This is a genomic window from Mycobacterium seoulense, from assembly GCF_010731595.1.
Classification (GTDB): domain Bacteria; phylum Actinomycetota; class Actinomycetes; order Mycobacteriales; family Mycobacteriaceae; genus Mycobacterium; species Mycobacterium seoulense.
Window position 1 is genome coordinate 1,827,868 of record NZ_AP022582.1, and the last position, 115,343, is coordinate 1,943,210.

Annotated in this window: 97 protein-coding genes and 2 pseudogenes (2 of these 99 only partly in view); 40 read left to right on the forward strand and 59 right to left on the reverse strand. The window is 68.1% G+C overall.

The features are described 5' to 3' along the window. The 3 genes from efeB to G6N37_RS08430 all read right to left on the reverse strand — a co-directional run. On the reverse strand, positions 1–402 hold the beginning of the coding sequence (gene efeB / locus G6N37_RS08420) for an iron uptake transporter deferrochelatase/peroxidase subunit (RefSeq protein ID WP_372514658.1). The gene continues 876 nt to the left of window position 1, outside the view; the window shows 402 of its 1,278 coding nt (coding positions 1–402); the start codon lies at positions 400–402; its stop codon lies beyond the left edge, outside the window. Positions 403–404: 2 nt separating this feature from the next. Further along, the gene (gene efeO / locus G6N37_RS08425) at positions 405–1,571 is read right to left on the reverse strand and encodes an iron uptake system protein EfeO (protein WP_372514659.1); all 1,167 of its coding nucleotides are present in this window, start codon (positions 1,569–1,571) and stop codon (positions 405–407) included. Positions 1,572–1,663: 92 nt separating this feature from the next. Further along, positions 1,664–2,497, reverse strand: a complete 834-nt coding sequence (locus tag G6N37_RS08430; protein ID WP_163678588.1) for a DUF3097 domain-containing protein — start codon at positions 2,495–2,497, stop codon at positions 1,664–1,666. A 220-nt stretch (positions 2,498–2,717) separates the two neighbouring features. On the opposite strand from G6N37_RS08430, the gene G6N37_RS08435 reads away from it, so the two are divergent. After that, positions 2,718–3,005 carry a DUF3349 domain-containing protein gene (locus G6N37_RS08435; protein WP_163678591.1) on the forward strand — a complete coding sequence of 96 codons (288 nt, stop codon included), beginning with the start codon at positions 2,718–2,720 and terminating at the stop codon, positions 3,003–3,005. 25 nt (positions 3,006–3,030) lie between these two features. Here the strand turns inward: G6N37_RS08435 and G6N37_RS08440 are convergent, their stop codons facing one another. From G6N37_RS08440 to G6N37_RS08465, 6 genes are read right to left on the reverse strand one after another with little or no spacing between them, the layout of a single operon-like run. Then, positions 3,031–4,008, reverse strand: a complete 978-nt coding sequence (locus G6N37_RS08440) for a patatin-like phospholipase family protein (protein WP_163678594.1) — start codon at positions 4,006–4,008, stop codon at positions 3,031–3,033. A gap of 12 nt (positions 4,009–4,020) precedes the next feature. Then, entirely contained in the window at positions 4,021–5,091 is a 1,071-nt protein-coding gene (locus tag G6N37_RS08445; protein WP_163678596.1) for an ABC transporter ATP-binding protein, read from the reverse strand. A gap of 4 nt (positions 5,092–5,095) precedes the next feature. Continuing rightward, positions 5,096–5,938 carry a carbohydrate ABC transporter permease gene (locus tag G6N37_RS08450; RefSeq protein ID WP_163678599.1) on the reverse strand — a complete coding sequence of 281 codons (843 nt, stop codon included), beginning with the start codon at positions 5,936–5,938 and terminating at the stop codon, positions 5,096–5,098. Next, complete coding sequence (locus G6N37_RS08455) at positions 5,925–6,884, reverse strand: carbohydrate ABC transporter permease (protein WP_232075363.1); 960 nt, start codon at positions 6,882–6,884, stop codon at positions 5,925–5,927. The genes G6N37_RS08450 and G6N37_RS08455 overlap by 14 nt, the downstream gene beginning before the upstream one ends. Further along, positions 6,881–8,203, reverse strand: coding sequence for an ABC transporter substrate-binding protein (locus G6N37_RS08460; RefSeq protein ID WP_163678602.1), 1,323 nt, complete (start codon positions 8,201–8,203; stop codon positions 6,881–6,883). Before G6N37_RS08460 ends, G6N37_RS08455 begins: the two co-directional genes overlap by 4 nt. Further along, positions 8,193–9,185, reverse strand: coding sequence for a sigma-70 family RNA polymerase sigma factor (locus G6N37_RS08465; RefSeq protein WP_163678605.1), 993 nt, complete (start codon positions 9,183–9,185; stop codon positions 8,193–8,195). Before G6N37_RS08465 ends, G6N37_RS08460 begins: the two co-directional genes overlap by 11 nt. Before the next feature lie 168 nt (positions 9,186–9,353). Between G6N37_RS08465 and G6N37_RS08470 the strand changes: the two genes are divergently transcribed. Then, positions 9,354–9,713 (forward strand): DoxX family protein, encoded by a 360-nt coding sequence (locus G6N37_RS08470; RefSeq protein WP_163678608.1) that lies wholly within the window; start codon positions 9,354–9,356, stop codon positions 9,711–9,713. Here G6N37_RS08470 and G6N37_RS08475 read toward each other — a convergent pair. The 3 genes from G6N37_RS08475 to pncA form a co-directional block, all read right to left on the reverse strand. Continuing rightward, entirely contained in the window at positions 9,710–10,348 is a 639-nt protein-coding gene (locus tag G6N37_RS08475; RefSeq protein WP_163678610.1) for a hypothetical protein, read from the reverse strand. The genes G6N37_RS08470 and G6N37_RS08475 overlap by 4 nt on opposite strands. A 104-nt stretch (positions 10,349–10,452) precedes the next feature. After that, positions 10,453–11,250: a nuclear transport factor 2 family protein gene (locus G6N37_RS08480; protein WP_163678611.1), complete on the reverse strand. Its 798-nt coding sequence runs from the start codon at positions 11,248–11,250 to the stop codon at positions 10,453–10,455. Further along, the gene (pncA, locus tag G6N37_RS08485) at positions 11,247–11,807 is read right to left on the reverse strand and encodes a pyrazinamidase PncA (RefSeq protein ID WP_163678613.1); all 561 of its coding nucleotides are present in this window, start codon (positions 11,805–11,807) and stop codon (positions 11,247–11,249) included. Before pncA ends, G6N37_RS08480 begins: the two co-directional genes overlap by 4 nt. Positions 11,808–11,901: 94 nt before the next feature. Here pncA and G6N37_RS08490 point away from each other — a divergent pair, with 94 nt between their 5' ends. Further along, positions 11,902–12,933: a DoxX family protein gene (locus G6N37_RS08490; protein ID WP_163678615.1), complete on the forward strand. Its 1,032-nt coding sequence runs from the start codon at positions 11,902–11,904 to the stop codon at positions 12,931–12,933. 16 nt (positions 12,934–12,949) lie between these two features. On the opposite strand, the gene G6N37_RS08495 is transcribed toward G6N37_RS08490, so the two are convergent. From G6N37_RS08495 to G6N37_RS08505, 3 genes are read right to left on the reverse strand one after another with little or no spacing between them, the layout of a single operon-like run. Beyond that, positions 12,950–13,447 carry a gluconokinase gene (locus tag G6N37_RS08495; protein WP_163678616.1) on the reverse strand — a complete coding sequence of 166 codons (498 nt, stop codon included), beginning with the start codon at positions 13,445–13,447 and terminating at the stop codon, positions 12,950–12,952. Beyond that, complete coding sequence (locus G6N37_RS08500; RefSeq protein WP_163678618.1) at positions 13,444–15,447, reverse strand: DUF7064 domain-containing protein; 2,004 nt, start codon at positions 15,445–15,447, stop codon at positions 13,444–13,446. The genes G6N37_RS08495 and G6N37_RS08500 overlap by 4 nt, the downstream gene beginning before the upstream one ends. Positions 15,448–15,465: 18 nt before the next feature. Beyond that, positions 15,466–16,971 carry a carboxylesterase/lipase family protein gene (locus tag G6N37_RS08505; RefSeq protein WP_163678623.1) on the reverse strand — a complete coding sequence of 502 codons (1,506 nt, stop codon included), beginning with the start codon at positions 16,969–16,971 and terminating at the stop codon, positions 15,466–15,468. A 78-nt stretch (positions 16,972–17,049) separates the two neighbouring features. Here G6N37_RS08505 and G6N37_RS08510 point away from each other — a divergent pair, with 78 nt between their 5' ends. After that, positions 17,050–17,721, forward strand: a complete 672-nt coding sequence (locus G6N37_RS08510; protein ID WP_163678625.1) for a hypothetical protein — start codon at positions 17,050–17,052, stop codon at positions 17,719–17,721. Here G6N37_RS08510 and G6N37_RS08515 read toward each other — a convergent pair. Next, positions 17,708–18,655, reverse strand: a complete 948-nt coding sequence (locus G6N37_RS08515) for an SDR family NAD(P)-dependent oxidoreductase (RefSeq protein WP_163684765.1) — start codon at positions 18,653–18,655, stop codon at positions 17,708–17,710. The two genes, G6N37_RS08510 and G6N37_RS08515, sit on opposite strands and share 14 nt — an antisense overlap. Before the next feature lie 8 nt (positions 18,656–18,663). Further along, a complete protein-coding gene (locus G6N37_RS08520) occupies positions 18,664–19,887 on the reverse strand; it encodes a cytochrome P450 (RefSeq protein ID WP_167527371.1) in 1,224 nt (407 codons plus the stop codon). A 93-nt stretch (positions 19,888–19,980) separates the two neighbouring features. Between G6N37_RS08520 and G6N37_RS08525 the strand changes: the two genes are divergently transcribed. Further along, positions 19,981–20,610: a TetR/AcrR family transcriptional regulator gene (locus G6N37_RS08525; RefSeq protein ID WP_163678628.1), complete on the forward strand. Its 630-nt coding sequence runs from the start codon at positions 19,981–19,983 to the stop codon at positions 20,608–20,610. 5 nt (positions 20,611–20,615) lie between these two features. Here the strand turns inward: G6N37_RS08525 and G6N37_RS08530 are convergent, their stop codons facing one another. The 3 genes from G6N37_RS08530 to G6N37_RS08540 all read right to left on the reverse strand — a co-directional run bounded on the left by G6N37_RS08530 (position 20,616) and on the right by G6N37_RS08540 (position 23,371). Then, the gene (locus tag G6N37_RS08530) at positions 20,616–21,431 is read right to left on the reverse strand and encodes a mycofactocin-coupled SDR family oxidoreductase (RefSeq protein WP_163678631.1); all 816 of its coding nucleotides are present in this window, start codon (positions 21,429–21,431) and stop codon (positions 20,616–20,618) included. A gap of 4 nt (positions 21,432–21,435) precedes the next feature. After that, a complete protein-coding gene (locus G6N37_RS08535) occupies positions 21,436–22,518 on the reverse strand; it encodes an NAD(P)H-dependent amine dehydrogenase family protein (protein ID WP_163678634.1) in 1,083 nt (360 codons plus the stop codon). A gap of 64 nt (positions 22,519–22,582) precedes the next feature. Further along, positions 22,583–23,371, reverse strand: a complete 789-nt coding sequence (locus G6N37_RS08540; protein ID WP_163678637.1) for an SDR family NAD(P)-dependent oxidoreductase — start codon at positions 23,369–23,371, stop codon at positions 22,583–22,585. A gap of 212 nt (positions 23,372–23,583) precedes the next feature. On the opposite strand from G6N37_RS08540, the gene G6N37_RS08545 reads away from it, so the two are divergent. Continuing rightward, complete coding sequence (locus tag G6N37_RS08545) at positions 23,584–24,183, forward strand: TetR/AcrR family transcriptional regulator (RefSeq protein WP_163678640.1); 600 nt, start codon at positions 23,584–23,586, stop codon at positions 24,181–24,183. A 10-nt stretch (positions 24,184–24,193) separates the two neighbouring features. On the opposite strand, the gene G6N37_RS08550 is transcribed toward G6N37_RS08545, so the two are convergent. Then, positions 24,194–25,321 carry an NAD(P)H-dependent amine dehydrogenase family protein gene (locus G6N37_RS08550; protein WP_167527372.1) on the reverse strand — a complete coding sequence of 376 codons (1,128 nt, stop codon included), beginning with the start codon at positions 25,319–25,321 and terminating at the stop codon, positions 24,194–24,196. 439 nt (positions 25,322–25,760) lie between these two features. Here G6N37_RS08550 and G6N37_RS08555 point away from each other — a divergent pair, with 439 nt between their 5' ends. From G6N37_RS08555 to G6N37_RS08590, 9 genes are all read left to right on the forward strand, one after another. Continuing rightward, a complete protein-coding gene (locus tag G6N37_RS08555) occupies positions 25,761–26,408 on the forward strand; it encodes a hypothetical protein (protein ID WP_163684770.1) in 648 nt (215 codons plus the stop codon). Positions 26,409–26,731: 323 nt separating this feature from the next. Further along, positions 26,732–28,255, forward strand: a complete 1,524-nt coding sequence (locus G6N37_RS08560; RefSeq protein ID WP_163678643.1) for a nitric oxide reductase activation protein NorD — start codon at positions 26,732–26,734, stop codon at positions 28,253–28,255. Further along, a complete protein-coding gene (locus tag G6N37_RS08565; protein WP_163678645.1) occupies positions 28,252–29,061 on the forward strand; it encodes a CbbQ/NirQ/NorQ/GpvN family protein in 810 nt (269 codons plus the stop codon). The genes G6N37_RS08560 and G6N37_RS08565 overlap by 4 nt, the downstream gene beginning before the upstream one ends. A gap of 14 nt (positions 29,062–29,075) precedes the next feature. After that, positions 29,076–29,204, forward strand: a complete 129-nt coding sequence (locus G6N37_RS26440; RefSeq protein WP_046182590.1) for a hypothetical protein — start codon at positions 29,076–29,078, stop codon at positions 29,202–29,204. A gap of 89 nt (positions 29,205–29,293) precedes the next feature. Then, complete coding sequence (locus tag G6N37_RS08570) at positions 29,294–29,899, forward strand: hypothetical protein (RefSeq protein ID WP_231990712.1); 606 nt, start codon at positions 29,294–29,296, stop codon at positions 29,897–29,899. A gap of 21 nt (positions 29,900–29,920) precedes the next feature. Continuing rightward, positions 29,921–30,352, forward strand: a complete 432-nt coding sequence (locus G6N37_RS08575; protein WP_046182588.1) for a hypothetical protein — start codon at positions 29,921–29,923, stop codon at positions 30,350–30,352. Then, complete coding sequence (locus tag G6N37_RS08580; protein ID WP_163678650.1) at positions 30,349–31,401, forward strand: NAD(P)H-dependent amine dehydrogenase family protein; 1,053 nt, start codon at positions 30,349–30,351, stop codon at positions 31,399–31,401. The genes G6N37_RS08575 and G6N37_RS08580 overlap by 4 nt, the downstream gene beginning before the upstream one ends. Before the next feature lie 15 nt (positions 31,402–31,416). Then, positions 31,417–32,658, forward strand: a complete 1,242-nt coding sequence (locus G6N37_RS08585; protein ID WP_163684772.1) for a cytochrome P450 — start codon at positions 31,417–31,419, stop codon at positions 32,656–32,658. A gap of 40 nt (positions 32,659–32,698) precedes the next feature. Next, positions 32,699–33,121, forward strand: a complete 423-nt coding sequence (locus tag G6N37_RS08590) for a hypothetical protein (protein WP_163678653.1) — start codon at positions 32,699–32,701, stop codon at positions 33,119–33,121. Positions 33,122–33,211: 90 nt separating this feature from the next. Here G6N37_RS08590 and G6N37_RS08595 read toward each other — a convergent pair whose 3' ends face one another. The 3 genes from G6N37_RS08595 to G6N37_RS25980 all read right to left on the reverse strand — a co-directional run bounded on the left by G6N37_RS08595 (position 33,212) and on the right by G6N37_RS25980 (position 49,074). Beyond that, positions 33,212–35,842, reverse strand: a complete 2,631-nt coding sequence (locus G6N37_RS08595) for a sugar epimerase family protein (RefSeq protein ID WP_163678656.1) — start codon at positions 35,840–35,842, stop codon at positions 33,212–33,214. Positions 35,843–35,867: 25 nt separating this feature from the next. Continuing rightward, a complete protein-coding gene (locus tag G6N37_RS08600) occupies positions 35,868–48,377 on the reverse strand; it encodes a type I polyketide synthase (protein ID WP_163678658.1) in 12,510 nt (4,169 codons plus the stop codon). A gap of 337 nt (positions 48,378–48,714) precedes the next feature. After that, a complete protein-coding gene (locus G6N37_RS25980; protein ID WP_179961887.1) occupies positions 48,715–49,074 on the reverse strand; it encodes a hypothetical protein in 360 nt (119 codons plus the stop codon). Positions 49,075–49,258: 184 nt separating this feature from the next. Here G6N37_RS25980 and rbpA point away from each other — a divergent pair, with 184 nt between their 5' ends. Continuing rightward, on the forward strand, positions 49,259–49,594 hold the full coding sequence (gene rbpA, locus G6N37_RS08610; RefSeq protein WP_023364597.1) for an RNA polymerase-binding protein RbpA: 336 nt from the start codon (positions 49,259–49,261) through the stop codon (positions 49,592–49,594). Here the strand turns inward: rbpA and lnt are convergent. From lnt to G6N37_RS08630, 3 genes and pseudogenes are all read right to left on the reverse strand, one after another. Continuing rightward, positions 49,569–52,188, reverse strand: a pseudogene (gene lnt, locus G6N37_RS08620) (apolipoprotein N-acyltransferase). The gene rbpA and the pseudogene lnt overlap by 26 nt on opposite strands. A gap of 268 nt (positions 52,189–52,456) precedes the next feature. Then, positions 52,457–53,989, reverse strand: a complete 1,533-nt coding sequence (locus tag G6N37_RS08625; RefSeq protein ID WP_163684775.1) for an amidohydrolase — start codon at positions 53,987–53,989, stop codon at positions 52,457–52,459. Between the two features lie 104 nt (positions 53,990–54,093). Beyond that, the gene (locus G6N37_RS08630) at positions 54,094–54,642 is read right to left on the reverse strand and encodes an FxsA family protein (RefSeq protein ID WP_163678667.1); all 549 of its coding nucleotides are present in this window, start codon (positions 54,640–54,642) and stop codon (positions 54,094–54,096) included. Between the two features lie 73 nt (positions 54,643–54,715). Here G6N37_RS08630 and G6N37_RS08635 point away from each other — a divergent pair, with 73 nt between their 5' ends. Next, positions 54,716–55,423 carry a dienelactone hydrolase family protein gene (locus G6N37_RS08635; protein ID WP_163678670.1) on the forward strand — a complete coding sequence of 236 codons (708 nt, stop codon included), beginning with the start codon at positions 54,716–54,718 and terminating at the stop codon, positions 55,421–55,423. A gap of 5 nt (positions 55,424–55,428) precedes the next feature. Here G6N37_RS08635 and G6N37_RS08640 read toward each other — a convergent pair whose 3' ends face one another. Continuing rightward, positions 55,429–56,283 (reverse strand): type 1 glutamine amidotransferase domain-containing protein, encoded by an 855-nt coding sequence (locus G6N37_RS08640; RefSeq protein WP_163678673.1) that lies wholly within the window; start codon positions 56,281–56,283, stop codon positions 55,429–55,431. Positions 56,284–56,289: 6 nt separating this feature from the next. Further along, positions 56,290–56,676 (reverse strand): PPOX class F420-dependent oxidoreductase, encoded by a 387-nt coding sequence (locus G6N37_RS08645; RefSeq protein ID WP_163678675.1) that lies wholly within the window; start codon positions 56,674–56,676, stop codon positions 56,290–56,292. A gap of 139 nt (positions 56,677–56,815) precedes the next feature. On the opposite strand from G6N37_RS08645, the gene G6N37_RS08650 reads away from it, so the two are divergent. The 4 genes from G6N37_RS08650 to G6N37_RS08665 are packed head-to-tail and all read left to right on the forward strand — an operon-like array spanning position 56,816 to position 60,636. Next, positions 56,816–58,021 carry a DUF1214 domain-containing protein gene (locus tag G6N37_RS08650; RefSeq protein WP_163684777.1) on the forward strand — a complete coding sequence of 402 codons (1,206 nt, stop codon included), beginning with the start codon at positions 56,816–56,818 and terminating at the stop codon, positions 58,019–58,021. Continuing rightward, positions 58,018–59,163: a sulfotransferase family protein gene (locus G6N37_RS08655; protein ID WP_163678677.1), complete on the forward strand. Its 1,146-nt coding sequence runs from the start codon at positions 58,018–58,020 to the stop codon at positions 59,161–59,163. Before G6N37_RS08650 ends, G6N37_RS08655 begins: the two co-directional genes overlap by 4 nt. A gap of 4 nt (positions 59,164–59,167) precedes the next feature. Then, on the forward strand, positions 59,168–59,818 hold the full coding sequence (locus G6N37_RS08660) for a TetR/AcrR family transcriptional regulator (RefSeq protein ID WP_174813803.1): 651 nt from the start codon (positions 59,168–59,170) through the stop codon (positions 59,816–59,818). 14 nt (positions 59,819–59,832) lie between these two features. Continuing rightward, positions 59,833–60,636 (forward strand): SDR family NAD(P)-dependent oxidoreductase, encoded by an 804-nt coding sequence (locus tag G6N37_RS08665; RefSeq protein WP_163678683.1) that lies wholly within the window; start codon positions 59,833–59,835, stop codon positions 60,634–60,636. Positions 60,637–60,640: 4 nt separating this feature from the next. Here G6N37_RS08665 and cobN read toward each other — a convergent pair whose 3' ends face one another. After that, positions 60,641–64,237 (reverse strand): cobaltochelatase subunit CobN, encoded by a 3,597-nt coding sequence (gene cobN / locus G6N37_RS08670; protein ID WP_163678686.1) that lies wholly within the window; start codon positions 64,235–64,237, stop codon positions 60,641–60,643. Between the two features lie 3 nt (positions 64,238–64,240). Then, complete coding sequence (locus G6N37_RS08675) at positions 64,241–64,909, reverse strand: alpha/beta hydrolase family protein (protein ID WP_167527373.1); 669 nt, start codon at positions 64,907–64,909, stop codon at positions 64,241–64,243. A 157-nt stretch (positions 64,910–65,066) separates the two neighbouring features. Between G6N37_RS08675 and G6N37_RS08680 the strand changes: the two genes are divergently transcribed. The 4 genes from G6N37_RS08680 to G6N37_RS08695 are packed head-to-tail and all read left to right on the forward strand — an operon-like array spanning position 65,067 to position 69,669. Then, positions 65,067–66,410 carry an EspA/EspE family type VII secretion system effector gene (locus G6N37_RS08680; RefSeq protein ID WP_163678693.1) on the forward strand — a complete coding sequence of 448 codons (1,344 nt, stop codon included), beginning with the start codon at positions 65,067–65,069 and terminating at the stop codon, positions 66,408–66,410. A gap of 52 nt (positions 66,411–66,462) precedes the next feature. Further along, positions 66,463–67,560, forward strand: a complete 1,098-nt coding sequence (cobG, locus tag G6N37_RS08685) for a precorrin-3B synthase (RefSeq protein WP_163678696.1) — start codon at positions 66,463–66,465, stop codon at positions 67,558–67,560. A 4-nt stretch (positions 67,561–67,564) separates the two neighbouring features. Then, a complete protein-coding gene (locus G6N37_RS08690; protein ID WP_163678699.1) occupies positions 67,565–68,191 on the forward strand; it encodes a precorrin-8X methylmutase in 627 nt (208 codons plus the stop codon). After that, positions 68,188–69,669 (forward strand): precorrin-2 C(20)-methyltransferase, encoded by a 1,482-nt coding sequence (locus G6N37_RS08695; protein WP_163678702.1) that lies wholly within the window; start codon positions 68,188–68,190, stop codon positions 69,667–69,669. Before G6N37_RS08690 ends, G6N37_RS08695 begins: the two co-directional genes overlap by 4 nt. On the opposite strand, the gene G6N37_RS08700 is transcribed toward G6N37_RS08695, so the two are convergent. Then, the gene (locus tag G6N37_RS08700) at positions 69,666–71,243 is read right to left on the reverse strand and encodes a PPE family protein (RefSeq protein WP_163678703.1); all 1,578 of its coding nucleotides are present in this window, start codon (positions 71,241–71,243) and stop codon (positions 69,666–69,668) included. The two genes, G6N37_RS08695 and G6N37_RS08700, sit on opposite strands and share 4 nt — an antisense overlap. Before the next feature lie 157 nt (positions 71,244–71,400). Between G6N37_RS08700 and G6N37_RS26170 the strand changes: the two are divergent. Together G6N37_RS26170 and sigC are read left to right on the forward strand one after the other, a co-directional pair. Then, positions 71,401–72,045 (forward strand): annotated as a pseudogene (locus G6N37_RS26170) (DUF2275 domain-containing protein); the annotation flags it as partial. A gap of 153 nt (positions 72,046–72,198) precedes the next feature. Then, positions 72,199–72,756: an RNA polymerase sigma factor SigC gene (gene sigC / locus G6N37_RS26175; RefSeq protein WP_232075513.1), complete on the forward strand. Its 558-nt coding sequence runs from the start codon at positions 72,199–72,201 to the stop codon at positions 72,754–72,756. On the opposite strand, the gene G6N37_RS08710 is transcribed toward sigC, so the two are convergent. From G6N37_RS08710 to G6N37_RS08725, 4 genes are read right to left on the reverse strand one after another with little or no spacing between them, the layout of a single operon-like run. Further along, complete coding sequence (locus G6N37_RS08710) at positions 72,753–73,481, reverse strand: cobalt-precorrin-6A reductase (RefSeq protein ID WP_163684780.1); 729 nt, start codon at positions 73,479–73,481, stop codon at positions 72,753–72,755. The genes sigC and G6N37_RS08710 overlap by 4 nt on opposite strands. Beyond that, positions 73,478–74,233, reverse strand: a complete 756-nt coding sequence (gene cobM, locus G6N37_RS08715) for a precorrin-4 C(11)-methyltransferase (protein WP_163678706.1) — start codon at positions 74,231–74,233, stop codon at positions 73,478–73,480. The genes G6N37_RS08710 and cobM overlap by 4 nt, the downstream gene beginning before the upstream one ends. Further along, positions 74,230–75,402, reverse strand: coding sequence for a precorrin-6y C5,15-methyltransferase (decarboxylating) subunit CbiE (gene cbiE / locus G6N37_RS08720; RefSeq protein ID WP_163678708.1), 1,173 nt, complete (start codon positions 75,400–75,402; stop codon positions 74,230–74,232). Before cbiE ends, cobM begins: the two co-directional genes overlap by 4 nt. Further along, positions 75,399–76,148: an SDR family NAD(P)-dependent oxidoreductase gene (locus G6N37_RS08725; protein WP_163678710.1), complete on the reverse strand. Its 750-nt coding sequence runs from the start codon at positions 76,146–76,148 to the stop codon at positions 75,399–75,401. The genes cbiE and G6N37_RS08725 overlap by 4 nt, the downstream gene beginning before the upstream one ends. 35 nt (positions 76,149–76,183) lie before the next feature. Here G6N37_RS08725 and G6N37_RS08730 point away from each other — a divergent pair, with 35 nt between their 5' ends. After that, positions 76,184–76,597: a F420-dependent biliverdin reductase gene (locus tag G6N37_RS08730; RefSeq protein WP_083172689.1), complete on the forward strand. Its 414-nt coding sequence runs from the start codon at positions 76,184–76,186 to the stop codon at positions 76,595–76,597. A 33-nt stretch (positions 76,598–76,630) separates the two neighbouring features. Here the strand turns inward: G6N37_RS08730 and G6N37_RS08735 are convergent, their stop codons facing one another. The 5 genes from G6N37_RS08735 to G6N37_RS08755 form a co-directional block, all read right to left on the reverse strand. Beyond that, complete coding sequence (locus G6N37_RS08735; RefSeq protein WP_163678713.1) at positions 76,631–77,167, reverse strand: TNT antitoxin family protein; 537 nt, start codon at positions 77,165–77,167, stop codon at positions 76,631–76,633. Between the two features lie 241 nt (positions 77,168–77,408). Continuing rightward, a complete protein-coding gene (locus G6N37_RS08740; protein ID WP_163678716.1) occupies positions 77,409–77,933 on the reverse strand; it encodes a TNT antitoxin family protein in 525 nt (174 codons plus the stop codon). Further along, positions 77,933–80,956 carry a glycohydrolase toxin TNT-related protein gene (locus G6N37_RS08745; protein ID WP_163678731.1) on the reverse strand — a complete coding sequence of 1,008 codons (3,024 nt, stop codon included), beginning with the start codon at positions 80,954–80,956 and terminating at the stop codon, positions 77,933–77,935. Before G6N37_RS08745 ends, G6N37_RS08740 begins: the two co-directional genes overlap by 1 nt. A gap of 89 nt (positions 80,957–81,045) precedes the next feature. Then, the gene (locus G6N37_RS08750) at positions 81,046–83,301 is read right to left on the reverse strand and encodes an alpha/beta hydrolase-fold protein (RefSeq protein ID WP_163678734.1); all 2,256 of its coding nucleotides are present in this window, start codon (positions 83,299–83,301) and stop codon (positions 81,046–81,048) included. Between the two features lie 35 nt (positions 83,302–83,336). Beyond that, positions 83,337–84,464, reverse strand: a complete 1,128-nt coding sequence (locus G6N37_RS08755) for a M24 family metallopeptidase (RefSeq protein ID WP_163678737.1) — start codon at positions 84,462–84,464, stop codon at positions 83,337–83,339. 159 nt (positions 84,465–84,623) lie between these two features. On the opposite strand from G6N37_RS08755, the gene G6N37_RS08765 reads away from it, so the two are divergent. After that, positions 84,624–85,580, forward strand: a complete 957-nt coding sequence (locus tag G6N37_RS08765) for a 5'-3' exonuclease (RefSeq protein ID WP_179961901.1) — start codon at positions 84,624–84,626, stop codon at positions 85,578–85,580. A gap of 4 nt (positions 85,581–85,584) precedes the next feature. Here the strand turns inward: G6N37_RS08765 and G6N37_RS08770 are convergent, their stop codons facing one another. The 11 genes from G6N37_RS08770 to dop all read right to left on the reverse strand — a co-directional run bounded on the left by G6N37_RS08770 (position 85,585) and on the right by dop (position 97,777). After that, a complete protein-coding gene (locus G6N37_RS08770; protein WP_163678740.1) occupies positions 85,585–86,352 on the reverse strand; it encodes a DUF4333 domain-containing protein in 768 nt (255 codons plus the stop codon). A gap of 79 nt (positions 86,353–86,431) precedes the next feature. After that, positions 86,432–89,221 (reverse strand): DEAD/DEAH box helicase, encoded by a 2,790-nt coding sequence (locus tag G6N37_RS08775; protein ID WP_163678743.1) that lies wholly within the window; start codon positions 89,219–89,221, stop codon positions 86,432–86,434. 19 nt (positions 89,222–89,240) lie between these two features. After that, positions 89,241–90,209 (reverse strand): twin-arginine translocase subunit TatC, encoded by a 969-nt coding sequence (gene tatC / locus G6N37_RS08780; RefSeq protein WP_163678746.1) that lies wholly within the window; start codon positions 90,207–90,209, stop codon positions 89,241–89,243. Between the two features lie 43 nt (positions 90,210–90,252). Then, positions 90,253–90,534, reverse strand: coding sequence for a Sec-independent protein translocase subunit TatA (gene tatA / locus G6N37_RS08785; RefSeq protein WP_163678749.1), 282 nt, complete (start codon positions 90,532–90,534; stop codon positions 90,253–90,255). Between the two features lie 71 nt (positions 90,535–90,605). Next, positions 90,606–91,577 carry a helix-turn-helix transcriptional regulator gene (locus G6N37_RS08790; protein WP_163678751.1) on the reverse strand — a complete coding sequence of 324 codons (972 nt, stop codon included), beginning with the start codon at positions 91,575–91,577 and terminating at the stop codon, positions 90,606–90,608. After that, positions 91,574–92,569 carry a helix-turn-helix transcriptional regulator gene (locus G6N37_RS08795; protein ID WP_163678754.1) on the reverse strand — a complete coding sequence of 332 codons (996 nt, stop codon included), beginning with the start codon at positions 92,567–92,569 and terminating at the stop codon, positions 91,574–91,576. The genes G6N37_RS08790 and G6N37_RS08795 overlap by 4 nt, the downstream gene beginning before the upstream one ends. Before the next feature lie 198 nt (positions 92,570–92,767). Further along, the gene (pafA, locus tag G6N37_RS08800) at positions 92,768–94,126 is read right to left on the reverse strand and encodes a Pup--protein ligase (protein ID WP_174813805.1); all 1,359 of its coding nucleotides are present in this window, start codon (positions 94,124–94,126) and stop codon (positions 92,768–92,770) included. 182 nt (positions 94,127–94,308) lie between these two features. Then, on the reverse strand, positions 94,309–95,082 hold the full coding sequence (prcA, locus tag G6N37_RS08805; RefSeq protein WP_163678758.1) for a proteasome subunit alpha: 774 nt from the start codon (positions 95,080–95,082) through the stop codon (positions 94,309–94,311). Then, positions 95,079–95,957 (reverse strand): proteasome subunit beta, encoded by an 879-nt coding sequence (gene prcB, locus G6N37_RS08810; protein ID WP_163678761.1) that lies wholly within the window; start codon positions 95,955–95,957, stop codon positions 95,079–95,081. Before prcB ends, prcA begins: the two co-directional genes overlap by 4 nt. Beyond that, positions 95,954–96,148: a ubiquitin-like protein Pup gene (locus G6N37_RS08815; protein WP_007170369.1), complete on the reverse strand. Its 195-nt coding sequence runs from the start codon at positions 96,146–96,148 to the stop codon at positions 95,954–95,956. Before G6N37_RS08815 ends, prcB begins: the two co-directional genes overlap by 4 nt. A 120-nt stretch (positions 96,149–96,268) precedes the next feature. Beyond that, a complete protein-coding gene (dop, locus tag G6N37_RS08820) occupies positions 96,269–97,777 on the reverse strand; it encodes a pup deamidase/depupylase (RefSeq protein ID WP_163678765.1) in 1,509 nt (502 codons plus the stop codon). A gap of 174 nt (positions 97,778–97,951) precedes the next feature. Here dop and G6N37_RS08825 point away from each other — a divergent pair, with 174 nt between their 5' ends. Beyond that, positions 97,952–99,139 (forward strand): hypothetical protein, encoded by a 1,188-nt coding sequence (locus G6N37_RS08825; RefSeq protein ID WP_174813806.1) that lies wholly within the window; start codon positions 97,952–97,954, stop codon positions 99,137–99,139. A 9-nt stretch (positions 99,140–99,148) separates the two neighbouring features. Beyond that, positions 99,149–99,790, forward strand: a complete 642-nt coding sequence (locus G6N37_RS08830; RefSeq protein ID WP_163678767.1) for a hypothetical protein — start codon at positions 99,149–99,151, stop codon at positions 99,788–99,790. Between the two features lie 77 nt (positions 99,791–99,867). Here the strand turns inward: G6N37_RS08830 and arc are convergent, their stop codons facing one another. Then, positions 99,868–101,697, reverse strand: coding sequence for a proteasome ATPase (arc, locus tag G6N37_RS08835; protein WP_163678783.1), 1,830 nt, complete (start codon positions 101,695–101,697; stop codon positions 99,868–99,870). 310 nt (positions 101,698–102,007) lie between these two features. On the opposite strand from arc, the gene G6N37_RS08840 reads away from it, so the two are divergent. Together G6N37_RS08840 and G6N37_RS08845 are read left to right on the forward strand one after the other, a co-directional pair. Beyond that, on the forward strand, positions 102,008–102,646 hold the full coding sequence (locus G6N37_RS08840; RefSeq protein ID WP_163678786.1) for a hypothetical protein: 639 nt from the start codon (positions 102,008–102,010) through the stop codon (positions 102,644–102,646). An 8-nt stretch (positions 102,647–102,654) separates the two neighbouring features. Continuing rightward, complete coding sequence (locus G6N37_RS08845; RefSeq protein WP_163684786.1) at positions 102,655–102,948, forward strand: DUF503 domain-containing protein; 294 nt, start codon at positions 102,655–102,657, stop codon at positions 102,946–102,948. Positions 102,949–102,965: 17 nt separating this feature from the next. On the opposite strand, the gene trmI is transcribed toward G6N37_RS08845, so the two are convergent. Next, the gene (gene trmI / locus G6N37_RS08850) at positions 102,966–103,808 is read right to left on the reverse strand and encodes a tRNA (adenine(58)-N(1))-methyltransferase TrmI (RefSeq protein WP_163678789.1); all 843 of its coding nucleotides are present in this window, start codon (positions 103,806–103,808) and stop codon (positions 102,966–102,968) included. Positions 103,809–103,881: 73 nt separating this feature from the next. On the opposite strand from trmI, the gene G6N37_RS08855 reads away from it, so the two are divergent. Both G6N37_RS08855 and G6N37_RS08860 read left to right on the forward strand, forming a co-directional pair. Further along, positions 103,882–104,760 (forward strand): RecB family exonuclease, encoded by an 879-nt coding sequence (locus G6N37_RS08855; RefSeq protein ID WP_163678792.1) that lies wholly within the window; start codon positions 103,882–103,884, stop codon positions 104,758–104,760. Positions 104,761–105,029: 269 nt separating this feature from the next. Next, complete coding sequence (locus G6N37_RS08860) at positions 105,030–106,325, forward strand: DEAD/DEAH box helicase (RefSeq protein ID WP_163678795.1); 1,296 nt, start codon at positions 105,030–105,032, stop codon at positions 106,323–106,325. A 105-nt stretch (positions 106,326–106,430) separates the two neighbouring features. Here G6N37_RS08860 and G6N37_RS08865 read toward each other — a convergent pair whose 3' ends face one another. The 5 genes from G6N37_RS08865 to G6N37_RS08885 form a co-directional block, all read right to left on the reverse strand. After that, positions 106,431–107,804 (reverse strand): FAD-containing oxidoreductase, encoded by a 1,374-nt coding sequence (locus G6N37_RS08865; RefSeq protein ID WP_163678798.1) that lies wholly within the window; start codon positions 107,802–107,804, stop codon positions 106,431–106,433. Further along, positions 107,801–108,310, reverse strand: a complete 510-nt coding sequence (locus G6N37_RS08870) for a DUF4126 domain-containing protein (protein ID WP_163678801.1) — start codon at positions 108,308–108,310, stop codon at positions 107,801–107,803. The genes G6N37_RS08865 and G6N37_RS08870 overlap by 4 nt, the downstream gene beginning before the upstream one ends. A gap of 114 nt (positions 108,311–108,424) precedes the next feature. Beyond that, on the reverse strand, positions 108,425–109,282 hold the full coding sequence (gene hisG, locus G6N37_RS08875) for an ATP phosphoribosyltransferase (protein ID WP_163678804.1): 858 nt from the start codon (positions 109,280–109,282) through the stop codon (positions 108,425–108,427). A gap of 2 nt (positions 109,283–109,284) precedes the next feature. Further along, complete coding sequence (locus tag G6N37_RS08880) at positions 109,285–109,566, reverse strand: phosphoribosyl-ATP diphosphatase (protein WP_083172710.1); 282 nt, start codon at positions 109,564–109,566, stop codon at positions 109,285–109,287. 53 nt (positions 109,567–109,619) lie between these two features. Beyond that, on the reverse strand, positions 109,620–110,222 hold the full coding sequence (locus G6N37_RS08885; protein WP_163678806.1) for a TetR family transcriptional regulator: 603 nt from the start codon (positions 110,220–110,222) through the stop codon (positions 109,620–109,622). A 304-nt stretch (positions 110,223–110,526) separates the two neighbouring features. Between G6N37_RS08885 and G6N37_RS08890 the strand changes: the two genes are divergently transcribed. The 5 genes in view from G6N37_RS08890 to G6N37_RS08910 are tightly spaced (at most 23 nt apart) and all read left to right on the forward strand, a layout consistent with a single transcriptional unit that may run on beyond the window. After that, positions 110,527–111,366 (forward strand): MlaE family ABC transporter permease, encoded by an 840-nt coding sequence (locus G6N37_RS08890; RefSeq protein ID WP_163678809.1) that lies wholly within the window; start codon positions 110,527–110,529, stop codon positions 111,364–111,366. A gap of 1 nt (position 111,367) precedes the next feature. Continuing rightward, the gene (locus tag G6N37_RS08895; protein WP_163678812.1) at positions 111,368–112,231 is read left to right on the forward strand and encodes an ABC transporter permease; all 864 of its coding nucleotides are present in this window, start codon (positions 111,368–111,370) and stop codon (positions 112,229–112,231) included. 23 nt (positions 112,232–112,254) lie between these two features. Next, complete coding sequence (locus tag G6N37_RS08900; RefSeq protein WP_163678815.1) at positions 112,255–113,823, forward strand: MlaD family protein; 1,569 nt, start codon at positions 112,255–112,257, stop codon at positions 113,821–113,823. Continuing rightward, the gene (locus G6N37_RS08905) at positions 113,820–114,875 is read left to right on the forward strand and encodes an MlaD family protein (RefSeq protein ID WP_163678818.1); all 1,056 of its coding nucleotides are present in this window, start codon (positions 113,820–113,822) and stop codon (positions 114,873–114,875) included. Before G6N37_RS08900 ends, G6N37_RS08905 begins: the two co-directional genes overlap by 4 nt. Continuing rightward, positions 114,868–115,343: the 5' portion of an MCE family protein gene (locus G6N37_RS08910; protein ID WP_163678821.1), read on the forward strand. It continues 571 nt past the right edge of the window; only the first 476 of its 1,047 coding nucleotides appear in the window; it begins with the start codon at positions 114,868–114,870; its stop codon lies off the right edge, out of view. Before G6N37_RS08905 ends, G6N37_RS08910 begins: the two co-directional genes overlap by 8 nt.

Consider the following 115,343-nt stretch of genomic DNA (forward strand, 5'->3'; position numbering starts at 1 on the left):
GGCCTCCCCGGTATCCCCCGGGGGCTGCACCTCGACCTGCGGCGCAACGGTGCCGACGGGCTTACCCTGCTGCAGGACCGCGGCCGCGGCGGACCAGCGCGCCAGCAGGGTTTGCAGCTCGGTGCGCCCGCCGGCGGTCAGCGAGAAGGACATGAACATGGCGTAACGCTGTGGGGGCGTGGCAATTCCGCCCTGATGCGGCTGACCGTAGAAGGGATAGCTACGACGCAGGTCGACGTCGTCGTCCCCGCCGCCCGGGCCGCCGTTGCGCCCGGCTGCCATCGCGTGACCCGCGAAGCCGCCGGCCGCGGCGCCGGTAAGCCCGGCCAACATGGCGCCGCCGATCAGGTGCCGGCGCGAAACCGCCGCAGCTTCCTCGGGATCGGTCGTGTCGTCGGTCACGGTCAGCCGGTCGAGACGACTTTTTGCGCGACCGTCGACAGGCTCTGGTGCAGGGGCTGGATGACCGCGGTCAGCTTCGGCGCGTCGGTGGCCTTCAGCGCGGCCGTGTAGGTCCGGAAGCCGCCCAGCGCGGAGGACTCGCGATACCCGTCCAAAGTCGCCAGCACCGTGCGGAATTGCTGATCGATCTGGCTGACCAGCTTGCCGTCGATCTGCTCCAGGCCCGGCCGCAGCGACGCATAGGCCTGCTGGGCGCCTTCCACGTTGCCGGAGAAGTCGACCAGGTCGATGTGGCTGAACGCCTCCTCCTCCCCGGTGATCTTGGTGTTCTGGATCTCTTCGATCAAATCGCTGGCACCGTTGGCCAAGTCTTCCGGCTGGTAATGCAGGAGGGCGACGATAGCGGTCAACTTGACGACGTTGCCGACCAGTTCGGAGCTGGACGCCAACGTCGCGGGGGTGATCGCTTTGCCCTGCCACAGGTCGCGCTCGATGGCGTGGAATCCCTTCCAGCCGACCTTCGCGTCGACGGGCGTGGACTCGCGCATGTCGATCAGGTAGTCCAGGCTGCCGGCATTGTCGCCGACCGCGAAGCCCACCAAGATGAAACCCCCGACCGCGGACTCCGAACGCTCCCAAAAGAGGCGCGCCTTGGCGTAAGCGGCCTTCGCGGCGTCGATGTTGCCCGACCGCACGGCGGCGTCCAGTGCCCTGACCCCGTCACCGAGCTGAGCGATCTGATTGACGACGTAAGCCGCGTAGTCCTTGGTCCCCTGGTTGAGGATGTTTGCCACGGTGCCTGCGGGCCGCGCCGCCGCCCGACCCGTCACCGTCAACGTCTGGTATTCGTTGCTCGCGCCGGGGCAATACAGCTGATACGAGCCACCGTCCAGTGTGACGGTGAACGACACCGGATCCAGACCGGGAGCGAGGTCCTCTTTCTCGCCGACGATCCGCTGGCCGCTGAGCAACTCGACTTCGCTGATCCCCGGTGCGCTCGTGTTCGCCACCGTGAAGGTCACCGGCCCGGCGGCCACACTGGTGACGTCCAGGGCGCAGCCCTCTTTGCCGCCATCATTGGCCATGGTGACCTTGACCGCGTTGGCGCCGCCGAGTTTCCCGCCTTCAGGGCGCCCCGCGTTGCCACCCGGATGACTGCAGGCGGTCACAGAAAACGCCACTGTCACAGCCAATGCTGTTGCGGCGAAACAACACTCGCGATGCCAAAGCCGGGCTTCCGGCTCGGTGCGGTCGCGCCGCGTCATGGGGACGGCTGCGTCACGAAGTCGATGAGTTCCTCGACGCGGCTGATCAGCGCCGGCTCGAGGTCGTTCCAGTCGCGCACCCGGGACCGAATGTGGCGCCAGGCCCTGGCGATGTCCGCCTGGTTGGCGTGGGGCAGGCCGAGCGCCCGGCACGCGCCGTGCTTCCACTCGATGTGCCGCGGCACATCCGGCCAGCCGGCCAACCCGAGCCGCTGGGGCTTCACGGCCTGCCAGATGTCGACGTAGGGATGACCGACGACCAGGGTGTCGGTGCCACCCGGGCCGCGCCGCACCGCGTCGGCGATCCGCGCTTCCTTCGAACCTGCGACGAGGTGATCGACGAGCACGCCGAGCCGGCGCCCGGGCGCGGGCGCGAACTCAGACACGATGTCCACCAAGTCGTCCACGCCGCCGAGGTGCTCGACGACGACACCCTCGATGCGCAGGTCCTCGCCCCACACCTGCGCGATGAGTTCGGCGTCGTGGCGGCCCTCGACGTAGATCCGGCTGGCGCGGGCGACCCGGGCGCGCACGCCAGGCACGACGACCGAGCCGGACGCCGTCCTCCCGGCTGCGGCAGGCGCCGCCCGCCGCGGCGCCGTGAGGATCACCGGACGGCCCTCGAGCAAATAGCCTGGGCCCAACGGAAAACCACGCACGTGCCCACGCCGGTCTTCCAGATCGACCCGCCCGTACTCGACTCGTACCACCGCGCCGACGTATCCGCTCTGCACGTCCTCGACCACCAGGCCGAGTTCGGCGGGGTGCTCGGTCGAGCGCGGCTTGCGCCGGCCCACGGCAAGGACATCGGTTCCATAGCGATCAACCACGCGGCCATACTAGAAAGCCTTGCGGCCAAACACCGTTACGGCACGCCCGCTTGAGGAGCATCGTGACCGAGATCGCCCGTGCCGGCGCAGCAATACCGGCGGGTAAAAAGTGCGTTTTAACTGTGTGGCGTTACTGAGCTGATGGCGTTGCCGATGTTACGTTGCTAGTGGTAAGAACTGCCGCTCATTCTCAAATCGCGGCGGTGAGCGAGGTGGGATTATGGACCTGGCACTTTGGGTGTCGAGCATTGTGGCTTTCGTGCGGGCCGGCTACCCCGCCGGGATGCCCACGACCGGGTATGCGCCCCTGGCCGCCTTGGCTCGCCGACGGCTGTGCGACGACGAGATCAAGGCCATCGCAACCAAACTCATGAGGCGCCAATTCTGGCCGATCAACCCCGTTGATATCGGCGTCGAAATCACCCGGATCACGAACCAATTGCCCGTGCCGGCCGACATCGAGCGGGTCGAGCATCGCCTCCACGAGATCCGCTGCGCGCGGGGATAGGCGTCATCGCGGGATTCCGACTCTGCTACGGCGCGCCCTTCTCCGGTCCGCCGCATGCGGCCAGGTAGTCCGGGTAGCTCCACGTCCGCAGAAACTCTTGGCCCGCCTGCAATCCTCGTTGATACAGGGCGTCGCGTTGCTCGGCGGTGATGTTGAAGTCGATCGGGCTGACCTCCTCGGCGGGGACGAAGATGGTGCGCCGTACGGTGCACGGATCGTCGATGTATGCGTTGTCCTGGTTGCTCACCAGTGTCTCTATCGCGGCGATTCCCAAGGAGACTGGCCCGTGGACCGGATGGGTGGGCGGGATGCCGGGTCGCGCGGACAAACGGATGCCGAAGGTCGGCCATCGCGGCTCCGCGTCGGGGCGGTCGAACAGCTCCACGGGGAAATCCGACAGCAGGCCGCCGTCGACCCAGGTGGCGCCGCCCACCCGGACGGGCTCGAACACATAGGGAATCGCCGACGAGGCGTGCACGGCGCGGGCCACCGGAAAGTCGTCGGGGTCGATCCCGTAGGAACCGAGGTCCCACGGGATGCGCACCAGCCGGCGCCGGGACAGGTCACTGGCCGTCACGACGAGCGACCATGCGAACTGGTCCGGTTCTTCGCCCGTGCGTAGGTCGCCGAACGTCCGCACGCCCATGTCGGCCAGCAGGCCGGAGAGCAGCCGCTCCAAATAGGCACCGCGGTAGACACCGTCGGACACCAACAGCGACAGCGCCCCACCGATCAGTGGCACCTCTCCGATCAGGTTGCGGTCCAGGAATTTCCGATAGTCGATGGTCCGCATCACCTCCGCGAGCCGGCTCAGCGGCTCGCCCGCGACCTGCAGCGCGGCTACCAGCGACGCGACGACCGCGCCCGCGCTGCTTCCTGCGACGCGCGGAAACCGGTAGCCAGCCGCGGACAGCGCGTCGACCGCGCCGACCAGCCCGATCCCGCGGACGCCGCCCCCCTCGCACACCAGATCCGCGCGGGACGCGATCACGGCTGCCTCCATAGTCTTGCCCCCTCAGCAGATTCGTTGGCCGTCCACATCGAAGAAGTGCAGGTGCCCCGGTTCGGGGTGCAGGCGCACCCGGCTGCCCTTTTCCGGTGGTCGGCGCCCGTCGGCGCGCGCGACGACGGGCTGGTCGATGACCTTGCCGGAGCCGGTGATTCGGCCGTAGATGTAAGCGTCCGCGCCGAGTTCCTCGACCACATCGATCTCCATCTCGACGCCCAGGGTGCCCAGTTCGAAATGCTCGGGACGGACGCCGACGACGACTTCACTCGCGGTGTCGGCCAGCTGCCGTGGGAGCGGGATGGGCCAATCCCCCAGCGACACCGTGGAATCGACGATCGGCAGGGTGAACAGGTTCATCGCGGGCGACCCGATGAAACCCGCGACGAAGACGTTGACGGGATTACGGTACAGCTCGCGCGGCACGGCGAATTGTTGCAACAGACCGTCGCGCAGCACGGCGACGCGGTCGCCCATGGTCATCGCCTCCACCTGGTCATGGGTGACATAGACGGTGGTGGTGCCGAGCCGCCGTTGCAGCGCCGCGATCTGGTTGCGGGTTTGCACCCGCAGTTTGGCGTCGAGATTGGACAGCGGCTCGTCCATCAGGAACACCTGCGGTCGGCGCACGATCGCGCGTCCCATCGCCACCCGCTGGCGTTGCCCACCGGAGAGGTCCTTGGGCTTGCGGTCCAGATATGGTTGCAGGTCAAGCAGTTTCGCCGCGTCCAGGACCCGGTCGCGAATCTCGGCCTTCGGTGTCTTGGCGATCTTCAGGGCGAACCCCATGTTCTGCGCGACGGTCATGTGCGGGTACAGCGCGTAGTTCTGGAAGACCATCGCGACGTCACGGTCCTTGGGGTCGACGGTGGTGACGTCGCGGTCGCCGATTCGGATGCGTCCGGAGTCCAGCGTCTCCAGTCCCGCTACCATCCGCAGCGAGGTCGTCTTGCCGCATCCGGAGGGCCCGACCAGCACGACGAACTCGCCGTCACCGACCTCCAGATCGAGGCCGTCCAGGGCCGGACGATCGGCTCCGGCGTAGCGGCGCGTCGCCTGCTCGAAAGTTACCGAGGCCATGGGCTTATCCGTTGAGTCCCGTGACGGCGATACCCCTGACGAATGAGCGCTGCGCGACCGCGTAGACGATGACCAACGGCAGCATGATCAGCATCGACGTCGCCATGATGATCGGCCAGCGCGCGACATACTCGCCCCGTAGCCGCACCAGGCCGAGGGTCAGCGTGGCCAGGCTGTTGCGCTGGAGCATCAGCAGCGGCCACAGGAAGTCGTTCCAGACGTTGACCCACGTGAGTACCGCCAGCACCATCACCGCGGGCCGGGCATGCGGCAACAGGATTCGCCAATAGATCTGCCACGGCGAGCAACCGTCGAGTATCGCCGCCTCTTCCAGGTCCGTCGGAAGAGTCCGGAAGAACTGCCGCATCAGGTAGGTGCCGAATGCGCTGCCGAACAAGCCGGGCACGATCATCGACCACGGAGTGTCGACCCACCCGACGGTCCGCATCAAGATGAACTGCGGGATCACTGTCACGGTCAGCGGCACCATCAATGTGCCCAGGTATAGCACGAACAGCGTGTCGCGACCGCGAAATTGCAGCCGGGCGAACGCGTATCCAGCCAGCGAGCAGAAAAAGACCTGCCCCGCGGTCACGCACCCGGCGTACAGCACGGTGTTGAAGAACATTCGCGCGAAGGGCAGCAACGAGAACACCTCGGTGTAGTTGGACCACCTCGGATGCGCGGGAAACAGTCTCGGCTCGGTGATCTCGCCCTCCCTCTTCAACGAGCCGGACACCGCCCAGGCGATCGGGAACAACCAGCACCAGGCGATGCCGATCAACGCGGTGTAGACCAGCACGCCACGAACGACATGGCGCGTGAACAAGCGCTCAGCTGAGACCACGAAACGTCTCCCAAGACCGTTGCCGAGTGATCCGCAGCTGCACCACGGTCAGCACCAGCAGGATGGCGAACATGACCCATGCCAGCGCGGACGCGTACCCGAATTCCAGGAAGGAGAACGCATGCTGGAACAGCATGATGCCCAACACATACGTGGCGGTTTCGGGTCCGCCGTTCGCTCCGTTGAGGACGTACACCATGTCGAAAGCCTGGAAAGCGTGGATGATCGAGATGACGCCCACAAATGATATCGACCCGCGGATCAAGGGCACCGTGATGGACACGAACTGACGTATCTCGCCCGCCCCGTCGATTCGGGCCGCCTCGTAGACGGTCTCGGGAACCCCCTGCATCGCCGCGAGCAGGATGACGGTGGCGAACGGCACGCTGCGCCAGACACTGACGATGCACAGCGAGGCCATGGCCCATCGGGGTTCGACCAGCCACGGGACCGGGCCGATCCCGACCCATCCCAGCATGATGTTGAGCAACCCGTTGTCGGTGTTGAAGACGAACTGCCATACGACCGCCATGACCACCGACGAGATGGCCAGCGGCAGAAAGACAATGGTGCGGAAGATGCCGATGCCCCTGACCTTCCGGTTCAGCACGCCGGCTACCACGAGGCTGACGACGACGGTCGGCACGACCGTTCCCAGGGTGAAGATGACGGTGTTGCGGATGGCGATGAGAAAAAGCGGATCCGAGGTGAACAGGTCTTGGAAGTTCTTGAAGCCCACGAACTTCGGCGGTCTGAAGACGTCCCAGCGCTGAAAGCTCATGTACAGCGAGAATCCGAGCGGGAACAGCATGAACACCGCGACCGCGGCCAGGTTCGGCGCGACGAAAAGGCGGCCGGCCCGGGCCCGCCGTCGCCAGGGGCCCGCGCCCTTGGCGGGTTTGCGGGTGAGGGGTCCCGGCGCCGGGCTGGTGTCGACGGATGTCATGGGGTGCGCAACACCTCGTCGATGGCGGGCGACAGGCCGGCCAGGGATGTCGCGGGCCGCGATCCACGTAGCACCGGCCCGAAGCTGCGGTCCATCAGCGCCACGACCTTCTCCCACGCCGGGGTGACCGGCAGGCCTTCGGAGTATTCGGGTCCCTCGGTGAGCACGGCGAGGTTGCCGACGTTCCGGTGGGCCTCGGCGAATCCCGGCGAATTGAGGGCGGATCGCAGCACCGGCACGAAGAGGCTGGATTCACCGATCAACGCCTGCCCGACGGGTCCGGTCGCGAACTTCACGAATTCCCATGCCTGCTCCTTCCGCGGACTGCTCGCGGAGATGGCCAGTCCGGTGGAACCGATGTTGGAATGGGCGGGCTGCCCCAGCCGGCGCGGCCCCACCGGCAACGAGGTGACGTCGAAATCCAGGCCGTCGGCCCGGATGAAGGTCTGGTAGCGCCAGTGGCCGCCCATCGCCATCGCCGCCCTGCCCGACGCGAACAGGTCGGGGGTGGACATCGATTGCACCTCGGACGCATTGGGCGCGACCTTGTGCTTGTTGGCCAGGTCGGCATAGAACTGCACCGCCTCGATGAAGCCGTCGTCCCCGAAGTTGAAGTGGGCCGGGTTCTTCAGCGGGGTGGACCACGGCACCCCGTTGTTCATCGCGAACAGGCCTGCCGAATAGTACGAAACAAAAATGTTGACGAAACCCCATTGGGTCACCCGCCCGGAACGGTCCCGCTGGGTCAGCGCGGTCGCGGTGTTCAAGAAGTCGGTGAAACTCCACGGCTGCCGCCACGTTCGGGGCGGGGGCGGCATCCCGGCCTCGGCGAACAGCCGCTTGTTGTAGAACAGGTAGTTTCCGGACCACTGCTCCGGGAGGGCGTATTGGCCGCCGTTGAAGGTGAAGGTGTCATACAGCGCCCCGACGCCGTCCGACTTCAGCTCGGCCGCGAAGCCCCGATCGCCGGCCAGCATCGTGTTGAGGTCCAACAGCACGCCCCGGGCGGCCAACTCGGCATAGGTGAGATCCCACGCCATCAACACGTCCGGGCACTTACCGCCGGCGCAGAACGTCGACAGCTGCTGCATCACGCCCGGCGCCGAAAGCACCGGGCGGACCTTGATGTCGGGGTGGCGGCGCTGGAACTCGTCGACGATGCGCATCCTGGCGTCGCGTTCGTCGGGATTGGCCGCGAAGAAGAACGTCAGCGCGTCTTCTTCGAGAGCGCAGCCGGCCGCCCACGACGCCAGCGATGCCGCGGTGAGCGCGCCGGCACCCCGCAGCAGGCCGCGCCGCCCGAACGGCTTATCGAGCATGGTGCTCCCGTTCTCGCCCGGTAGCCGGCCGCCCGGCCGGCGGTGTCTGATGTCCTTGGTACCCGATGCGGCTGTGGTGTTGCTGGATTGGCCGACGCGGCAGTGCCAGAACGGCCTTGTCGATGCGGTCGGCGTCGCCGACGATGTCGATCGCGTGGATGCGGTCATCGGCTCCGACGGCGACCAGCAACAGCACCTGAGCGCGCCCCTGTGGCGCGATGACGATGCCCGGTGCCCCGTCGATGAGCACCACCGCCCCGGCGCGCGCCCGCTGAGCGAATCGGCGGGTCTCCTCCGCAACCCGCTTGGCGCCGCGCAGCTCGGTCGGCACCTCGTCGGGGACCAGCGCCCGGTCCACCGTGCGGACCACGTCCGGGGCCAGCAGTTCGAGCAGCGCGGCGATGTCACCGCCACGCGACGCCGCGAGAAACGCGTCGACGATCTCGAGGTGCTTCGCGGCGCGCTCGGGTGCGCCGACCGGGTCGGCCTGCAGCCGCCCACGCGCCCGGCTTGCCAGCTTCTTCGTGGCTTCCGGCGACCGGTCCAGCACGCCGGCGATCTTCTCGAACGGCATCGCGAACAGGTCGTGCAGCACGAACGCGACGCGCTGCGCCGGTGAGAGCCGGTCGAGCACCACGAGCAGGGCGTTGCTCACCGACTCCGTCAGAAGCGTGTCCTCGTCCGCCGCCGACGCGGCCGCGGTGAGCCGGTCCAGTTCGTCGGCGGTGGCGAGCGGTTGCTCGGCACGCCTCTTGCGCACCCGGAGCTGATCGAGCGCCTCGCGGGCGGTGATCGTGGTGAACCAGCCGGTGACGTTGTCGACCGCGCCGAAATCCGCACGGCTGGCCTTGAGCCATGCCGACTGGACGGCGTCGTCGGCGTCGGCGGCCGAGCCCAGCAGTTGGAAGGCGACGGATCTCAGGTGTCGCCGGTCCGCGTCGAAACGCTGCGCGAGGTCGGCCAAGTTCTTCGGGGCGGTCATGGGTCACCTTTTCTGCACAGGAGCCGTCAAGAGAATGACCGCGTCCCTCGAGCTCTCTGTAGCAAAGGAGGCCAGCATCATGACCTTATCGATTGTCCGCCGCGGCGCGTGCGGGGACCATCCGGATCGACGCCGCAAAACCGGCTGCCCGGCAGGGGTTCGGGGCCGATGAACGCCGCATACGTCGTGGTCACGTTGGCCACCGCGGCCATCACCGCCGGGATCGCGGTTGCCGATCTCGTTCCCGCGGGATTCGTCCTGGCGAATTCGGCCGAGGTCGGGGTGCCCCGTTCGTGGTTGCCGGCGCTGGGTGTGGTCAAGCTGGCCGGCGCAGCGGGGCTGGTCGTGGGCCTGGTGGGCCTGCCCACGTTGGGAATCGCGGCCGCCGCCGGCCTGGTGCTGTTCTTCGTCGGCGCGGTCGTGACACACCTACGCGCGCGGATCCTCTACAACATCGCGTTTCCCGGCGCGTACTTGTGCTTGTCGACGGCGACGCTGGCGTTGATGGTTGTGCACCGAGCCGGCTAGCCGGGCAATCGGTCCTTGACGATTTGGTCTTGCTTGCCGGCCATGTCCAGCACGACGTCCCGCGGGGCGGGATCGTTGGGTGGGCTGTCGAACTCGAGATCGACCCCTACCCGTCCCTCGGCGAATGTCACATATGTGACTGATTTCGAGTTGTCGGGCGACGTCCCCACGGCGATCAGCCCGTTGGTGCCGACCTCGAAGGGCTGTGGGGCGCCGGTGACGTACTTGCCGAACGATTGGCCGCGCTCCTTGGCCTGCCGCGCGGCGGTCGTCGGGTCGGTGAAGACGACGACGAGGTCGTCGATGGTCCGCGAACGGTCCGGGTTGGTGAACGTCACCCCGGCCCCGGCGACACCACCGGGATTCTGTACGGGGGGACCGGTTGTCGCGACGTCGATGCCGATGTCGCTCGTCTGCAGCAGCAGGTACGTGTAGTCGCCCAGCGGTGCAACGCCGGACGGCGGCGCGCTCGACGTCGTCGACGCCGCCGAACTCGACGTTGTCGTCGATGACGACGACGTCGTTTTGGACGAGCTCGAGGACGAGGAGGTGCTTTCCTTCCCGCCGCAAGCAGTGACAACACTCAGCGCGGCGGCGAATGCCATCCCCACGCCGAGGATCCGCACCATGGTCATCGTCGCCTCCTCGGGGACAGCTATTTCTACGGCACAGTCGCGCGCATGGCAAGAGAAATCGATGTGTCGGCAAATTTGCCGGCAGCCCCGGGGCGGCGTGCCCGTCAGGCCGGAAAGTACCGGATTCGGTTGAACGCGTTCCCCCGCCACGTCACATCGACGAACATGATGGCGCGCCCGTGCGCCGAGTTCAGCGAAACCGCGACGGTGCTGCCTGCGCCGATCGTTTTGGTGCATTCGGCGCCGCCCAGCCGCTCGACGAGCTCGGCGCCATCAAGCGGTTCGTCATCGCCCAACGTCATTGTGCCGCTTGCCGAAAGGGAATGAACGGCGGCGGCCTTGTCGCCCCTGGCGACGGCGTCGACGAAGGCGTGGACCAGCCTCTTGTGTCGCGTGCCCACCCGACGGAATCCCGTCAGGAAGCCGGCCGCGCCAAGCGGCCGCTGATTGCTCAGCAAGCCCCCCGACAGTTGCAGGGCGGGTGACAGCGCGCGCGAACCGGTTCGCAGGAATTGCAGCATCATCGCGGGCAGTTCCCAGTAGGCCCGCAGTTGCCCAATCCGCCACTCCCCGTTGATATCTCGCAGGTCATAGCGCAGGACGGCGGGAATGTACATCGTGACCGCCGAGCCCATGGCGACCTCGAGCTCGAGGTCGCGCAGCACCACGGTGCCGAAGACGATATCGAGGTCGCGGTGGAACTTGATCTCACGCGGCCCGATGAAGGTGTCATAGAAGCGGCCGATCTGTTCCCGGCCGACGTGCGGCCGCGACCCGACCGGGTCCTCGACCCGGGCGTCCTCGGTGAACAGCGCCACCCACCCCGCGCGGTCGTGCGCGGCGGCGGCCTGCGGCGAGCGCTCGACGGCGGCGAGCAGCGATTCCCGATCCCCCCGGGTCACGGTCGCCCGACCAGCTCGACGCCAGCGGACCGCATCTCCGCCAGCGCGTTTTCAGCCGATTCCGCCGCCACGGCCGCGGTCAGGTCCACCAGCACCCGGGTGGACAGGCCCGCCCGCGCGGCGTCCTGCGCCGTCCGCCGGACGCAGTGGTCGGTGGCGATGCCGACAACGTCGACCTCGTCGACCCCACGCTGCCGCAACCAATCCAGCAGCGGGGTCCCGTTCTCGTCGACGCCCTCGAAGCCGCTGTACGCCGCGGCGTGGGCACCCTTGCGGAAGACCGCCTCGACCCGGCTGGTGTCAAGGTCGGGCCGCAACTCGGCGCCCGGGCTTCCGGCGACGCAGTGCGGTGGCCAGGACGACGAGTAATCGGGCCGTTCGGAGAAGTGGTCGCCCGGCTGGATGTGGAAGTCCTGGGTTGCCACAACGTGCTGATAGTCCGGGTCCCCGGCCAGATAGTCGTTGATGGCGCCCGCCACGGCGGCGCCCCCGGTCACCGGCAGCGAGCCACCCTCGCAGAAATCGTTTTGCACGTCGACGATGATCAACGCCCTCACGGTCTCACCCTATCGGCGTCGGCCCGCCACGGCGCCTCAGCAGGGCATATGGGCGGGGCGGTTTGTTCGCCAACCAGTCGGGTAATCCCCGGCCATGGTGATCCGGAGAATAGCGCGCCCGTTGCTGTCAGTGGCATTCATCGGCCAAGGAGTCAATTCCCTACTCAACCCCAAATCGGCGGCGGCGGCCGCCGCGCCCGCGGTGGACGGTTTACAGGCGTTGCCGAACTCGGTGAGCGGCACCATCCCCAGTGACCCCGAGACGTTCGCGCAAATCACCGCGGCTGTCCAGATCGGCGGCGGCCTGCTTCTCGCCACCGGCAAGCTGCCCCGCATCGCCTCGGCCGCGCTGGCGGTGACGGTGATACCCGCCAACCTCGGGGCGCACTCGTTCTGGAACGAAAGCGATCCGCAGGCGAAGGCGCAAAAGCGCCAGCAATTCCTCACCGACCTCAGCCTGGTGGGCGGGTTGTTGATCGCGTCCGCCGACACGGCCGGCAAGCCGTCACTCGGGTGGCGCGGCCGCCGCGCGGCCGAGCGGCTCTCCGAGCGGGTGTCGTCGGCGCTACCGGGCTCAGATGACGCGGCGTTCGACACCGACTTCTCGGAGTTGGGCGAGAAGATCGTGCACGGGCTGCAGATCGGCGCCGAACGTGGCCGCGAACTGGCCAGCACGGCGGCCGAACGAGGCGCGCCGTACGCCGAGGCGGCGCTCGAACGCGGTCGCGAATTCGCCAGCACGGCGGCCGAACGCAGCAAGCCGCTAGCCAAGAAGGCCCGCAAGCGCGGCGAGGAGCTCGCGGACGAAGCCGCCGACTGGGCCGCGCCGCTGGCCAAGAAGGCCCGCAAGCGCAGCGAAGAACTCGCCGACGAAGCCGCCGACTGGGCCGCGCCGCTGGCCAAGAAGGCCCGCAAGCGCAGCGAGAAGCTGGCCAAGAAGGCGCGCAAGCGCGGCGAAGAGTTGGCGAGCACCGCCCTGGATCGCAGCGAGGACCTCGCCGACACCGCCCGCGCACGTGGCATCTACCTCGCCGACACGGCCCGCGCGCGCGGCGGCTACCTCGCGGACACCGCACGCGAGCAACTGGGTGAGCAGGTCAAGACCGGTCGCCGCAAGCTCTCGTGAGCGCATCGCCCGTCGGCTAGGGTCTGCACCCCGACAGGAAGGCGTCGATGATCGCGCCGACGTCCTGACCGACGTCGACGGTCGCGCCGGTCTCGTCGGCGGCGAGCGGCTGCAGCGCGTCGAATTGCGAGCCCAGGAGCGCGGCCGGCATGAAGTGACCGGCCCGGTTCGCCAGTCGGCTACTGATCAGCGCCGGTGAACCGGCGAGGTGCAGGAACTTCACCCGCGGGCAGTGGGCGCGCAGCCGGTCGCGGTATGCGCGTTTGAGCGCCGAGCAGCTCACCACGCCGCCGTCGGGGTGGGCGGCCAACCACTCGCCGACCTTGTCCAGCCAGGGGCGGCGGTCGTCGTCGTCGAGCGGTTGGCCGGCCGCCATCTTGGCGACGTTGGCCCGCGGGTGCAGCGTGTCGGCGTCGACGAAGGGGACCCGCAAGCGTTGCGCGAGCGCCGCTCCCACGGTCGACTTGCCCGAGCCCGACACGCCCATCACCACGACGGGCGCCGGTCCGCTCACTCGGACCGTTCGCCGAGGTTGCGATTCCACTCCACCCAGCCGACCCCGCCGCGGCCGTCCGCCGTCTTGACCGTGGCCCACACCCGCGGGAACTGGCTCACCCGGCCGTCTGCGGCGGTCAGGCGCACCGGCGCCTGGCCGCGGACCTCGACGTCCGCGGTGATCGCGCCGGGGTCGAGGGTCAGTGTGGCGGTTAGCGGTAATCCGTTGGCGTCGAAGGACTCTCGCGATTCCACGGATTGCAGTTCGGTGACCGCGCCCTCGGCATCCTGGAGGTAGCCGATGCTGAAGGCCGGTGCGCCGGGAATCCGGATGTTCACGCCGTGCAGATGGGTGCCGTCGTCGAGGTGCAGCGCGCTCCACATCCAGTCCATGCTCCACCAGTCGCGCACCCCCCAGGAATGATCGCGTTGGCCGGGAACCGACTCGACCCGGTAGGTGGCGTCGCCGATGGTGACCGTGCCCGACACCGTGCACGGGATCTCATACCGCGTCGTCAATCGGTACTTGTACGGGGTACCGTCGGTGGCCCACACCAAGTTCATCGCCATCTCGACGGGGGTGCCGGGCTCCCCGCGCAGCAACGCCGACGGATCGGGGTGAGCCTGAGCCTGCGCACGCACATCGACGCGGTAGGTGTGCAGCGGCGCCGTCGCGGAGTGGCCGAGCTCGAAGGATTCGGTGCGCACCTCCCACGGGTCCGCCGGCAGCGGTACTTGCGCGTCGAGGGCGACGGTCGGCATGCCAGGGCCGCACAGCAGCGCGTGCACCCAGGCCGTCTGCTCGTTGGCGACCAGGCCGAGGCGGAACCAGCCGCCCAATCCCTGTGCCACATCGGCGAAGTCGGCGTACCAGCTCTCGCTCCACAGCGGTTCGGCGGTCGGAGCGTGCGCAAGTTCGTCCTGCTCCGAAGGCCGCAATGGTTCGGGTGCCCGTGCGACCGGCAGCGTCGCCAGCGCATCCGTGTCGAGCACGTGATCGCAGTGCCGCTGCAGCATCGTCATGAACATCCGGTCGCCGCGCTCGGTCCGCTCGACCAGCATCGAGGACACGATCGCCATCATCACTCCGAAAAAGCTCTGCCGGCGCACGCCTTCGGCGACGTCGGCGAGCGACAGCGGCGCCGTCGGTCCCAGCGCCTCGTGGTAGTCGCGCAGCAGCGCGTCGTACTGCTCCCGGCGATCGTTCGTCGGCAGCGCGCAGCCCAGGAAGTACGACAGGTCGGTCAGGGCCGGCCCCCAGGAAACCGTCTGCCAATCGACGACCGTCAGCGGACGGTCGGCCCCGGCCGTCCCGAACAGCAAGTTGTCCAACCGGTAGTCGCCGTGCATCAGCCCCCGGATGCGGTCCGGGGCCGCTTCCTGGGCCAGGTATCCGTCGAAGGAGGCGACCAGGCGTTCGCACACCATGCGGTGCTCCGGCGCGATCTGGTCGCCGTAGCGGTCGATGAATCCCGCGTACAGCGGGGCGATCATCGCCTGGTTGAGCGGCGATTCACGGTTCAGCCACGGTGCTTCGGCCAGTGCGGCGTCGCCGAGCAGCGGGCCGTGCAGCCGCCCCAACTCGAGGACACACAGATGCGCCTGTTCGGCTGTCGCGCCGGCGATTTCGTCGCCGACGACCGCCGGCCCGGCATCACCCAGCAGGAGATCGAACGCACCGGTCGAGGTGTCGACGGCGGCGTGATAGCAGGGCGCTATCGGCCCGCCCAGCCGTGGCGCTATGTCGCCGTAAAAGCGCACCTCGCGCTCGTAGAGGCCCAGCGCCAGCCCCGTTTGCCGGCTCACCGGGTCGGTGGCCGCCACCTTGAGCACCACCGACTCGGGGCCGTCGGGGGCGCCGGCGTAACTGAGCCGGATGCGGTAGCACTCGCTCATCTGCCCGGTGCCGATCCGCTCCACGGAGAAATCGGTGATGGGACCGGCGCCGATCGCCGCTGTCAGCCACGCGGCGGTGAGGTCGCCGGGTCGTTCGATGACTTGCGCGATGTCGGCATGCATGAGGGTCAGCGTGCCAGGTCACCGCGCCAGGGAGAAGCCATCCCAGGCGATCCGGCGGTGCGGATGTGGATCGAACTCGACGCGGCTCTTGTGGTCGAAGACCATGACGGCGCGGTCGGCGGTGGTGTAGGCGGGCCAGTCGTCCCCCGGTGCACCATGGCGGCTGAAGGCGCGCCACCGCCGTTGTACCTGGTTACTGACCCGGAGCGCGGCGCGCCGATCGGCGGCGGCGGTCAACAGGGCGCCGAATCGGGTGCGGTAGACGTCGAAGACGGCCAGCAACTCGGTGGCATGGGTGGCGCCCAGGCCCGACCAGCGCAGCGTGCGGGGGGCGTAGTCGTACCGGTAGAGGTACGTGGGCGCGTGGGCGCTGTGGGCCTCGGCGATCTGCCAGGCCGCCGAGCCGAACGCGAAGTCGCCGCCGAGCTGGATGCACGCCGACGGAGCGGGGTAATCCGGGTAGGCGGCAGTGATGCGTTCACGCGCAGCCGGTTCCGTATCGGCCAGCAGCTCCTCGATCATCGATTGATTGGTCGGCAGCATCTTGAGAAAGCGGGTGAACAGACGGCCCTCTTCGGCGTTGGTGCCCACGATGAGCGGCACCCGGTGCGCGCGGCCACCGCGCATCGCCTCGACGGGGTCGAGGGGCACGACGTCGTCGCCGGCGACCGGACCGATCGGGAAGGCGCCGAGCCTGTCCTCCATCCCCTGGTCGATCAACCGGTGTTGGGCGTCCACCAGTTGCGCCGGGGACGCCTGCATCAGCGCCTCGGCGGCGTCCCGCGGGCGAGCGCCCAGCAGGGCGGCGAAGCGCGTCGCGAATTCCGCGGCGGTCTCTGGCGATCGCACCATGCCGGCGGCCGGGCTTTCCGAAATGGCCCGGGAGAACAACCCTTCGGCGGCGGGCACCGCCAGCAGGGTGGCCGTGATGTGCGCGCCGGCGCTTTCCCCGAAGATGGTGACGTTGTCCGGGTCGCCGCCGAACGCGAAGATGTTGTCTTTCACCCAGCGCAACGCCATCACCAGGTCGCGCAGAAACAGGTTGCCGTCGATGGGGATATCCGGGGTCGAAAGTGACGACAGGTCCAGGCATCCCAACGCGCCCAGGCGGTAGTTCACCGACACGTACACGCAACCGCGGCGCGCCAGCGCCGCACCGTCGTACAGCGGCGTGGCCGAGCTGCCCAGGATGTAGCCACCCCCGTGGATGAAGACCATGACGGGCAGCGGCTCGTCGGCGGGCGCCTCGGGGGTGACGACGTTGAGCGTGAGGCAGTCCTCCCCCATCGGCTGGTAGCGGCCGACACCGAGCATGGTGTAGCGACGCTGCTGGGGTGCGCAGTTGGCGAAGCCGTGGCAGTGCCGCACACCCGACCAAGGTTGCGCCGGCCGGGGCGCCCGCAACCGCAGGGGTCCGACCGGTGGCCGGGCGTAAGGGATGGATCGCCAGCGGTGGACCCCGTCGCGGGTGAAGCCTTCGACGGTGCCGATCGTCGTGCGTGCGCGGACGGTGCGCTGATGCATAACCCGACGGTAGCGGACATGGCGGGCGTAACGCGCGCGCAGCGCGTTATTTTCGCGCATGGCGGTTAGCCTGACTGGATGCGGATTGCCGCGCTGCTTGCAGCGTCGTTACTGGTCGCCGGGTGTTCTCACACCATCGGCGGCCAGTCTCAGCAAACTCAGGCATCCACCAGCCCATCCGCCACTCCGCCGGGCAGCAATCCACCGGCCCCGTCGGCCGCACCCGCAGCCAAGGCGCCGATCTCCGACGTCATCGCGTGGATCGAGGCGGGCCGCCCCGCGGATCCGGGCCGCTACCACAACGCGATTCGCGACGGGGCGACCACCGCGCTCGGCGACGACATCGCCTTCTCGGCGGCCGCCGGCAAAGTCTCCTGCCTGACCGATTCCAAGCACACCGGTGGGTCCCTGATCTGCCTGGTGAGCCTGACCAATCCGCCGCCCGCTCCGCCGACTTCCTACGGCGGCTGGCAGGGCGGTTGGGTGACCTTCGACGGCGTGAACCTGCAAGTGGGCGCGTCCCGCGCCGACCCCGGTCCATTCATCAACGGCAACGGTTCGGAACTCGCGAACGGTGATTCGCTGTCTTTCGGCGACTATCGTTGCCGCGCCGATCAAACCGGGGTGTATTGCGTGAACTATGCCCACCAGTCGGCGGCACGATTGAGTCCCGCGGGCATCGAACCGTTCGGTTGCCTACGACCGGGGCCGGCACCGGACGGCGTCGGCACGGCGTTCAGTTGTTCGTGATGGTCGCGAACAACTCGGCTATCTCGTCGGCGGGTCCACCCGGGACCGTGTAGCCGGTTTCGTCGCGGATCTCGTCGAGATGGTCGCGCACATCTTCGATGGACAAGTCGGGGCTACGGAATCCTTTTGTCCTGCCGATGAAGAACCGTGCGACGTGTCCGGCGCCCGCCGTGTAGATCTCTCCGGAAACCGGGCAATCCCGGTGCGCCAGGAAGGCCGCCACCGGCGCGACCCGCGCTGGGTCGAGCTCCCGCAGGTATTGGCCCGCAAGGTCATCCAACACGGCCCGCGCCGCCGCGTCGTCTGCCTCGGTGGCGCCGTCGAGCGAGTGGGTCAGCATCCGCGTGTGGGCGATTGGCGCGATGGCATTGACCTTGATTCCGTGCTCGGCCCCTTCGGCGGCCAGCACGCGGGTGAGGCCGATCATCCCGGTTTTCGCCGCGCCGTAGTTGCTCATGCGTTCGGCGCCAAGGAGTCCGGCGGCCGAGCAGGTGTTGAGCACCCGGCCGTACCGCTGCTCACGCATGACCTTCCACGCGGGCCGCGCCACATAGAACGCGCCCTTGAGGTGCACATCGACGAGGGGTTCCAGCCTATCGGCGGTCATGTCCTCGAAGGGGGCGTCGCCGACGATGCCGGCGTTGTTGATCACGATGTCGACGCGTCCCCACGCGCGTAGGGCGGTGTCGATAATGGCCTCTGCGCCTTCGGGAGTCGTCACGCTGTGGCTGTCGGCGACGGCCTCACCGCCCTGGCGGCGGATCTCGTCGACGACGACGCCCGCCACCGCGGCGTCGGAGCCATCCCCCGTCACCGAGCCGCCGATGTCGTTGACCACGACGCGCGCGCCACGCGACGCGAGGAGCAACGCGTATTGCCTGCCCAGACCGCCGCCCGCACCGGTGATCACGGCGACCTGCCCGTCGAACCGCATGGCCGTCCTCACCAACTGACCGGAAGTTCTTTCATGCCATAGATGTTGGCGTCTTTGAACCTCAGTTCCTCGGGCGGGACCGCGAGTTTGAGCCCGGGCAGGCGGCGCGCCAGCGTGGCGAACGCAACCTGCATCTCGACACGGGCCAGGTTGGCTCCGATGCATTGGTGCACGCCATAACCGAAGCCCAAGTGCCCGCGGGTGTTTCGGTCGACGTCGAGGGATTCGGGATTGTCGACGAATTCGGCATCCCAGTTCCCGGCGAGCAGGCTCATCATGACGTACTCTCCCGCGCGAATCAGCTGACCGCCGATCATCAGGTCTTCGGTCGCCACACGATCGACCTGGCTGTGCACGATGCTGAGGTAGCGCATGAGCTCTTCGACGGTGTTCGCGATGACGGCCGGGTCCTCCGTCTGCCCGAGTCGCTCGAACACGTCGGGATGTTCCAGGAGCGCAACCGTTCCCAGCGAGATCATGTTGGCGGTGGTTTCGTGGCCGGCCTGCATCATGATCACGCTGTTCATGGCGGTGGTGGTGTGGTCGAGTTGGCCCTTCGCGACGTATTCGGTGAGCAGGCGACTGATCAAGTCATCGCCCGGTTCGCGCGCTTTGCGTTCCACCAACTCCTCGATGTAGGCGTACATGGCCCCGAACGCCCGGCCCTTTTCCTCGTCGGTGGATCTCTGGTCAAGCCCCTTCGTGGTGTTGTGCTGAAAGAGTGCGAGGTCTTCGGGCGGCACCCCCAGCAGCAGCGCGATCACCATCGACGGCACCGGCAGCGCGAATTCGCGCACCAGGTCGGCCGGCGCGCCATGGGCGATCATCTGGCCGAGATAGTGATCAACCATTTCCTGGATGTGCGGCCGCATCGATTCGCAGCGCCGGAAGGTGAAGTTGCTCGTCATCATGCGCCGCAACCGATGATGTTCGGGATCGTCGGTCCGCGCGAACATCACCGCGACCTTGTTGTCGGCGTCCGTCGGCAGGATCGAGTCCGGAATGGTCTTCGCGGACAAGCGCGGGTCAACCAGCGCCGCCCGGATGTCCTGGTAGCGGCTGACCACCCAGACCGGATTGCCCTGGAACATCGCCCGCCGCAACCCGGGCTGCTCCCGCCACTCCGCGAACTCGGGCGGGGCCGCGAGCGGGCAGTGCGACGGCCGCCGGACGGGCAGCACAGGAAGATCCGCGTCGGAGCAGGATTGGGAAATCTCGGAAGATATTGACATGACCCGTATTTCTCGTTAAGTGTCAGATGCCTGCCAGTTGTAGCAGCGTAAGGCCAGGCTAGTTGGCAGTCAACCGTCAGTTAGGCTGTCGGGATGACCGCGGTTGAGGACCGGCCGTTGCGGGCGGACGCGGCGCGCAACGTCGAGCGCATTCTGCGCGCGGCGCGGGACGTCTATGGGGAGCTGGGGCCCGATGCGCCGGCGGAGGCGGTCGCACGGCGCGCGGGCGTCGGTGAGCGCACCCTTTACCGCAGGTTTCCGACGAAGGCCGACCTGGTGCGGGCCGCCCTGGATCAAAGCATCGCCGAGGACCTCACGCCGGTGATCGAAAACGCCCGCCGTGCCGATGACCCGCTGCGGGGCCTCACCCAACTGATCGAAGCGGCGATCTCGCTGGGGGCCCGCGAACATAACCTACTGACCGCCGCACGGCGGGCCGGGTCACTCACGTCCGACATCTCGGTTTCGCTCAACGCTGCGCTTGGCGAGCTTGCCCGCGAGGGCCAGCGAGCCGGCAGCATCCGCGCCGACCTGGTCACCGACGACCTGCCTCGCCTGGTCGCGATGCTCTTCAGCGTGCTGTCGACCATGGATGCGGACAGCGACGGCTGGCGACGTTACGTCGCCCTCGTCGTCGATGCGATATCGGTCAATGAACGCCGGCCGTTGCCCCCGCCCGCGCCGCTGCGGTATGTCGTCGGGCCGAATAGCTGGCCGCTGTAAGCGTTTTAGTTGATCGTTACGCCGGCGTCGACCTTGAACTGCAATCCCGTCACATAGCGGGACTCGTCGGATAGCAGGAACAGCACCGCGTGGCTGACCTCTAGGGGCTCGATGGCCGGGGTGGGCATCGCATTGACGAAGATGGGGATCAGGTCGGGCCGCAATTCGCCCAGAGCGGCCCCGATCGACGGCGGGATCATGCCGGTGGGAGATCCCGTCGGATGCACCGAGTTGACCCGAACATTCTGGGCGGCCAATTCGTTGGCCAACGCCAACGTCAAACCCACGACACCATGCTTCGCGGCTGTGTAAGGCAGCTGCAGCGGAAAGCCTTTGATGGCGCCGGCAGAGCTGATATTGACCAGGCTGCCGCCGCCTTGGTCAAGCAAGTGGGGTATGGCCGCCGCACAGGTGTTCCACACCCCGATGAGATTGACGTCGACCACCGTGCGCCAGTCCTCGAGAGTCGTCTTGTCCCACGGCGCAACCGTCAGCACACCGGCGTTGGCGACGGCGCCATCCAAACCGCCGAGAACCGCGACACCGTCATCGACCGTCTCGCGGAGCGCGACCTCGTTGCGGACGTCGACGACCCGACTCACACAGCGGCGGCCGAATTCACGAACCAGCCGCACCGTCTCGTCGAGGTCTTGCTCTGTGGCCAAGGGATATTCGATCTCGGGCAGAGATCGGCAGATGTCGACCAGGATCAGGTCGGCGCCCTCCTCGGCAAGCCGGAGCGCGTGGCTACGCCCCATCCCGCGGGCGGCACCGGTAATCAGAAAGCGTTTACCGGCAACACGTCCCGGATGTGGTGTCACCCGGCTACCGCTCGTTCCACATCAGGCCACGCATCGTCGCGGACAGCGGGATGTCCTCCACCCCGATCAGTCCTTGGGGCGCGCGGCACACCCAGTCGATCGCATTGACGGCCCGGCCCGCCGTCGAGATGCAGCCCGCATCAGTGGAATCGAAGACGGGGTGGGAAACGTGGGTGTTGATTTCCACCCGCGGTTCGCCCTCCACGACGACGCGGTGCACGCCGGTGTGCCCCTCGGGTGGGAACTCCCAGTCCGGCGCCGCGGCCTGGGTGAGCCTGGTGACGTGCTCGAGGGTGATCACCGGCTTGTCATTGATCACGCCCTCGGTGGCAAAGCGCACCGCGCCCATCTGTCCCGGCTCCACCGTCATCATCGTGCATTCGATTCGTTCCGGCGTGTACCAGGGTTCGACGCGCTGGCGTACGTCGTCCAGTTTGATGTCGAGATTGTCCGCGAGGCTGCGGACCTGACCGCCCCACATCGACACGATCACCCCTGGCAGGAACATCATCGGCGAGTCGTCGTCCGGCGTTGTCCCGAATCCCATTGCTGCGCCTGTGAACTCGGCATCGTCATAGTTTGCGTAGTCGAAGATCTCCTGCACGGTGATCGAAGAGATGCGGGTGGTCAGGCTGGCGGCGGCGTGCACCAGCGTATCGCCGGAGAAACCGGGGTCGATGCCGTTGACGTAGAGCGAGGTGTCGCCGGCCGCACAGGCACGCTCCAGGGGCTCGCGCAGCCAGTCGTCGGCGTGGCGAGGCGTGACGAGCCAGACCATCGACGTGCCGACGACGTTGGTGCCCGCCGCAAGAAACTTGGCCATCTGTTCGATGGCTTCCATCGGCCGGGTTTCGCCCTGAGACGTGTACACCACGCAGTCGGCACCGAGGGCCGCCAGCGCGTCGATGTCGTCGGTGGCGATGACGCCGGTCGGCTTGTCCAGTCCGCACAACTGCGCTGCATCCTGGCCGATCTTCTCGGCGCTCGCGGCATGCACGCCGACCAGTTCGAGGTCCGGTCTGCCGATGATGGCCCGCAACGAGTGCCGGCCCACATTTCCGGTGGAGAATTGAATGACTCTGCGCACGGCTACCCTCGTCCTTCCAGCGGCGGGTGATGACCCATCATGGCGCGTTCAATCACCGCGCGGGTCAGTAGTCGGGTATCGGCAGCGGCGAATTGTTGGAGTCGATGCCGCCGTCGACATGGAAGGTCGCGTTGGTTGCGTAACAATCGCGGGTGCAGAGATACACCGCGAGCCGACCGAGGTCCTCGACGTCGCCCAGCCGATGCAGCGGGGTGGCCTCCTGCATCTTCTCCAGCGACCCGGGCATCAGATCCAGGCTGCCCTTCAGGCCGTCGGTGGCGAACGAACCCAGGGCTATGGCGTTGACGCGAATCTTGGGTGCCAGTTCCTGTGCCATCGCGCGGGTAAGAGCCTCGAGGCCGCCCTTCGCGACGCAATAGGCGGTCAGGGCGCGGATGCCGAACCGAGCTGACCCCGACGAGATATTGATGATGGAACCGTGCCCCGCATCGAGCATGTGCGGGGCAGCGAGCTGACTCATGATGAAGGCCGATGTCACACACCAGTCGAAGGTGTGCCGAAAGTCCTCGTCGGTGATGTCCAGAAACCTCGCATAGGTCGAGCCACCGACGTTGTTGACGAGAATGTCGATGCGGCCAAACCGCTCCATCGCGGCGTTCACGACCCGCTCTCCGTCGGGACGACTCATCGCGTCGGCGACGAGCGCCAGCCCCTTGCCGCCCGCGGACTCGATGCCTTGAATCGTGCCAACGATATCCGCCTCGGTACGTGCGGTCCCGACGACCGTGGCGCCCGCCTCTCCCAAGACCCGCGCTATCCCCGCGCCGACACCCTTCCCGGCGCCGGTGACGATCGCGACCTGTCCATCCAACCTGAATTGCTCCAATGCCATGCCGGACTCCCTAGGCCGCGTGTGACGGGTGCGCCGTTCAATCTATGAACGTTGCTGACTAAAGTCAATGAATCCACACGGTCCCGACCAGAAGCGGTGTGCGCGGTCCAACAACGTCCAAGTAGTGCAAGCCTTTCTGACCAGGACACGGCATACTGGTCGAGGTAACCCTGAAACTCAGGCATGAGTCAGGTCAACGTGTGAGGGACGAAATGGCTGTCACAGACCGGCTGTCGGCACGAGAAGCGAAGCGCCTGCAGACAAGGGAACGATTGATGGGCGCCGCGATCGCGGAGTTCGCCCGCGCCGGGATGGCCGAGGCCGACGTCAGCGCGATCGTGGCAGCTGCGGGCGTAGCGCACGGGACCTTCTTCTTCCACTTCCCCACCAAGGAGCATGTGCTGCTGGAGCTGGAGCGCCGCGAAGAGGACCGCATCGCAAAGCAATTCGCGCAATTCTTGAAGGCCAAGCACGATCTTGCGTCCGCCCTGAACGAGGCGGTCCGCTTGGTGATCGGATTGGAACGCCGGCTGGGCGATCTGCTTTTCAACGACTTTCTCGCGCTGCACTTCTCCCAAACTCGTCCGCCTACCGAGGACGGCAGGGATCACCCCCTGGTCGTCTTGGTCGCCGAGGAGATCGCGCAGGCTCAAGAACGCGGCGAGATCGATCCCGGCGTCAGCCCCATGAACAGTGCGGTGTTCTTCTTGCTCGGCCTCTACTCCCTGTTGATCACGACCAATCACTGGCCGACGGGCCGCGCACTGTTGGAGGATTACGTCGCGCGGACGTTGCGGAGTATGCGGCCCTGAGGCCGGCGCGTCAGGGACGTATCACGCCGCGCAGCGGCATGAGCCCAAGTTCGTTGTGGGACATGAAGCCCGGCGGGGCGTCGCAGACGGCGGGAATGGCGTTCGCGGGGCCCATCGCGGTCCAGGTGTACCCGGGCAACGCGTAGCCGCCGTCAGGGTCCTGCGCCCCTTGGAGGATCAGCTCCGTGGACGAGTCACCCTCGATCACGATGCGGTAGTGATAATGCTGGGGCCAATCCTCCTGTGGTTCAATGGCATCGTAGGTGTCCATCGTGTAGATCTCGTGAAAGACGATGAGCGGCCTTCCCTCCACCCACGCCGTCCATTTGTGATGCTGGCGGGCCACGGTACCCGCCTTGATCACTCCCTTGAAGCCCGGCATGTCGCTGGTCTCCCCGCCTTCGAAGGGGATGTCCCGCGTGGCAACGCCGAGCTCCACCTCCGTCGTGTACCTCTCGACCGTCTTGCCCATGTTCTCGACGATCATTGCCATCGACTGTGCGAACAGCGGCCAGGCCTGCCCCAGCAGATTCGGGCCGTCCTCGAAACCGGCCGGATCGCTGCCCATCCCCATCTCGAACAAGTACTTCAGGGTGTCCCTGCCGAAGTTCACAACCTCGTAGATGTGGATGGTGTCGATTTGGCTGACAATCCGGGCCAACGTCAGAACAAGGAGGTCACCCGCGAAACCTGGATTGACACCACCCGCGTGGAACGATGTACCACCCTCTAGGCACGCGGCGTGGATCTTGTCGATATCCGCCTGACTGTGCTCGGTTCGATACCACCACGCGCCGCCCGACGCGACCACGTTCTTCCCGCCGCGCAGCAGGCGGCAGACTTCATCGGGATCGGACCACAGCGGCGCGTAGAACACGCAGTCGGCGTCAAGGGCCTCGATGGCCGCTTTGTCGTCGGTGGCCAGCACCCCGGTAGGTGGCTTGCCACAGAGCTCGCCGGCGTCTTTCCCGACCTTCTCGGGACGATTGCAGAGCACCCCGACCAGTTCGTAGGCCGGGTTATGAGCGAAATGGCGGAGCGCCACCGTTCCGACATTGCCTACGCCCCATTGGATGACGCGATACTTCCGCTCGACCGGCGACTTTCGGGTCACTGTGTTCTCTTCGGTGAGCGTCATTGCTACTCCTTTGCATGCACCGACTGCGCGATGACGAACGAGCGGTCTCGCCAGCGGCACACCAGGCCTGAAGGGGGGCGCTCGCTGAGCGTAGGCATCGGCCGATTGGTGTGTCAACGAGAAATAGCTTGACTTGTGTCAGTAAGTGGGACCGGGCGTCCAGCAGGCAGCCACCCCGGTGCGGAAAGGATCGACGTTAGTTTGGCTTCACGGTCGATAGTTGCCGGGCGGGAGCCTGGCGTTTTGTTTCCCCTTGGGGTCTGTCGGGCCGGCACATATGCTGACTACAGTCAGCCTGTTATAGTGCACACGCCGATCCAATCAGCGTCGATGATGGGGAGGGTTCGTGAATCATCCGAAGCTGCAAGGGCGCGATGCCGGCGTCGGCACGGCCACCCGCTCGACCGGCCCCGCGCCAGGTCTGACCATCGACGAGCACATGGAGCGGTCGCAACTCGCGCAGCGTCGGGCCGACAAATGGCTTATCTCCGGCAGTCTCCTGATCGGGACCGCGGCCCTGGGCGTCTTGGGGTTGCCGCTGTTTCTCTACGGAGTCCGGTTGCTGCGCCGCGCCCAGCGAGATGGCCTTTCGGTTCGCCCGATGCTGGTCACGTTGCTCGGCTATCTCGTCATCATCGACGCCGCCATCAACACTGTGGGGTGGGCACTCGACCTGGTGGCAAGCCATACCCTGCTGGCCCGCGTCCTGCTCAACGGGTGGGGCAACATGTTCGACGCCGGCTACTTCTGGCACTACAACGAGCTGTGGGTCGGCGGCGCGGCCGGGCCTGGCGAAAAGGCCATGGAAGTCGGTCTCATCCTGACCGTCTTCACCATGCGAATCGCCGCTGCCATCGGATTCCTGCAAATGAAACGCTGGGGTCACCAATGGATGGTCATCACGTGCTGGATGGGCGTGGTGATCTGGATTACCTACGTCTTCAACATGACCATGTTCGCCGACGTGCGCTTCGCCGGCGTAGTGCTGCCGGTCGTCGGCTGGTGGCTCTACGACATCTTCTACATCACGCCCTTTCTGGCAATCCCCTATCTGCACACCGTCAACCGCGAACTGTTCATCGACTGACATGCCGCACATGCTGTTCGACGACCCGCATCGTCAGCCGATTCCGGTCCGACCGGCCGATCGCCCCGGGGAAATTTCGTTGCGGCGGAGGGTGTGTCGACATCCCGTCGGGCGGGGAAGCCGGCGAAGTCAACTCAAGCATCACTCGGCCGAGTGCGTGTCACCAAGGAGGTCAGATCGTGGCTTATGTGTGGGAAATCCTTCGGTACGTCGCCGCTTGGGGAGGTACCGGACTGATCATCTGGTTCTGGTATTGGCTGTTCTCCAACATTGGTACGTTCTGAACGGTTCACCAGGCCACCGGGACGCGCGGGATTCGGCCAATGGCTGACGATTCCGACGCGATGGCGCTGGAACGGAGTTGCTCCGTGACAGCGGTCGCGCTCAGCGAGCAACGTCGCGAGGGCGTCCGACTGGTCACCGGTGAACAGCGTCGCTTCGGTTTGAATGCAGCGCTGACGTTCGTTCATGTCCCCTACCCCGCCATGTCGGGTTGGACACGCAGGACCCTGACATGCGGTGTAGCCCTGCAGTGTTCGCCGTCGAAAGAGCGGATCACCCAATACCGCCTGAACGAGCTGTCCGCTCGCGAACTGCGCGCGCTCACGCTTGTCGAAGCCCGTGTCGCGCTCGGCTGGATCGCGTCGCGGTGGCCGGGCCTGCTCCCCGAGGTCCACCGACTGCTCCCGGAGGTGCACGCCGAAGCCGATGACATGGATGCAGCGGAAATGCTCAGGCGGGCAATCGCGTTGGCGACCACCGGCCAGGCATTGACGGTCCACCCGCTGCTGGGCCACCTGCCGCTGGCCTATACGGCGCCGCATGGCTTGACCGACAAGTTACGCCGCAGCTTCGGCCGGATGCCCTGGACGAGCGCGCAGAAACGGCTGCCGCGGCCGTACTCAGTTCCCGTCGGCGGCGATGGAGGCGTCCGCAATCCCAACCTGCCGCCCCCGAGCCGGCCCCAGGACAACGATTTCGACGTCACGCCCGAACACCGGCCCGGTATCCCCTATCCCGAATGGAATATGTGGACAAAGCAGTTCATGCACGACCACGTCGCCGTTATCGAGCATGCAGACGGCCGCCGCATTCGTCGTCCCGTGCCGGTCGCCGTCGACGTACGCAAGTGGTTCGAAGAACACACCCATCGTGCGATGACAAACCGCCTCGAAGACGGATCCGACCTCGACGTCGACCAATACGTCAACCACTACATCGACCTGTCTACCGGCGAGGCCAAGGAGCCGCGGCTCTTCCGCGACTTGCTGCCCAGCAGCCGTGACGTCGCCACAGCGTTGCTGCTCGACGGCAGTTCGTCGCTAGGGGTACACGGCGGTCGAGTTTTCCAACTCGAATTGGCCTGTGCCGATGCGCTTTCGCGAGCCATGACGCTGGCCCGCGAACGCCATGGTGTCTTTGTGTTCACCGGCAACACTCGGCATCGAGTCGAAGTGCGGTGTCTGAAGGATTTCGACGATCGCCGGTTTGTGCCGCCGAGCGGGCTGGGCCTGTCCACCCGGGGATACACGCGACTCGGTGCGCCACTGCGCCACTTGACGAGCCGGCTCATGGCGCAGCCCTCCGAGCGGCGCCTGCTGATCGTCATCGGCGACGGTCTCATCTCCGACGAGGGTTACGAGGGCCGTTATGCCTGGGCGGACGTCGCGCACGCCGTCGAGGAGGCGAACGACGCCGGTGTGTCGATGTACTACGTCGGCATCGGGCCGACCCGTGTCGATCCCCTTCCCGAGGTGTTCGGGCCCAGACGATCGCAACGAATCCGACGCGTAGAGGAGCTTCCCAGGGTGTTGGCTCACGTCCACCGTGAACTGGTCGCCGCATGAACGCCGCCACCGACATATATTTCGCGAACGGCAACGAAGTTCAGCTGTTCGAGCAGGCCTTCCGCCAGCACATGCCCGTGATGCTCACCGGCCCCACGGGTTGCGGCAAGACCCGTTTCGTCGAGCACATGGGCGTGCTGTTGCAACGACCGGTCGTCACCATCAGCTGCCACGACGACCTCACCAGCTCCGACCTCGTCGGCCGCTTCATGGTGACCGGCGGCGACGTGGTCTGGACCGATGGCCCGCTGACCCGGGCCGTCAAAGCCGGCGCGATCTGCTACCTCGACGAAGTCGTCGAAGCCCGCCACGACTCGCTGGCCATCCTGCATTCGCTCACCGATCACCGCCGATCGCTGTACCTCGACCGAGCCGGCGAAGTCGTGACCGCGCCGGACACCTTCATGCTGGTGTGTTCGTACAACCCGGCATATCGCAGCTCGCTCAAGGAGCTCAAACCGTCGTTCCGCCAACGGTTCGTCACACTCACGATGAGGTATCTGCCGCCCGAGCGGGAGGCCGAAGTGATTGTCGCCGAGGCCGGGATTCCCATCGCAACGGCACGGCGGTTGGTCGAATGCGCGGTTGCCATCCGCACTGCGGACGAAGCCTTTCACTTCGAGCCGCCGTCGACCAGGGTGCTGGTCACGGCGGCGCACCTGATCGCCGCCGGCGCAACCGAACTGGAAGCGGCCGACGCGTGCGTACTGGCGCCACTGAGTAGCGACGGCGCGGTCACCGACGGTCTACGCGAGGTTGCTGCAGCCAGCCTGGCCGCCATCGACGCCCCGAGCGCAACCCCCTAAGAGAGGAGTCCGGCATGGACCAACAGGAACAGAAGCGCAAACGGGCGCTCATCGTCTTCCAAATCTTCATCTACGGCTACCTGCTGGTGATGTTCGGCATCCAGCTGTACATGTCGTTCGCCCGAGGGTGGTGGGATTTGTGAAACCTGTTGTCGCGCAGACAGCAAGCGCAGTCAGCCTCGAGGATCACCACGGCGAGTCCCGCCTTGCGCAGCGCCGCGCCGACAAGTGGATGATCATCGGCGCCGCCCTGATGGGCATGTGGGCTCCGGGGCTCATCGGATTTCCCATCTTCATGCGTGGGGTGTGGCTGCAGCGCCAGGCACTGCGGGCCGGCTTGTCGGTCCGGCCCATGATCGTGACCCTCATCGGTTATCTGGTGCTGATCGACGGAATGCTGAACAGCCTCGGCTGGGCCCTGGACCTGGTCGCCAACCACACCTTGATCAACCGGGTGCTGATGGTTGGGTGGGGCAACATGTTTGACGCCGGCTACTTCTGGCACTACAACGAGCTCTGGATCGGCGGTGCGGCGGGCCCTGGCGAAAAGGCCTACGTGGCAGGGCTGATCCTCACGGTGTTCTCCATGCGGGTGGCCGCGGCGATCGGGTTTCTGCAGATGAAGCGCTGGGGCCATCAGTGGATGGTCGTCACCTGCTGGATGGGCGTGGTGATCTGGTCCGCGTATGTGTTCAACATGACGATGTTCGCCGACGTGCGGTACGCCGGTGTGGTGTTCCCGGTCATCGGCTGGTGGCTCTATGACATCTTCTACATCACCCCCTTCCTCGCCATCCCGTACCTGCACACTGTCAACCGCGAAATCTTCTCCGACTGAACAGGTTTAAGGAGCAAAGCCATGACCGCACCGACACCCACCGACGAGCAAGATCCCACCGCCGGTCTCGAGCCGGGGACCACGCCGTACTACGCGCGAATGCACAAATGGATCAAACGGGCCGTGCTGGTATGCCTGGTCGCCCTGGTCATCGAGGGTGCATTCACCTTGCCGTTCATGGCGGTCTACTACGGCTACCCGACCCTGAGTCTCACGCAGATCTGCAGTGAGCTGCTGAAGATTCGATACTCCAACGACACCCTGGAGTGCAAGTACCCGTACCCGCCCTTCGGGCCGCCGGAGGGCGCCGAAGGCAAGGCCACCGCGCAGGATGTGTGGGGGATCCAGCCGATACCGAAGTACCACAGGCTCGGGTTCCGCGAATTGGTCAGGATCCACAACGAGCGGCTCGCTCGCCAGGCGGCCCAACAGCACGCGGCGCCGCACCCGTGACCTACCGGGTCGTTCAATGGACGACGGGTAACGTCGGCAAGAGTTCGGTGCGGGCGATAGCCACAAACCCCACACTGGAGCTCGTCGGATGTTACGCCTGGTCGCCAGAGAAGGTCGGCCGCGATGCCGGCGAGCTGTGCGGGATCGAACCGCTTGATGTGAAGGCCACCAACGACATTGACGCACTGCTCGCGCTCAAGCCGGACTGTGTGGTCTACAACCCGATGTTCGCCGATGTCGATGAGCTGGTCCGCATCCTCGAAGCGGGTATCAATGTGGTGGGTACGGCAGGGTCCGTCACCGGCCACTTCCTGGGCGCGGGACGCGATCGCATCGCCGAGGCCTGTAAGCACGGCGGGTCGACCATTTTCGGCAGCGGCATCAACCCCGGTTTCATCCAACTGTTGGCAATCGTGTCGGCAGGCCTCTCGGACCGGGTGGACAAGGTGTCAATGCTGGAATCCGCTGACACCACCATCTACAACTCCCCCGAGACCGAAATACCGATGGGCTTCGGCTATCCCATCGACCAGGCAGATTTACCGGCCATCACCGAGAAGGGCTCCGGTGTCTTCCGGGACGCTGTGCTGCTGATCGCCGACGCTCTCGGTGTGGAGCTCGACGAAGTGCGTTGCGAGGTCGAGTATGCCCAGACCACCGAGGATCTTGAGCTACCCGGTGACTGGACGATTGCCCAAGGATGCGTCGCCGGTGTAGACGTCCGCTGGAAAGGTGTTCTCGGCGGCCGCGAGATCATCGAGATCCGTGGCCGGTGGCGCAAGGGTCAAACGCTGGATCCGGATTGGCCGCTGGACATGGGCTACACCATTGAGGTGCAAGGCCAACCGACGATCAAGACGACGCTGAGCTTCCTTCCGCCGCCAGACTTTCAGGGCGAGACGTTGGATGACTACATCATGTTGGGTCTCACCATCACCGCCATGCCGGCGGTCAACGCGATACCTGCCGTGGTTGCCGCTCCACCCGGCATCGCCACCTACAACGACCTGCCGCTGCTCCTTCCGCGGGGAGTACTGGCACGGAGCTGAGAGGACGTGCGTCTGATGACCGCAACAACCGGTGCGCCCAGTGTCTTTGAGGCGGGACTTCCGGTGCTCGAATACGACATCACCGAGTCACCGCACGAGGTCTGCGCTCGCATCCGAGCGGCGCAGCTACGCGGCCCAATCGCACTCGGCCCATTCGGACCCGAAATCCTCTCTTACGAGCTCGCGCGCACTGTTCTGCGCGACACGCGATTCATCATTCCCCCGGGTCTTCACCTGAGCGCGCGGGGCGCGACCTCGGGCCCGCTTTGGGACAGAGTCGTCGGAAGCATCATCTGCGCGGAAGGCTCCGAACATCATCGGCTGCGAAGCTTGGTCTCGAGGGCGTTCACCCCACGGGCCACCGCGCGTCTGCACGACACTATCGGCGAAGTCGTCAACGAACTGGTCGATGGCGTCATTGACGCCGGCCGCTGCGACGTTGTGACAGACATTGCCCGCCACTACCCGATCCCGATCATCTGCGCGTTGCTCGGTGCGCCACGCGGAAGCTGGGCGCAGTTCTCACGATGGGCCGAGGCGATTTTCAAGATGGTCGACTTCTCGGTGAATCTCACCGACGAAATGTCCACGATTCTTCGCGGTTGGGCCGAGCTCGACGCCCACGTCGACGAAATGGTCGCCGAGCGACGACACCGCCTGACCGACGACTTGCTCTCCGACCTCATCCGGGCCGAGGACCCGACTGTTCAAGGCGATCGCCTCAGTGCCGACGAACTTCGGATGACGGTGGCCGGATTGTTGCTCGCCGGAACGGATACCACGCGCAATCAGCTGGCCGCGTCCTTGCAGGTGCTGCTCGATCACCCGGAGCAGTGGGCGATGCTGCGCGAGCGCCCCGAACTCGCCATGCCTGCGGTCGAGGAGAGCATGCGCCACTCGCCCGCCGTGTGTAATACGGTCCGCACCGTGAACGAAGACGTCGAGTTGGGCGGATACACCTTCCCGAGCGGCACTTATATCTTTGTGAATTCTTTTGCAGCCAACCGCGATCCGGACATCTACCAGGATCCCGACCGCTTCGACGTCACCCGCAAGGAGGCGCCGGCGGTACTGACATTCGGTGGCGGCGTGCACTATTGCCTCGGTGCGAACCTGGCCAGGCTGGAGCTGGCCGAAGGACTCAAGATCCTGGCGCACCGGCTGCCGGACGCCCGACGTGTCGGACCGGCACCCTGGAAGCCGATGCTCGGCATGAGCGGGCCGACAAGCCTTCCCATAGAGTTCGGCCGCCGATGATGCCCCTGCCCCGTCTCCTGACCGTGCCCGGAGGTCACTGATGAATGACTCATCGCCACGGTTGCATCATGTCGTCTTCGCGGTGTCACGCGAACGACAGGAAGCCGTGGGACGGCTTTTTGCCGAGGTGGGATTCAGCTTCGATGAGATCAATTTGGACGAGCTCGGGCTGCGGGTGCTCCTCGATTGGAATCGAGGCATCGAGGTGATCAGTCCGAACCCGGGGTCCACCGCCGAGGTGGCCACCTCGGTGACCGAATTCCTGGCCAGTCATCGCGATGGCGGCGTCTTCACGGTAGTGGTGCAGGTTCCCGGAGCGTCGGAGGCGGAGGACATCGCCAAGCGTTATGGTTCCGCCACACGCTTCCGGCAAGGCTTCGAGGGCGACGGTCATTATCTCGAGGAAATCGACTTATCGGTGTTGGGCCTGCCCCTGACCTTCCTGTCAACCAACCTGCCATGAGGCGGTGTACCAACCCACACTGCCCCGCTGCCGCTGGAGGGTTCTCGAGCAGACGTCGTGACCTCCGATTGGCGGTTAACGCAACAGATTTCAGTGCGTGTCACCGGTCGCCGGCAGCGGCGGGCTGTGCTCGGAAGCCGGCGCCAACACCCGGATCTCGCCCGCGGCGCCGTCGACCTCGACGAGGGCGCCGGGCGGCAACGACTTGGTAGCTCCCTGCACGTCCACCACGCAGGGGAAGCCGAATTCGCGGGCAACCACGGCGGCGTGTGACATCGGGCCGCCGAGTTCGGTCACCACAGCGGCGGCGTAGCAGAAAGCCGCGGTGTAGCCGACGTCGGTGACCTCCGCGACCAGAACTTCGCCGGGTTGGAGGTCGTCGATGGTCTCGGGCCGGACGATTCGCACGCGGCCGCGCACCTTGCCCCCGCATACGCCGACACCGCGCAGGGTTTCCCCGCTGGTGAGAACGGCGGTCGCCGTCGTTGTCGGTTGCCAGGTCCCGCTGAACACCGTCGGCGGAACCACGGCGACCAACCGGCGTTGTTCGGCGCGGCGCCGGGCCACCAGCGCGCCGACATCCGCCGGCAGCGCATCGAGCTCGTCCACCAGCAGATAGAACACATCGTCGGCGGTATCGAAGATTCCGGCCTCGACCAGCCTGCGCCCGTACTCGCGCATCAGATTGCGCAGTACCCAGTTGGCCCGCACCACTTTGTCGCGACGGACCTCGCGGTCGCGCAGTTGGCGAGCGGCCAACTGCGCAATTGGCTTGGCGTGCACGGGAATCGGGACACGCGGTGGCTGGGGCACCGGAGCGACGCTCATCGCTCTGGTCACCATCCGGACGACCAATTCGGGATCATCGGCGTAACTGATCGACAGCATCTCGAGTTCGGCCGGGCCGCGATGCCCGATCAACGCCAGTTCGGCCAGTACGGCGGCGTGAAACTCCGGCGCCTCGACGGCCAGCTTGCCCAGCCGCGCCCCCGGTTCGGCCAGCAGCGCAGTCACTTTCGGGTCGCGTTGTGCGGCGAGAACCAACCGTTGGATTGCCTCGACCGATCGCGCGCTGGCCAATTCGGGTCCCGCCGGCGCAGCGACTTCTCGCCCACACAAGCCGCGCAGCAGGACGTTGAACGCGGCGCACAGCATGAACGACGCCGACGCCAGCACCCAGCCGTACACCACATCGTCGCGCGCCAACGCGATCAGGCTGAGCAGCCGGCGATCGTCCAGCCGGGTGATGTCGTCCGCCAGGCGTTCGAGGCGATCGACATCGCCGACGAACTCGTGGGTGTCCCTCGACGAGCCGGCGGACAGGCCGATGAGGTTGACACCGAATACCCCGATGTTGCGAATGGTCCGCAGTTGCTTTCGGATTCGGCTGGTCTCGGAGCGCGGACGCTCCTCACCGAAGATCGGCAGCGACGCCATGCTGGGGCCGAAAAATCCGCTGTTGCTGACGATCGTCGCGGGCTTGGCAAACGGTACGGTCTCGGCCATGTAATGCGCCGAGGTGATGGCCCCGTAGAGCCGGTGGGCGAAGACGGCGACCGTCCGCGTGGCGATCTCACGCTGGATGATGCCACCGGGGCGCAGCCGCTCGGCGATGGCGACTCCCCCGGCACGCAGCCCGCGCACGGTCACCGACGCCGACGCCGGCGAGAACGGGCCGGGCAGCGCCTCCGACAAATTGGTGGCCAGAAAAGTTGGGAAACGCGGGTCGATCGGGGTATCGAACTCCCCGTTATCTCCGGCTGGACCAGCCCAATTGGGCTTCACCCCGTCCTCGGTCGGCGCGTCAACGGACGGAAGGTCATCGATCGTGGCCATCCGCCACGGTAGCGACACCACCCGCTTGCCCAGGGTGACCCGGCCGCGCACCGAAAGCGCGAAATCTTCGACGCATTCACCGGAGTTCCACGCGGGCCGGAATCCCCACTGCTCACGCAACCGGGCGGTATCCATGAACGCCGCGCCGTGCACCAGTTGCAACTCGGCCGGTCCAAGGCCCAACCGCACGACGGGGCGTCCGAGCGCCGCGGCAACCCGCCGGAAGGTCAGCTCGCCCGGGGCCGCGAGATTAACGGGACCGCTGCCGATTTCGGTGTCCACGATCGCCCGGTTGAATAGCCGAAGGGCGTCGTCGAGGTGGACGACCTGCATGAGGCGGTCGGCCGACCCGTCGGGGAATGCCGGCCGCGCCAACAGCCGACGCACCCAGTTATCGACGCTTCGGCCGAGAATCAGCGCGGAGCGGATGGCGACCCACTCCAAATCCGATTCCTCGAGCATCCGCTCGACCCGAGCCTTGTGATGACCGTCGGCGCTGACCGGCGTTCTGTCGTCGTGCTCGGTCCTGGGCGCGTTTCCGCCGCCGTAAACCTGTGCCGACGACCCGAAGACGATCCTCCTGGCCCCGCTTCCAGCCATCGCCGCCAGCACGTTGCGTGTGCCCTCGATGTTGACCTGCTCGCTGATGCGGGCCTCGGGGCCCGGGCTGTTCGCCCAGGCAAGGTGCGCGACGGCCACGGCGCCGGCGACCGCGCGGCTCACCGCATCGGTGTCCCGGATGTCGGCCACCACGAATTCCGCTGTGCTCGGCCAGCTTTCGGGCCGGCGCCGAGCGATCCCGACGACGTCGTGGCCCTGGCTGAGCAGGCGGGAGGCCAGGCCCCGGCCGAGCACGCCGCTCGCCCCGGTGATGGCGATTCTCACTGAATGCCCTTGCGCAAGCTCATCGTTAATCGTCGTCGTCCATCAGCGCCGCGTTGACCAAGTCCTCGAGGTCCATGTCCGCGATGTCCTTCTCCGAGGTCACCGCCGTGGCCGGGGACTGCCCGTCGGCTCGAGCGCCGTCGGCCTCATTTGCCAACGCGAGCAACAGCTCCAACACCCCGGCCTGCCGCAGGCGCTTGACCGGAATCGACCCCACCGCGCGCTGGATCTCGGCCTCCCCGGGCGCCGCGGCCGGGCTCTGTTGCTCGGTTGCTCCGACGAGTTCTCGGTGCATGTAACCGGCCAGCGCAGCGGAGTTGGGATAGTCGAAGATCAGCGTGGGCGACAGCGCAAGGCCGGTAGCGGATTTCAGCCGGTTGCGCATCTCGACCGCGGTCAGCGAGTCGAAGCCCAGCTCCTGGAATGCACGGTCCGGATCGATGGACTCCGGGCTGGTGTTGCCCAGCACGGTGGCGATGTTGGATCGCACCAAGTCCAGCAGAACCGCGTGTTGCTCGTCCTCGGGCAACCCTTCCAGGCGTTGCAGCAGGGCGGATTTAGACTTCGCCGCGGCCAGCGAATCGTCGACCTGGCGACGGGTCGGCGCGTTGATCAGATCGACGAACATCGGCGGCAACGTTCCACCGTCGAACTTGACCCGCAGTGCGGCACGGTCGATGTGGGCGGGCAACAGGAACGGCTCGTCGACGATGAGCGCGGTGTCCAGCAGTTCCAGCGCCTCGTCCGAGGACATCGCGACAATCCCGTCGCGGCCGAACCGGGCACGGTCGGCAGCGCCGAGCGCGCCGGTCATCGCGCTGGCCTGGTCCCACAGTCCCCAGGCCAGGGACATCGCCGGCAACCCGTGCATGCGCCGGTGCACGGCCAACCCGTCCAGGAACGAGTTGGCCGCCGCATAGTTGGCTTGACCTGACGCTCCCGCCAATCCGGCCATCGACGAAAACAGCACGAACGCCGACACATCCAGCTCGCGGGTCAGCTCGTGCAGGTTCCACGCCGCATCGACCTTGGCCCGCAACACCGCAGCCACCCGCTCGGGGGTCAGCGAAGAAATCACCGCGTCGTCGAGGACGCCGGCCGCGTGAATCACTGCCGACAGCGGCCGCTGCACCGGAATATCGGCGATCACCTTGGCCAGGGCCTCGCGGTCGGCGGCATCGCACGCCACCACCTGCACCTGGGCACCGGCGGCGCTGAGCTCCGTCACCAACTCCGCGGCCCCCGGCGCGTCCAGACCACGCCGGCTCACCAACACCAGATTCGGCGCGCCGTGGCGCGCCACCACGTGGCGGGCCAACGCCGAACCCGCCATCCCGGTCGCACCGGTGATCAACACCGTGCCGGCCGCCCAGGCGTCCGGCAGGGTCATGACAACCTTGCCGACGTGGCGGGCCTGGCTCAGATACCGCAACGCCGCCGGCGCGCGCCGCACGTCGAACCTGGTCACCGGCAACGGCCGGAGCACGTCGTCACCGAACAAGGCGACCAGCTCGTCGAGGATCCGCGCGATGCGGTCCGGGCCGGCCTCGAACAGATCGAACGCGCGATAGCGCACACCGGGGTGTTGCTGGGCCACCACCTCGGGCTCGCGCATGTCGGTCTTGCCCATCTCCAGGAACACGCCGCCGGGGGCGACGAGTCGCAGGGAGGCATCGACGAAGTCGCCGGCCAGCGAATCCAGCACCACATCCATCCCCCGGCCACCGGTGACCACACGGAACTTCTCCTCGAAGTCCAGGCTGCGGGAATCCGAGATGTGGTCCTCGTCAAAGCCCATGTCCCGCAGCGTGTCCCACTTGCCGCGGCTGGCGGTGGCGAACACTTCCAATCCCAGATGGCGGGCCAGCTGGACGGCGGCCATCCCGACCCCGCCGGTGGCGGCGTGCACCAACACCCGCTGGCCCCGCTTGGCGGCCGCCAGGTCCACCAGCGCGTAGAAGGCCGTCGCGAACACCACCGCGGTCGTGGCGGCCGCCGTGTGCGACCAGCCGGCCGGCACCTTGGCGAGCAGGCGCTGGTCGGTCCTGGCGATCGTTCCGGTGCCGTCGGGGAACAAGCCCATCACGCGGTCGCCGATCGCCAAACGTGGCTCGCCCGAGCCGGTTTCCGGGCCGGTTTCCACGACGACGCCGGAGGCCTCGATACCCATGACGGCCTCGGGATCCGGATACAGCCCCAGCGCGATCATCACGTCGCGGAAGTTGGCGGCCAGGGCCGACAGCGCGACGCGCACCTGCCCGGGCTCGAGCGCGGCGTCGGCGTCCGGGATGCGTTCCAACCGCAGATTCTCGAAGGTGCCGGGACTGCTCATGCCCAATCGCCACGGCCCCTCGCCCGGGGGCACCAGCAGACCGCCGACGGCGCGGCTGCCGTGCACCCGGGCGGTGTACACCGCCCCGCCGCGCAGCAATACCTGCGGCTCGCCGACCGACAGGGCGGCGGCGACAGACTCATCGTCCAACGGGCCATCGGTGTCGACGAGGACGATCCGGCCGGGGTGTTCGGTCTGCGCCGAACGCACCAGGCCCCACACTGCCGCGCCCGCGAGGTCGGTGACGTCCTCCCCCGGCAACGTCATCGCGCCGCGCGTCGCCACGACCAAGGTCCCCGCCCCCTCGCGGGCCAGCCAGGACTGCAGCACCGGCAGCACCGCGCGGGTGGCCGCGTAGACGTCGGCCACGACATCTTCGGCCACCGGCGCCGACTCGAACACCACCGCCGACGGCCGCGCCCCGGATTCATCCGATTCGGTTGCGCCCCAGGCAGACACCGTGACCGGCTGCACCGACGTCGACCGCTGCACCGACCAGACCACCTCGAAGAGCCGCTCCGGTCCCGAGTTCGACACCGCCGCCATCAGCTGCTGGTCGGTCACCGGCCGGGCGACCATCGAGGCCACCGAGAGCACCGGCAGCCCCAAACCGTCCGCCAGTTCGATCGACACCGCCGAATCGCCCACCGGCACGATCCGCGCCCGCACCGCCGTCGCGCCCGCGGCGTGCAGCGACACCTGCTGCCACGAGAACGGCACCAACATCGAACCTTCGGGGAGATCGTCGGCGTCGGAGGTCAAGATCACCGCGTGTAGTGCCGCGTCGAGCATCACCGGGTGGACGCCGAAACCGGCCGGCGAGACCCCCGCGTCGGCGGGCAGGCTGACTTCCGCGAAAACCTCGTCGCCGCGACGCCACATCGCGGTCAGGCCGCGGAACGCGGGCCCGTATCCGTACCCGCGGTCGGCCAGGCGCTCATAGCCGTCGCCGACGTCCACCGGGATGGCGCCCACCGGTGGCCACGCCGACAGATCGACACTCGGCTGGACAGAGCCGGCGCGCAGCACACCCTCGGCGTGCAACGACCAACCCGAACCCGCGTCGGCACGCGAAAAGACCGACACGGCGCGGGCGCCCGATTCGTCGGCACCACCGACCACGACCTGCACCGCGACCGATCCCGAACCCGGCAACACCAGCGGCGCGGCCAAATTCAGCTCGTCGACAACACCGCAACCCACTTCGTCGCCGGCGCGGATCGCCAGCTCCACGAATCCCGCGCCCGGGAACAGCACCACACCACCGACGGCGTGGTCGGCCAGCCAGCCTTGCGCGCCGGGCGACAGCCGGCCGGTCAACACCACCCCGCCGGAAGCCGGCAGTTCCACCACCGCGCCGAGCAGCGCATGCTCACCGGGCGCCAGCCCCAACCCCGCGGCGTCGACCGGGGCACCGTCGCCGGACAGCCAAAACCTCCGGCGCTCAAACGCATAGGTGGGCAGCTCCACGAAATTGGCTTTACCGACGGCGGCGCGCCAATCCACGTCCATCCCGCCGACGAATCCTTGCGCGACCGCGTGGGTGAGGGTCACCGGCTCGGGGCGGTCCTTGCGCAGCGCCGAGATGGTGATCACGGGGGCGTCGGGAAGCGTTTCTTCGATCGATGCCGTCAGCCCGCTGCCGGGGCCGACCTCGAGGAAGCGGTTTGCGCCGGCCGAGTGCACGAAGCGCACGCTGTCGGCGAACCGTACCGCCTCGCGAATATGCCGTTTCCAGTAGGCCGGCGAGGCGAAGTCGTCGGCCGCCGGCTGCCCGGTCAGGTTCGACACGATCGGTATCGCCGGTTTGCCGACGGCGAGTCCGGCTGCGACCGTGCCGAATTCGTCGATCATCGGATCCATCAGCGGCGAGTGGAACGCGTGGGATACCGCCAATCGGTGGACGCGGCGGCCGTCGGCGCGCAGTCGCTCCGCTACCGCGGCCACCTTGTCCTCGGCGCCCGAAATGACCACCGACGCAGGCCCGTTGATGGCGGCGATGCCGACCTCGGGCACCAGCAGCGGGCACACTTCGTCTTCGGTCGCCTGCACGGCGATCATCGCGCCGCCCTGCGGCAGGGCTTGCATGAAGCGGCCGCGGGCGGCCACCAGGACCGCCGCGTTCTCCAGCGACAGGACGCCGGCGACGTGCGCGGCCGACAACTCCCCGATCGAGTGGCCCAGCACGAAGTCGGGGCGGACGCCCCAGGATTCGAGCAACCGGAACAGGGCGACTTCCACCGCGAACAGCGCGGGCTGGGCGAACTCGGTGGTGTTCAACAGGTTTTCGTCGTGGCCCCACATGACCTCGCGCAAAGGCCGCAGCAGGTGCCGGTCGAGCTCTGCCACCACGGCGTTGAACGCCTCGGCGAACACCGGGTAGGCGGCGTGCAGGCCCATTCCCATGCCGAGCGTCTGGGCGCCTTGTCCGGGGAAGACGAAAACGGTCTTGCCGCCGGGCGTCGCGGTGCCCTGGACGACCGACCCGGCTTCACCGGTGGCCAACTCGTCCAGGCCGGCCAGCAGCTGCTCGCGATCACCACCGACAACGACGGCGCGGTGCTCGAAGTTGGATCGGCCCGCCAACGACCAGGCCACGTCGCCGGCGTCGAGCTCGTCTCGCTCGCGCAGATGCCCCGCGAGCCGCGCGGCCTGGGAGCCCAATGCCGACAACGACTTTGCCGACACCACCCATGGCACGACCGGCGCTGTGGAGCGTTCCACGGCAGGGGCGGCCTCGACCGGCGCGGCCTCGATGATCACGTGCGCGTTGGTGCCGCTGATGCCGAACGACGACACGCCGGCCCGGCGCGGACGGTTCGCCGGCCAGGGCTGCGGCTCCGTGAGCAGCGCCACCGATCCCACCGACCAGTCGACGTGCGGGCTGGGTTCGTCGACGTGCAGCGTCGCCGGCAGCAGGTCGTGGCGCATCGCCAGCACCATCTTGATCACACCGGCGACGCCGGCGGCGGCCTGGGTGTGGCCCATGTTCGACTTGATCGATCCCAACAGGAGCGGCTCGGGCCGGTCTTGCCCGTAGGTCGCCAGCAACGCCTGGGCCTCGATGGGATCGCCCAATGTTGTTCCCGTGCCGTGGCCCTCGACCACGTCGACCTCGGCCCCGGACAGCCCGGCATTGGCCAGCGCCGCGCGCACCACCCGTTGCTGCGACGGACCGTTGGGCGCGGTCAAGCCGTTGGACGCGCCGTCCTGATTGATCGCCGAACCCCGCACCACCGCCAGCACCGGGTGGCCCAACCGCGTCGCATCCGAGAGTCGCTCCACGACCAGCATGCCGCCGCCTTCGGCGAATCCGGTGCCGTCGGCGGCCCCCGCGTACGCCTTGCACCGGCCGTCGGCGGACAGCCCGCGCATGCGGCTGAACTCCACGAAGATGTCGGGTGTGGCATTCACGGTGACGCCGCCCGCCAGGGCCAGGTCGCACTCCCCCGAACGCAGCGACTGCGCCGCCAGATGCAGCGCCACCAACGACGACGAGCACGCCGTGTCCACCGACACCGCGGGGCCCTCCAAGCCCAGCACGTAGGACACCCGGCCCGACGCCACGCTCGACGACTGCCCGGTCAGGCGGAAGCCCTCCGCGGCCGGGGCGGCACCCATGCCGTAGCCCTGCGTGTACACCCCGGCGAACATGCCGGTCGCGCTGCCCCGCAACGCGCCGGGTTCGATTCCGGCCCGCTCCAAGGCTTCCCACGAGAGCTCGAGGAACATCCGCTGCTGTGGATCCATTGCCAGCGCCTCGCTCGGCGCGATCCCGAAGAAGGCCGGGTCGAAGTCGGCGACACCGTCCACGAAGCCGCCGGTGCGGGTGTAGCAGGTGCCCGGGACGTCGGGATCCGGGTTGTAGATGCCAGCCAGGTCCCAGCCGCGATCGGTGGGAAAGGCCGAGAGCACGTCGCGGCGCTCGACGAGCATCCGCCACAGGTCCTCGGGGGAATTCACCCCGCCCGGATACCGGCACGCCATTCCGACGATCACGATCGGGTCGTCGGCGGCGCCACGAACGACCGGTGTTGGCGTGATTTCCTGTGGCACTCCGGCAAGTTCGCTGCGGATGTAGCCGGCGAGGCCGTTAGGTGTCGGGTAATCGAAGATGAGGGTGGGCGAAAGCGCCAGCCCGGTGGCGGTTTTCAGCCGGTTACGCATCTCGACGGCGGTCAGTGAATCGAAGCCCAAGTCCTGGAACGCCTTGTCCGGGTCGATCGCCTCCGGGGTGGTGTTCCCCAAGACCGTTGCGATGTGCGAGCGGACCAGGTCCAGCAGCACGGCGTGCTGTTCCGCTTCGGGCAGCCCGTGCAGACGGTGCGCCAGAGCCGATTTCGACTTCGCGGCCGCCAGCGAGTCGTCGACCTGGCGCCGCGCGGGCGCGTTGACCAGATCGGCGAACATGGGTGGCACCGCGGCGGCGTGGGCACGCAGCGCGCCCAGGTCGATGCGGGCGGGCGCCATGAACGGCTCGTCGACGATCAGCGCGGTGTCGAACAATTGCATCGCCTCGTCGGAGGACAAGGCCAGAATGCCGTCGCGGCCGAGCCGGGCGAGGTCGGCGGCGTCCAGCCCACCGGTCATGGCGCTGGCCTGATCCCACAAGCCCCATCCCAGCGAGATCGCCGGCAACCCGTGGGCCCGCCGGTGCGCGGCCAACCCGTCGAGGAAGGAGTTGGCGGCCGCGTAATTGGCCTGGCCCGAAGACCCGACCAGACCCGCCATGGACGAAAACATGACGAACACGGAGAGGTCGAGACCGCGGGTGAGCTCGTGCAGGTTCCAGGCCGCATCGACCTTGGCGCGCAACACGGCATCCACCCGTTCCGGAGTCAACGACGTGACCATCGCGTCGTCGAGGACACCGGCGGCATGGATCACCCCGGTGAGCGGATGGCTCGCCGGAATATCGTCGATCACCGAGGCCAGGGCCGCCCGGTCGGCCGCATCGCACGCGACCGCACGCACCCGGGCGCCGGCTTCCTGCAGTTCGGCGATCAGTTCGGCGGACCCCGGCGCGTCGGGACCGCTGCGGCTCAGCAACACCAGGTTCTGCACCCCGTGTTGCGTCACCAGGTGACGGGCCAGCGTCGAACCCGCCATTCCCGTGCCACCGGTGATCAGCACCGTGCCCGCAGCCCACGCGTCCGGCACCGTCATGACGACCTTGCCGATGTGGCGGGCCTGGCTCAGGTACCGCAACGCCGCACGGGCGCGCCGGATGTCAAAGGTGGTCACCGGCAACGGCGTCAGCACACCGGCGTCGAAAAGCCCGGCCAGCTCGATCATCCACTGGTGCATCCGGGGACGGCCGGGCTCGAAGAGGTCGAACGCGCGGTAACGCACGCCCGGGTACTCCTGGGCGATCACCCCGGGGTCACGGATGTCGGTCTTGCCCATCTCCAAGAACACGCCACCGGGGGCCACCAGTCGCAGGGAGGCGTCCACGAAGTCGCCGGCCAGCGAATCCAGCACTACATCCATCCCCCGGCCACCGGTCACCGCCCGGAACTTCTCCTCGAAATCCAGGCTGCGGGAATCCGAGATGTGGTCATCGTCGAAGCCCATGGCCCGCAACGTGTCCCACTTACCCTTGCTGGCCGTCGCGAAGATCTCGAGACCCAGGTGCCGGCCCAGCTGGACCGCGGCCATGCCGACACCACCGGCGGCCGCGTGCACCAGCACGCGCTGCCCCGGCTTGACGTCGGCCAGGTGCACGAAGGCCATGTAGGCGGTGGTGAAGACCGCGGAGATGGCGGCGGCTTCGGCGTACGACCAGTCGGCCGGCATCGGCTGCAGCAGGCGGACGTCGCCGGGGACAAGCGTGCCGCTGCCGTCGGGGAAGAACCCGTAAACCGAGTCGCCGACCGCGAATTCGGTGACGCCCGGGCCGACCTCGGTCACCACGCCGGCGCCTTCGCCGCCGAGCAGCGCGTCGTGGGTGAACATGCCCAGGGTGATCATGATGTCGCGGAAGTTGGCGGCGATCGCGCGCAGCGCCACCCGCACCTGACCCGGCTCCAATGGCGCGCCGGCATTGGGAACCGGCTCCAGTTGCAGGTTTTCGAAGGTACCGGCGTTGCCGATGCCCAGGCGCCAGGGTCCGTCCGCCGGGGGCACCAGGAGATCTTCGACCGCGCGGCTGGGCCGCACCCGCGCCGTATAGACCTGACCGTTACGCAGCAATATCTGCGGCTCCCCGGCCGCGAGCACCGATACCACCGTCCGATCATCCAGTGGCACATCGGAATCCACGAGGACGATACGCCCGGGGTGCTCCGTCTGCGCCGAGCGCACCAGACCCCAAACCGCCGCGCCGGGCAGGTCGCCGACGTCCTCGCCGGCCAATCCGACGGCTCCGCGGGTCGCCACGATCAGCACCCCGGAATCGCGCTCGGTCAACCACGCCTGCACGGCGGTCAGCGCCTGGTGGGTCCGCTGGTAGGTTGCGGTGACCGGATCCTGTTCGGAGCCAACCGATTCCATTATCTCGTAGGGCGGCGCCGGCTGGGTAGCGGCCGCCGCGGTGGCCGGTGACCACGCCACCTCGAAGAGTCGCTCGGGACCAGAACTCGACGCCGCCGCGCGCAGCTGCCGCTCGCTCACCGGGCGGGCCACCATCGCGCCCACCGACAGCACCGGCAACCCCAGCCCGTCGGCGAGCTCGATCGAGATCGCGGTCGCGCCCCCACCTACCGCCGGATTGGTCGGCGCGATCCGGGCGCGCACCGCGCTGGCGCCAGCGGCGTGCAAGGACACGTCCTGCCAGGAGAAGGGCAGCATCACTTCGACGGGTTGGCCCGCCGCCTGCTGCGCCATGATGACGGCGTGCATGGCCGCGTCGAGCAACGCCGGGTGCACTCCGAACCCGCTGACGCCGCCCGCCGCGTCCGGCAGTCGCACCTCGGCGAACACCTCGTCGCCGCGGATCCACGTCGCGGTCAATCCCCTGAACGCCGGGCCGTAGCCGTATCCGTGCGCCGCCAGGCGGTCGTAACCGTCGGCCACGTTCACGGCGACCGCGCCCTCGGGCGGCCACACGGCCAGGTCGGCGCTCGGCTCGATCGACCGGGAGCTCAAGACTCCCTCCGCGTGACACACCCACCCGGAACCGGCATCGGCGCGGGAAAACACCGAGACGGCACGCCGGCCCGTTTCTTCGCTGGGACCGACAACCACCTGTACGGCAACCGAACTGGCGGCCGGCAGCATCAGGGGGGCCTGGAGGGTCAGTTCGTCGACCACCGAACAGCCGACTTGGTCGCCGGCCCGGATCGCCAACTCGACGAACCCCGCGCCCGGGAACACGGCGGCGCCGGAGACCGCGTGATCGGCCAACCAACCCTGCAGGCTGGGCGACAGCCGACCCGTCAGCAGCACCCCGTCGGAGGCGGGCAGCTCCACGACCGCGCTGAGCAACGCGTGTTCGCTGGTGACCAGCCCCAGGCCCGCGGCGTCCGCCCCGATACCCTCCCCCGACAGCCAAAACCTGCGCCGGTCAAAGGCGTACGTCGGCAGCTCCACGAAGCGTGCGCCCGCCAGGACACCGTGCCAATCCACGCTCACGCCCGCGACGAACGCGGTGGCGGCCGACGTGAGGAATCGTTCGAGGCCGCCGTCGTCACGGCCCAAAGTGGGAATGACGGCGGCCTCGGTCTCGCCGCCGGTGCAGTCGTTGCAGGTGTCTTCGATGCCGGCGATCAGCGCGGGGTGCGGACTGGATTCGATGAAGGTGCGGTACCCGTGCTCGCATGCGGCGCGCACCGCCTGGTCGAACTGCACGGTCTGCCGAATGTTGCGATACCAGTACGCGGCATCCAAACCTGCCGTGTCCAAACGGTTTCCGGTCACCGTGGAGAAGAAGGCGATGCGCGACGAACTCGGCTCGATACCGGCCAGCGCCTCGGCCAGCTCGTCACGAATGGCCTCGACCTCGACCGAGTGGGAGGCATAGTCCACGTCGATCCGACGGGTGCGCAGCTCCAGGTCGGCGCAGAAGCCGGCGAGTTCCTCCAGCGCGGCCACCTCACCCGATACCACCACCGCGGAACGGCCGTTGACGGCCGCGATGCTGACCCGATTGCCATAGGGCGCCAACAATTCCCGCGCCCGCTCGGTGCTGCATGCGATCGACAGCATGCCGCCGGAATGAGCCAGCGACCGCAACAACTTGCTGCGCAGGGTGACCACCCGTGCGGCATCGCGCAGCGAGAGGGCGCCGGCGACGTACGCCGCGGCGATCTCCCCCTGCGAATGGCCGATCACCGCGTCCGGGTTGACCCCGATCGATTTCCACAGTTCGGCCAGCGACACCATCACCGCGAACAGCACCGGTTGCACCACGTCGACGCGATCCATCCCCGGAGCGCCGGGGGCGCCCCGCAGGACGTCGATCAACGACCAATCGACGAACTCGGCGAACGCCTCCGCGCACACGTGGATCTGCTGGGCGAATACCGGTGCGGTGTCCAGCAATTCGACGCCCATGCCCAGCCATTGGGAACCCTGACCGGGGAACACGAACACGTTCTTGCCGGCCGGCCCGGCGCTGCCCAGGATGACGGAACCGGTCGGGACCTCAACGTCGGGGCCGGCCAACTGGTCCAGCCCGGCCAGCAACCGGTCCCGATCGCCACCGACGACGACGGCCCGATGCTCGAAGGTCGCGCGCCCCGCCAGCGACCAGGCCACGTCGGCGACGTCGAGTTCACCGCTGGCGCGCACATGCGCGGCCAGCCGGGCGGCCTGAGACCTCAACGCCGGCAACGATTTAGCAGATACCGCCCAAGGCACTGCCGCAGGCTTCGGGCCGTCCTCCGGAGGCTCGGGCGCAGGCGCCGCCTCGATGATCACGTGTGCGTTGGTGCCGCTGATCCCGAACGACGACACGCCGGCCCGTTGGACGCGACTCGCCGGCCAGGGCTGCGGCTCCGTCAGGAGCGACACCAAACCCGCCGACCAATCGACATGCGGGCTGGGCACGTCGACATGCAATGTCGCCGGCAACATTTCGTGGCGCATGGCCTGGACCATCTTGATCACACCGGCCACGCCCGCCGCGGCCTGCGTGTGACCCATGTTGGACTTGATCGACCCCAGCCACAGGGGCTCGGACCGGTCTTGGCCGTATGTCGCCAACAACGCCTGGGCCTCGATGGGGTCGCCCAGCGTGGTCCCCGTGCCGTGGCCCTCGACCACGTCGACATCGGCCGTCGACAAGCCGGCATTGGCCAGGGCCGCCCGCACCACCCGCTGCTGCGACGGACCATTCGGCGCGGTCAACCCGTTGGACGCACCGTCCTGATTGACCGCCGAGCCGCGGACCAGCGCCAGCACCGGATGACCCAACCGCCGCGCATCCGAGAGCCGCTCGACGACGAGCATCGCGCCGCCCTCCGACCAGCCGACGCCATCGGCCGCGCCGGCGTAAGCCTTGGACCGGCCGTCAGGGGCCAGCCCCCGGTGGCGGCTGAATTCAACGAAGACCGTCGGGGTGGCGTTGACGGTCGCACCGCCGGCCAGCGCCAGATCGCACTCCCCCGAGCGCAGCGACTGCACCGCCATGTGCAACGCCACCAACGACGACGAACACGCCGTGTCCACCGACACCGCCGGCCCCTCGAGCCCCAGCACGTACGACACGCGGCCCGAGGCGACGCTGGAGGTCATGCCGGTCAGGCGATAGCCCTCGATCTCCTCGGCGAGCATGCCGTAGCCCTGGACGATGAGGCCGGCGAACACACCGGTCGCGCTGCCCCGCAGCCCGCTGGGGTCGATCCCGCCCCTTTCCAAGGCCTCCCACGACAGTTCCAGCAGCATCCGGTGTTGGGGGTCCATCGCGAGCGCCTCGCTCGGAGCGATGCCGAAGAAGGCCGCGTCGAAGTCGGCGACACCGTCCACGAACCCACCGGTCCGCGCGTAGGTCTTGTGGCGCGCGTCGGGGTCCGGGTCGTACAGGCCCGCCAGGTCCCAGCCGCGGTCGGCGGGGAACTCCGTGATCACGTCGCGGCCGTCGGCGACCATCTGCCACAGGTCCTCGGGTGTCTCGACGCCACCGGGGAAGCGGCAGGACATCCCGACGATCGCGATCGGCTCGCTGGACCGCTCCAGCAACGCACGGTTGGTGCGTTTCAGGCGTTCGACCTGGACCAGCGCCTTCCGCAGCGCCTCGGTCGCATGCTGGAGTTGATCCACCATCACTACCTCTCGCCTAACTTGGCCGTCAGCTGCCCCGATGCGACTCTCGCCGAGTCACGGAAATTGCTGCACGATGCGATGCCGTGCCGCTCTCCGGCCCAAGAATGTCGCTGGTGAGTATGGCCAACTCCGACGGGATTTCAAAACGTCCGATGCCCCCGGTTGCTGCGGGAGGACCGGCTTCGGCCTGCGGAACGCCTTGTCCAAGGGGCTCGAAACGCGCCGTTGCGCCCCTGGGTACCGGGGTCCGTCCAGACCCGGGTAGAGCCGGATGCAACTGACGCGCCTGCCATGGCGCGACTGTACCCGGCTGTGCATCGGCAGTGCTCAGGACGGCTCAGACACCGGCCCGGCGCCAGCCGTCGGCCGCTCGGGCGGCCCGGATCAGCACGTCGCACAGTTCGCGCAGTTCGGCTGCCCGGGCTCCTTCTTCGAGGGCGGTGGCGACGTCCTCGGCCGCGCACCGCACCTGGTAGACCCGGTCGGACAGGTCGACCGCGTCGTCGGCCGACAGCACCACGGCGTCGGGAGGCAACGCGAGAGCGGCCCCGGCGGCGCCCCTGGTCAGGGAGGCGCGCTGCTCGTACGCCCGCTGCCGGCACGACTGCCGGCAGTACTGGCGGCGACGCCCCATCCCGGCGTCGGACACGTCTCGACCGCACCAGCGGCACGGCTGCGGGTGGGTGCGACGACTCACGCCTGCCGACTTTAGTCGGGATCGCGCGGCGATCCCGGTATCATTGAGGGTCGCGTCGCGTACGCCGGCAACCGATCCGGGAACTACGCAGAGCGCCACGACGTTTGCCAAGCGGACAGAATTGCACGACAGCAGCCCAAAAGAGCAGCAGCCCAGAAGTTCGAAAACCTAGAGGAGTAGCAACATGGCTGATCGCGTCCTTAGGGGCAGTCGCCTCGGAGCCGTGAGCTACGAGACCGACCGCAACCACGACCTCGCCCCGCGCCAGATCGCGCGGTACCGCACCGAGAACGGCGAAGAGTTCGAGGTCCCGTTCGCCGACGACGCCGAGATCCCCGGCACCTGGCTGTGCCGCAACGGCATGGAAGGCACGCTGATCGAGGGCGACCTGCCCGAGCCGAAGAAGGTGAAGCCGCCGCGCACCCACTGGGACATGTTGCTGGAGCGGCGCAGCGTTGAAGAACTCGAAGAGCTGCTCAAGGAGCGGCTCGAAATCATTCGCTCGCGCCGCCGCGGCTGACCCGGCCGCCTAGCTGCGGTTGTCGGCGCGCTGGGTGCCGGCGCGGCTCTTGCGCCCCTCGATGCCCCAGCGGGTGACCTTGACCAGGGCCTCGCGGATGTTCGATCCGCTCATCTTCGAGACGCCGAGTTCACGCTCGGTGAAGGTGATCGGCACCTCCGCGATGACGAAGCCGTTGCACACCGTGCGCCAGGTCAGGTCGATCTGGAAGCAATAGCCCTTGGAGTCCACCGCGTCGAGACCGATCGCCTCGAGGACTTCGCGGCGGTAGGCGCGGTAGCCGGCGGTGATGTCATGGACGCCGATACCCAGCGCAAGCCGCGCATAGGTGTTGGCCGTCCACGACAACGCCCAGCGCCGCCACGGCCAATTGCGCACCGATCCGCCTTCGACGTACCGGGACCCGATGGCCAGATCGGCTCCGGCGTCGACGGCGTCCAGCAGACGGTGCAGCTGTTCGGGCGCGTGGCTGCCGTCGGCGTCCATCTCCACCAGCACCGAGTAGTCGCGGCTCAGGCCCCAGGCGAAGCCGGCCAGATACGCCGCGCCCAGCCCGTCCTTGGCGGTGCGGTGCATCACGTGGGTGCGACCGGCGTCGGCGGCGGCGAGTTCCTCGGCGAGCTCACCGGTGCCGTCGGGGCTGCTGTCATCGACGATGAGCAGGTGCACGTGCGGGCACGCGTCCTTCAGGCGCCGGTGGATCACCGGCAGGTTCTCCCGCTCGTTGTAGGTGGGGATGATCACCAGGACGCGCTCGCTGGGACGACTTCCCGGATCCCGGGGCGCCGGCTGGCCGGTGGTCATGTAGCTCCTCTGTGTCGCCCGAACTTACGCGACGGTCGTCGGCCGCCCCCGTGGAGCGGAGTGTAGTCACCGCCGTCATCCGGCGGCGTCTGGTCCCCGCCCTCGTCGGGCGGACCGGCCGAGTCGGCCTCGGCGGGTGGGGTTGCGGCCGCCGGCGGGCCGGCCCCTGGGGATTCGTCCGGGGCCTCGGACCCCCGCCGAATCGAACGCGGGAACCATCCATTGTGCCGTATCCCCGCCACGATCGCCGCCCCGGCCGCCGCGACCAGGAGCCACTGCAGCAGCGGAGCCCAGCGGGTGGCCGGCGTCAGTTTCGTCTTCAGGCGTACCTGGATGTCCAGGTAGTCGGGCTGGAAGAAGTCCGTGCGCACCAGCTCGGCCCCGTCCGGCGCGATCACCGCGCTGATCCCGGTGGTGCCGGCGACCACCACGTATCGATCGTGCTCGACGGCCCGCACCTTGGCGAATCCCAGCTGCTGTTCGCTCATGGTCTTGTTGAAGGTGGCGTTGTTGCTCGGGACGGCCAGCAGCTGGGCGCCGTTGCGGACCGCCTTGCGCGGGACGCGGTCGAAGATCACCTCCCAGCAGGTGGCGACCCCCACCGGCACCCCCGCGATGTGCACGACGTCCCGGCCCGGGCGGGGCACCATGTTCCCGGCGCGGTCGGCGTAGCCGGAAAGATGCTTGAACAGCCACGGCATCGGCAGGTATTCGCCGAATGGCTGCACGATTTCCTTGTCATGGCGATCGGCGGGTCCGGTGGACGGATTCCACACGATCATGGTGTTGGTGTACTGCGGATTCTCCGGCGGGCTGCCGGGCAGCTCCGACACGGTGCCGATCAGGATCGGCGCGCCGATCGCGGTCGCGGCCTGCGATATTTCCAGCGCGGCGTCGACGTTGGCCAGCGGGTCGATGTCCGAGGAGTCCTCCGGCCAGATGACGAACTGCGGTTGCGGCGCCTGGCCCGCGCGCACGTCCTCCGCCAGCCGCAGGGTCTCGCGCACGTGGTTGTCGAGCACCGCCCGGCGCTGGGCGTTGAAGTCGAGGCCGAGCCGCGGCACGTTGCCCTGCACCACCGCGACGGTGACCGAGGGCTCGCCGCCGGACCCGGTGCCGGCGTGCCGGACCTGCGGCCAGACGACGACGCACGCGAACATCACCAGGCAGATGCACACGCCCGGCAGCACCACCGCAGGCGGTGTCGCAGCGGCGTCGGCCGGTTCGCCGCCGCGCCGCGCCGCCTGACCGGTGTGCCACCACTTCACGATCTCCAGCTCGATGGCGGTCGCGCTGAACCCGACCAGCACGATCGCCATGGAGAGCAGCGTTGCGCCCCCGAGCTGGGCCAACGGCAAGAAGGGTCCCTGCGCTTGGCCGAACGCCACCGACCCCCACGGGAAGCCGCCGAACGGGACGATCGACTTCAGCCACTCCTGGGCCGTCCACACCAGCGCGAACCAGACGGGCCAGCCCGGCAGCCGGCGCACGACCACGGCGCACAGGCCGAACAGGGCGGGAAACAGCGCACAGGTCATCCCCAGCACCACCCAGGGCACGGCACCCACGAGCATGCTGATCCACGGCAGCAGGGGCAGATAGAAGGCCAACCCGAAGAGGAAGCCGTAGCCCAACCCACCCGCCGGCGTGGTCGCCGGGTGCTTGAGCACCCAGGCCAACAGCGCGGCCGCGACGACCGCGCCCCACCACCAGTTCAGCGACGGGAAGCTGGCGAAGAGCAGCGCGCCGCCCGCCACCGCGCACGCCAACCGAGTCAGCCGCGGACCCATGGCAGCCCGGACGGCCGGCAGCCGCGCGAGCACCCGGCGCCCCAGGCTCCCCAGCCGGTCCGTCAGCGGCGCGCCGCCGGCGTGCGGGGCGGCGGCGCCGTCGTCTGGCTCGGGGCCGGGTTCGGGCCCCGACACGACGGCGGCGGGCTCGTCGTCGCGCTCCGATTCGGCTTCGTCGCTGATCGGGTCGGTGTCCGGGCGCGCCGCGACGCCGTCGTCGACCGGCGGGTCGGGCTGGTCGGGACGGTCGTTTCCGCCGGACCATTCCCTAGCCATGGATGACAGCGCCCCGATGCACCGTTCGACGGCAGCGTGGCAGGGCGTCGGTCGGGCCCAGGCGCGGCAGCGCCGGCACCCGGGCGCGCGGGTCGGTCGACCAGCGCGCGACGGCGTCGCGGGGTGCGTGGACGTCCAGGGGGCCCGCGTCCCAGACGGCGTAGGAGGCCGGTGCGCCGGGCACCAACGTTCCGGTCTTGCCGTCGTGGACGCCGGCGGCCCGCCAGCCGCCACGGGTGGCGGCGGCGAACGCGGCCCGCGCGGAGATCGCGCTGCCCGGGGTGTGATGGTTGACCGCCGCGCGCACGCTGGCCCACGGGTCGAGGCCCGTCACCGGCGCGTCGGAACCTAACGCGAGGGGCACGCCTTGGGATGCTAACAGCGCAAGCGGGTTGAGCTGACCGCCTCGCTGGGCGCCGAGGCGCCGCGCGTACATGCCGCCGGTCCCGCCCCACAACGCATCGAAGTTGGGCTGCACGCTGGCGATGACGCCCCATTGGCCCAGCTGGGCGGCCTGCTCGGGGGTGACCATTTCCAGGTGCTCGAGGCGGTGCCCGCACCGGGCGACGGCCACCGGCCCGAGCTGAGCGACCACGCGTTCGAAGGCGGTGACCACCGCCGTGACGGCGGCGTCGCCGATGACGTGGAAGCCGGCGGTCACCTCCGCTTCGGTGCAGGCACGCACGTGCGCCTCGATGGCGTCGGGGTCGAGGTAGCAGGTGCCGTGTCGGTCCGCGGCGTCGGCGTACGGCTCGTGCAGCCAGGCGGTGCGTGACCCGAGGGCGCCGTCGACGAACAGGTCGCCGGCCAGCCCGCGCGCCCCGGTCTGCTCGACCAGCGCGCGTGCCCGTTCGGGCGTGCTCACCGCCTCACCCCAGTAGCCGGTCACCTCGACACCGTGATCGAGGGACCGCAGGCGCAGCCAGTCGTCCAGCCCGCCGATATCGGGCCCGGCGCATTCGTGCACCGCGACGACCCCGGCCGCCGCGGCGGCCCGCAGGGCGGCCGCGGCGGCGTCGACCAGCTGGTCGGGCGTCAACAGGTCGCGCGCGACGGCGCGGACCAGGTGGTGAGCGTCGCCGGTGAGCGGCCGGTCTTCGGCGAAGCCGGCCGCCGCCGGTAGGTCCGCGACCAGCCGGCGCAACGCCGTCGAGGCGAGCGCGGAGTGGACGTCGACCCTGGACAGGTAGGCCGGCCGGTCGCCGAGGACGGCATCGAGGTCGGCGGTGTCCGGCGGGCGGTTCTCGGGCCACGACGACTCGTCCCAGCCATGCCCCCACACGGGTCGGCCGGGGTGGGCGGCCGCGTAGTCGGCGACCATCTGGATGCAGTGCGCCCGCGAGCGGACCGCGCGTAGGTCCAGCCCGCTGAGCGTCAGGCCGGTCGCGGTCAGATGGATGTGGCTGTCGACGAACCCCGGCGCCACGAAACCGCCGTCCAAGTCCTCGATCTCGGCGCCGGGAAACAGGTCGCGGCCCACGTCATCGCCGCCCAGCCACGCGACGACGTCGCCGCGCACCGCCATGGCGGTGGCGTCGGGGTGGGTCGGGCTGTGCACCCGGCCGTTGACCAGCAGGGTGGTGGACGTCTCGCTCACAGGCCAAAACTACGTGTGCCGGCGGAACGTGTTCAGTCCCAGGCGGGCCGCCCCGGGTACCCGCCGCGCACCGGCTCGTTGGACAGGGCGGGCGGGCGGATGTCCCGGACGTCGACGACCTCGCCCTCGATGTAGCCGTCGAGGTTGCCGTCGCCGCCGGCCGTGCCACGGTGACGCACCCCGGCACCGAACAGCGTCGTGTCGGCCAGCAGGGGCATCCGCTGCCGCAGGCCGCGCATCGCGAGCGCGGCCAACCCCGGGCCGACGGCCGACCGGACGGGCCGCACCAGCAGCAAGAGCCCCAACACCGTGGTGACCGGTCCGGGTATCAGGACCAGCAGGGCGCCGAGCGTGACCAACGTCCCGTCCCGCACCGCGGCGCGCGACTCGGCGAGGCCGGAGCGCAGGCGCCCGATCTGGCGGAGCAGGTGCGAGCCCGTCATCGGCACCAAGAGCACCCAGCCGAGCACGAAGCTGCCCACCAGCGCCAGCAGCGTCCAACCCCACCCGATCGTCGACACCAGGGCGATGACCGCCGCCAGCTCGACGACGGCGTAGACGAGAAACAGCCGTGACAACATGTCACGCCAACGTGTGCCGGCCGAGTCGAAGTTCCCATGGTGGTGTCCGGGCCGATTGCAGTTAGATGACGCTATGACCACGATTGAGATCGACACGCCCGACGGACCGATCGACGCGCTGCTGGACCTGCCCGCGGGTCAGGGCCCGTGGCCCGGCGTGGTGGTGATCCACGACGCGTTCGGATACGGCCGGGACAAGGAGTCGACGAACAAGCGCATCGCCCAGGCCGGTTATGTGGCGATCACTCCGAACATGTACGCGCGGGGCGGGCGCATCCGCTGCATCACCCGGGTCATGAAGGAGTTGCAGACGCAGCGCGGCCGCGCCCTCGACGACATCCTGGCGGCCCGCGATCACCTGAAAGCCATGCCGGAATGTTCCGGCCAGGTCGGCATCGCGGGCTTCTGCATGGGCGGCCAGTTCGCGCTGGTGATGTCGCCCAAGGGTTTCGGTGCCTCCGCGCCGTTCTACGGTGCTCCCCTGCCCCGCAACCTCGACAGGACGCTCGAGGGGGCGTGCCCGATCGTGGCCAGCTTCGGCGCCCGCGACCCGCTGGGCCGGGGCGCGCCCGAGAAATTGCGCGAGACCGTCGCCCGCAAGAACATCACCGCCGACGTGAAGGTCTATCCCGGCGTCGGACACAGCTTCGCGAACGAATTGCCCGCGCAGCCGCTGCTTCGGATCACCGGTTTCGGCTACGACCGGGCGGCCACCGAGGACGCGTGGAGCCGGGTCTTCGCGTTCTTCGGCGAACATCTGGCGGCGGGGACGACGACGTAGTTGCGTCAGTTGAGCTTTCGCGACAGGACCGTCGCGAAGGTGTGAGTATCACCCGGCCAGCGCGCCGACACGTAGTTGCCGTCATCGACGACGAACGCGGGCCGCGAGTCGGTCGCGGTGTCGCGCGCCATGCCGGAGCTCTTGCGCCGCCACCCCGGTGAACCGCGCACCACATCGCAAAAATCCGTCGAATCTTCAAGTGCGCGAGTGACTTCCGCCTGCACCGACATGTAACCGCCGGGCTGGCCGGGTTCCTCGGTGTAGGTGCGATAGTAGTTGCGGTCCCAGAATCGGGTGACGCGCGTCAACCGCCACGCCAGGCGCTCCATCGCCCACGTCAGGGCGGTGGTCTTGCGCCCGTAGAGCACCGAGCGGCCCGTTTCGGGGTCGACGCTGCGCGCGGCCAGCAGTACGCCGTGACAGATCGCGGCGACGACGATGCCGCGGTTGAAGGCTTCTACCACCAGCCGGTGCAGGAGGTCGCTGTCGATGTAGCTGCGCATTCCGCGGGCGCGATGTCCCCCGGGCAGTAGCAGCGCGTCGATGCCGCCGAGGCCGGCTTGGGCCCACGCGATCGGATGCTGGAACTCGTTCGACGCCAACATGTCCCGGTATGCGCTGCGTCCGTCCCTGTTCGCGCGCAGCATCAGCCCGATCATCGGGATAGCGCTCAGCACCGGCAGGGCGGACCACACGTCCAAGCCGCGCCCACTCACCATGATCTCGTCCGCCACCCCCGGCGCACCGCTCTGGGTCGCGAACACCACCCGGTGACCGTTGCGGGTCAGAACGCGCCAGCTGACGGCGACCTCGGTCGGGTCGAAGTCGCGGTCCGGGATCGGGATGAGGACGGTGCCCATGCGGCCTTAGGCCTGCGCCACCTTGAGCTCGAGACCGACATTGTTCTCCATGCCGCCGCGCAGCTTGCTGAAGAAGTTGAACACCTGACCCAGGATGCCGTACCGCTTTCCGATCGCGTCGTAGACGGCGGCGGTCTGCGACTTGTCGAGGATGGCGCCGGTGCCCTCGACGGCCTCACTGGTCGGGCGGCCCTGCATGGTGCAGGTCGCCAGGGTGACCCGCGGTGTGTTGCGGATCCGCTTGACCTTCCACGACTTTTCTCCGGTGATGACCAGCAGCCGGTCCCCGTCTGCGGCGGCCCAGATCGGTGTCGGCTTGGGCTTGCCGTCCTTGGTGAACGTGGTCAGCAGGATGTATTGCGCCTTGGCGAGATCGGCGAAGGTGGGCGTCACGGTGTCAACCTACTCGCGCACGTTGCATTCTCGGCAGTCAGCTGCGATAGTCAGCTCATTAACTGAAAACACTATTTTCAGTTAAGGGCTCTTCAACTCCGACCGAGCGGGGAAACGCGTGAGCGCTGCGAAGAAGGCGATGGCGTGGCTGCCGTTTTCAATCGCCGAGGCAGCGCTGGCGGCATCCGACGACGGCGATCTGGACCTGGTCCGGGCGTGGGCGTATCTGCAGGACCGACTCCACAAAGCCGCGCAGGTGGTGGCGTCCGACGCGGGAAGTCGAAATCGGGTCGATCTCGCCGGAGGAATGCGGCATCTGCTGGTACTGCTCACCGCGGGCATCGACGAGGTGTTGCGGTTCGACCCCGATCCGATCCTGTGCGTCCAGCGCACCAGCACGGACGACATCGTCACCTGGGGAATGGAGTGTCCGGATTGCCTCTACACCCGCGCGGTGCTGCGAGGCGGGGAGAGTTACCGACTGTCCGGCAACCGGGGCACCGCACGCTACGTCGGGCTGCAGACGATGAACGGCATCGCGGCAACCGCGAACGAACTGGTCGACGAGCTCGAGGTGGACCCTGACGGCCATTTTGAAGTGGTGCTGTCGGTTGATGAGCGACCGGGAAATTGGATGCGGATAGAAGGCGACCATCCCACGCTGACGGTTCGGCACTTCTTCTACGACTGGGACACCGAAGTCGCATCCTCGCTGCACATCGAGCGGCTTGGCGATGCGGTGGATGCCCACGGCCCCTCCGTCGGTCCGGACGCCGCGCTGTCGCGGCAGCTCGTGGCCCTCGGGGACTTCGTCCGGGACAACTTGGCGTTCTTCCTGCAGTTCGGTGCCGCCGCGCCGACCAACGGCTTCCTACCGCCGATCGATCGCACTGACATCGGTGCCGCCGCAGAGAACCGGCCGGTGATAGGCCGCTGGGAGCTGGAGCCCGACGAGGCGCTCATCGTCGAAGTGAAACCACCCCAAGGAATCTATTGGAGCTTCTCGATCGGCAACCCGTGGTGGGAGACCATCCACTACGGGCGCCACCAGTCCAGCTTGAACGCCCATCAGGCAGCAGTGGATTCCGACGGCCGGGTGCGGGTGGTGCTGTGTGCAGCTGACCCCGGGGTGGCCAATTGGCTTGACACCGCCGGCCATAGCAACGGCCCGATCATTCTGCGCTGCGTGCGCACCGAAACGGCACCGACACCGACGACCCGGGTCGTCGCGTACGGCAACATCGGTGCGGAGTTGCCGCCCGACACCACCAAAGTCACTCCCGAAGAGCGCCGGCGTGTCCTCGCGGCGCGTCGCCGCGCCGTGCGCAAAAGGTTCGAGCGGTGATGTTCGACGCCGACCAGCTGGAAGACGGCGCCTGTGCCGCAACAGGTCTCGAGGATTTTGGGTCGTCCTATTATCGCGAGGGGCTCGAGCGCATCGTCGATGCATTGAACACCGAAGCCGACCTCAACGATATGGGCCGGGTCATCCAGCACGCGACCATCAGTAACGCCCTGATTCAACGCCTCAAGATCGAGGACACCTACCGCCGCCATCCCGAAATCAACGACCAGGTGGTCGGCGGCCCGGTCTTTGTGATCGGCCTACCCCGAACGGGCACCACAGCATTGAGCCAACTCGTGGCCGCGGACCCTCAGTTCCGATCGCTCCGGATGTGGGAATCCCAGGCGCCCACCCCGCCGCCGGAGGCCGCCACCCAGCACACCGATCCGCGAATCGCACAGGCCGAGGCCGGCCTGAAGATGCTCGACGAAATGTTCCCGTTGATGAAGACGCTGTACAACTCCGAGCCGACGGCCCCGACCGAGTGCCAGGATCTGATGGGAATGAGCTTTCGCACCTTCCACTTTGACGGCGCGGTCCGCGCACCCCGGTATCTCGCGTGGCTGATGGACTGCGATATGCGCGAGACCTACACCTTTCACCGTCGGGTGCTCCAGCTGTTGCAGTGGCATTGCCCGCCGGTGCTCTGGCACCTCAAGACCCCCGTGCACATGTTTGCCCTCGATGCGCTCGTCGAGGCGTATCCCAACGCCAAATTCCTGTGGAGTCATCGCGATCCGGCGAAGGTGATGGGGTCGGTGTGCAGCCTGATCCAGTACGTACGCAGCTGGAGCAGCGACCGTAAAGATCCTCAGGAACTCGGCGCCGAGCAAGTTGACAGCTGGGTCGAAGCGGTCCGGCGGGCGATGGACTTCCGCGCCCGAATGGGCCATGAACGGTTCGCCGATGTCTCCTTTGCCGACTTGCAAACCGATCCGGTGCACACCCTGCGAACCAGTTACGAGCGCCTGGGATTGAGGTTCACCCAGGCCACCTCGGACTCTGTCGAGCGGTGGGCCAGAGCACATGAGCCCGGCTCCCGCGGCGCACACGACTACGACCTGGCCGACTACGGCCTGACACCCGAGGGCGTACGCGAGCGGTTTGCGGACTACCTGGCCGCCTACGATGCGACGGCCTGACCACATGAGCGCTCCCCGGACGCGACGACGCGACAAGCTGGACCCAGACCCCGCGGTCCACCGACAGATTCTGGCCGCCGCATCAACAGTTCTGCGCGAGAAGGGCATCCAGGGATTCAGCATCGCCGCGGTATTGGAATGCGCCAAGTTGAGCACCCGGGCGTTCTACCGGCATTTCGGCTCGAAGGACGAATTGGTTGCCGCGGTCTTCCTGGAGGCCGCCCGCGCGGAGAAGCGGCGGCTGCAACGTCGAATGGCCAACGCCGCGACGGAGATCGAAGCGGTCACGGCGTGGATCGACGGCCGGCTCGACTTGGCGTTCGACGACAACATCAAATCCGATTTGCGTCGCCTGTCGTTGGAAGCGCAATCCCAGACGTTCGCCTCACCCGGTCTGGTTCAGCCCGCGTACGCCGAGATGCTCAAGCCGCTCAGCGAAGCACTTCAGCGGGGCATGCGGCGTGGCCTGTTCCACCACATCGATCCGACGACCGACGCGGAGTTCATCCACGGCGTGGTATGGGCCAGCACGAACCGGCAATGGCGGACCGGCACTTGCGACCGCGCCGAAGTTCGCCAAGACGCGATCCGCTTCTGTCTGCGCGCACTCGGCGTCGCCCCTCAAGCGATCGATCAGATCTGCTCGAACGACTGACCAAGGGAGTATCCATGGACCTGGGTTTCGCCGGATCAACGGCCGTGGTCACCGGCGGCAGCAAGGGGATGGGGCTCGCCATCGCCGAAGCCCTGGCGGCCGAGGGAGCCAGCGTGGCGGTGATGGCCCGAAGCCGCGCCGCCCTCGATGCCGCCGTGGCGTCCCTTCGCGAAGCCGGCGCTCCGGACGCCGTGGGGATCAGCGTGGATATGGCCGATGCCGGCTCCATCGCCGACGGCTTCGCCGCAGTCTCCGAGCGCTGGGGCCGGCTCAACTGCCTGGTCCACACCATTGGTCCGGGCGACGGCTATTTCGAGCAGATGGACGACTCTCAGTGGGACGAAGCGTTCACACTCGGCACGATGTCTGCCGTGCGATCGATCCGAGCCTCGCTGCCGCTGCTGCGGTCCGCGGAATGGGGCCGCATCGTGACGCTGTCCGCACACTCGATTCAGCGGCAGAACCCGCGCATCGTGGCCTACACCGCATCAAAGGCGGCATTGGCCAGCGTCACCAAGAACCTGTCCAAAAGCCTTGCTGCAGAGGGCATTCTGGTCAACTGCGTATGCCCTGGAACTATCGTGACGGCCAGCTTCACCGAAGCCCTCAAAGACATCCTTGCCGCCGACGGCCTCGACGCCACCGACCCGGTCGACGTCATGACCTGGATCGACAACAACTTCCACCAGCCCTGTGACCTCGGCCGCGCCGGACTTCCCGAAGAGGTCGCTTCCATCACCGCCTACCTGGCGTCACGGCGAAACGGGTATGTCACCGGCGCCACCGTCAACGTCGACGGCGGATCGGACTTCATCTGACACCTCAGCCCTCCAGGTCACCCTCGGTTTCCAACAGCGCCTGGCGCAGCCCGTCGAGCGTCTCCGGTTTGGGCTGTTCCCACATGCCGCGGCCGGCGGCCTCCAGTAGTCGTTCGGCCATGCCGTGCAAAGCCCAGGGATTGGACTCCGCCATGAATTTTCGGTTTTCGGGATCCAGCACGTAGCGCTCGGTGAGCTGCTCGTACATCCAGTCGGCCAGCACCCCCGCGGTCGCGTCGTAGCCGAACAGATAGTCCACCGTCGCCGCCATCTCGAACGCGCCCTTGTAACCGTGCCGGCGCATCGCCGCCATCCACCGCGGGTTGACCACGCGGGCGCGAAACACCCGCGCGGTCTCCTCGGACAGCGTGCGCGTCCGAATCGCATCGGGCCGGGTGTTGTCGCCGATGTAGGCGGCCGGCGCCTGGCCGGTCAACGCCCGGACGGTCGCGACCATGCCGCCGTGGTACTGGAAGTAGTCGTCGGAGTCGGCGATGTCGTGTTCGCGGGTGTCGGTGTTCTTGGCGGCCACCGCGATGCGCCGGTACTGGCGGTTCATGTCGTCGACCGCCTCGCGACCGTCCAGGTCCCGGCCGTAGGCGAAGCCGCCCCACGCGGTGTACACCTGCGCCAGGTCGGCGTCGTCGCGCCAGTTGCGGCTGTCGATCAGCTGCAGCAGCCCGGCCCCGTAGGTGCCGGGCTTGGACCCGAAGATCCTCGTGGTGGCGCGTCTTTGATCACCGTGCTGGTCAAGGTCGGCCTGCGCATGGGCGCGCACGTAGTTGTCGTCGGCCGGCTCGTCGAGGCCGGCAACCAGCCGCACCGCGTCGTCGAGCATCGTCACCACGTGCGGGAAGGCGTCGCGGAAGAAACCCGAAATGCGCACGGTGACGTCGATGCGGGGGCGGCCCAGTTCGGCCGGCGGGATCGGCGTGAGGTCGACGACGCGCCGCGAGGCGTCGTCCCAGACGGGCCGGACACCCAGCAGCGCAAGCACTTCGGCGATGTCGTCGCCCGCGGTGCGCATCGCCGAGGTGCCCCACACCGACAACCCCACCGACTGCGGCCACTGCCCGTGGTCGTTGCGATAGCGGGCCAGCAACGAATCCGCCAGGGCCACGCCGGCTTCCCAGGCCAGCCTCGACGGCACCGCCTTGGGATCCACGGAGTAGAAGTTGCGACCGGTGGGCAGCACGTTCACCAGGCCGCGCAGCGGCGATCCCGACGGGCCGGCCGGGATGAACCTGCCGTCCAACGCGTTGAGGACCTGGTCGATTTCGGCGTCGGTGCCGGCGAGCCGGGGCACCACCTCGGTGGCCGCGAACCGCAAGACCTTTGCCACGTCGGCATTCTCGGTAATGCGCTCGGCGGCATCGGGATCCCAGCCGCTGGCCTGCAGCGCGGTGACGAGTTCGCGGGCGGCGGCCTCGGCCCGATCGACCGACGCCCGTTCGTCGGTGCCGTCCTCGGCCAGGCCCAACGCCTGCCGCAAGCCGGGGATGGCCTGCTCGCCCCCGAACAGCTGGCGGGCCCGCAGGATCGCCAGCACGAGGTCGAGTTCGACCTCCCCCGACGGCTTTTGGCCCAGGATATGCAGCCCGTCGCGGATTTGGACGTCCTTGATCTCGCAGAGCCAGCCGTCGACGTGCAGCAGCATGTCGTCGAACGAGTCTTCCGGGGGCCGCTCGGTCAGCCCGAGGTCGTGGTCCATCTTGGCGGCCCGGATCAGCGTCCAGATCTGTTGGCGGATGGCGGGTAGCTTGCCGGGATCCAGTGCGGCGACGTTGGCGTGCTCGTCGAGTAGCTGCTCGAGCCGGGCGATGTCGCCGTAGGTTTCGGCGCGCGCCATCGGCGGGATGAGGTGGTCGACCAGCACCGCGTGCGCCCGCCGCTTGGCCTGGGTGCCCTCGCCCGGGTCGTTGACCAGGAAGGGGTAGACAAGCGGCAGGTTGCCCAGCGCGGCGTCGGATCCGCAGGCCGCCGACATGCCCAGCGTCTTGCCGGGCAGCCACTCCAGGTTGCCGTGCTTGCCCAGGTGCACCACGGCGTGTGATCCGAAACCGGCATCCAGCCAGTGGTAGGCGGCCAGGTAGTGGTGGCTGGGCGGGAGGTCCGGGTCGTGGTAGATCGCCACCGGGTTCTCGCCGAAACCGCGCGGCGGCTGCACCATCAGCACCAGGTTGCCGGCTTGCATTGCGGCGATGACGATTTCACCGTCGGGGTCGTTGCTGCGATCGACGAAGAGGTCGCCCGGCGGTGGGCCCCAATGCCGTGTCACCGCGTCCCTCAGCTCGGCGGGCAAGGTGGCAAACCAGTCGCGATAGTCCTTGGCGGACAACCGGATTGGATTGCCGGCCAGTTGCCCGTCGGTGAGCCAGTCGGGGTCCTGGCCGCCGCGCTCGATCAACGCGTGAATCAGGGCGTCACCGTCGTTGGCCTCGACCCCGGGCAGCTCGCCCACCTGGTAGCCGCGATCGCGCATGGCCCGCAGCAGGGCGACCGCGCTGGCCGGGGTATCCAGTCCGACCGCGTTGCCGATGCGGGCGTGCTTGGTCGGATAGGCGGAGAACACCAGGGCCACCCGCTTGTCGGCCGGGGCGACGTGCCGCAGCCGCGCGTGCCGGACGGCCAGGCCCGCGACCCGCGCGCATCGTTCCGGGTCGGCGACGTAGGAGATCAGCCCGTCGTCGTCGATCTCCTTGAACGAGAACGGGACCGTGATGATGCGGCCGTCGAACTCGGGCACCGCCACCTGGGTGGCCACGTCGAGCGGGCTGAGCCCGTCGTCGTTGTCGGCCCACTGAGCCCGGGAGCTGGTCAGGCACAATCCCTGCAGGATCGGAATGTCCAGGGCCGCCAGGTGTTCGACGTTCCAGCTGTCGTCATCGCCGCCAGCGGACACCGTGGCCGGCTTCAGCCCCCCGGCGGCCAGCACGGTCACCACCATGGCGTCGGCGTCGCCCAGCCGTTGCAGCAGTGCGGGTTCGGCGGTGCGCAGCGACGCGCAGTAGACCGGCAACGGCCGCCCGCCGGCGTCCTCGATGGCCCGGCACAGCGCCTCGACATAGCCGGTGTTGCCGGCCAGCTGCTGCGCGCGGTAGTACAGCACGGCGATCGTGGGACCGTCGACGTCCGCGGTGGGCAACTCCAGCTCGCCCCAGGTCGGGGTGACCACCGGCGGGCCGAACCCGAACCCGGTCATCAGCACGGTGTCGGACAGGAAGGCGTGCAGCTGTCGCAGGTTCTCCACGCCGCCGTGCGCGAGATAGATGTGCGCTTGCACCGCGATGCCGGCCGCGAGCGTGGACAGGCCGGTCAGCTCGGCGTCGGCGGCCTGCTCGCCGCTGACCAACACCGTCGGCACGCCGCTGGCGAGCACCGCGTCGATGCCGCTCTGCCAGGCGCGGTAGCCGCCGAGGATGCGCACCACGACGACCGCGACACCCTCCAGTAGGCCGGACAGTCCCCCGCAAGCGGGGGGTGCCCCCACGCTGTCGTCCAGGCGTGACGGGTTGGCCCACCGATAGTTCTTGCCGCTGGAGCGGGCGCTGATCAGGTCCGTGTCGGATGTCGACAGCAGCAGGATGGTCGGCTCAGCCACCCCTCATTCGTACAGCAGCGTCGCCGCGATCCGGGCGGCGACCTCTCCGGCCACCCGCAAGGCCTCTTCGCTGGTGCCGGGCTCATAACGGTCGGCGACCGGGTCGTAGTCGGCGCCGGCGATGGACCCGTGGTCGGCCGCCAGCTCCACCAATTCGACCGGCCAGCCGACCCCTTCGAGGCCCTCGGCGAACTCCCTGCTGGCCGTCACGGGGACGACGTCGTCGGCCAGGCCGTGCAGCAGCGTGAACGGCGTGCCGACGCGCTCGGGCGAGAGGTCGTCGGTCACGCGCCGACCGAAAATCGGATCGGGGACCATGAAAGCGCCCGCCAGGCAAACGGTATGGGCCAATTGCACGTCACCGCCTAGCGTCAGGGCCGCCGCGGCGACACCCCCCATCGACCACCCGACGAGCACAATGCCGTCGGGGTCGTCGGCGAAGTTGCGCGCGAAGTCGAGCGATCGCAGCAGATCCCCGCGCCCGCCGTCGTCGGCGTGCGAATTCCAGTCCGGCGCCACCACCGCCGCGCCGCGGTCGGCGAGCATGCCGGCGAGCGGACGAAACGCGGCGCGGGCGTCGGTCTGCATGCCGTGCCACAGCACGACCGTGGGCTCCGCCGGATCGCCGTAAACGTCGGCCAGCCGCGCCGACGCGTACTCCACTGTCCTCACGGGCACGAGTGTGCCCGTCGCAGCGGGGACTCAATCCCATATGCGAAAAAATTGGTGGCGCTCGCGTACCTTAACCGGTGTTAGCGTTGTTTGAACACGAAGAGCGACAAGCTAACCCGAGGACTCCCGAATGTCGATTATTTCAGATGCTCTCCGAATGCTCAGCAATCTGGCGAACTTCGGATCGCATTTCATCGGCCTGGACACCAACCTCACGCCCCCCACGTCCGATACCGTGGGCGGCAGTGAATACCTTGCGGCCAGCGTGACCGGCATGACCGGAGGCCTGGGTAGCTCGCTGACATCGCGGCAGATTCTCACGGGAATGTTTGAGCCGGCCGATTTCATCACGAAATACGACCGCGACAAAGGGGTACGTACAGCCTTCAACGATGCGAGATGGCAGAAGCATTCCAAGTACTTATACGACCCCACCCGTCGACTGCAGATCGCGCGCGACGGTGACATAGCCGCGAATTTAAAAGGCGCCACAAAAGGCTTTAGCGGCGCGGCTGTAAACATTTTGCCGTGGACTGCCAGCATTGTCGGGTATTTGGAGCTGTTAACGGGATTCGGGCCACCGAACGAGGGAAGCGATCTCGAAGTCGGCGCGGAGCTGTGGGGCGCGCTCCAGCAGCAGCTCGAATCGGCCGTGCCAGACGAGGGCTGGCAGGGTGAGGCCTCAGCGGCCTACACGGCACAGCTGGCGGCACTGCAGGACATCGCGCAGACACTGGCCGGATTAGACCGTGAACTGGCAGAGATTGTGGCGAATCAAGCGGAATGGGTCACCCACATTCGCCTTGGTTTCGGCATATTGCTCAACTTGCTCACCGCAGCGATCGCCATTGAAGTCGTCCTGAGAATAGCCCTGGCTTATGTTCCGGGCGGAGCGCTGTGGGCGAGCGGCTGGGCTATCGCGGCGTCTTCGCTTGCGATGGCTGCCGCGCTCGGCATGCTCGGCGCTCTCATCGGCTTGTCGGTGGAAAACGGCAATAAAGCGGACGATGTGGCCTCCGACTTCGAACGCCTGGGTGCGGCCGCGGCGCAAATCGCGGTTGAGTCGACGGCCCACGGCGTGGTACCTGCGGCACCCGAGTCGCGGTTTTCCGAATTCCAAACACTTTTCAGCGGGCCGTCCCCGACGCTCGCCGCGCCCAGCGGCCGACAATCAGCGCAGCGAAAGGCGGCTGAGCAAGAATCCCAAGGCAGCCAGACAGGCACGAAAGGGACCCCGGAGCGCCCCCAGAACGCTAAAGGCGAGGACGCACATTCCGCCGCGATGCCAACCCTCGGGGCATTGATGCAAATGTCGAATCAATCAGGGAATAACCCTGCGCAATCCCCTGGTCGGCAGAGACGCCAGCCGGACACGATGACCGCGGTGGCGGACATCGTCGAAAGTGACGAGACCGGTGCGGGGTCGGACGCCACCGACCGTGCACCGGTCGACGTCGCCAGTGAGACGCAACGGACCTCTCAGAGAACGCCCGCCAAGTAACTCCCTTCAACACCGCGACTGACGCTCCGCGTCCTGGCCGTACCGTGGACGGATGGCCAGAGCCCGCGACACCGACGCCTGCCCGGGCGCGCTGCAGGTGCACCGGGCGGCCGACGGCGCCCTGGCGCGGATCCGGCTACCCGGGGGCGCGCTCACGGCCGCGCAGCTCGCCGCGCTGTCGCGGGTGGCCGGCGAATACGGCTCGGCGACGCTGGAACTCACCGCGCGCGGCAACGTGCAGGTGCGCGGGATCACCGACGTGACGGCGGCGGCCGCGGCCATCGCCGATGCCGGGCTGCTGCCGTCGGCGACCCATGAGCGGGTCCGCAACATCGTCGCGTCGCCGCTGTCGGGCCGGGCCGGCGGCGTCGCCGACGTGCGGCCGTGGGTCGCCGAACTGGACGCGGCCATCTGCGCCGAGCCGAGCCTGGTCGAGCTGGGCGGCCGGTTCTGGTTCGGCTTCGACGACGGCCGCGGTGATGTCGCGGGCCTGTGTGCCGACGTCGGCGTCCACGCGTTGCCCGAGGGTTCCGCGCTGCTGCTGGCCGGACGCGACACCGGCGTCCGGCTGAGCGCCGACGAGGTGGTCGAGACGCTGCTCATCATCGCGACACGTTTTGCTGCCACTCGCGAAACCGCCTGGCGTATCAACGAATTGGACGACGTCGCGGCCCTGCTGCGCGGCGCCGAACTCGGCGCCACCCCCTTTGACGCGGTCACCAGAGCGCCGGTGGGCTGGATCAACCAGGACGACGGCCGAGTGGCGCTCGGGGCCGCGGTGCCGCTGGGGGTGCTGCCGGCACGCGTCGCGGAGTACCTGGCGGCGATCGAGGCGCCACTGGTGATCACGCCCTGGCGGTCGGTGCTGGTGTGCGATCTCAGTGAAGAGGTGGCGGACGTCGTCCTTCGCGTGCTGGCGCCGCTGGGCTTGGTGTTCGACGAGAACTCCCCCTGGCTCGATGTCAGCGCCTGCACCGGCAGCCCCGGGTGCGCGCATTCGCTCGCCGATGTCCGGGCCGACGCCGCGCGGGCGCTGGACGCGGATCCGGGAGTTCATCGTCACTTCGTCGGCTGCGAGCGCGGCTGCGGCAGCCCGCTCGCCGGCGAGGTGCTGCTGGCGACCGGCGACGGATACCGCCAGCTACGGTAATCGGGTGCTCGACTACATCCGCGACGCGGCGGAGATCTACCGCCAGTCGTTCGCGACGATCCGCGCCGAAGCCGACCTGACCCGGTTCCCGGCCGACGTCGCGCGGGTGGTGGTCCGGTTGATCCACACCTGCGGCCAGGTGGACGTCGCCGAGCACGTCGCGTTCACCCACGATGTCGTCGACCGCGTCGGCGCCGCCCTGCGCGGCGGCGCCCCGGTGTTGTGCGATTCGTCGATGGTGGCGGCCGGGATCACCGCCGCGCGGCTGCCGGCCGGCAACGAGGTGGTGTCGCTGGTGGCCGATCCGCGCGCCCCGGAGCTGGCCGCGCGCCGGCACACCACCCGCTCGGCGGCCGGGGTGGAGTTGTGGGCCGAGCGGCTGTCCGGCGCCGTGCTGGCGATCGGCAACGCGCCGACCGCGCTGTTCCGGCTGCTCGAGCTCATCGACGAAGGGGCCACCCCGCCGGCCGGGGTGCTCGGCGGACCGGTCGGCTTCGTCGGGTCGGCGCAGTCCAAACAGGAGCTCATCGACCGTCCGCGCGGCATGTCGTATCTGGTGGTGCGGGGCCGTCGCGGCGGCAGCGCGATGGCCGCCGCCGCCGTCAACGCGATCGCGAGTGACCGAGAATGACCGCGCGGGGCACGCTATGGGGCGTCGGGCTGGGGCCCGGCGATCCGGAACTGGTCACCGTCAAGGCGGCCCGGGTGATCGGCGAGGCCGACGTGGTGGCCTACCACAGCGCCCGGCACGGTCGCAGCATCGCGCGCGGCATCGCCGAACCGTACCTGCGGGCCGGGCAGATCGAGGAGCACCTGATCTACCCGGTGACCACCGAGGTGACCGACCATCCCGGCGGCTACGCCGGCGCGCTCGAGGACTTCTACGTCGAGGCCGCCGCCCGCATCGCCGCCCACCTCGACGCGGGCCGCAACGTGGCGCTGCTCGCCGAGGGCGACCCGCTGTTCTACAGCTCGTACATGCATCTCCACACCCGGCTGACGCAGCGATTCGACGCCGTCATCGTCCCGGGTGTGACATCGGTGAGCGCCGCCTCGGCGGCGATCGCGACACCGTTGGTGGCCGGCGACGAGGTGCTCTCGGTGCTGCCCGGCACCCTACCGGTGGCCGAGCTGACCCGCCGCCTCGCCGACGCCGACGCCGCCGTGGTGCTCAAACTCGGTCGCTCGTATCACGCTGTGCGCGAAGCTCTTTCGGCATCCGGCCAGCTCGACGACGCGTACTACGTCGAGCGGGCCAGCACCACCGGGCAGCGGATCCTGCCCGCCGCAGACGTCGACGAGGCCGGCGTGCCGTACTTCTCGCTGGCCATGCTGCCGGGCGGGCGGCGTGGACGGCGGTCGCCCGCGGCCGGCGCCGTTGCGGTGGTGGGCCTGGGGCCCGGCGACGCCGAGTGGATGACGCCGCAGAGCCGGCGCGAGCTGGCCGCCGCCACCGACCTGATCGGCTATCGCGGGTACCTGGACCGCGTCCCGGTTCGCGACGGCCAGCGCCGCCATCCCAGCGACAACGCGGACGAACCCGCGCGTGCCCGGCTGGCCTGCGCGCTGGCCGAGCAAGGGCGCTCGGTGGCGGTGGTGTCGTCGGGCGATCCCGGCGTCTTCGCGATGGCCACCGCCGTATTGGAGGAGGCCAAGGAATGGCCGGGCGTGCGGGTGCGGGTGATCCCGGCGATGACCGCGGCCCAGGCCGTCGCCAGTCGGGTCGGGGCTCCGCTGGGCCACGACTACGCGGTGATCTCGCTCTCCGACCGGCTCAAGCCGTGGGCGATCATCGCCGAGCGGCTGGCCGCCGCGGCCGCCGCCGACCTGGTCCTGGCCATCTACAACCCGGCCTCCAAGACCCGGACGTGGCAGGTCGGCGCGATGCGCGACCTGCTGCTGGAACACCGCGAACCCGGGACGCCGGTGGTGATCGGCCGCAGCGTTTCCGGCCCCGACGAAGACGTCCGCGTGGTGCGGTTGGCCGATCTCGATCCCGCCGACGTGGACATGCGCTGCCTGCTGATCGTGGGCTCATCGCAAACCCAGTGGTACCCAGGCGATTCCGGTGACCGCGTGTTCACGCCTCGGCGCTACCCCGTCGGCTAGTCCGTTACCCAGCTGCTGGGCATCATCGGCACGGTGGGCCCGTCGCTCAATCCGTCGCGGGTCAGCGTCGCCAGCCCGGCCGGCTGAGTGACACCGGATTTCGTTGCGGCCCCGGCGAATCCGAGCGGCCCCCCGCCCTGGTCCGAGGCGCGCACGGCGTCCGGGTCGTCCTCGTCCACACCCAAATCCGGCTCGATGTCCATGAATTCGTAGCGGTACGCGCGGTCTTTGGCGGTGCCGGCGCGCCGCCGGCGCGCCCGGGCCTTCTTCTTGGCCGCTGCCGCCGCCGCGGCCGCAGTGGGTGCGTCGACCTCGTCGGGCGCCGGTTCCCCCGCCTGGCGCCGGGCCCGGCCGCCGGCGCTGCCGCGAGCGGCGAGCCCCGACAGCGCCGCGGCGTACAACGCGTCGGACATTCCCGCGCCGATGCCGTCCGTGGCCGTCGGCCCGACCCCGACCCCGGGTCCGCCGCTGACCGGCCCGCCACCGGCCGGTGTGGCCACGGTCGATGCGGGAGCGCTGGACACCGTCGGGGCGTTACTCACGCTTGCCGGAGCGGTGCTGACGGTCGGGGCGGGGGCGGGCGCCATCGGTGCCGGCGCGGCGCCGGCCGCGGGCAGCGGCGGCGCGACCGAGAGCGGGGCGGCGACGCTGAGCGCGGTGACCGCCGCCGCCGCACCTCCTGCCGCTGCGGCGCCCAGGACGGAAACGACCATCGGTGCCAGCACCACGGCCAGCTGGATGGCGGCCTGCATGAACGGCCAGAAGATCATCAGCGTGTGAAAAATGGCCCAGCCCAGCGCGGTGGAGAGCGCCGGCGAGAACCCCAATTGGCTGAAGAACGAGGCGAGGCCGTTGACGAAGGGCACCGGCGGGAACGGCCAGCCACCGGGGTTGAGGTCTTTGGACACCGGCCAGGCGAAATTCTTGGTGTACTGCTGCAGCCACGCCGTGAGCTGGTCCTGCCAGGACGGATAGGTCGTGGCCGCTTGCCGGGTATCGGCGGCTTGGGCGGTCGTGACGCTCGCCTCCGCGGCCGGGGCGACGATCGGCGGCGCGGGCGTGGTCGCGGGGACCGCCGCAAGGGCGGATTCGGCCGCTGCCTGATAGGTGGTCATGGTCGCGGCGGCCTGCACCCACATGCGCGCGTACTCGGCCTCGTTCACGGCGATGGGAATGGTGTTGATGCCGAAGAAGTTCGTCGCGACCAGCGCCGCGTGGGTCGCATGGTTCGCCGCGAGCTCGGGCATCGTCGGCATGGCGGCCAGCGCCGCGGTGTAAGCGCCGGCCGCGGTCTCGTGCAGTGCGGCCGCCGTCGTGCTCTTGGCCGAGCTCTCCAGCAACCAGGTCAGATACGGGGCATGGGCCGCGACGTACTGTTCGGCGCTGGGACCCTCCCATGCGCCGCCCTGCACCGCGCCCAAGAGCCCCATGAGTTCCTCTGCGGCTTCGGCATATTGGCTACCCATCGACGACCACGTCGCCGAGGCGGCCAGCAGCGGCCCGGGTCCGGGGCCGCTGCTGAGCAGGGTCGAGTGCACTTCGGGAGGCAACGCGATCCAGATCGGGGCGGTCATCGTCGGGGGCCTTCGGGCACGAACACGTATACCTCTTCGGTGGCAGGTGGGCTGGCGCTGCTGATGTTCAGTGGTCGGTTGGCCGAACGGATTAGTTCCCACTGATTGATTTCGCGTGCTCTTTGCACGCTGACCGGGCATGCGCAACGATGCAGGGATGCGGTGTGACGCGGCGCGTGAGGCGCTTTCGGCTCGACTGGACGGCGAACGTCCCCAGGTGCTCGCGCAGCAGGTCGACGCCCATCTCGAATCGTGCCGACGTTGCCGCTCCTGGCTCATCGGCGCGGCGGCCCAGACCCGCCGGCTGGCCACGGTCGAACCGGGCGACGGACCCGATCTGGTAGCGAAGATCATGGCGAGCATCGGCGAGGAATCGTCCGGTCGCCAGCGCAGAATGCGTTGGCTGCGCGCGCACTACCGGCGCTGGGGCCTGATCGCTGTCGGGCTCTTCCAGGTGGCGATCGCCGCCGCGCAAATCAGCGGCATCGATTTCGGCATGGTGTCGAGCCACATGCACGGCGCGATGTCGGGTGAGCATCTGATGCACGAGTCCACCGCCTGGTTGCTCGCACTGGGTCTGGCGATGGTCGCCGCCGGCGTCTGGCCCGTCACCGCGATTGGCGTGGCGGCGATCACCGGTGTCTATTCGGTCGCCCTCCTGGGGTATGTGGTCGTCGACGCCTTTGCCGGCGACGTCACGGCGACGCGCATCGCCAGCCACATGCCGTTGCTGTTGGGACTTGCGTTCGCGCTGCTCGTCGCGCGGGAGCGGGTGAGGTCGGACAGGGCGGGCGCGTCCGAGGCGGCCGACGACGCCACCTGGGCGGCGGAGTCTCCCGCCGCCCGACGCCGCGGTCACCTCTGGCCCATCAACCGATCGGCTTCCGACCCCGCCGCATCCGCTACGACAGACCGTCGTAGACTCAGTGAGCCCGCGAAACAAAGGTGGTTCGCCATGATCGCGTCAAGCGATGACGAGGCCGTTACCGAGCTCGCATTGGCCGCCGCGCGTGGGAACGACCGGGCGCTCGAGGCTTTCATCAAAGCCACCCAGCAAGACGTGTGGCGGTTCGTCACATATCTGTCGGACGCGGGCAGCGCCGACGACCTGACTCAGGAAACCTTTCTGCGCGCGATCGGCGCCATCGAGCGGTTCTCCGGGCGCTCGAGCGCCCGGACCTGGCTGCTGTCGATCGCGCGCCGCGTCGTGGCCGATCACATCCGCCACGTGCAGTCGCGGCCACGCGCCGCGCTCGGCGCCGACCCCGAACACGTTGTACACGGGGACCGCCACGCCCGCGGATTCGAAGACTTGGTGGAGGTCACGACGATGATCGCGAGCCTCACCCCCGAGCAACGGGAAGCGTTGCTGCTCACCCAGTTACTCGGGCTGCCCTACGCCGACGCCGCGGCGGTGTGTGGCTGCCCGGTGGGCACCATCCGATCCCGCGTCGCACGCGCCCGGGACGCGCTGCTGGCCGCCGACGCCGAGCGCGACGACCTGACCGGCTAATTCAGGCGCGTCACCCATTCGGCGGCCTGTTCGACGCTGCCGACCGCCGTCACGCCGGCCGGCAACGGCGGCCGGGCCACCATCACCACCGGAATGTTCAGTGCCGCAGCGGCGTCCAGCTTGGCCCTCGTCATCTCCCCCCCGCTGTTCTTGGTGACCAAGGCGTCGATGCGGTGTTCACGTAGCAGCGCGACCTCGCCGTCGTAGCGATACGGCCCGCGCGACAACACCAGCTGGTGACGGTGCGGCAATGACGCGGGGTCGGGTTCGGTGACCGCGCGGATCAGGAACCAGACGTCGCTGTCCGCGAAGGCCTTCGTCCCGGACCGCCCGGTGGTGAGGAACACCCTTGAGAAGTGTTCCTTCGCAACGGTTTCCGCGGCCTCGGTGTCCGATTCGACGACGATCGCGTCGCCCGGCTCCCACGCCGGGCGGGCCAGGACCAGATGCGGGAGCTGCAGTTCGCCGCACACTTGCGCGGCGTGTGCCGTCATGGTCGCCGCGAACGGGTGGGTCGCGTCGATGACGGCGCCGATCCGTTCGTCGAGCAGCCAGCGCCGGAGGCCCTCGACGCCACCGAAGCCGCCGATCCGTACCGGGCCGACCGGCAGCGCGGGGTCGGGCACCCGGCCCGCCAGCGAGCTGACGATGTCGACGCGGGGGTGCAACGCTTTCGCCAGCGCGCGACCTTCGGCCGTGCCGCCGAGCAGCAGCACTCGCATCAGTGCCTACTCCCCCGCGATCGTCCGGCCGAATACAGGTAGCTGTCGGTGAATCCCTCGGCGGCCAGCACGTCGCCGACGACGATCACCGCCGTTTTGGTGATATCGGCTCCGTGCATCTGGCCGGCGATGTCGGCGAGCGTGCCGCGCAGCACCACCTGCTGCGGCCAACTCGCGAAAGCGACGACGGCGGCGGGGGTTTCGGGCCGATAGCCGGCGTCGAGTAGTTGCGGCACGATGGCATCGATCTGCGCCGCCGCCAGGTGCAGCACCAGCGTGCCGCCCGATCGGGCGAGGGTGGTTAAGTCTTCCCCGGGCGGCATGGGCGTCGACAGGGTGGCGACGCGAGTCAGGGTTACGCTCTGCGCGACGCCGGGGACCGTGAGCTCGCGTTTGAGCGCGGCCGCCGCCGCTGCGAAAGACGGGACGCCTGGCACGATTTCGTAATAGATACCCAGCGCGTCGAGCCTTCGGCATTGTTCGGCCAACGCGCTGTAGAGCGACGGGTCACCGGAATGCAGCCGGGCCACATCATGGCCGCCGGCGTCGGCGTCGGCCAGTTCGGCGATGATCTGGTCCAGGGTCAGCGGGCCGGTGTCAACGACTTTCGCGCCGGGCGGGCACAGCGCCAGCAGGTCATCGGGCATGATGGAACCGGCGTACAAGCAGGTGGTGCACCTTTCGAGGAGCCGCTGGCCGCGGACCGTGATCAGGTCGGCTGCGCCCGGACCCGCGCCGATGAAATACACCGTCATTTCGTCACCGACCATTGCGTGACCGGCATCTGCGGGCGCCACCCGGTGAAGCCGCCGAGCGGCTCGCCGTGATAGTGCTGGAACCGTCGCAGCTGGCCCCCGAAACGCGAGTATGACTGTGCCAGCAAGGCTTCGGATTCCGCGGTGACGGCGTTAGCGACCAGGCGGCCGCGGGCCGGCAGGGCGTCGAGGCAGGCGTCGAGCAGGCCGGGTTGGGTCAGGCCGCCGCCGATGAAGATCGCCGAGGGTGGCTCCAGCCCGCCGAACGCCTCCGGGGCGTCCCCGTGGACGTCGATGCTGACGCCGAAAGCCGAGGCGTTGAACCCAATGTTGTGGCGGCGTCGTTCGTCGCGCTCGAATGCGACTGCGCTGCAACCACTCCCGCTCAGACACCACTCGACGCTGATGCTGCCCGAGCCCGCGCCGACGTCCCACAGCGCCTCGCCCGGGCGTGGGGCCAGCGCCGCCAGGGTCACCGCGCGGATTCCGAGTTTGGTGATCTGCCCGTCGTGGACGAACGCATCGTCGGGCAATGGCGACAGCCGTTCGTCGGGCAGGTACCGGATGGCGATGACGTTGAGGTCATCGACGTCCGGGGGCGCGTCCCCCGCCCATTGGCGTGCCGTGGCGTCGCGACGGTGTTCGGTTGGGCCACCGAGGTTTTCGAGAACGGTAAACGTGGAATCGCCGCGGCCATGCGCGTCGAGCAGCGCGGCGAGTTCCTTGGGTATGGCGCCGTTTTTCGACAGCACGATCGCTTGGCCGCCGCGGCGTACCGCGGTGTGCGGCGGCGCGGTGACGAGGCTGATCACCTCGGTGTCGTGGGCGTTCCAGCCCATCCGCGCGCACGCCAGCGTCACCGAGGACACGTGCGGCAGCACCCGGACTTGGTCGGGGCCGTACAGCCGGATCAGGGTGCCCCCGATGCCGTGCAGCAGCGGGTCGCCGCTGGCCACGACGTGGATGTCTTCGTCGTGGCGGTCTCGCAGGGTTTGCAGGGCGGGCAGCATCGGCGAGGGCCACTGCCGGCGGGGCGCTGCCACGGTGTCGTCGAGCAGGTCGAGTTGCCGCTTTGAGCCGTAGATTATTGTCGCCCTTTGTAATTCAGCGCGGGACGTGTCCGCGAGTCCCGCCATGCCGTCGGCCCCGATGCCGACCACGATGATCATCGCGGCATCCTGCGCCACAAGGACTGCGGCAGCAGCCGCATCACGGCGGCGGCCGGGCCAAGCGCCCAGGGGATCCACACGGTGCGTCGGCCCTTCGCCAGCGCACGCGCGGTGGCGGCGGCCACCTGGTCGGGCGTGCTGGACAGCGGCGCCGGATCCATACCCTGCGTCATGCGTCCGATCACGAAACCCGGACGGGCTATCAGCAGGTGGACCCCGCTGCCATGCAGGGCGTCGGCCAGGCCGCTCGCGAAGCCGTCCAGGCCGGCCTTGGCCGAGCCGTAGACGTAGTTGGCGCGCCGCACGCGCGCGCCGGCGATCGAGGAGAACACCACGAGTTGGCCCTGTCCGGCGTTGCGCATGGCGGTGGCCAGGTGGGTGAGCATGCTGACCTGGGCGACGTAGTCGGTGTGCACGATCGCCACGGCGTGCGCGGCGTCGGTCTCGGCGCGGGCCTGGTCGCCGAGGATCCCAAAGGCCAGCACCGCGGTGGCGATGGGTCCGTGGTCGGCGACGACCGCGGCGACCAGTGGACCGTGGGAATCCAGGTCGTCGGCGTCGAACTCTGTGGTGTGCACCGTTTTGGCCCCGGCGGCTTTGAGCGTGGCGACCTGCTCGTCGAGTTGATCGGCCTTGCGCGCGGCCAGCACCACCGTCGCCCCGGGCGCCAGGAGCCGCGCGAGCTCGACGCCGATCTCGCTGCGGCCGCCCAGGATCAGTACTGGACCTGCGCCCGTGTCGTCCACGGCTGCGATTATGACCTGCGCTAGCGTGGGCGGTGATGGCGAATACCACTACCCGGCTCACCGACGATGCGTTGGCGTTCCTGTCCGAGCGGCATCTGGCGATGCTCACCACGCTGCGAGCCGACAATTCACCGCATGTCGTGGCGGTGGGTTTCACCTTCGACCCCAAGACGCACATCGCGCGGGTCATCACGACCGGGGGCTCGCAGAAGGCGGTGAACGCCGACCGCGGCGGGGTCGCCGTGCTCAGTCAGGTCGACGGCGCGCGGTGGCTGTCGCTGGAGGGCCGGTCCAAGGTGAACAGCGATGTCGACGCCGTCCGCGACGCCGAACTGCGGTACGCCCAGCGCTACCGCACCCCACGCCCCAACCCGCGGCGGGTGGTCATCGAGGTGCAAGTGGAGCGCGTGCTGGGTTCGTCGGGTTTGTTGGACCGGGGCGAGACGTAGGGCAGTTCGCGTTTCATTTGGCGCTGCGTTGAGCTATCGCCGCTCGAAGAGCGGTTTCCCGTCAGGATCGACGGCTGACGCTTCAATTTGATCGATCGTCGCTGTGAGAAACAGCGCAAACTTCCTGAGTTCAGCTGCCGCAGTCACCCTGTCGGCGCTACTGACAGCTACAGTCGAGCCATCGGCGGCGATCAAGGCAAAGTGCTGAGCACCTTGAAAATCGCGAGTTTGGATACTGTAGTCGGACCGCCATCCGTCCTCCGACATAGGTACACCAACACGTGGCAACCCATGCGCGCTACGGATGTGCGAGCAAAATCTTCCGAAGAGATACTTCTCGATCGTGGACATCGCTGGAGCAGCCAAAACAAAATGCTCAGCTCCCATTCGGTCTGAATCGGTAATAAGAAACCAGCCATCACGACTATTACCTATGAAGAGGCGGATTTCGCCTGCCGCAGCCCACAAAACCGCCCGCCCGTCATCCGTCCGATGGCCGGGCGTGAGTGTGTAACCAGCCACCTCGGCCCACTGCTCGAGGCGTGTCGAGATTTCAATGCTATCGGTCACTTCAAAACACTGATCTGCATATCGGGGAGCTGTTAACTGCCTTTCCTCCGGGGGTCGTACTCAGTCCGTGAGATGTCATCCCAGAACTTTGGTGAGACCTCGGTCGGCCGATCTCGTCGGCCACGGCATCTACCTGTGCCTGAAATTCATCGGAGCTTCCGTGCTTCCGCCAGTTTGCCTTCTGCCGGTGGAGTCATGCCCGCTTTTCCGGCGAACTGGGTATTAAAACTCATTGTCATGATTAAACCCCGTGATCATCTGTGCCGAATATCGGCTTGCCGTCAGCAGCGAGATAAGATTCTTCTACCATCTTTTCGGTAGCATTGATGTAGTGAGACAGCTCAACGAGGTCCTCGACTCCGGCTATAGCCACCTCCACACCCCGCTCATCAATCAATGTGTGGCGCTCTCTTCCGGCGAATGTCAGCACGCCAATGCTGTAGCCTGCACGTAACTCGTCACGCCGAAAAGGGATTCTTATGCTAGGTAGATTTTCACCTCTGACGGATAGTCCAAACAATCCGTAGAGATACTTTTCCACCACTGACATCGTTCGCCCAGCAAATTCGAATGCTTCAGGTCCCATGCGATCGGACGAAGTTATGACATACCATTCGTCGACAACACCGATGAAGTACCGCACCTCGCCGCCTGTGTTCCAGATAATCGTTCGGCCGTCATTCGTCTGAGTGCCCTGAAGCATCTCTAATCCGGCGAGACGAACCCACCGTTGTAAACCAGGAGAAAGATCGACGACGCCTGCCATTACTTAAGCACTCCTCGGACCTTGAGCTTGTCGATTATTTGTACCTTGCCATCAGCATCGAATATTCGGACTTGAATCGATCCACCTGGTTGACCCACTCCGGGCGCGACCTCCGATACTTCAATGGTCCAGCCCTCCGGTAGTTCGCCCAATGTGTAACTGTGGTAAGGATCGCGGAGATTCGTCACGTGGAGAGCACGCTGCTCCCATGAAGCCGCTTGGCCATCTTCCATCACAGCTAAGTACTTACCATTGGTCTTGCCGACCCGGTCAAGAAGAGAGCCATAATCGCGTACAAAGGATCCAAAGTCTGTATAGGCAACCCGTGTTCCCGGAACAGCGCCGTCATTGAGCGGAAATTTCACCCAATGTTGACCCTCTTTGCCTATTTGGTTGAAGCGTTCTGCATATTCTTGCTCGGTATACGCGTGCCCTTGTGGATCACGTCCATATGGTGCTTCCGGGTCATGAATAAGCTTTGCCACCTCACCGTCGATCTTAGTGGCATCAACCGGATCGTCAGCGAAATCCCAGTGGTCATCCAGCGGATTTCCGTAGTTGGGGTCAAGCGGCTCGTCCGGCAGCCGATGCCATCCATCGCCCGCAGGCTCGTGTGAATGCACAGGGTCCTGCCGCTCACCGCCCGGAGAGTCACCGTCTCCCGGCGCCTTCGAACCGTCGCCGTCGGGCGAGTTCCCATCTCCACGACCGCCCGCTGAATCTCTGTCGCCATTCCCTCGCCGACCGCTACCGTCCGGTGGCTGTCCGTCTGGCTTACCGTCGGCCGGATCGCCGTCGCCGGGACCTTTCGGTTGTCCGTCATGCGGTGGCTGACCGTCTGGCGGCCCACCTTCGCCAGGGCTGCGCCAGTCGCGACCCGGCGCTGGGATCTCCGCCGGGTGGCCACCCGGGGCGGTGAAATGCGGCGTAGACGCCGCGGGTGCGGCGGCAGGCGCCGGCCTTGGCGCACTGGCGCCGACCGGCGCGGCCTCAACCGGCGATCCACTGGGCGCTACCGGCGTACGCGCCGGCGAATGTTCCGCTAATTGCGCCACGCTCGCCAGCACACGATCGCCGGCTGCGGCGTGGACGGCTGCCGGAGCTGACCCGGGTGCCGCGGCCGGTATCGATTCCCGCGGCTCACCAGCGTGCGCGGGCACCGATTCATGGGGGCCACCCGTGGGCACCGACACTGGGTCATGGGGACTCCCAGCGGGAACTGATCCGGGATCGTGTGGACCACCACCCACCGGCGCAGCAGCAGCAGGAGCGGGAGCCTCCGCCGGCGCCGACACCGGCTCATGCGGACCACCACCGGCAGTCGCTGACGCTGGTACAGGAGCCTCCGCAGGGGCTGAAACGGGATCGTGCGGACCACCCGCCGCCGGCCCGGGCGCCGGCTCATGAGGACCACCACCGGCCCCAGGCCCCGGAGCGGCGGCTGGATCGTGCGGTGCACCCGGTGCAGCGTCGGGCGGGTGTGGTGTGGCCTCGACGGGCGCGTCGAGCGGCTTGCCGGATGGCAGACCGACAGGAGTACCGCCAGCGGGCGGAGCTTTGATTTCCGGCAGACCGCCGGCGGCGCCTTCGAGGTTCTTGGTCACGTCGCCGCCGGCCTTGGTGATGTCGGTCAGCGCGCCGCGCGCTCCCGCCGCGCCTTCCCCACCGGCACGCCCGGCAGCCCCACCCGCGGCCTCCGCCTCTTCCCCCGCGCCGCGCGCGGCGGCTCCCGCACCGTCGGCCGCCGCACCTGCCTCACCGAGGCCCGGGGCGATCAGCGTGGTGCCGTCGAATATGACTTCACCGGCGCCCAATCCCGGCCGAGCCGTGCTCCAATCCTTGGCATGCACAAGGCCTTTCAGCTCCTGCAGCCTCGCTTCCGAAAATTCTTTGGGATTGACCGCGGCGTTGATCAGGCTTTCTTTCCAGGCGTTTTTCACCAAGCCCGTCCAGGTGGCGGCCGCACCGTGGGGATCGGCAGCGATCCAGTGCGGGCTCAGGTCGACGAGGCCCAGCCCCATGCCGACCGCACCTTTGAGGACACCCTCGTAGGCATTGATCCAGGTGTCGGCTACGGTCGCGACGGGGTTACCGACGTCGTCTCCCAGGAATTGGACGAGCCCGCGGCGCGCGTACTTCTCGCATGTGACGACCGCGCGATCGGCCGCTTGCACGAGGAACTTGATCGCCTCCTCGCAGGCCCTGGCTTCCTGCCCAAGATGCTGCAGCACCGCGTTGATGTCCTTGACGATCTGTTTGATCTCATCCCACGCGTCACCGTCGATGATGAGCATGACGTCGTGACCGAGGTCGCCCAGGGACTCGATCCGACGCAACAGGTCCCGGATCGCGGTTTGGGCGTGGTCCACCCTGTTCGCGAACGTGTCGATAGTGTCGGCCAGTGAGCCGCACAGCTCGCCGATGGTCGCTGTCGACGAGCCGATTTCGCTCAAAGCGTTGTCGATCTGCTCGCCTTCAGGAATGTGTTGGCCGTCGAAAAGCGTCTTCGATGCGTTGAGAGTTCCCTGCACACCTTTGGCCGCCGCACCGAAGGCACGCCAACGAGATGCAGCCGCACGCAGACCCGCTACATCGCCATCGGGCCATGCCTCGAGGATGAACGATTGCACGAGCGACCACAGCGGTGGGGGCGGCTGGCCGGGCCCCCACGTCCCAGGCGGCCCCGGCGCGGCAAGCTCGGCCGGGGGGGACGGTGGCTGTAAAGCTCCGCTTCCGCCGCCCAGCGTCGAAGCAGCCTCGGTGTGGGAGTAGTTCGACGCGCCTTGCTGGATGACGGCCCCGCTTTTGCGGCAAGCGTTGACGGCGGCAGCCGCCGCCTTCAGCACCGCCTCGGCCTTCTCCTGATACGCCAAGCCGAACACCTCGCCGGCCCGGTCAACACCGGTGTGCGCGGAAAAGCCGGCCGTCAATATCGACAGATTCGCCGCCAAACCCTCGCCGGCGGCCTGCACGGCGCTACCGGCAGCGAACATCGCCTCGGGGTCAACGGACAGCGGAGCCACGCGCAAAATTCTGGTCGAGTCCGCGCGCGGCCGCTATTCACCCAATGATGGCCTTGCCAAGCTAGCCGCGGCCACCTAGCAGCCACAACTCATTCATCAACAGGCCGGGCGGCCAACGTGATGCGGTGCCGTCCCGCCGACACCGCAAGGGTCGGTTCGGCCGGTTGACCATCGAGTTGGACGCTGACCCCGGCGGGCAGCCCACTCAGCGTGATCCGCGCGGGGGTGTCGGTGGCGACGGCGATCGTCGACTTCGGTAACGCGGCCAGTCCGGCACGCCGGACATCCACCACGATCCCGGCGACCCCGGTGAGCCGCAGCGTGAGATACGGCAGCGGACCCACGGGCGGGCCCACCCGCCAGTCCAGTTCGCTGTACACGCCCGGGGTCGGGTCGAAGTTCAGCAGGAACCCGCGGCGATGCCGAACGGTGTGCGTCGGGTCCGGGCGCGCATACGAACGCGCGTCGACCTCGGCGATCGCCCCGCGCCGCGCCGTCACGGCGGGGTCCGCAGTGAGGGCCGACAACCACCACACCTGATGCGGCCCGATGCCGAGGTCGTCGCGCACCAGTTGCGGGTGCCACGCGAAGGTGATGTGCCCCGGATCGGCTTGCCGCAGGCCGGTTTCCATGTGGTCGATCGGGTCTTCGAACTTGTCCTGCAGCACCCAGGCGATGTGATCCTCGAACGGATACACGGTGAAGCGGTGCCGGTAGCCCAGCCGGTCGAGTTCGAGCACCTGCTCGGCGGCCGACGGGAACGGCACCAGCTCGTCGACCAGCCCGTGCGCGATCACATACGGCAGCCAGCGCGCGTTCACCAGCAGCTTCCAGGTGTCGCCCTCGCGGGCACAGGGCGAGTCCGGGTCGAGGTCGGCCGGGATGTCGATGTCGGGAAGCAGCCGCACCCCGCACGTCGGCGGCCCCGCGAGCACGACCGCCTGCGAAAACACTTGGGGGTAGGTCAATCCCAGCTTGTAAGCCGCATAGCCGCCCATCGAGTAACCCGAGATCACGGTGCGGTTGGGGTCGGTGCCCAGTTGCTCGGCGACGCGCGCCCACACCTCCCAGACGTCGAGTTCCCCGGTGTCGAAGTACCACGTCGACGGGCCCCGGGCCAGCGGCGTGATCACCACCGAGTCGCGGCCCTCGCACACTCGGTGCAGCAGGCGCGGGTCGATCGCGGCGAACTGGCTCTGCCCCAGGGCAAGCGAATGCAGCAGCAGGGTCAGCGGCAGCGGCCGGCCCGGCTTGAAACTCGACGGCAGGCACACCGAATACGGCTGCACCCGACCGAGGAACTGCGGCTTGGTGCTCAAGATGTCGTCGGCGGCCACACCCTGGCCCAGCTCGACCGAGGACACGTACCACCGCGTCGACGGGCCGGTGAGCACCGGCTCGGGCGCGGTCTCGCCGGCCGCCAGCCGAGCCCATTCCACCGTCAGGGCGAACTTCGACACGTCGCCGTCGGTCAGGGCGGCGGCCTGGGCGGAATCCGACCAGAAGTTCAGGCGGGGCGGCTCCTGCTCATTGGTACGAAATGCGACGTTGTAGACGTTGGGCTGCCCGGGCAGCGCCCCGTGCTCGGCGGGCACGTCGGCGAACCCGTCCCCGGCCGCGTTGGCCAGCCCCGCTGCCAGCCGCACCGTCCAGGTGCCGGCCGGCTCCAGCACAGTCCGCGGCACCTGGGCCAGAAACGTTCGCGATCCCATGTCGACGCTGTGCTGTACGGGCGTCGTGGATCCGGTGGTCAGGTCGATCAGCGCGGCGCCACTGCCCGAAATCAGCAGCGCCATATCGATTCCGACCGACCGCACCCCGGCCCCGGCGGGCCACTGCTGCGGCGCGGTGCGGGCGGGGTCGGTGTCGAGGGTGAACAACGCGATGGGGACCGACGCGTCCAGCAAGGTGTTCCAGTTGACCCGCCACCACGTGTGGGTGGCGGTGAGCCCGATCGCCACTCGGAAGATGTCGGCGCCGTTGCGCGCGGCGGGGCCGTCGGGATAGATGTAGGTGCCGCGCGGGGGCGCCTGCACCTTCAGGTCGCCGATCGGCAGGCCGGTCGCGCCGTGGTCGTCGTAGAGGAAGTCGGTCCAAAACAGGGCCCCGGCGGCCATGCGGCCCGCGCCACAAGTGCGCGGAAACTCCTCGCCGAACGGCCATCCCGACGGCACCGGGAGTTGTGGCTCGGGGCGCAGCGCCGCCGGCGGCACCCCCTCGGGCATCCCGTCGACGACGACGAGCTCGGCCGGTGGCGCGGGTGCAGTCGCGGCGGGATGCGTCAGCGTGTCGGCGATGTGGCGTGCGATGCGGATCGGAAGGAGAGTCAAATCCAGAAGTGACATCAAGGCCAAACGTACGCGCCAGTGAGCCCCGGATGCTATGCCACCGGCACCACGATCAGATCGTGCGGCCGGTTGTTGACGGCCAGCGCGCCGTCGTCGGTCACGATGACGATGTCCTCGATGCGGGCGCCCCATCGGCCCGGGAAATAAATGCCCGGCTCGATGGAGAAGGCCATGCCCGCGGCCAGCGGCAGGTCATTGCCCGCGACGATGTACGGCTCCTCGTGAACGGACAGTCCGATGCCGTGGCCGGTGCGGTGCACGAACGCCCCTGCGAGCCCGGCGTCCGCCAGCACGTCGCGCGCGGCCGCGTCGACTTGCTCGGCCGTCACACCCGGACGCACCGCGTCGACGGCCGCGCGCTGAGCCCGCTGGAGCACCGAATACTGCTGCGCCACCTCGGGTTTCGGTTCACCGATGCTGTAGGTGCGGGTCGAGTCCGAGTGATAACCCGGCCCGTAGGCGCCGCCGATGTCGACGACGACGATGTCACCGACTTGCAGTTCACGATCCGAGTACCCGTGGTGCGGGTCGGCGCCGTGCGGCCCCGATCCGACGATGATGAACGCCACCTCCGAATGACCTTCGGCGACAATCGCTTCCGCGATGTCGGCGGCCACGTCGGCCTCCGTCCGTCCGGGGACCAAAAACTCCGGTACGCGGGCATGGACACGGTCGATGGCCGCACCGGCTTTGCGCAGGGCGTCGATCTCGCCTTCCTCCTTGACCATTCGCAGCGTGCGCATCACGTCGGTCGCCAGCACCGGCAGCACACCGAGCACACCGGCCAGCGGCAAGAGGTGCAGCGCCGGCATGGAATCGGTGACGGCCGTGGCGGCCGGGGCGCCCCGCAACGCCGTCCCCACCAATTGGTAGGGGTCATCGCCGTCGACCCAATCCCGCACCGCCAAACCCAGTTCGGCAACCGCCGATTCCTTGAGTGAGGCCAGCTCCAGCCGCGGGATGACTACGGTCGGGTCGCCCGACGCCGGCAACACCAGCGCCGTGAACCGCTCGAGCGTCTGGGCTCGCGACCCGACGAGGTATCGCAGGTCGTACCCCGGGGTGATCACCAGCCCGGACAGCCCCGCCGCGGCGGTCGCGGCGGCCGCCGAGGCCAGCCGGCGGGCATACACCCCGGCGTCGAACCGATCAGATTCCATGGCAGCCAGGCTAACCGCGTGGCCGACGGCGCTGGCAGGATAGCCGACATGCGATCGCCCTCAAGTACGAGTGGCGACCCGCTGCGCCCGGCTTCGCCGCGCTTGCGATCGCCACTGGATAGGACGAGTGGCGACCCGCTGCGCCCGGCTTCGCCGCGCTTGCGATCGCCACTGGTGCTGCTCGACGGGGCCAGCATGTGGTTCCGGTCGTATTTCGGGGTGCCGTCCTCGATCACCGCCCCCGACGGCCGGCCGGTCAACGCCGTCCGTGGGTTCCTCGATTCGATGGCCGTGGTGATCAACCGACACCGCCCCGGCCGGCTGGTGGTCTGCCTCGACCTGGATTGGCGGCCGCAGTTCCGCGTCGACCTCGTCCCGTCCTACAAGGCCCATCGCGTCGCGGAGCTGGAGCCCGCGGGCGAACCGGACGTTGAAGAGGTCCCCGACGACCTGACGCCGCAGATCGACATGATCATGGGGCTGCTGGACGCCTTCGGGATCCCGACCGCGGGCGCCGAAGGCTTCGAGGCCGACGATGTGCTCGGCACGCTGGCCGCCCGCGAAAGCCGTGACCCGGTGGTGGTGGTCAGCGGGGACCGCGACCTGCTGCAGGTGGTGTCCGACGATCCGGTCCCGGTCCGGGTGCTGTACCTGGGCCGCGGGCTGACGAAAGCCACCCTGTTCGGGCCTGCCGAGGTCGCCGACCATTACGGCCTGCCGGCGCATCGGGCGGGGCCGGCCTATGCCGAATTCGCCCTCATGCGCGGAGATCCGTCCGACGGACTGCCGGGCGTGCCGGGTGTCGGTGAGAAGACCGCGGCGACGCTGCTGGCCCAGCACGGGTCGCTCGACCAGATCCTGACGGCCGCCCAGGACCCGAAGTCGAAGATGGCCAAGGGCCTGCGCTCGAAACTGCTGGGCGCGACCGACTACATCGAGGCCGCCGGGCAGGTGGTGCGGGTGGCCACCGACGCGCCCGTCAGCCTGTCGACCCCGACCGACGCACTACCGCTGGCGGCCGAGGATCCACAACGCACGGCCAAGCTGGCGACGACGCTGGGCGTCGGGTCCTCGATTGCCCGGTTGCAGAAGGCGCTCGACGCGCTGCCGGGGTAACCGACTACTGCGGGCGCCCGACCTCGTAGGTGCCCTTGTTGTCCTGGAACGTCACCGTCACGTGCTTCGGGGCGCCGTCGATGCTGACGTCGCAGTCGAACGTCGCGCCCTTCTTGACCGTCGGATTCTGGCCGTGGTTGCACTTGACGTTTTGGACGTTCTTGGCGCCGTAGCCGTTGGTCTCATCCGACAGGACCTGCTGCACGCCGGCCTGCGCCTTGTTCACGTCCAGCTTGGTGGTCACGAAGAAGCCGGGCTGCCAAAAGCCCAGGATCAGCACGACCGCGATGAGCAGGAAGGCGATCACGCCGCCCACCCCGAGGATCACCGCCATCGACCGTTTCTTGGCCGGTTGCTGGTCGTAGGGCTGGTACTGCTGCGGGTATTGGCCCGGCTGCCCGTACTGCCCCGGCTGGCCGTACTGCCCGGGCTGCCCGGGTTGCCCGTACTGGCCCGGCTGCGCGTACTGCCCGGGTTGCCCGTACTGGCCCGGCTGCGCGTACTGCCCGGGTTGCCCGTACTGACCCGGCTGGCCGTACTGCCCCGGTTGTCCGTAGCCGGGCTGCTGCGGGTATTGCTGCGGATACGCCTGTTCGGCCGGCTGCTGGTACTGCGGGTATTCGGCGGGCGGTGTGTACGCCGGGGCCTGCCACGTCGCCTCCTGGCCCGGCTGCTGTTGCCAGGGCGAACCGACCTGGGTCGGTTCGGAGGAATGATCGCTACCTTGGCCGGGCGGTTGCCACTGCTGGTCCGGTCCCTGCGGTCCGCTCATCGTTTCTCCTCAGCCCCTTATGTCTTGGCATGAACTATCGGCGTTGTGGTTGTTGGATCTACGGTAGCTTCGGCTCAGCCTACCCGGCGTCAACAGCGACGACGCCGCGCCGAACGTCATTGATGGCGCGCTTGGCGGTGGCCCGCAGCTCCGCGTCCGGGGCGGCGTTGCGGACCTGGTCCAACAGGTCGAGGACCTGGCGGCACCAGCGCACGAAATCCCCCGCCAACAGGGGCGAGCCGGTGCCGACGGGGTCGACGGCCGCCAGCGCGGCGGCCAGGTCCCCCGTCTTGGCCCAGCGATAGATGACGTTGACGAACCCGTCGTCGGGTTCCCGGCTGAGCGCGATTCGGTGCGTCTGCTCGTCGGTGCGCAGCGCATACGACAGCCGCGATGTTTGCTGCAGCGCCTGGCGCACTCGCTGGGTGGGCGCCTCGGCGGCGAACGCCGCCCGCGGGCCTTCACCACCTCTTGTCTCGTACAGCACCGCCGAGACCACCGCCGCCAACTCGGGCGGCTGCAGCTCGGCCCATGCGCCGGTGCGCAGGCATTCGGCAACGAGGAGGTCGCTCTCGCTGTAGATGCGGGCCAGCAGCCGGCCGTCGTCGGTGACGTGGGGATCGGTGTCCGGGCCTTGGATGAAACCGCGCTCGGTGAGCAGGCCGACGATCCGGTCGAACGTCCGCGCCAGCGAATTGGTCGCGGCGGCAACCTGTTTCTCCAGTTGAGCGTTGTCGCGTTCGATGCGCAGGTAGCGCTCGGCCTGCCGGACCTGGGGCTCCAGGCCGGGCGTGTTGTGCGACGGGTGCCGACGCAGCTCGTCGCGCAAGGATTCCAGCTCAGGGTCGTGAAACGCGCCGTCGTGGTCGCCGCGGCCGCTGCGGCGTCTGGCCGGGATGGCGAGCCCGGCGGCCGCCGACCGCAGCGCCGAGGCCAGGTCACGCCGGACCCGCGGCTGACGGTGCTCGACCCGCTTGGGCAACGGCATCGAGCCGACCGGAGCCGACGCTCCCGAGTAGTCGGCCGTCGAAATCCGCCCCGCCCAGCGGTTTTCGGTGAGTACCAACGGCCGCGGGTCGTCGCCGTCGCGGGCCGATTCCAGCACCACCGCCAGCCCTCCGCGCCGGCCGTGGGTGATGTTGATGATGTCGCCACGCCGCAGCGCGGCCAGCGCGTCGCTGGCCGCCTGTCGGCGCTGCAGCCGCGAGGCGCGGGACTGCGCGCGCTCCAGGTCGGAGATGCGCGCACGCATACGGGCGTAGTCGAGAATCGGCGCCTGCTGGCCGCCCAGCTCGCCGGCGATCTCGGCGAGCATCGCCTTGCCGCGCTCGATACCGCGGACCAGGCCGACGACGGAGCGGTCGGCCTGATACTGGGCGAAGGACTGCTCCAGCAGGCGATGCGCCTGCTCGGGCCCCATCTGTTGCACCAGGTTGATCGTCATGTTGTACGACGGGGCGAAGGAACTGCGCAGCGGGAAGGTGCGGGTGGAGGCCAGGCCCGCGACAGCGGCCGGTTCGGTGGTTTCTTCGGCGGGGTTCCACAGCACCACCGCGTGGCCCTCGACGTCGATGCCGCGCCTGCCGGCGCGCCCGGTCAGCTGGGTGTACTCCCCCGGCGTCAGCGGCATGTGCTGCTCGCCGTTGAACTTCACCAGCCTTTCGAGCACCACCGTCCGGGCGGGCATGTTGATGCCGAGCGCCAACGTCTCGGTGGCGAACACCGCCTTGACCAGACCGGCGGTGAACAGTTCTTCGACCGTGTGCCGGAACACCGGCAACATCCCGGCGTGGTGGGCCGCCAGACCGCGGAGCAGCCCTTCGCGCCACTCGTAATAACCGAGCACCGCCAGGTCACCGTCGGCCAGATCGCCGCACCGGTGGTCGATCACCTCGGCGATCTGCGCCCGTTCCTCCTCGGTGGTCAAGCGCAACGGCGAGCGCAGGCACTGCTGGACGGCGGCGTCGCAGCCGGCGCGGGAGAACACGAACGTGATCGCGGGCAGCAGCCCCTCGGAGTCCAGCGTCGCGATCACGTCCGGCCGCCCGGGCGGTCGGTAGAAGCGCGGCCGGCCGGGGGCGCCGCGGCCGCCACCCCGCCTTCCCGGGTCGCGGCGGGGGCTTCGCCAGTCCGACATCCGGTCCGCCTCACGGCGGTGCGCGATGTGGCGCACCAGGTCCGGGCTGACACGCGACTCGCGGCCGGCGCCCGCCTGCTCGCCGGCTTCGGAGTTCCGGTAGTCGAACAGATCGAAAAGCCGCTTGCCCACCAACACGTGCTGCCACAGCGGCACCGGGCGGTGCTCGTCGACCACCACCGTCGTATCGCCCCGGACCGTCTGGATCCAGCCACCGAATTCCTCGGCGTTGCTCACCGTCGCGGACAGGCTGACCACCCGCACCTCGTCTGGCAGGTGCAGGATCACTTCCTCCCATACCGGGCCGCGCATCCGGTCGGCCAGGAAATGCACCTCGTCCATCACCACGTAGGAAAGCCCTTGCAGCGCAGGCGAATCCGCGTAGAGCATGTTGCGCAGCACCTCGGTGGTCATCACCACCACCGGAGCGTCGGCATTCACCGACATGTCACCGGTCAGCAGGCCGATCCGGTCGCGACCGTAGCGCGCGATCAGGTCGGTGTGCTTCTGGTTGCTCAGTGCCTTCAGTGGTGTGGTGTAGAAGCACTTGCCCCCGGCGGCCAGTGCCAGGTGCACGGCGAATTCACCCACCACCGTCTTGCCTGCGCCGGTCGGCGCGCACACCAGCACGCCGTGCCCTCGTTCCAGCGCCGCGCACGCCCGCTGCTGGAAGCCGTCCAGCGCGAACGGCAATTCCGCGGTGAACCGGGTCAGCTCTGCAAGCTCTGCCACGTCCTCCGGCACCGATGGCTTAGGTGACATCGTCATGCTGGCCGGCGGTGAACGACGGCTCCGGGACCGGCTCATGTAGGGGTGCGGGCGGCTCGATGACCGAGGCCTGGTCGTCGGGGATAACGGCCTGGGCTTCGCGTTTGGCCTTGCGCCGGTCGTGCAGGCGCGCGATCTGGATGGCGAACTCGAGAAGCACCGACAGCGCCAGACCCAGCGCGGTCATCGAAAACGGATCGGAACCGGGGGTGAACACGGCCGCGAACACGAACATCGCGAAAATCAGGCCACGCCGCCAGGCCTTGAGCCGCTCGTAGGGCAGCACACCCGTCATGTTGAGCATGACGATCAGCAACGGGAACTCGAAGCTGACCCCGAACACCACCAACAGGTTGATCAGGAACCCGAAGTAGCGGTCCCCGGACAGCGCGGTCACCTGTACGTCGCTGCCTACGGTCAGCAGGAAGCCCAGCGCCTTGGAAAGCACGAAGTAAGCCAGCACCGCACCCGCGACGAACAGCGCCGCCGCGGGCACGACGAATCCGACCGCGAAGCGGCGCTCCTTCTGGTACAGCCCCGGCGTGATGAACGCCCACAGCTCGTAGAACCACACCGGGCAGGCCAGCACGACCCCGGCCGTCAGCCCGACCTTGAGCCGCAACATGAACTGGTCGAACGGCGCCGTGGCCAGCAGCCGGCATTGACCGTCGGCGCTGATGCTGGCCCGTGCGGATGCGGGTAGCGAACAGTAGGGATGGCGCAGCCACTCGCCGAGGCTTTCCAGCCCGAAGATCGAATGCGAGTACCAGACGAACCCGAAAATCGTGGTCACCAGGATGGCGGCCAGCGACAGGAGCAACCGGGTGCGCAGCTCGGTCAGGTGGTCGACGAGCGACATCGTCGCGTCGGGATTGGTGCGGCTGCGCCGGTTACGCGGGTTGAGGCGCCTCAGCACGCCGGCAGTGCGCGCTGAAACCTTGGGAAATTTCACGACGCTCGTTCAGTGGTGTTCGGGCACCGCGACGGTGAAACGGCTACGCCGGGCGAGCTTCGGAGTGCCCCTGCTCGGGAGCCGGCGCCGGGGCGTCTACCCGCTGCGACTGCACGGGAGTGGGGTTCGCGGCGGAGGGGGCGCTGTTGGCGTCCAACGCCGAGGGCTCCGCTTTGTTCTCGCTCTGCATTTCGCGCAGCTCAGACTTGAAGATGCGCATCGACTTGCCCAACGAACGTGCTGCGTCGGGGAGCTTCTTGGCACCAAAAAGCAGGATCACCACCACCGCGAGGATCGCCCAGTGCCACGGACTAAGACTGCCCACTTCAATTACCTCCAGACGTCTACCCGATGCTACCGCAGCGCGGCGATACACCGGGCCGCCCGCGCCGTGGCCTATGGGGCAAGCGCCTGATAGGACTCGCACGCCGCCGCCGCGGCATCCCGTACACGTCGGGCCAGCGACTCCGGTTCAAGCACCCGCACGGCCGCCCCAAAGCCCAGCACCAGGCGCGTCATCCAGTCCTCGGAGGCGTAGGTCATCACCGCCTCGCAGGATCCGTCCGCCAGCTCCCGCACCTCGCGCATCGGGTAGTACTCGAACATCCACGACGCCGTGGGCGCGACCAGGAGCTTGGCCGACGGCAGTGCCGGGTCGCCGTCGAACAGCGACGTATCCGGTGGTGCCTGCACGGCCAGTTCGGGCGGGGCCGCCGGCTCGCCCAGCTCGGTGGCGTCGACGATCCGGTCGAAGCGGAACAGCCGAACCCCTTCGGCCTCGCGCGACCAGGCCTCCAGGTAGCTGTGTCCGCCGATCAGCAGCACCCGGATGGGGTCGACGGTCCGGCTGGTCAGGGTGTCGTGCGACGCGGAGTAATAGTCGATCGCCAGGGCGCGCTTGTACTGCACCGCCGTGCGCACGACGGCCGCGGCGCGACTCTCCGCGGGCGCCTGCTCATCGACCGCCGCCGCCGAGCCGGTGGCGTCGTGCCCGACGGCGCCGGCCGCGGCCTCGATCTTGGCGATCGCGCTGCGCGCCGCTTCCGGATCGACGACACCGGGAATGTCGGCGAGCGCGCGCAGGGCCACGAGCAGACCGGTGGCCTCCGGCGACGTGAGCTTGAGCGGCCGGTCGATGCCGGCGGAGAACGTCACCTCGATGGTGTCGCCGGAGAACTGGAAGTCGATCAGATCGCCCGGGTAATAACCGGGCAAGCCGCACATCCACAGCTGGTTGAGGTCCTCTTCCAGCTGCTTGGCGGACACCCCGAGGTCGGCGGCCGCCTTGGCCCGGGTGACCCGCGGGTTGGCCTGGAAGTACGGCACCATGTTGAGCAGCCGGATCAGGCGGGTGGACACGGCAGTCATGCGGGCTCTCCCCCTTCGGCGTGGGCGCGCAGCCGCGCCAGCACGTCCTCGCGCAGTGCCTGCGGCTCGAGCACGACAGCGTCTGCCCCGTAGCCGGCGATGTCGCGCGCCAGCCGGTCGCTGGAGCCGATGTCGAGTTCGATCACCTCGCCGTCCCGGCCGCCCAGCTGCCGCGCGCCGGCGCTCCTCCCGGCACGCCGCAGCGCGGTGGCCCGCCCCTCGGCGACCCACACACGGGCCTGCCCGCCGGTCGGCGTCTCGGCAACCGTGCGGGCCACGACCTGGCGCAGGTCCACATCGTCGGGCACCACCACGACTCCGGGCGGGCCGATCGGCTTGACCTCGGCGCCGATCCGCGAGAGCCGGAAGGTGCGGGTTGCGTCGCGGTCGCGGTCGTGGCCCACGAGGTACCAGCGTCCCTTCTGCGTGACGACGCCCCACGGCTCGACCGTGCGCATGCTGTAGGGCTCGGCCCGCGACGGCCGGTGCAAGAACTGCACCGCCTGCCGGGAATCGATGGCCGACAACAGGATTCCGAGAACGTCTTCCGATCCGCGCAGTCCGGGCACGCCGGCCGGCGAGGCGATGGCAACCGGAGCGTCGGGATCGACCTCCACCCCGGCGGCGCGCAGCTTGAGCAGGGCGCCCTGGGTGGCGGTGATCAGCTCGGGCGATTCCCACAGCTGCGTCGCGACGGCGACCGCGGCCGCCTCGTCGGAAGTGAGCTCGACGGCCGGCAGCGAATAGGCGTCGCGGTTGATTCGGTAACCCTCGATGGGATCCGACGCCGACGCCCGGCCGACCTCGAGCGGGATGCCCAGATCGCGCAGCTCGTTCTTGTCGCGCTCGAACATGCGGGAGAACGCCTCGGCGCTGGGGCTGTCGGCGTAACCGGCCACGCTGGACCTGATCTTCTCCGCGCTGATGTAGCCGCGCGTGGACAGCAGGGCGATGACGAGATTGACCAACCGCTCGACTTTGGAGGTCGCCATTCACACCAGGTTATAGCCGGGGCCCGCTCCGCGCCTGCACCGGTACGCGCGTCGCAGCATTCACAACGGCCACATCCGTCACGAGTCGACGGGCGGTGCCGCCTTGGCGAGATGGCACCCGCGCTATCACGTTTGCGCCGGAGCATGGCCTACCGGCGGGGTGGTGCGACTGATGCGGCCAATGAGAAGCGGGGCGAGCTACATGCTGGCGATCAGCCGCTTGACCCGCTCGTCGACCGCCCGGAACGGGTCTTTGCACAGCACGGTGCGCTGGGCCTGGTCGTTGAGCTTGAGGTGGACCCAGTCCACGGTGAAGTCGCGACCCGCGGCCTGGGCGGCGCTGATGAACTCACCGCGCAGCCGGGCGCGGGTGGTCTGCGGCGGGGTGTCGACCGCCTCGGCGATCTCCTCGTCGGTGGTGACACGCGCCGCAAGGCCCTTGCGCTGCAGCAGGTCGAACACGCCGCGCCCGCGCTTGATGTCGTGATACGCCAGGTCGAGCTGGGCGATCTTGGGGTCGGACAGCTCCATGTTGTAGCGGTCCTGGTAGCGCTGGAACAGCTTGCGCTTGATCACCCAGTCGATCTCGGTGTCGACCTTGGCGAAGTCCTGGCTCTCGACGGCGTCGAGCTGACGTCCCCATAGGTCGACCACCTGCTCGATCTGGGCGTTGGGTTCCCGGGTTTGCAGGTGTTCGACGGCGCGGGTGTAGTACTCGCGCTGGATGTCCAGCGCGCTGGCCTGGCGACCACCGGCGAGCCGGACCGGCCGCCTGCCGGTGATGTCGTGGCTGACCTCGCGGATGGCGCGGATGGGGTTGTCCAGCGAGAAGTCGCGGAAGGGAACCCCGGCCTCGATCATCTCGAGCACCAGCGCCGCGGTCCCCACCTTGAGCATGGTGGTGGTCTCGCACATGTTGGAGTCGCCGACGATCACGTGCAACCGCCGGTACTTCTCGGCGTCGGCGTGCGGCTCGTCGCGGGTATTGATGATCGGCCGGCTGCGGGTGGTCGCCGACGAGACGCCCTCCCAGATGTGCTCGGCACGTTGCGACAGGCAGAACGTCGCCGCCTTGGGGGTCTGCAGCACCTTGCCCGCCCCGCAGATCAGCTGGCGGGTGACCAGGAAGGGCAGCAGCACGTCGGAGATCCTGGAGAACTCACCGGCGCGCACGATCAGGTAGTTCTCGTGGCAGCCGTAGGAGTTGCCCGCCGAATCGGTGTTGTTCTTGAACAGGTAGATGTCACCGCCGATGCCCTCGTCGGCGAGCCGCTGTTCGGCGTCGATGAGCAGGTCTTCCAGCACCCATTCGCCGGCGCGGTCGTGGGTGACCAGCTGCACCAGGCTGTCGCACTCGGCCGTCGCGTACTCGGGGTGGCTGCCCACGTCGAGGTAGAGGCGGGCGCCGTTGCGCAGGAAAACGTTGGAGCTGCGCCCCCAGGACACGACGCGCCGGAAGAGATAACGGGCTACCTCATCCGGAGATAGGCGCCGATGGCCGTGGAAGGTGCAGGTGACACCGAACTCGGTCTCGATGCCCATAATTCGCCGCTGCACGTAATCGAGCGTACTGGTTGTGCGAGCAGGACGGTGCGGAAGCCGCGCCTACGGGTCCCGACGAGTTTCGCGCCGCCGCGTCTCGGCCGCCACGACGGGTTGCCAGCAACGCCGGCGCCGGTGTGCCGAGCCAAGCTTTTCGCCCACGGCGAACGCCACCGGCTGGGCCGATGCGGCCCGATTCAGCCCGCGGAATCGCCGTTGGCATCCGGCCCTTCGCCGTTGGTTTCCGGCTGCTTCGAATCCCCCTCGTGCAGCAGGCTTTCCAAGGTGGCCCGGTTGATCCGCCGGAACGCCCGCCGCGGCCGGCTGACGTCGAGGATGGCGACCTCCAGGCTGCCCACGTCCGGCGAGGGCTGATCCCCGCTGGATGCGTCGGCGCTGCCGGCCCGCAACGCCCTCACGGCGATCTGTGTCGCGTCGCGCAGGTCGGCGTTCTCTGCATAGGAGTCTTTGAGCGCGGTGGTGATCGGCTCGGTGGTACCGCCCATCACCACGAAATGCGGCTCGTCGGCGATCGAGCCGTCGTAGGTGATCCGGTACAGCTCAGGGGGTTTCGTCTCGCCGTAATGCGCCACCTCAGCAACGCACAGCTCGACCTCGTACGGCTTGGCCTGCTCGGTGAAGATGGTGCCCAGCGTCTGCGCGTAGACGTTGGCCAGCTGGCGCCCCGTGACGTCGCGGCGGTCGTAGGCGTAACCGCGGGTGTCGGCGAACTGGATCCCGCCGCGGCGCAGGTTGTCGAACTCGTTGAACTTGCCGGCAGCCGCGAAGCCCACGCGATCGTAGAGTTCGCTGATCTTCTGCAGGGACCGCGACGGGTTCTCCGCCACAAAGAGCACACCCCCGGCGTAGACCAGCGCCACCACGCTCTTGCCCCGGGCGATGCCCTTGCGGGCGAGCTCGCTGCGCTCGCGCATCGCCTGCTCGGGCGAGATGAAATACGGGAAGCTCACTTCTCACCGCCGTCTGGGCCGAAAGTGTCTGCGCGCGAGCGGCTTTGGATGACCTCACGGGCCAATTCGGCGATCCGGCTCTCCGGCACTTCGGCCGCGCCGTCGGCGCCGATGGTGACCGCTGAAGGGTAGATGCCGCGGACCAGGTCGGGCCCGCCGGTGGCCGAATCGTCGTCGGCGGCGTCGTAGAGCGCCTCGATGGCCACCCGCAGCGCGGAATCGGCATCGGTCACCTGCGAGTACAACTTCTTTATCGACGACTTGGCGAAGATCGACCCCGAACCGACCGACTGGTAGCCCTCCTCCTCGAGGTTCCAGCCGCCGGCGGCATCGAACGAGACGATCCGGCCGGCCCCCTCGGGGTCGGGCGCGTCGATGTCGTAGCCCGCCAACAGCGGCAGGGCCACCAGCCCCTGCATCGCGGCGGCCAGGTTTCCGCGCACCATGATCGCGAGCCGGTTGACCTTGCCGGCAAACGTCAGCGGCACGCCCTCGAGCTTCTCGTAGTGTTCGAGTTCCACCGCGTACAGGCGCGCGAACTCGACGGCGATGGCCGCGGTACCCGCGATGCCCGTGGCGGTGTAATCGTCGGTGACGTACACCTTCTTCACGTCGCGCCCGGCGATCATGTTGCCCTGGGTGGAGCGCCGGTCCCCGGCGATCACGACGCCGCCGGGATATTTCAGCGCGACGATCGTGGTGCCGTGCGGCAGCTGCGATCCGGCCCCACCGGCCTGCGCGCCCCCGCCGAGGCTCGCCGGCAAGAGCTCCGGCGCCTGGCGGCGCAGAAAGTCAGCAAACGATGACAGGTCTACGGCGGGATTTGCCGGGAGTGCGGAGTTAGTGGACAGGCGATCGGAGAAGGGCCAGGTCACTGTCCGCCCTTTTGGACGTATGCCCGGACGAAGTCTTCGGCATTCTCTTCGAGGACGTCGTCGATCTCGTCGAGCAGGTCGTCGGTGTCCTCGGCCAGCTTCTCGCGGCGCTCCTGGCCCGCGGCCGTGCTGTCGGCGAAGTCGTCGTCGTCGCCGCCACCACCGCCACGCTTGGTCTGCTCTTGAGCCATCGCCGGCCTCCTGCTTCATCTGAACTTGTTCAGCGGCTTGCCTGGTTCCTGAGAGCCACACTGCCCGCTGGTATTTCTCTACCCTACCGGTCAACCCCGACGTTCCCCGGTCTAACCGGCCTAGCTGGTGAGTTGTTCCACCAGTTCGGCGGCGCTGTCCACCGAGTCCAGCAGCGCTCCGACGTGCGCCTTACTGCCGCGCAGCGGCTCCAGCGTCGGAATGCGCACCAACGAATCGCCGCCCAGGTCGAAGATCACCGAGTCCCAGCTGGCCGCGGCGATGTCGGCGCCGAACCTGCGCAGGCATTCCCCGCGGAAGTAGGCGCGCGTGTCGGTCGGCGGGTTGTCGACCGCCTCCAGCACCTGGTGTTCGCTGACCAGACGCTTCATCGAGCCGCGCGCGACGAGCCGGTTGTACAGACCCTTATCCAGGCGGACATCGGAATATTGCAGGTCGACGAGGTGCAGGCGCGGCGCCGACCAGCTCAGATTCTCCCGCTGCCGGAACCCTTCGAGCAGTCGCAGCTTGGCGGGCCAGTCGAGCACCTCGGCGCATTCCATCGGGTCGCGCTCGAGTTGGTCGAGCACGTGCGCCCAGGTCTCCACGATGTGGGCCGCGCGGGGATCAGGGTCGCGGCCGTCGACCAGCTTGGCCACCCGATCCAGGTAAATCCGTTGCAAGGCAAGGCCCGTCAATTCTCGGCCGTCGGCCAGGGCCACAACGGCCCGCAGCGACGGGTCTCGGCTGATCGCATGGACCGCATGCACCGGCCGGGCCAGTACCAGGTCGCTCAGGTCGATCCCGTGTTCCGGGCCGACTTCGATCAGGTCGAGGACCAGCGCCGTGGTGCCCAGCTTCAGGTAGGTCGACGTCTCGGCGAGGTTGGCGTCGCCGATGATGACGTGCAGCCGGCGGTACCGGTCGGCGTCGGCGTGCGGCTCGTCGCGGGTGTTGATGATGCCGCGCTTGAGGGTGGTCTCCAGGCCGACCTCGACCTCGATGTAGTCGGAACGCTGGGACAGCTGGAAGCCGGGCTCGTCACCGGAGGGCCCGATGCCGACCCGGCCGGAGCCGGTCACCACCTGGCGGGACACCAGAAAAGGGGTCAGACCCGCGATGATCGACGAAAACGGCGTCTGCCGCGACATCAGGTAGTTCTCGTGCGCGCCGTAGGAGGCGCCCTTGCCGTCGACGTTGTTCTTGTACAGCTGCAGCTTGGCAGCCCCGGGGACGCTGGCGACGTGCCTGGCCGCGGCCTCCATCACCCGCTCGCCGGCCTTGTCCCAGATGACCGCGTCCAGCGGGTCGGTGCACTCGGGCGCCGAGTATTCGGGGTGGGCGTGGTCGACGTAGAGCCGCGCCCCGTTGGTCAAAATCATGTTGGCCGCGCCAACCTCGTCGGCGTCGACCACCGGTGGCGGACCGGCCGAGCGGCTCAGATCGAAACCGCGGGCGTCCCGCAGCGGTGATTCCACCTCGTAGTCCCAGCGGGTGCGCTTCGCGCGCTGGATGCCGGCGGCGGCGGCATAGGCCAGGACCGCCTGGGTCGAGGTGAGGATCGGGTTGGCCGTCGGGTCCGACGGTGAGGAAATGCCGTACTCGACCTCCGTCCCGATAATCCGTTGCATGACCTAAGCGTAGGCCCGCCGACGATGCGCCCCGCGCGGCGGGGCGTTGAGAAGGCGGGCAATCCGGCCAGGCCCGCCGACGATGCGCCCCGCGCGGCGGGGCGGGCGACAACAGAGATCTGTAGTCACTGAACGCCCGGCGCGGGCGACTCGCCCGCCGTAGGGTGAGCCGGCATGGACCTCACTCTGCGCCGCGCGCAACGCCAACGGGGTTCGGCGAGTGGTGCGGCTGAAAGCTGGTTCCTGGCGCGGGGTTTGCCGTCGGTGCTGACCAGGAGGGCGCGGTGGCGACGGCTCTGGCCACGCTCGGCGCCCATGCTGGCGGCGTACGCGACGCTGCAGGCCTGCATCCTGCCGGTGTATCTGATCACCGGCGGCCACGACGTCGAGATCACCGGTGCGCCAACGACTTCCGAGCTGGCCGTGCTGGTGATCGTCGGCCTCGCCCTCCCGCTGATGGCCGTCGTGGGCTGGCTGGTGTCGCGGTCACGAAACGGCCGGGCCCGCGCGGCAATAGCGACCGTTTCGCTCGTGCTGGTGGCGTGCGTGGGCCTGACGACGGGAGACGCCGCGGACCTGCAGCAGGAGGCCGTCGTGGTCGCCGTCGTGCTGATTCTGACCGGCGTCGGCGTCGGGTCGGTGGTCGGCTGGGCGGTGCGGATGATGCTGTCGCATTTCGCCATGGTGGGCGCGCTCGCGGTCCGGGCGTTGCCGGTCGTGCTGTTGACCGCGTTGGTGTTCTTCAACACCTACGTCTGGCTGATGGCGGCGACGATCAGCGGAAACCGGCTGGGGCTGGCGATGACATTTCTGATGTCCATCGCGGCCGCCTTCGTCGTGTCCGCGACCGTGGAGCGGGTCCGCCCGATGCTGAGGTCGACGTCGGTGCCCGAAGAGACCGAGCACCTCTCCGCCACGCCCTTCGCAGCCATGCCGGCCGCCCCCGATTGCCCACCGCTGAAAAAGGCGGAGCGCCTCAACGTCGTCTTCGTCCTGGTCGCGTCCCAACTGGCGCAGATCCTGGTGGTGGCGGTGGTCACCGCCGCGATCTATCTGATTCTGGGCCTGATCGTGCTGAGCCCCGAGCTGCTCAACGAATGGACCCACACCTACAAGAGCACCGCGACGGTGTTGGGATTCACGCTGCCGGTTCCGGATTCGCTGGTGCACATGAGTCTTTTCCTCGGCGCGCTGACCTTCATGTACATCAGCGCCCGCGCGGCCGGCGACGCCGAATACCGCTCCGCCTTCCTCGACCCGCTGATCGAGGACTTGCACACCACTTTGATCGCACGCAACCGCTACCGCGGCGCCGTCGCGCTGTCCGCGCGCGCTGTTGACGGCACCGGCGGTTGTGACTAGCTTCACCGTGTGTCCGCCCCCCAATCCGACCACGTCGGTAAACACGCACGCGACCTGGCGGGAAAACGCTACGGCGAAGTGCTCCTCGTAACCGCCGGCGAGGCCGGCCCGCAGGCAACGGTCTACAACAGCTTCCCGCTCAACGACTGCCCGGCCGAGCTGTGGTCCGCGCTCGACCCCCACGCCATCGCCGCCGAAAACGGTGTGGCCGCGGCCCTGCTCAACGGTCCTCGGTACTGGCTGATGAACGCCATCGAAAAGGACGCCCAGGGCCCGCAGGTGACGAAGACCTTCGGCGGGATCGAAATGATCCAGCAGGCCACCGTCCTGCTGTCGTCGATGAATCCGGCGCCTTACCTGCCCAACAAGGTCAACCGCCACACGGTGTTCGTCTTCAACGCCGGCGAACAGATCTACGAACTCATCGACCCTCACGGACAGCACTGGGTGATGCAGACCTTGAGCCAGGTCGCCGACCCCAGCCTGACCCGCGCGGACCTGCCGCGACTGGCCGACCGGCTCGACCTGCCGGCCGGATGGACCTACCAGCCACGGGTGCTCGCCGAGGAGCTGCGCGTGGACACGAGGACCAGGGCGGCCCAGGTGTTGCAGGACAACCTCACCAACAGCTATTCGCTGGTGACCGGCTGACCTGACACGGCACCGCGCCGACACTCAAGCCGCGGCGCGTGGTGCGCCTGGTTTGAGTGTCGGCGCGGCTTGCAGGCCTACAGGTACTGGCCGAGGTTCGATTCGGTGTCGATGGCCCGCGACGCGCTCGAACTCTTCCCGGTGACCAGGGTGCGGATGTAGACGATCCGCTCGCCCTTCTTGCCCGAAATCCGCGCCCAGTCATCGGGGTTGGTGGTGTTGGGCAGGTCCTCGTTCTCGGCGAATTCGTCGACGATCGAGTCGAGCAGATGCTGAATGCGCAGACCCGGCTGCCCGGTCTCCAGCACCGACTTGATCGCGTTCTTCTTCGCCCGGTCGACCACGTTCTGGATCATCGCCCCGGAGTTGAAGTCCTTGAAGTACATGACTTCCTTGTCGCCATTGGCGTAGGTGACCTCCAGGAACCGGTTGTCGTCGATCTCGGCGTACATCCGCTCGACGACCTTCTCGATCATCGCCTTGATGCACGCGGTGCGGTCTCCCCCGAACTCGGCGAGGTCGTCGGCGTGCAGCGGCAGCGTCTCGACCAGGTACTTCGAGAAGATGTCTTGCGCCGCTTCGGCATCGGGCCGCTCGATCTTGATCTTCACGTCGAGGCGGCCGGGCCGCAGGATCGCCGGGTCGATCATGTCCTCACGGTTGGAGGCGCCGATCACGATGACGTTCTCAAGTCCCTCGACCCCGTCGATCTCGCTCAGCAGCTGCGGGACGACGGTGGTCTCGACGTCCGACGAGACCCCGGTGCCGCGGGTGCGGAAGATCGAGTCCATCTCGTCGAAGAACACGATCACCGGAGTTCCCTCGGACGCCTTCTCCCGTGCCCGCTGGAAGATCAGCCGGATGTGACGCTCGGTCTCGCCGACGAACTTGTTCAGCAGTTCGGGGCCCTTGATGTTGAGGAAGTAGGACTTCGCCTCGCGCGCGTCGTCACCGCGCACCTCGGCCATCTTCTTGGCCAGCGAATTCGCCACCGCCTTGGCGATCAAGGTCTTACCGCAGCCGGGCGGGCCGTAGAGCAACACACCCTTGGGCGGGCGCAGCGCGTACTCCCGGTACAGCTCCTTGTGCAGGAACGGCAGCTCGACGGCGTCGCGGATCTGCTCGATCTGGCGGGTCAGGCCGCCGATGTCGGAGTAGCTGACGTCGGGCACCTCTTCGAGGACCAGGTCTTCGACCTCGGCCTTGGGAATGCGCTCGAACGCGTAACCGGCCTTGGTGTCGACCAGCAACGAGTCGCCCGGCCGCAGCTTGCGCGGCCTGGTGTCGTCGTTGAGCGCGTCGGGGTGCCCCTCCGGCAGGTCCTCGGCGACCAGCGGCTCGGCCAGCCAGACGATGCGTTCCTCGTCGGCGTGCCCGACGACCAGCGCCCGGTGCCCGTCGGCAAGGAGTTCGCGCAGCGTGGAGATCTCGCCGACGGATTCGAACGTGCCGGCCTCGACGACGGTCAGTGCCTCGTTGAGGCGAACCGTCTGGCCCTTCCGCAGCGACGCCACGTCGATGTTCGGCGAGCAGGTCAGGCGCATCTTGCGACCAGAGGTGAACACGTCGACCGTGTCGTCGTCGTGCGAGCCCAGCAGGACGCCGTAGCCACTCGGCGGCTGCCCGAGCCGGTCGACTTCCTCACGCAACGCCAGCAGTTGCTGGCGCGCCTCTTTGAGCGTCTCCATCAACTTGGAGTTGCGGGCCGCCAGCGAGTCGATCCGGGCTTCGAGCTGATGCACGTCGCGCGCCGAGCGGGTGCCGCCCTGCGCCCCGGCTGCGTGCTCGAGTTGCTCGCGCAGCAACGCTGCCTCGCGGCGCAATTCTTCTAATTCGGCAGCATCGCCGGGGGACATGCCTGACTCGCGGGGGGTACCGAATGATTCAGAACGCTCTGAGCCACCCATGTTGCGCTCCTTTCCCACACCGAATTGGCGCGGTGGATACTTCAACGCTACCGGCGATTGACCGATGATGTGCTGAGTCAAATACCCACGAAAAGTTAAGATTTTCGTCACGCTGGTAATCTCGGCCACTAATCCCGCTGATCGAAAGGGCCGCCGTGACCACAAAAAGCCTCGCCACGGGCTTGGTCGGCACAGGCGGCGCCGGCGCGGCGACCGCGGGTGTGAGTTCAGTTGCACCCGTTGGCCCCACCGCGCGGCGGGCGCCCGCTTCGAGAAGCGCCACGACGCCCCGGCCGGCCTGACCGACTGGATGCACCGGCACCTGTCCGCAACGTTGAGCGCCGCCACCGTCCTGGCGGCGGTCGGCATCTCGGGATGCTCGTCGCATCAACAACCCAGAATCGCCTCCTCCGTGCCCGCGGCCGCGCCGGCGACCTCGAGCACGGTTGTCATCCCTCCGACTACCCCGCTGCCGCCGCCCGAAGCCCTTACCGACATCTTGACCCGGCTGGTCGACCCGAAGATACCCGGCATCAACAAGGTGAGTCTGGTCGAAGGAGCGGCTCCCGAAAGTGCCGACAGCCTGGACAAGTTCACCAACGCGCTGCGCGACAACGGCTACCTGCCCATCAACTTCGTCGCGCACGACATCGCCTGGTCGGACAAGACGTCCTCCGACGTGGTCGCGACCATCGACGTGAACACGGCCCAGCCGGCCAACGGCAGCTTCCACTTCCCCATGGAATTCACGCCCTTCCAAGGCGGTTGGCAACTGTCCCGACAAACCGCCGAGATGTTGCTGGCGTTGGGCAAGTCGCCGGCGGTGGCGCCGCCGGCCAACCCGGCGCCGGCCCCGGCTCCCCAGCCGGCCCCCGCAGCGCCGCCCGCGCAGCATCCGGCCCCGGGTCCGGGGCCCGAGCCCGGTCCGACCCCGGGTCCGCCCGGGTGACGCGCGGCATGTGGATCGGCTGGCTCGAGTTCGACGTGCTGCTGGGCGATGTCCGATCCCTGAAACAGAAACGGTCGGTGATCCGCCCCGTGGTCGCCGAGCTGCAGCGCAAGTTCAGCGTGTCGGCGGCCGAGACGGGTTCGCACGAGCTGTATCGACGCGCGGGCATCGGCGTGGCCACGGTGTCCGGCGACCGCAGCCACGCGGTCGACGTCCTGGACGCGGCGGAACGCCTGGTGGCCGCGCACCCCGAGTTCGAACTCCTGTCGGTGCGGCGCGGCCTGCAGCGCAGCGACGATTAGGGATTGACGGTTGGTGGCTAGCCGTCGCGGCCCTCGCGTTTGCGCCCCAAGGGCGCCGGCGCGACGACGCCGGGCGCGAGCCGCCGCGTGAAGATCAGGAACGCGGTGTGGCCGCGCATGGAGTGCTGCGGCCGCACGGCCAGACCGACGACGTTCCAGCCGCGTTGCAGCGTCTCCCACGACCGCGGCTCGGTCCAGCACTGCTGAGCTCGCAGCGCCTCCACGGCCCGCGACAGCTGGGTCACGGTGGCGACATAGATCATCAGCACGCCGCCGGGGATGAGCAGCCGGGCGACCGCGTCGAGCACCTCCCACGGCGCGAGCATGTCGAGCACCGCCCGATCGAAGGAACCGTCGGGCATCTCCGAGTCGGCGACGTCGGCGATGATCAGGTCCCAGTTGTCCGGGGGTTGGCCGTAGAACACCGAGACGTTGCGACGGGCGTGTTCGGCGTGGTCGGCGCGCTGTTCGTAGGAGACCACCCGCCCGTCGGGCCCGACGGCGCGCAGCAGCGAACAGGTCAGCGCCCCCGATCCCGCCCCGGCCTCCAGCACTCGCGCGCCCGGGAAAATGTCGCCCTCGTGCACGATCTGCGCGGCGTCCTTCGGGTAGATGACCTGCGGCCCGCGGGGCATAGACATGATGTAGTCGACCAGCAGCGGGCGCAGCACCAGGAAGGGCGCGCCGTTGCTGGATTTGACCACGCTGCCCTGTTCCAGCCCGATCAGCGCATCGTGGGGGATCGACCCGCGATGGGTGTGGAACTCCGCGCCGGGCGTGAGCGACATCGTGTAGTGCCGGCCCTTGGCGTCGGTGAGTTGGACGCGTTCCCCGACGGTGAACGGGCCGGTTGCGGACACGCCGTCTAGCGTGCCAGCCGACTCGCCGCGGGCGGTGCCCGGGGTTGTCGGCCCCCGGTTCTACGCTGCGGGCATGACCGACCAGCCGCAAGAACGCGCGCGGCCGGCCGCAAAACCGGCCCTGTCGCCGTCGCGGGCGGCGGACTTCAAGCAGTGCCCGTTGCTGTACCGGTTCCGGGCGATCGACCGCTTGCCCGAGGCGCCGTCGGCCGCACAGCTGCGGGGCTCGGTGGTGCACGCCGCCCTGCAGCAGCTCTACGGCCTGCCCGCCGCGCAGCGCGGCCCCGACACCGCCCTGTCGCTGGTCGAGCCGGCCTGGGACCAGGTGATCGCCGCGGCGCCCGACCTGGTCGGCGGATTCGATCCCGAGCAGCGCGGCCAGCTGATCGCCGAGGCGCGGGCGCTGCTCTCCGGCTACTACCGGCTCGAGGACCCGACCCGCTTCGACCCGCAGTGCTGTGAGGAGCGCGTGGAAGTCGAGCTCGCCGACGGCACCCTGCTGCGCGGCTTCATCGACCGGATCGACCTCGCCGCCACCGGGGAGGTACGGGTGGTCGACTACAAGACCGGCAAGGCGCCGCCGGCCGCGCGCGCCCTGGCCGAGTTCAAGGCGATGTTCCAGATGAAGTTCTACGCGGTGGCCCTGCTGCGCACGCGCGGCGTGCCCCCCACCCGGCTTCGGCTCATCTACCTCGCCGATGGGCAGGTGCTGGACTATTCGCCCGACCACGACGAATTACTGCGTTTCGAGAAGACCCTGATGGCGATCTGGCGCGCCATCCAATCCGCCGGCCAGACGGGCGATTTCCGGCCCAGCCAGTCACGGCTGTGTGACTGGTGCCCACACCAGCAGCACTGCCCGCTGTTCGGTGGAACGCCGCCGGCCTACCCGGGATGGCCGGATTACACTCTGGCGCAAGGGGTTCCGCAGTCCACCGAACCGGCTGCATGACCGCCGACCCTCCCGCCGATGTGATAAGGGTCATTGCGGAGTAACGGCCGCGGAATAGGTCCGCACCGGTCAGTGCGGTATGCTTTCGTTAACGTTGGCGCCGAATGGCTTGCCAGCACGTCGTGATCGATTCGTTATTTCTTCTCAGATCCCCGCGGGGCGCCGAGTCCGAGATGACTTAGGTGCGCACCGCACAGCCTCGAGTCGCGGCGATCGATGTTGCCACATTGGCAATCTCGCTACCACCGACGCTTTAGGGACATTCAAACATGCTTGAAGACACAACCTTTGCTCACCTCGGGGTGAGCCAACCGCTGGTTGACACGCTCGCTCAGGGCGGCGTCGACCGGCCGTTCCCGATCCAGATCGAAACCCTGCCGGATACGCTTGCCGGCCGTGATGTGTTGGGCCGCGGCAAGACCGGCAGCGGCAAGACGCTCGCCTTCTCGATCCCGCTGGTGAGCCGGCTCGACGCCGGTAATCGCCGGCCGGGCAAGCCCACCGGGCTGGTGTTGGCGCCCACCCGTGAGCTCGCGACACAGATCGCCGCGACCATCGCGCCGCTCGCCGCGGTTCGGGGCCTGCGCGTGACCACCATCTTCGGTGGGGTGCCGCAGCACAAGCAGGTCACGGCGCTGAAGGCGGGCATCGACATCGTCGTCGCCTGCCCGGGCCGCCTGGAAGACCTGATGAAGCAGGGCGTCGTCAAGCTGAGCGCGGTGCAAATCACGGTCATCGACGAGGCCGACCACCTCGCCGATCTGGGCTTCCTGCCCACCGTTACCCGAATCTTGGCGGCCACACCCACGGGCGGCCAGCGGATGCTGTTCTCGGCCACTCTCGATGCCGCTGTCGACACTCTGGTGAAGCGATTCCTCACCAGCCCGGTGACTCGATCGGTGGCAGAACCGACGTCCCTGACGCCCGAGATGACCCATCACTTCTTCTGTGTCGACGGGCCGCAGGCCAAGAAGGAGTTGGTGCACCGGTTGGCCGCGGGCGAATCCCGGCGAATCCTGTTCATGCGGACCAAGCACCAGGCCCGGAAGCTGGCCCGCCAGCTCACGCAATCGGGCATCGCGTCGGTCGAGTTGCACGGCAACCTTTCCCAGAACGTGCGGGACCGGAACCTGGCGGCGTTCGCGGCCGGACAGGCGCGAGTGCTCGTCGCGACCGACATCGCCGCGCGCGGGGTGCACGTGGACAACGTCGAACTGGTGGTCCACGTCGACCCGCCCGCGGAGCACAAGGCCTACCTGCATCGCTCCGGTCGCACGGCCCGGGCCGGCGCCTCCGGTGACGTGGTCACCATCGCGCTGCCCGAGCAACGCCGCGACACCGAATCGATGATGCGCAAGGCGGCCATCCGCGCCGTCCCCCAGCAGGTCACCGCATCCTCCCCCGTCATCCACAACCTGGCCGGCCAGCCCGCGCCGCGCCAGGCCGTCGCCCCCGCGCCGGTGGCCGCGCGCCGGTCCGCGCCGGCCCCGGTGGCACCACACGGTTCGACGGCGGGGCGCAGCAGGCGGCGCCGGTCCCGTCGCCCCGCCACCACAGCGCGCTAGTTCGATGGTGGCGACCCGCCGCGCCCGGCTACGCCGCGCTTGCGATCGCCACAGTCCGATGGTGGCGACCCGCCGCGCCCGGCCACGCCGCGCTTGCGATCGCCACTAGTCCACCAGCGGGGCAATCTCCTGCAGCATGGTGGGCACCAGCTCGCTGACGGTGGGATGGATGTGCATGGTGCGCGCCAGCGTGGTGTAGGGCGCCTTGGCCGACATGACGTCCAGGATGGCGTGAATCGCCTCGTCGCCGCCGACGCCGAAGATGGCCGCTCCCAAGATCTCTTGGGTCTCGGCGTCGACCACCACCTTCATAAAGCCTTGCGTCTCACCCTTTTCCACGGCCCGGCCGACTCTTGTCATCGGGCGCTTACCGACCAGCGCCCTGCGTCCCGACGCGCGGACCTGGTCGACGGTCATGCCCGCCCGCCCCAGCGGGGGGTCGATGTAGAGCGCGTAAGTGGTGATGCGGTCGCTCACCCGCCGCGGGTCGCCGTCGAGGAGGTTGGCGGCGACGATCTCGAAATCGTTGTAGGAGGTGTGGGTGAAGGCGCCCCTGCCGTTGCAGTCCCCCATCGCCCAGATGTGGTCGACGTTGGTCTTGAGCTGGTCGTCGACCACGATGTAGCCGCGGGCGTCGGTCTGCACGCCCGCCGCCTCCAGGCCCAGGTCGTCGGTGTTGGGTCGCCGGCCCACGGCCAGTAGCAGGTGACTTCCGGCGACCGGGTCGGCGCCGCCGCCGGGCGTTAGCTCAAAACCGTTGTCGGTCTTGGTGATCCGCACGTCGTCGGCGCCGACGACGATGTCGATGCCCTCGTCCTCGAGGATGTCGCGGACGGTGGCGGACACGTCCTCGTCTTCGCGGGACGCCAGACGCGACCCCCGCTCGACAACCGTCACCCGCGCTCCGAAGCGCCGGTACATCTGCGCGAACTCCAGCGCGATGTAGCTGCCGCCCAGGATGACCAGATGATCCGGCAGCGTGTCGAGTTCGAGGATCGAGACGTTGGTGAGGAACTCGACGTCGGAAAGGCCCGGGATGTCCGGCACCACGGCGCGGCCACCGACGTTGAGGAAGATCCGATCGGCGCGCAGGGCGGTGCCGTCGACGCGCACGGTGTGCGGATCCTCGAAGCGGGCGTGCCCGCGAACGACGGTGCAGCCGTCCATGCCCGCCAGCCAGTCCTCGACGCCCTTGCGGTCGCCCAGCATGATTTCGTCTTTGCGCGCCTTGACTTTGGCCATGTCAACGCTGACCGGCCCGGTCGCCACCCCGAAGTCGGCACCGCGGCGCGCGAGGTGCGCGGCGTACGCGCTGGCCACCAGCGTCTTCGTCGGGATGCATCCGGTGTTGACGCAGGTGCCGCCGATGAGTTTGCGCTCCACCAGCGCGACGCGCTGCCCCGCCGCCGTCAGCCGCCCCGCCAGCGGTGGCCCGGCCTGTCCGGCCCCGACGATGATCGCGTCGAAATGCTGTGTCACTTAACCGCCGTCAGCAGGTACTCGGTCAGCACGTGGCCGGTCACCGCGACGATGACGAATCCACCGACGATCGCGACCGCGTCCTCCAGCAGCGCGATCGGCAGATCCCGTCCGGCGACGGCGGCCAGGCGTTTGCGCGCCTGGTAACCACCCAGGGTGCCGAGCACCGCCCCGACGACGCCCGCGCCGAGCGCGGAAAACGTCCAGTGCGGCCAGGCGCCCAGGACCGCGCCCGCCAGCCCGCCCGTGACGATCCGGGCGGCGAAGATCGGTGGCGCCGTGCGGGCGGGCGTCTTGGGCAGCTTGTCGTTGACCAGTTCGCCGACGGCGAGGACGGTGAAGACGACCACCGTGATGATGCTGGCCATCCAGCCGGCCCACGTGCCATGCAGGTCGATCCACCCCAGGAAGGCAGCCCAGGCGACCACGGCGGGAGCCGTCAACGAGCGCAACCCGGCGACGACACCGATCAGTAAAGCCAGCAGCAGAATAAGCGCATGTGTCACGAAGACCCTCCTGGGACGACCCGGCAACGGCAAGGGATGACGGCCCATGGGGGTAACACGGGCAAGCAGCCCTAGGCGGACGCTAACACAGCCGCGGGCACAGCACCCGTTCGGTCAGAACCGGCAGAACCTGATGTCGGAAGCCAGAATCGCCTTGGCACCGATGGCGGCCAGCTCGTCCATGATCTCGTTGACGCCCCGACGCGGCACCAGCGCGCGGATCGCGACCCAGTCCGGGTCCGCCAGCGGCGCGATGGTCGGCGACTCCAGCCCGGGCGTGATCGAGGTGGCCCTGTCCAGGACCGAACGCGGGCAGTCATAGTCGAGCATCAGGTATTGCTGGCCGAACACCACCCCCTGGATGCGCGCCACCAGTTGATCGCGCGCCGCTCGCGTCTCGCCCTGGCCGTCCGGGTCGGCGCCCTCGATCAGCACCGCCTCCGAGTCGCACAGCGGGTCGCCGAAGGCCTCCAGGTCGTGCAGGCTCAGCGTGCGCCCGGAACCGACCACGTCGGCGATGGCGTCGGCCACGCCGAGCTGCACCGAGATCTCCACCGCCCCGTCGAGCCGGATGACGGTTGCTTCAATACCCCTGTCCGCCAAGTCTTTTCGGACGAGGTTCGGGTAGGCGGTGGCGATCCGCTTGCCCGCGAGATCGGCCGTCGTCCAACCGCGACCGGCCGGGCCGGCATACCGGAAACTCGACGACCCGAAACCCAACGCCAAACGTTCGCGGACCGGCGCGTCGGAGTCGCGGACCAGGTCCCGTCCGGTGATGCCCAAATCCAGCTGACCCGAACCCACATAGATCGCAATGTCTTTGGGCCTCAGGAAGAAGAACTCGACCTGGTTGACCGGGTCGATGACGGTGAGGTCCTTGGAATCGGTGCGACGCCGGTAGCCCGCCTCCGCCAGAATCTCACTCGCCGGCTCGCTCAGCGTGCCCTTGTTGGGAACCGCAACCCGCAACATGGTCACAGCTTCGCGTAGACGTCGTCGAGGGACAGGCCGCGCGCGACCATCAGCACCTGCGTCCAGTACAGCAACTGGCTGATCTCCTCGGCCAGCGCGTCGTCGGATTCGTGCTCGGCGGCCAGCCACACCTCGCCGGCCTCCTCCAGGATCTTCTTGCCCAGCCCGTGTATGCCGCCGTCCAGCGCGGCGACCGTGGCGCTGCCGGCGGGGCGAGTACGGGCGCGCTCGCCCAGTTCGGCGAACAGATCCTCGAAGGTCTTCACGGCCAGCGATTGTTTCACGCGGTGGCGAGCAAAGTCACGGCGGTTTCACTCCGGCGGGCCCGGCGCCACGGTCAGTCGAATCCGGCGAGGGTGATCCGCAGCGCTTCTTCCAATTGCTCGTGAAAGCGCGGGCTGGTGGCAATATCCGATGCCAGCCACCCGTCGAGAACGAATTTCACTGTCGCCAAACTCGTGTGGACCAACAGCGCGGGCCGGATGTCCACCGCCGCGTCCACGCCCATGCGCTGGGCGACCTGATCGATCAGCTTGCTGTGGTCGGTTTGGCTGACCAGCACGGACTTGCTCAAGAGGTGGGGCGCGGTCGCGACGGCGTGGCGCCAGCGATCGAGGTTGTCAACCCCGCTGACATCTCTGGCGTGCGTGACGAACAGCTGGATCAAGGCTTCGACCGGCGACTCATCGGGGGGCCGCGCGCTGTACGAACCGACGATCTCGGCGGCCGCCTCCCGGACCGGATCGACCAGCAGACCCTCCTTGGTGGGCGCGTACCGGAAATAGGTGCTGATGGAGACCCCGGCGGCCGCGGCGATGTCCTCCGTCGTCACCGCCTCGAAACCGCGTTCGGCGAAAAGCCTTTGCGCGGTCTGCTGGATCGTGGTCAGCAAGGCGGCCCGCCGTCGGTCCCGCAACGAACCGGTGTTTGCTGAGGGCATGCGATCACCTTCGTCATTCCGACGTTCCAACCCCGCGGCGCAGTCCAGCGACGAACCGAGATGAGTGACTCTACACTATTGAAAGTCCCTATCAAGTAGGCTAGTGTGATGCGGCACACACCGATGAACTGCAGAGTCTAAGGGCTTGTTGACACTATTTTAATAAGAATAGCCTTCAATGGCGCTCGAGGTCGTCTGCTCGGCACTCAGGGATTCAGGGTGGGGAGAGGGCCGATGGAAGCGGCAGCTGGTACGCGATGACCGGTGCCAAGAGTTTGCTGGCCGCACGCCGGGTTACGCCGTTATGACGACACAGGTCGATGGCGTCGTCGCCATCCGGGACTGGTCGGCCGGGTACGTGCGACGCCACCCGGTCGCCTCGCTGACGACCGTCGGCGAACAGTTCGTGCTGGGTGTGCGCACCGTTCAATACTTCTTCTTCGACCTGGTGACCGGCCGATTCCAATGGCAAGAGTTCGTCCGCCAGGGCGCGTTCATGGCCGGCACCGCCGTGTTGCCGACGATTCTGGTGTCGCTGCCCATCAGCGTCACCCTTTCCATCCAGTTCGCGCTGCTTGCCGGCCAGGTCGGGGCCACGTCGCTGGCCGGGGCCGCGAGCGGGCTCGCGGTCATCCGGCAGGGGGCCTCGCTGGTGGCCGCGGTGCTCATGGCATCGGCTGTCGGGTCGGCCATCACCGCCGACCTGGGTTCGCGAACGATGCGCGAGGAGACCGACGCGATGGAGGTGATGGGCGTCTCGGTGATCCGCCGTCTGGTCGTCCCTCGCTTCGCCGCGGCGGTGATGATCGGCGTGGCCCTCACCGGGGTGGTGTGCTTCGCCGGATTCTTCGCGAGCTACATGTTCAACGTCTACTTCCAGAACGGTGCACCGGGCAGCTTCGTGTCGACGTTCGCGTCGTTCGCGACGACCGGCGACATGATCCTGGCGCTGCTGAAGGCGATCGTGTTCGGCGCCATCGTGGCGATCGTGTCAAGCCAGAAAGGCTTGTCCACCAAGGGCGGACCGACGGGAGTCGCCAACTCGGTCAACGCGGCGGTCGTCGAGGCGATCCTGCTGCTGATGATCGTCAACGTCGCCATCAGCCAGCTCTACATCATGTTGTCGCCCCGGACGGGGCTGTGACGTGACGGCCTCCGCCTATCGACCGTTTGCCCCGATCTCTGTCCCACTCGCCCGGCTCTACCACAGGGGCACGGTCCCGGTCATCCGGCTCGGTCATTTGCTGGTGTTCTTCGTCCGCGCGCTGGTCGCCGTACCGCTCGCCTTGCGCCAGTACAGGGGCGAGTTTCTGCGGCTGCTGTCCAACATCACCTGGGGCAACGGCTCCATCGTGGTGGGTGGCGGCACCGCCGGTGTGGCGGTCGTGCTCGGCATGACCGTCGGCGCGCTCGTCGGGATCGAGGGATACAACTTCCTGGATCTGCTCGGCCTCGGGCCGGCAACCGGGTTCGTCTCCTCGTTGGTCAACACCCGCGAGTTGGCTCCTCTGATGGCATCGCTCGCCTTCGCGATGCAGGGCGGCTGCCGCTTCACCGCCCAACTCGGATCCATGCGCATCGCCGAGGAGATCGATGCGATGGAATCCATTGCGATCCGCCCGATCCCCTACCTGGTGACCACCCGGCTCATCGCCTCGGTGGTCGCGATCGTCCCGTTGTACGCCGCGTGCCTGGCGATCGGATACCTGAGCACGCAAATAGTGGTGGAAATCGGCAGTGGCGGCTCGACCGGTTCCTACTTGCACTACTTCACGCTGATGCTGGCCGGCCAGGACATCGTCTACTCGTTGATCAAGGCCGTCGTCTTCGTCTGGATCGCGTCCACGATCCAGTGCTACTACGGGTATTACGCCAGCGGCGGGCCCGAGGGTGTGGGGGTCGCCGCGGGACATGGCATGCGGGCCAGCATCACCGTCGTGATCATCGTGAACATGCTGCTGACCATGGCGTTGTGGGGCGTCGACTCGGGCGCAAGGTTCGGCGGGTAGGCCGGTGGCGAGGTCGGTGGAACATGCCCAACTCCTTTGAGCTGGACGGACGCGGCCCCTCCGACCGCCAGCTGCTCGGCATCGGCATCGCGGTGGTGCTGGTCAGCGCCCTGCTCACTACCGCGATGTTGGTCAAATCCACTGGCCGGCTGAACGATTACGTGCGGGTGGTCGCCGATCTGGTCAACGTGGGCGACGGCCTGCCGCAAAAGTCGGACGTCAAGTACCACGGCGTACTGGTTGGGATGGTCAACGGCGTCGTCCCCGCAGAGCACGGCAAACCGAACTATGTCCACATCGACCTCAAACAGGAGTACGCCAAGTCGATTCCGGCCAGCGTGACCGCGCGCGTGGTGCCCAGCAACGTATTCGCCGTGTCGTCGGTTCAGCTGGTCGGCAACGGCCCCGGCGCGACAATCCGTGCCGGCGCGCATATCTCAGAAGACCGGCGGCTTCCGACCGTTCTCTTTCAGACAACGGTGAGCAAGTTGCGCGACGTGCTCGCCGCAGCGGGACGCGGCCGCGACGACAGGTCGGTGGGGATCCTGGCCGCCCTGGGTGCCGCCACCGACCACCGCCGCGTCAGCCTGCTCAACGCCGGTGCGCAATTGAATCGCCTTCTCGATCAGCTGAATTCGATTGTCAGCACCGACACCGGCCCGTCCACGGTGTCCGCGCTGCTGGATGCGACCCGTGGGCTCGCGCAGACGGCCCCCGATCTTCTCGACGCTTTGCACCAGGCCGTTGAGCCGATGCGGACCTTCGCCGAAACACGCGGACAGTTGGCTTCGCTGCTGTCGGGCGCCGACGACACGGTCGGCACGACGCGTCAGTCGATCGGCAACCACGTCGACCAACTCATCCGCATCACCACCGATTTCACCCCGGTCCTCGGCGTGCTGGCGCAGAAGTCGAACAACTTTGTGCCCGCGGTGACCAAATTGGACAACCTGGCCAACCAGTTCATGGAGCAGGTCTGGAACCCGGAGACCAACCTGGGCAACATGCGCGCGATACTGACGTTCACGCCCAGTTCCACCTACACCCGGGCCGACTGTCCGCACTACGGCGAGCTGAAGGGGCCCAGCTGTTTCACCGCACCGCTGGTTCCGGTGCGGCCGGATCTGCCCGAAGTGCTGCTGCCGCAGAATTATCAGCCGCCCAAGGATCTGGCGCCGCCCCCCGGGACGGTGATCGGCCCGGACGGAAACCTCGTCGCCGTGGGCCCACCGCTGATCAACCCGAACCCCAACTTGTCCGATCCGAATCCCCCGCTGCCCGCAGGGGTTACGCCGTCGCCACCCGTGCCGGGGAGTGCCAATCCCGACAACCCCTCGCCGGGGGCCCCCGCGACGCCACAACCGCACGAGCCATGGGTCGCGCCGGTGGCGCCCAAGGCGCCGTGGATTCCGCAGGCCTCGTTCGGCGGGAACGTGGGACCCGTGGGGAGCCAGTACGAACGAAACATGTTGGGCGTCATCACCGGCGCACCGGCGACCGAAGCCACCGAGCTGCTGCTGGGTCCGGTCGCCAGGGGCACCACGGTTTCCTTGACCCCCGCAGCGGCGCACCCACCCGGGGAGGCCAAATGAGGTTCCGCGGCCCGCTGATCGCATTGACCCTGTTCATGATCGTCTCGCTAACGCTGACCTGGCTGGTGTACGTGAGCCTGCGGCGCGACGTGGCCGGCAACACCGCCACGTATTCGGTGGTCTTCAGCGACGTGTACGGGCTACGCGAAGGCGACGACGTCCGCATGGCCGGCGTTCGCGTCGGCCGAGTCGAGAAGATCGAGCTTGACGGGACACTGGCGAAGGTCTCGTTCGTGGTGCAGCAGGAACAGCGGTTGTTCGGGAACACCCTCGCGTCGGTGACCTACCAGAACATCGTCGGCCAGCGTTATCTCGGGCTGTCGTTGGGTAAGGACGGCAGCCCGCAGCTGCTCCCACCGGGCAGCACGATCCCCCTGGAACGCACCGAACCCTCATTCGACGTCACCACGCTGCTCAACGGCTACGAGCCGTTGTTCAGCCTGCTGAACCCCCATGATGCCGACAACCTCACCAAGGGCATCATTGCCTCGCTGCAGGGCGACACGTCGTCGCTGGCGACGCTGGTCGGCCAGACCTCCACGCTCACACAGACATTCGCGGGACGGGACCAGGCCCTGGGCACCGTGATCACCAATCTCAACAAGGTGATGGGCAACCTCGCCGCACAGAACGACGATCTCGACGGGGTCATCGCGCAGACCCGCAGCATCGTCGGCGAGCTCGACGCCCGGCGCCCGGACCTGGTCGCCTCCGTGGGTTCCCTGGCCCGGGTGACCGGCCGGCTGTCGGCCTCGGCCACGGACGTCTATCCGGCGCTGCGCGAATTCATCGATCGCCAGCCCGGCGTCACCAAACACATCATGGACGTCGAACCACAGGTGGCATTCTTCGGCGACAACATCCCGCTGCTGCTGAAGGGGCTCACCCGGGTCGGCAACCAGGGCGCCTACGGAAACGCCTACGTCTGCGACGTGAACTTCATGGGGTTCTTCCCCGGCCTCAACGACGTGGTGCCGATCATCGTCAACGCCGCCACGCCCGGTAACAAAGCGTGGCACACGCCGAGATGCAGGAGCACGGCCGATGGCTGACCCGTCCCTATGGCGGCGGATGACGAAGCGTCCGCTGGAGAGCTACAACAAGACATGGCTCGGGTTCATCGCCGTCGCGGTGGTGGCGGTGATCATCGGGGTGATGTTGCTCGTGCACGCGCTCGGCGCCGGATACCGCCATTACACCGCCGAGTTTCTCCAGGCGGCCTCGTTGCGGGCCGGCAACCCGATCGTGGTCGCGGGCATCCCGGTGGGCAACGTCACCAGCATGAAACTGGCTGGCGACCATGTAGAGGCGGGGCTGAAGATCCGGGACAACATCGCGCTGGGCAAGGATTCCCGGGCGCAGATCAAGGTCACCACCATCCTGGGCTCACGTTATCTGGCGCTGGAACCCAGCGGCCCGGCGCACCTGCCCGACAACACCTTCGACCTGGCCCATACCGAGGTCCCCTACGACCTGCAGGCCGCATTGCAGGACGCCACCACCACTTTCGAGCAGGTCGA

What these genes read in the sequence shown, in the direction of transcription:
- G6N37_RS08570 (WP_231990712.1), top strand. Translation starts at nt 29,294, where the DNA reads ATGATCATCGGCGCCGCCCTGATGGGCATGTGGGCTCCGGGGCTCATC.
- G6N37_RS08465 (WP_163678605.1), bottom strand. Translation starts at nt 9,185, where the DNA reads ATGACCGCCCCGAAGAACTTGGCCGACCTCGCGCAGCGTTTCGACGCG.
- G6N37_RS08565 (WP_163678645.1), top strand. Translation starts at nt 28,252, where the DNA reads ATGAACGCCGCCACCGACATATATTTCGCGAACGGCAACGAAGTTCAG.
- G6N37_RS08440 (WP_163678594.1), bottom strand. Translation starts at nt 4,008, where the DNA reads ATGGAGGCAGCCGTGATCGCGTCCCGCGCGGATCTGGTGTGCGAGGGG.
- G6N37_RS08845 (WP_163684786.1), top strand. Translation starts at nt 102,655, where the DNA reads ATGTGGATCGGCTGGCTCGAGTTCGACGTGCTGCTGGGCGATGTCCGA.
- sigC (WP_232075513.1), top strand. Translation starts at nt 72,199, where the DNA reads ATGATCGCGTCAAGCGATGACGAGGCCGTTACCGAGCTCGCATTGGCC.
- G6N37_RS08585 (WP_163684772.1), top strand. Translation starts at nt 31,417, where the DNA reads ATGACCGCAACAACCGGTGCGCCCAGTGTCTTTGAGGCGGGACTTCCG.
- G6N37_RS08650 (WP_163684777.1), top strand. Translation starts at nt 56,816, where the DNA reads ATGGCGTGGCTGCCGTTTTCAATCGCCGAGGCAGCGCTGGCGGCATCC.
- G6N37_RS08445 (WP_163678596.1), bottom strand. Translation starts at nt 5,091, where the DNA reads ATGGCCTCGGTAACTTTCGAGCAGGCGACGCGCCGCTACGCCGGAGCC.
- G6N37_RS08795 (WP_163678754.1), bottom strand. Translation starts at nt 92,569, where the DNA reads ATGGCGACCTCCAAAGTCGAGCGGTTGGTCAATCTCGTCATCGCCCTG.
- G6N37_RS08740 (WP_163678716.1), bottom strand. Translation starts at nt 77,933, where the DNA reads ATGGCAGGCGTCGTCGATCTTTCTCCTGGTTTACAACGGTGGGTTCGT.
- G6N37_RS08555 (WP_163684770.1), top strand. Translation starts at nt 25,761, where the DNA reads ATGGAGCGGTCGCAACTCGCGCAGCGTCGGGCCGACAAATGGCTTATC.
- G6N37_RS08525 (WP_163678628.1), top strand. Translation starts at nt 19,981, where the DNA reads ATGACCGCGGTTGAGGACCGGCCGTTGCGGGCGGACGCGGCGCGCAAC.
- cobG (WP_163678696.1), top strand. Translation starts at nt 66,463, where the DNA reads ATGGCCAGAGCCCGCGACACCGACGCCTGCCCGGGCGCGCTGCAGGTG.
- G6N37_RS08520 (WP_167527371.1), bottom strand. Translation starts at nt 19,887, where the DNA reads ATGTCAATATCTTCCGAGATTTCCCAATCCTGCTCCGACGCGGATCTT.
- rbpA (WP_023364597.1), top strand. Translation starts at nt 49,259, where the DNA reads ATGGCTGATCGCGTCCTTAGGGGCAGTCGCCTCGGAGCCGTGAGCTAC.
- G6N37_RS08635 (WP_163678670.1), top strand. Translation starts at nt 54,716, where the DNA reads ATGACCACGATTGAGATCGACACGCCCGACGGACCGATCGACGCGCTG.
- G6N37_RS08560 (WP_163678643.1), top strand. Translation starts at nt 26,732, where the DNA reads ATGGCTGACGATTCCGACGCGATGGCGCTGGAACGGAGTTGCTCCGTG.
- G6N37_RS26440 (WP_046182590.1), top strand. Translation starts at nt 29,076, where the DNA reads ATGGACCAACAGGAACAGAAGCGCAAACGGGCGCTCATCGTCTTCCAA.
- G6N37_RS08575 (WP_046182588.1), top strand. Translation starts at nt 29,921, where the DNA reads ATGACCGCACCGACACCCACCGACGAGCAAGATCCCACCGCCGGTCTC.
- G6N37_RS08545 (WP_163678640.1), top strand. Translation starts at nt 23,584, where the DNA reads ATGGCTGTCACAGACCGGCTGTCGGCACGAGAAGCGAAGCGCCTGCAG.
- G6N37_RS08770 (WP_163678740.1), bottom strand. Translation starts at nt 86,352, where the DNA reads ATGAGCGGACCGCAGGGACCGGACCAGCAGTGGCAACCGCCCGGCCAA.
- G6N37_RS08460 (WP_163678602.1), bottom strand. Translation starts at nt 8,203, where the DNA reads ATGCTCGATAAGCCGTTCGGGCGGCGCGGCCTGCTGCGGGGTGCCGGC.
- G6N37_RS08500 (WP_163678618.1), bottom strand. Translation starts at nt 15,447, where the DNA reads ATGCATGCCGACATCGCGCAAGTCATCGAACGACCCGGCGACCTCACC.
- G6N37_RS08640 (WP_163678673.1), bottom strand. Translation starts at nt 56,283, where the DNA reads ATGGGCACCGTCCTCATCCCGATCCCGGACCGCGACTTCGACCCGACC.
- G6N37_RS08435 (WP_163678591.1), top strand. Translation starts at nt 2,718, where the DNA reads ATGGACCTGGCACTTTGGGTGTCGAGCATTGTGGCTTTCGTGCGGGCC.
- G6N37_RS08755 (WP_163678737.1), bottom strand. Translation starts at nt 84,464, where the DNA reads ATGGAATCTGATCGGTTCGACGCCGGGGTGTATGCCCGCCGGCTGGCC.
- G6N37_RS08475 (WP_163678610.1), bottom strand. Translation starts at nt 10,348, where the DNA reads ATGACCATGGTGCGGATCCTCGGCGTGGGGATGGCATTCGCCGCCGCG.
- G6N37_RS08825 (WP_174813806.1), top strand. Translation starts at nt 97,952, where the DNA reads ATGGACCTCACTCTGCGCCGCGCGCAACGCCAACGGGGTTCGGCGAGT.
- G6N37_RS08455 (WP_232075363.1), bottom strand. Translation starts at nt 6,884, where the DNA reads ATGACATCCGTCGACACCAGCCCGGCGCCGGGACCCCTCACCCGCAAA.
- G6N37_RS08600 (WP_163678658.1), bottom strand. Translation starts at nt 48,377, where the DNA reads ATGGTGGATCAACTCCAGCATGCGACCGAGGCGCTGCGGAAGGCGCTG.
- G6N37_RS08885 (WP_163678806.1), bottom strand. Translation starts at nt 110,222, where the DNA reads ATGCCCTCAGCAAACACCGGTTCGTTGCGGGACCGACGGCGGGCCGCC.
- G6N37_RS08840 (WP_163678786.1), top strand. Translation starts at nt 102,008, where the DNA reads ATGCACCGGCACCTGTCCGCAACGTTGAGCGCCGCCACCGTCCTGGCG.
- arc (WP_163678783.1), bottom strand. Translation starts at nt 101,697, where the DNA reads ATGGGTGGCTCAGAGCGTTCTGAATCATTCGGTACCCCCCGCGAGTCA.
- hisG (WP_163678804.1), bottom strand. Translation starts at nt 109,282, where the DNA reads ATGTTGCGGGTTGCGGTTCCCAACAAGGGCACGCTGAGCGAGCCGGCG.
- G6N37_RS08665 (WP_163678683.1), top strand. Translation starts at nt 59,833, where the DNA reads ATGGACCTGGGTTTCGCCGGATCAACGGCCGTGGTCACCGGCGGCAGC.
- G6N37_RS08750 (WP_163678734.1), bottom strand. Translation starts at nt 83,301, where the DNA reads ATGTCACTTCTGGATTTGACTCTCCTTCCGATCCGCATCGCACGCCAC.
- G6N37_RS08510 (WP_163678625.1), top strand. Translation starts at nt 17,050, where the DNA reads ATGCGGATTGCCGCGCTGCTTGCAGCGTCGTTACTGGTCGCCGGGTGT.
- G6N37_RS08790 (WP_163678751.1), bottom strand. Translation starts at nt 91,577, where the DNA reads ATGACTGCCGTGTCCACCCGCCTGATCCGGCTGCTCAACATGGTGCCG.
- G6N37_RS08625 (WP_163684775.1), bottom strand. Translation starts at nt 53,989, where the DNA reads ATGGCGGTGCGCGGCGACGTCGTCGCGTGGCTGGGCGGCGATGACGTG.
- dop (WP_163678765.1), bottom strand. Translation starts at nt 97,777, where the DNA reads ATGCAACGGATTATCGGGACGGAGGTCGAGTACGGCATTTCCTCACCG.
- G6N37_RS08540 (WP_163678637.1), bottom strand. Translation starts at nt 23,371, where the DNA reads ATGGCATTGGAGCAATTCAGGTTGGATGGACAGGTCGCGATCGTCACC.
- G6N37_RS08660 (WP_174813803.1), top strand. Translation starts at nt 59,168, where the DNA reads ATGAGCGCTCCCCGGACGCGACGACGCGACAAGCTGGACCCAGACCCC.
- G6N37_RS08815 (WP_007170369.1), bottom strand. Translation starts at nt 96,148, where the DNA reads ATGGCTCAAGAGCAGACCAAGCGTGGCGGTGGTGGCGGCGACGACGAC.
- G6N37_RS08590 (WP_163678653.1), top strand. Translation starts at nt 32,699, where the DNA reads ATGAATGACTCATCGCCACGGTTGCATCATGTCGTCTTCGCGGTGTCA.
- G6N37_RS08730 (WP_083172689.1), top strand. Translation starts at nt 76,184, where the DNA reads ATGGCGAATACCACTACCCGGCTCACCGACGATGCGTTGGCGTTCCTG.
- G6N37_RS08700 (WP_163678703.1), bottom strand. Translation starts at nt 71,243, where the DNA reads ATGACCGCCCCGATCTGGATCGCGTTGCCTCCCGAAGTGCACTCGACC.
- G6N37_RS08890 (WP_163678809.1), top strand. Translation starts at nt 110,527, where the DNA reads ATGACGACACAGGTCGATGGCGTCGTCGCCATCCGGGACTGGTCGGCC.
- G6N37_RS08695 (WP_163678702.1), top strand. Translation starts at nt 68,188, where the DNA reads ATGACCGCGCGGGGCACGCTATGGGGCGTCGGGCTGGGGCCCGGCGAT.
- G6N37_RS08860 (WP_163678795.1), top strand. Translation starts at nt 105,030, where the DNA reads ATGCTTGAAGACACAACCTTTGCTCACCTCGGGGTGAGCCAACCGCTG.
- G6N37_RS08515 (WP_163684765.1), bottom strand. Translation starts at nt 18,655, where the DNA reads ATGCGGTTCGACGGGCAGGTCGCCGTGATCACCGGTGCGGGCGGCGGT.
- cbiE (WP_163678708.1), bottom strand. Translation starts at nt 75,402, where the DNA reads ATGATCATCGTGGTCGGCATCGGGGCCGACGGCATGGCGGGACTCGCG.
- G6N37_RS08490 (WP_163678615.1), top strand. Translation starts at nt 11,902, where the DNA reads ATGGTGATCCGGAGAATAGCGCGCCCGTTGCTGTCAGTGGCATTCATC.
- G6N37_RS08900 (WP_163678815.1), top strand. Translation starts at nt 112,255, where the DNA reads ATGCCCAACTCCTTTGAGCTGGACGGACGCGGCCCCTCCGACCGCCAG.
- cobM (WP_163678706.1), bottom strand. Translation starts at nt 74,233, where the DNA reads ATGACGGTGTATTTCATCGGCGCGGGTCCGGGCGCAGCCGACCTGATC.
- G6N37_RS08855 (WP_163678792.1), top strand. Translation starts at nt 103,882, where the DNA reads ATGACCGACCAGCCGCAAGAACGCGCGCGGCCGGCCGCAAAACCGGCC.
- G6N37_RS08505 (WP_163678623.1), bottom strand. Translation starts at nt 16,971, where the DNA reads ATGCATCAGCGCACCGTCCGCGCACGCACGACGATCGGCACCGTCGAA.
- G6N37_RS08550 (WP_167527372.1), bottom strand. Translation starts at nt 25,321, where the DNA reads ATGACGCTCACCGAAGAGAACACAGTGACCCGAAAGTCGCCGGTCGAG.
- G6N37_RS08905 (WP_163678818.1), top strand. Translation starts at nt 113,820, where the DNA reads ATGAGGTTCCGCGGCCCGCTGATCGCATTGACCCTGTTCATGATCGTC.
- G6N37_RS08680 (WP_163678693.1), top strand. Translation starts at nt 65,067, where the DNA reads ATGCTCAGCAATCTGGCGAACTTCGGATCGCATTTCATCGGCCTGGAC.
- G6N37_RS08630 (WP_163678667.1), bottom strand. Translation starts at nt 54,642, where the DNA reads ATGTTGTCACGGCTGTTTCTCGTCTACGCCGTCGTCGAGCTGGCGGCG.
- G6N37_RS08470 (WP_163678608.1), top strand. Translation starts at nt 9,354, where the DNA reads ATGAACGCCGCATACGTCGTGGTCACGTTGGCCACCGCGGCCATCACC.